At 67.1% G+C, this 114,144-nt stretch carries 99 protein-coding genes and 1 pseudogene; 29 read left to right on the forward strand and 71 right to left on the reverse strand.

Annotation, left to right across the window (positions count from 1 at the left end; genetic code table 11):
• The 5 genes from AB4120_RS15190 to AB4120_RS15210 form a co-directional block, all read right to left on the reverse strand.
• Positions 1-2,399, reverse strand: a 2,399-nt coding sequence (locus tag AB4120_RS15190) for a type VI secretion system Vgr family protein (protein WP_441642541.1), incomplete at its 3' end; no start/stop codon positions are given.
• A 290-nt stretch (positions 2,400-2,689) separates the two neighbouring features.
• On the reverse strand, positions 2,690-3,811 hold the full coding sequence (locus tag AB4120_RS15195) for a hybrid sensor histidine kinase/response regulator (RefSeq protein WP_149138375.1): 1,122 nt from the start codon (positions 3,809-3,811) through the stop codon (positions 2,690-2,692).
• 8 nt (positions 3,812-3,819) lie between these two features.
• Positions 3,820-4,431, reverse strand: a complete 612-nt coding sequence (locus tag AB4120_RS15200; RefSeq protein ID WP_149138376.1) for a chemotaxis protein CheB — start codon at positions 4,429-4,431, stop codon at positions 3,820-3,822.
• Positions 4,432-4,441: 10 nt separating this feature from the next.
• A complete protein-coding gene (locus AB4120_RS15205; RefSeq protein WP_149138377.1) occupies positions 4,442-5,368 on the reverse strand; it encodes a CheR family methyltransferase in 927 nt (308 codons plus the stop codon).
• A complete protein-coding gene (locus AB4120_RS15210) occupies positions 5,350-8,514 on the reverse strand; it encodes a response regulator (RefSeq protein WP_149138378.1) in 3,165 nt (1,054 codons plus the stop codon). The genes AB4120_RS15205 and AB4120_RS15210 overlap by 19 nt, the downstream gene beginning before the upstream one ends.
• A 223-nt stretch (positions 8,515-8,737) precedes the next feature.
• Between AB4120_RS15210 and AB4120_RS15215 the strand changes: the two genes are divergently transcribed.
• Positions 8,738-9,595: a DUF3626 domain-containing protein gene (locus AB4120_RS15215; protein ID WP_187645291.1), complete on the forward strand. Its 858-nt coding sequence runs from the start codon at positions 8,738-8,740 to the stop codon at positions 9,593-9,595.
• On the opposite strand, the gene AB4120_RS15220 is transcribed toward AB4120_RS15215, so the two are convergent.
• Together AB4120_RS15220 and AB4120_RS15225 are read right to left on the reverse strand one after the other, a co-directional pair.
• Positions 9,596-10,255 (reverse strand): hypothetical protein, encoded by a 660-nt coding sequence (locus AB4120_RS15220; protein ID WP_149138379.1) that lies wholly within the window; start codon positions 10,253-10,255, stop codon positions 9,596-9,598.
• An 18-nt stretch (positions 10,256-10,273) separates the two neighbouring features.
• Positions 10,274-11,668, reverse strand: a complete 1,395-nt coding sequence (locus tag AB4120_RS15225; protein WP_149138380.1) for a selenium-binding family protein — start codon at positions 11,666-11,668, stop codon at positions 10,274-10,276.
• Between the two features lie 267 nt (positions 11,669-11,935).
• On the opposite strand from AB4120_RS15225, the gene AB4120_RS15230 reads away from it, so the two are divergent.
• Positions 11,936-13,384: a catalase gene (locus AB4120_RS15230; protein WP_149138381.1), complete on the forward strand. Its 1,449-nt coding sequence runs from the start codon at positions 11,936-11,938 to the stop codon at positions 13,382-13,384.
• A gap of 126 nt (positions 13,385-13,510) precedes the next feature.
• Positions 13,511-14,017 (forward strand): ankyrin repeat domain-containing protein, encoded by a 507-nt coding sequence (locus AB4120_RS15235; protein ID WP_149139328.1) that lies wholly within the window; start codon positions 13,511-13,513, stop codon positions 14,015-14,017.
• Positions 14,018-14,057: 40 nt separating this feature from the next.
• Here AB4120_RS15235 and AB4120_RS15240 read toward each other — a convergent pair whose 3' ends face one another.
• Complete coding sequence (locus AB4120_RS15240; RefSeq protein WP_149139329.1) at positions 14,058-14,816, reverse strand: SDR family oxidoreductase; 759 nt, start codon at positions 14,814-14,816, stop codon at positions 14,058-14,060.
• Between the two features lie 231 nt (positions 14,817-15,047).
• Between AB4120_RS15240 and AB4120_RS15245 the strand changes: the two genes are divergently transcribed.
• The 3 genes from AB4120_RS15245 to AB4120_RS15255 all read left to right on the forward strand — a co-directional run bounded on the left by AB4120_RS15245 (position 15,048) and on the right by AB4120_RS15255 (position 17,476).
• Positions 15,048-16,511 (forward strand): MFS transporter, encoded by a 1,464-nt coding sequence (locus tag AB4120_RS15245; RefSeq protein WP_149138382.1) that lies wholly within the window; start codon positions 15,048-15,050, stop codon positions 16,509-16,511.
• A 297-nt stretch (positions 16,512-16,808) separates the two neighbouring features.
• On the forward strand, positions 16,809-17,108 hold the full coding sequence (locus AB4120_RS15250; RefSeq protein WP_149138383.1) for a DUF4258 domain-containing protein: 300 nt from the start codon (positions 16,809-16,811) through the stop codon (positions 17,106-17,108).
• 26 nt (positions 17,109-17,134) lie between these two features.
• On the forward strand, positions 17,135-17,476 hold the full coding sequence (locus tag AB4120_RS15255; RefSeq protein WP_149138384.1) for a hypothetical protein: 342 nt from the start codon (positions 17,135-17,137) through the stop codon (positions 17,474-17,476).
• Between the two features lie 53 nt (positions 17,477-17,529).
• On the opposite strand, the gene AB4120_RS15260 is transcribed toward AB4120_RS15255, so the two are convergent.
• From AB4120_RS15260 to AB4120_RS15275, 4 genes are all read right to left on the reverse strand, one after another.
• Positions 17,530-19,029, reverse strand: a complete 1,500-nt coding sequence (locus tag AB4120_RS15260) for an MmgE/PrpD family protein (protein WP_441642542.1) — start codon at positions 19,027-19,029, stop codon at positions 17,530-17,532.
• Positions 19,030-19,056: 27 nt separating this feature from the next.
• Complete coding sequence (locus AB4120_RS15265) at positions 19,057-20,019, reverse strand: D-2-hydroxyacid dehydrogenase family protein (RefSeq protein ID WP_149138385.1); 963 nt, start codon at positions 20,017-20,019, stop codon at positions 19,057-19,059.
• A 1-nt stretch (position 20,020) separates the two neighbouring features.
• A complete protein-coding gene (locus AB4120_RS15270) occupies positions 20,021-21,391 on the reverse strand; it encodes an MmgE/PrpD family protein (RefSeq protein ID WP_149138386.1) in 1,371 nt (456 codons plus the stop codon).
• 73 nt (positions 21,392-21,464) lie between these two features.
• A complete protein-coding gene (locus AB4120_RS15275; RefSeq protein WP_149138387.1) occupies positions 21,465-22,439 on the reverse strand; it encodes a Bug family tripartite tricarboxylate transporter substrate binding protein in 975 nt (324 codons plus the stop codon).
• A gap of 306 nt (positions 22,440-22,745) precedes the next feature.
• Here AB4120_RS15275 and AB4120_RS15280 point away from each other — a divergent pair, with 306 nt between their 5' ends.
• From AB4120_RS15280 to AB4120_RS15315, 8 genes are all read left to right on the forward strand, one after another.
• Entirely contained in the window at positions 22,746-23,618 is an 873-nt protein-coding gene (locus AB4120_RS15280; RefSeq protein ID WP_149138388.1) for a metal-dependent hydrolase, read from the forward strand.
• Positions 23,618-24,454 carry an ABC transporter substrate-binding protein gene (locus tag AB4120_RS15285; protein WP_149138389.1) on the forward strand — a complete coding sequence of 279 codons (837 nt, stop codon included), beginning with the start codon at positions 23,618-23,620 and terminating at the stop codon, positions 24,452-24,454. The genes AB4120_RS15280 and AB4120_RS15285 overlap by 1 nt, the downstream gene beginning before the upstream one ends.
• A gap of 96 nt (positions 24,455-24,550) precedes the next feature.
• Entirely contained in the window at positions 24,551-25,597 is a 1,047-nt protein-coding gene (locus AB4120_RS15290; RefSeq protein WP_441642543.1) for a GGDEF domain-containing protein, read from the forward strand.
• Between the two features lie 236 nt (positions 25,598-25,833).
• Complete coding sequence (locus AB4120_RS15295; RefSeq protein ID WP_149138390.1) at positions 25,834-26,154, forward strand: hypothetical protein; 321 nt, start codon at positions 25,834-25,836, stop codon at positions 26,152-26,154.
• 80 nt (positions 26,155-26,234) lie between these two features.
• Positions 26,235-27,491 carry a helix-turn-helix domain-containing protein gene (locus AB4120_RS15300; RefSeq protein WP_149138391.1) on the forward strand — a complete coding sequence of 419 codons (1,257 nt, stop codon included), beginning with the start codon at positions 26,235-26,237 and terminating at the stop codon, positions 27,489-27,491.
• A 37-nt stretch (positions 27,492-27,528) separates the two neighbouring features.
• Positions 27,529-28,167, forward strand: a complete 639-nt coding sequence (locus AB4120_RS15305) for a Vgb family protein (RefSeq protein ID WP_149138392.1) — start codon at positions 27,529-27,531, stop codon at positions 28,165-28,167.
• Between the two features lie 415 nt (positions 28,168-28,582).
• A complete protein-coding gene (locus AB4120_RS15310; RefSeq protein ID WP_149138393.1) occupies positions 28,583-30,373 on the forward strand; it encodes a putative bifunctional diguanylate cyclase/phosphodiesterase in 1,791 nt (596 codons plus the stop codon).
• On the forward strand, positions 30,370-31,818 hold the full coding sequence (locus AB4120_RS15315) for an HDOD domain-containing protein (RefSeq protein ID WP_262389876.1): 1,449 nt from the start codon (positions 30,370-30,372) through the stop codon (positions 31,816-31,818). Before AB4120_RS15310 ends, AB4120_RS15315 begins: the two co-directional genes overlap by 4 nt.
• Positions 31,819-31,839: 21 nt before the next feature.
• On the opposite strand, the gene AB4120_RS15320 is transcribed toward AB4120_RS15315, so the two are convergent.
• The 9 genes from AB4120_RS15320 to AB4120_RS15360 form a co-directional block, all read right to left on the reverse strand.
• Positions 31,840-32,811 carry a GGDEF domain-containing protein gene (locus tag AB4120_RS15320; protein WP_149138394.1) on the reverse strand — a complete coding sequence of 324 codons (972 nt, stop codon included), beginning with the start codon at positions 32,809-32,811 and terminating at the stop codon, positions 31,840-31,842.
• Positions 32,812-32,980: 169 nt separating this feature from the next.
• Positions 32,981-33,907, reverse strand: a complete 927-nt coding sequence (gene mdcH / locus AB4120_RS15325; protein ID WP_149138395.1) for a malonate decarboxylase subunit epsilon — start codon at positions 33,905-33,907, stop codon at positions 32,981-32,983.
• Positions 33,904-34,602 (reverse strand): malonate decarboxylase holo-ACP synthase, encoded by a 699-nt coding sequence (locus AB4120_RS15330; RefSeq protein ID WP_441642544.1) that lies wholly within the window; start codon positions 34,600-34,602, stop codon positions 33,904-33,906. The genes mdcH and AB4120_RS15330 overlap by 4 nt, the downstream gene beginning before the upstream one ends.
• Before the next feature lie 4 nt (positions 34,603-34,606).
• Positions 34,607-35,440, reverse strand: coding sequence for a biotin-independent malonate decarboxylase subunit gamma (mdcE, locus tag AB4120_RS15335; RefSeq protein ID WP_149138396.1), 834 nt, complete (start codon positions 35,438-35,440; stop codon positions 34,607-34,609).
• Positions 35,437-36,291: a biotin-independent malonate decarboxylase subunit beta gene (locus tag AB4120_RS15340; RefSeq protein ID WP_149138397.1), complete on the reverse strand. Its 855-nt coding sequence runs from the start codon at positions 36,289-36,291 to the stop codon at positions 35,437-35,439. The genes mdcE and AB4120_RS15340 overlap by 4 nt, the downstream gene beginning before the upstream one ends.
• Positions 36,288-36,599, reverse strand: a complete 312-nt coding sequence (locus tag AB4120_RS15345) for a malonate decarboxylase subunit delta (RefSeq protein WP_149139331.1) — start codon at positions 36,597-36,599, stop codon at positions 36,288-36,290. The genes AB4120_RS15340 and AB4120_RS15345 overlap by 4 nt, the downstream gene beginning before the upstream one ends.
• Positions 36,599-37,492: a triphosphoribosyl-dephospho-CoA synthase gene (locus tag AB4120_RS15350; RefSeq protein ID WP_441642545.1), complete on the reverse strand. Its 894-nt coding sequence runs from the start codon at positions 37,490-37,492 to the stop codon at positions 36,599-36,601. Before AB4120_RS15350 ends, AB4120_RS15345 begins: the two co-directional genes overlap by 1 nt.
• Complete coding sequence (gene mdcA / locus AB4120_RS15355) at positions 37,492-39,150, reverse strand: malonate decarboxylase subunit alpha (RefSeq protein ID WP_149138399.1); 1,659 nt, start codon at positions 39,148-39,150, stop codon at positions 37,492-37,494. The genes AB4120_RS15350 and mdcA overlap by 1 nt, the downstream gene beginning before the upstream one ends.
• Before the next feature lie 154 nt (positions 39,151-39,304).
• Positions 39,305-39,916 (reverse strand): cytochrome P460 family protein, encoded by a 612-nt coding sequence (locus tag AB4120_RS15360; protein WP_262389878.1) that lies wholly within the window; start codon positions 39,914-39,916, stop codon positions 39,305-39,307.
• A 151-nt stretch (positions 39,917-40,067) separates the two neighbouring features.
• Here AB4120_RS15360 and AB4120_RS15365 point away from each other — a divergent pair, with 151 nt between their 5' ends.
• The 3 genes from AB4120_RS15365 (at position 40,068) to AB4120_RS15375 (ending at position 42,417) form a co-directional block, all read left to right on the forward strand.
• A complete protein-coding gene (locus AB4120_RS15365; protein ID WP_441642546.1) occupies positions 40,068-40,679 on the forward strand; it encodes a TetR/AcrR family transcriptional regulator in 612 nt (203 codons plus the stop codon).
• A gap of 195 nt (positions 40,680-40,874) precedes the next feature.
• Positions 40,875-41,282: a VOC family protein gene (locus AB4120_RS15370; RefSeq protein ID WP_187645292.1), complete on the forward strand. Its 408-nt coding sequence runs from the start codon at positions 40,875-40,877 to the stop codon at positions 41,280-41,282.
• A gap of 205 nt (positions 41,283-41,487) precedes the next feature.
• Positions 41,488-42,417: a hypothetical protein gene (locus AB4120_RS15375; protein WP_149139334.1), complete on the forward strand. Its 930-nt coding sequence runs from the start codon at positions 41,488-41,490 to the stop codon at positions 42,415-42,417.
• 50 nt (positions 42,418-42,467) lie between these two features.
• Here the strand turns inward: AB4120_RS15375 and AB4120_RS15380 are convergent, their stop codons facing one another.
• On the reverse strand, positions 42,468-43,646 hold the full coding sequence (locus AB4120_RS15380) for a GGDEF domain-containing protein (protein ID WP_149138401.1): 1,179 nt from the start codon (positions 43,644-43,646) through the stop codon (positions 42,468-42,470).
• Between the two features lie 111 nt (positions 43,647-43,757).
• A complete protein-coding gene (locus AB4120_RS15385) occupies positions 43,758-44,657 on the reverse strand; it encodes a LysR family transcriptional regulator (protein WP_149138402.1) in 900 nt (299 codons plus the stop codon).
• 133 nt (positions 44,658-44,790) lie between these two features.
• Between AB4120_RS15385 and AB4120_RS15390 the strand changes: the two genes are divergently transcribed.
• A complete protein-coding gene (locus AB4120_RS15390; RefSeq protein ID WP_441642547.1) occupies positions 44,791-46,215 on the forward strand; it encodes an aldehyde dehydrogenase family protein in 1,425 nt (474 codons plus the stop codon).
• 56 nt (positions 46,216-46,271) lie between these two features.
• On the opposite strand, the gene AB4120_RS15395 is transcribed toward AB4120_RS15390, so the two are convergent.
• Positions 46,272-46,952 carry a LysE/ArgO family amino acid transporter gene (locus AB4120_RS15395; RefSeq protein WP_149138403.1) on the reverse strand — a complete coding sequence of 227 codons (681 nt, stop codon included), beginning with the start codon at positions 46,950-46,952 and terminating at the stop codon, positions 46,272-46,274.
• A 73-nt stretch (positions 46,953-47,025) separates the two neighbouring features.
• On the opposite strand from AB4120_RS15395, the gene AB4120_RS15400 reads away from it, so the two are divergent.
• Entirely contained in the window at positions 47,026-47,922 is an 897-nt protein-coding gene (locus AB4120_RS15400) for a LysR family transcriptional regulator ArgP (protein ID WP_441642548.1), read from the forward strand.
• A 24-nt stretch (positions 47,923-47,946) separates the two neighbouring features.
• Here AB4120_RS15400 and AB4120_RS15405 read toward each other — a convergent pair whose 3' ends face one another.
• The 5 genes from AB4120_RS15405 to AB4120_RS15425 all read right to left on the reverse strand — a co-directional run bounded on the left by AB4120_RS15405 (position 47,947) and on the right by AB4120_RS15425 (position 53,191).
• Positions 47,947-49,221: a GGDEF domain-containing protein gene (locus tag AB4120_RS15405; RefSeq protein WP_149138405.1), complete on the reverse strand. Its 1,275-nt coding sequence runs from the start codon at positions 49,219-49,221 to the stop codon at positions 47,947-47,949.
• A gap of 33 nt (positions 49,222-49,254) precedes the next feature.
• Positions 49,255-50,007 (reverse strand): substrate-binding periplasmic protein, encoded by a 753-nt coding sequence (locus AB4120_RS15410; RefSeq protein ID WP_149138406.1) that lies wholly within the window; start codon positions 50,005-50,007, stop codon positions 49,255-49,257.
• Positions 50,008-50,146: 139 nt separating this feature from the next.
• Positions 50,147-51,055, reverse strand: coding sequence for a LysR family transcriptional regulator (locus AB4120_RS15415; protein WP_149138407.1), 909 nt, complete (start codon positions 51,053-51,055; stop codon positions 50,147-50,149).
• A gap of 66 nt (positions 51,056-51,121) precedes the next feature.
• Complete coding sequence (locus AB4120_RS15420; protein ID WP_187645199.1) at positions 51,122-51,727, reverse strand: hypothetical protein; 606 nt, start codon at positions 51,725-51,727, stop codon at positions 51,122-51,124.
• A gap of 141 nt (positions 51,728-51,868) precedes the next feature.
• On the reverse strand, positions 51,869-53,191 hold the full coding sequence (locus AB4120_RS15425) for an MFS transporter (protein ID WP_149138408.1): 1,323 nt from the start codon (positions 53,189-53,191) through the stop codon (positions 51,869-51,871).
• A 149-nt stretch (positions 53,192-53,340) separates the two neighbouring features.
• Here AB4120_RS15425 and cyoA point away from each other — a divergent pair, with 149 nt between their 5' ends.
• From cyoA to cyoD, 4 genes are all read left to right on the forward strand, one after another.
• The gene (gene cyoA / locus AB4120_RS15430; protein ID WP_149138409.1) at positions 53,341-54,402 is read left to right on the forward strand and encodes a ubiquinol oxidase subunit II; all 1,062 of its coding nucleotides are present in this window, start codon (positions 53,341-53,343) and stop codon (positions 54,400-54,402) included.
• Positions 54,403-54,469: 67 nt separating this feature from the next.
• Positions 54,470-56,473, forward strand: coding sequence for a cytochrome o ubiquinol oxidase subunit I (gene cyoB / locus AB4120_RS15435; protein WP_441642549.1), 2,004 nt, complete (start codon positions 54,470-54,472; stop codon positions 56,471-56,473).
• Positions 56,466-57,125: a cytochrome o ubiquinol oxidase subunit III gene (cyoC, locus tag AB4120_RS15440; protein WP_149138410.1), complete on the forward strand. Its 660-nt coding sequence runs from the start codon at positions 56,466-56,468 to the stop codon at positions 57,123-57,125. Before cyoB ends, cyoC begins: the two co-directional genes overlap by 8 nt.
• Positions 57,122-57,553: a cytochrome o ubiquinol oxidase subunit IV gene (gene cyoD / locus AB4120_RS15445; RefSeq protein ID WP_149138411.1), complete on the forward strand. Its 432-nt coding sequence runs from the start codon at positions 57,122-57,124 to the stop codon at positions 57,551-57,553. The genes cyoC and cyoD overlap by 4 nt, the downstream gene beginning before the upstream one ends.
• A 50-nt stretch (positions 57,554-57,603) precedes the next feature.
• Here the strand turns inward: cyoD and AB4120_RS15450 are convergent, their stop codons facing one another.
• The 4 genes from AB4120_RS15450 to AB4120_RS15465 all read right to left on the reverse strand — a co-directional run bounded on the left by AB4120_RS15450 (position 57,604) and on the right by AB4120_RS15465 (position 61,686).
• Positions 57,604-59,145 (reverse strand): methyl-accepting chemotaxis protein, encoded by a 1,542-nt coding sequence (locus AB4120_RS15450; protein ID WP_149138412.1) that lies wholly within the window; start codon positions 59,143-59,145, stop codon positions 57,604-57,606.
• A gap of 236 nt (positions 59,146-59,381) precedes the next feature.
• A complete protein-coding gene (locus tag AB4120_RS15455) occupies positions 59,382-59,972 on the reverse strand; it encodes a histidine phosphatase family protein (protein ID WP_149138413.1) in 591 nt (196 codons plus the stop codon).
• Positions 59,973-60,035: 63 nt separating this feature from the next.
• Entirely contained in the window at positions 60,036-61,304 is a 1,269-nt protein-coding gene (locus AB4120_RS15460) for an MFS transporter (protein WP_392388558.1), read from the reverse strand.
• 148 nt (positions 61,305-61,452) lie between these two features.
• A complete protein-coding gene (locus AB4120_RS15465) occupies positions 61,453-61,686 on the reverse strand; it encodes a CDP-diacylglycerol pyrophosphatase (protein ID WP_092293765.1) in 234 nt (77 codons plus the stop codon).
• A 313-nt stretch (positions 61,687-61,999) separates the two neighbouring features.
• Here AB4120_RS15465 and AB4120_RS15470 point away from each other — a divergent pair, with 313 nt between their 5' ends.
• Positions 62,000-63,049, forward strand: coding sequence for a squalene/phytoene synthase family protein (locus AB4120_RS15470; RefSeq protein WP_149138414.1), 1,050 nt, complete (start codon positions 62,000-62,002; stop codon positions 63,047-63,049).
• A gap of 66 nt (positions 63,050-63,115) precedes the next feature.
• On the opposite strand, the gene AB4120_RS15475 is transcribed toward AB4120_RS15470, so the two are convergent.
• From AB4120_RS15475 to AB4120_RS15485, 3 genes are all read right to left on the reverse strand, one after another.
• Positions 63,116-63,427 carry a hypothetical protein gene (locus AB4120_RS15475; RefSeq protein ID WP_149138415.1) on the reverse strand — a complete coding sequence of 104 codons (312 nt, stop codon included), beginning with the start codon at positions 63,425-63,427 and terminating at the stop codon, positions 63,116-63,118.
• A 162-nt stretch (positions 63,428-63,589) separates the two neighbouring features.
• On the reverse strand, positions 63,590-64,384 hold the full coding sequence (locus tag AB4120_RS15480) for a 3-hydroxybutyrate dehydrogenase (RefSeq protein WP_149138416.1): 795 nt from the start codon (positions 64,382-64,384) through the stop codon (positions 63,590-63,592).
• A 15-nt stretch (positions 64,385-64,399) separates the two neighbouring features.
• Positions 64,400-65,791 carry a GntP family permease gene (locus AB4120_RS15485; protein ID WP_149138417.1) on the reverse strand — a complete coding sequence of 464 codons (1,392 nt, stop codon included), beginning with the start codon at positions 65,789-65,791 and terminating at the stop codon, positions 64,400-64,402.
• Positions 65,792-66,047: 256 nt separating this feature from the next.
• Here AB4120_RS15485 and AB4120_RS15490 point away from each other — a divergent pair, with 256 nt between their 5' ends.
• Complete coding sequence (locus AB4120_RS15490) at positions 66,048-67,586, forward strand: sigma 54-interacting transcriptional regulator (protein WP_149138418.1); 1,539 nt, start codon at positions 66,048-66,050, stop codon at positions 67,584-67,586.
• On the opposite strand, the gene AB4120_RS15495 is transcribed toward AB4120_RS15490, so the two are convergent.
• The 24 genes and pseudogenes from AB4120_RS15495 to AB4120_RS15610 form a co-directional block, all read right to left on the reverse strand.
• Positions 67,587-67,997: an FKBP-type peptidyl-prolyl cis-trans isomerase gene (locus AB4120_RS15495; protein WP_149138419.1), complete on the reverse strand. Its 411-nt coding sequence runs from the start codon at positions 67,995-67,997 to the stop codon at positions 67,587-67,589. It abuts the gene before it with no gap.
• A 76-nt stretch (positions 67,998-68,073) separates the two neighbouring features.
• Positions 68,074-68,700: a DotU family type IV/VI secretion system protein gene (locus AB4120_RS15500; RefSeq protein WP_149138420.1), complete on the reverse strand. Its 627-nt coding sequence runs from the start codon at positions 68,698-68,700 to the stop codon at positions 68,074-68,076.
• The gene (locus AB4120_RS15505) at positions 68,697-72,074 is read right to left on the reverse strand and encodes a DUF6531 domain-containing protein (protein ID WP_441642550.1); all 3,378 of its coding nucleotides are present in this window, start codon (positions 72,072-72,074) and stop codon (positions 68,697-68,699) included. Before AB4120_RS15505 ends, AB4120_RS15500 begins: the two co-directional genes overlap by 4 nt.
• Positions 72,075-72,082: 8 nt before the next feature.
• Positions 72,083-72,349, reverse strand: coding sequence for a PAAR domain-containing protein (locus AB4120_RS15510; RefSeq protein WP_149138423.1), 267 nt, complete (start codon positions 72,347-72,349; stop codon positions 72,083-72,085).
• Between the two features lie 76 nt (positions 72,350-72,425).
• Entirely contained in the window at positions 72,426-74,855 is a 2,430-nt protein-coding gene (locus tag AB4120_RS15515) for a type VI secretion system Vgr family protein (RefSeq protein WP_441642551.1), read from the reverse strand.
• 54 nt (positions 74,856-74,909) lie between these two features.
• A complete protein-coding gene (gene tssM, locus AB4120_RS15520) occupies positions 74,910-78,836 on the reverse strand; it encodes a type VI secretion system membrane subunit TssM (protein WP_149138424.1) in 3,927 nt (1,308 codons plus the stop codon).
• A 12-nt stretch (positions 78,837-78,848) separates the two neighbouring features.
• Complete coding sequence (gene tssL / locus AB4120_RS15525) at positions 78,849-80,051, reverse strand: type VI secretion system protein TssL, long form (protein WP_149139336.1); 1,203 nt, start codon at positions 80,049-80,051, stop codon at positions 78,849-78,851.
• Between the two features lie 107 nt (positions 80,052-80,158).
• Positions 80,159-81,508, reverse strand: coding sequence for a type VI secretion system baseplate subunit TssK (tssK, locus tag AB4120_RS15530; RefSeq protein WP_149138425.1), 1,350 nt, complete (start codon positions 81,506-81,508; stop codon positions 80,159-80,161).
• 5 nt (positions 81,509-81,513) lie between these two features.
• Entirely contained in the window at positions 81,514-82,071 is a 558-nt protein-coding gene (tssJ, locus tag AB4120_RS15535) for a type VI secretion system lipoprotein TssJ (RefSeq protein WP_262389701.1), read from the reverse strand.
• A 75-nt stretch (positions 82,072-82,146) separates the two neighbouring features.
• Positions 82,147-82,629 carry an Hcp family type VI secretion system effector gene (locus AB4120_RS15540; protein WP_149138426.1) on the reverse strand — a complete coding sequence of 161 codons (483 nt, stop codon included), beginning with the start codon at positions 82,627-82,629 and terminating at the stop codon, positions 82,147-82,149.
• 115 nt (positions 82,630-82,744) lie between these two features.
• Positions 82,745-84,247 carry a type VI secretion system contractile sheath large subunit gene (tssC, locus tag AB4120_RS15545; RefSeq protein WP_149138427.1) on the reverse strand — a complete coding sequence of 501 codons (1,503 nt, stop codon included), beginning with the start codon at positions 84,245-84,247 and terminating at the stop codon, positions 82,745-82,747.
• Positions 84,248-84,275: 28 nt separating this feature from the next.
• Positions 84,276-84,812, reverse strand: coding sequence for a type VI secretion system contractile sheath small subunit (gene tssB, locus AB4120_RS15550; RefSeq protein WP_149138428.1), 537 nt, complete (start codon positions 84,810-84,812; stop codon positions 84,276-84,278).
• A gap of 165 nt (positions 84,813-84,977) precedes the next feature.
• Positions 84,978-85,538, reverse strand: coding sequence for a fimbrial protein (locus AB4120_RS15555; protein WP_187645202.1), 561 nt, complete (start codon positions 85,536-85,538; stop codon positions 84,978-84,980).
• Positions 85,539-85,570: 32 nt separating this feature from the next.
• The gene (locus AB4120_RS15560) at positions 85,571-88,249 is read right to left on the reverse strand and encodes a fimbria/pilus outer membrane usher protein (RefSeq protein ID WP_187645203.1); all 2,679 of its coding nucleotides are present in this window, start codon (positions 88,247-88,249) and stop codon (positions 85,571-85,573) included.
• Positions 88,250-88,348: 99 nt separating this feature from the next.
• On the reverse strand, positions 88,349-89,089 hold the full coding sequence (locus AB4120_RS15565) for a fimbria/pilus periplasmic chaperone (protein WP_149138431.1): 741 nt from the start codon (positions 89,087-89,089) through the stop codon (positions 88,349-88,351).
• A gap of 62 nt (positions 89,090-89,151) precedes the next feature.
• Complete coding sequence (locus AB4120_RS15570) at positions 89,152-89,703, reverse strand: fimbrial protein (RefSeq protein ID WP_149138432.1); 552 nt, start codon at positions 89,701-89,703, stop codon at positions 89,152-89,154.
• Between the two features lie 152 nt (positions 89,704-89,855).
• Positions 89,856-92,548 (reverse strand): annotated as a pseudogene (gene tssH, locus AB4120_RS15575) (type VI secretion system ATPase TssH).
• Positions 92,549-92,597: 49 nt separating this feature from the next.
• A complete protein-coding gene (locus AB4120_RS15580) occupies positions 92,598-93,974 on the reverse strand; it encodes a GlcNAc-transferase family protein (protein WP_149138433.1) in 1,377 nt (458 codons plus the stop codon).
• A 23-nt stretch (positions 93,975-93,997) separates the two neighbouring features.
• On the reverse strand, positions 93,998-95,035 hold the full coding sequence (locus AB4120_RS15585) for a fimbrial protein (protein ID WP_149138434.1): 1,038 nt from the start codon (positions 95,033-95,035) through the stop codon (positions 93,998-94,000).
• Positions 95,036-95,121: 86 nt separating this feature from the next.
• Complete coding sequence (locus AB4120_RS15590) at positions 95,122-96,216, reverse strand: ImpA family type VI secretion system protein (protein ID WP_392388559.1); 1,095 nt, start codon at positions 96,214-96,216, stop codon at positions 95,122-95,124.
• Positions 96,217-96,236: 20 nt separating this feature from the next.
• Positions 96,237-97,262, reverse strand: coding sequence for a type VI secretion system baseplate subunit TssG (gene tssG / locus AB4120_RS15595; RefSeq protein WP_441642552.1), 1,026 nt, complete (start codon positions 97,260-97,262; stop codon positions 96,237-96,239).
• Positions 97,263-97,266: 4 nt separating this feature from the next.
• A complete protein-coding gene (tssF, locus tag AB4120_RS15600; RefSeq protein WP_441642553.1) occupies positions 97,267-99,147 on the reverse strand; it encodes a type VI secretion system baseplate subunit TssF in 1,881 nt (626 codons plus the stop codon).
• A 1-nt stretch (position 99,148) separates the two neighbouring features.
• Positions 99,149-99,673, reverse strand: a complete 525-nt coding sequence (gene tssE / locus AB4120_RS15605; protein WP_441642554.1) for a type VI secretion system baseplate subunit TssE — start codon at positions 99,671-99,673, stop codon at positions 99,149-99,151.
• The gene (locus AB4120_RS15610; protein WP_149138436.1) at positions 99,660-100,259 is read right to left on the reverse strand and encodes a TagK domain-containing protein; all 600 of its coding nucleotides are present in this window, start codon (positions 100,257-100,259) and stop codon (positions 99,660-99,662) included. Before AB4120_RS15610 ends, tssE begins: the two co-directional genes overlap by 14 nt.
• A gap of 242 nt (positions 100,260-100,501) precedes the next feature.
• On the opposite strand from AB4120_RS15610, the gene AB4120_RS15615 reads away from it, so the two are divergent.
• Positions 100,502-101,158 carry a response regulator transcription factor gene (locus AB4120_RS15615; protein WP_149138437.1) on the forward strand — a complete coding sequence of 219 codons (657 nt, stop codon included), beginning with the start codon at positions 100,502-100,504 and terminating at the stop codon, positions 101,156-101,158.
• Here AB4120_RS15615 and AB4120_RS15620 read toward each other — a convergent pair.
• The 4 genes from AB4120_RS15620 to AB4120_RS15635 form a co-directional block, all read right to left on the reverse strand.
• Entirely contained in the window at positions 101,155-101,418 is a 264-nt protein-coding gene (locus tag AB4120_RS15620) for a LuxR C-terminal-related transcriptional regulator (protein ID WP_316248536.1), read from the reverse strand. The genes AB4120_RS15615 and AB4120_RS15620 overlap by 4 nt on opposite strands.
• The gene (locus AB4120_RS15625) at positions 101,419-101,832 is read right to left on the reverse strand and encodes a response regulator (protein WP_316248508.1); all 414 of its coding nucleotides are present in this window, start codon (positions 101,830-101,832) and stop codon (positions 101,419-101,421) included.
• A complete protein-coding gene (locus AB4120_RS15630) occupies positions 101,829-102,110 on the reverse strand; it encodes a hypothetical protein (RefSeq protein ID WP_149138438.1) in 282 nt (93 codons plus the stop codon). Before AB4120_RS15630 ends, AB4120_RS15625 begins: the two co-directional genes overlap by 4 nt.
• 87 nt (positions 102,111-102,197) lie before the next feature.
• Positions 102,198-103,163 carry a dihydrodipicolinate synthase family protein gene (locus AB4120_RS15635; RefSeq protein ID WP_149138439.1) on the reverse strand — a complete coding sequence of 322 codons (966 nt, stop codon included), beginning with the start codon at positions 103,161-103,163 and terminating at the stop codon, positions 102,198-102,200.
• 93 nt (positions 103,164-103,256) lie between these two features.
• Between AB4120_RS15635 and AB4120_RS15640 the strand changes: the two genes are divergently transcribed.
• Complete coding sequence (locus AB4120_RS15640; protein WP_149138440.1) at positions 103,257-104,138, forward strand: LysR family transcriptional regulator; 882 nt, start codon at positions 103,257-103,259, stop codon at positions 104,136-104,138.
• A 30-nt stretch (positions 104,139-104,168) separates the two neighbouring features.
• Here the strand turns inward: AB4120_RS15640 and AB4120_RS15645 are convergent, their stop codons facing one another.
• The 3 genes from AB4120_RS15645 to AB4120_RS15655 all read right to left on the reverse strand — a co-directional run bounded on the left by AB4120_RS15645 (position 104,169) and on the right by AB4120_RS15655 (position 108,025).
• Complete coding sequence (locus AB4120_RS15645; RefSeq protein WP_262389704.1) at positions 104,169-105,962, reverse strand: IlvD/Edd family dehydratase; 1,794 nt, start codon at positions 105,960-105,962, stop codon at positions 104,169-104,171.
• 55 nt (positions 105,963-106,017) lie between these two features.
• Entirely contained in the window at positions 106,018-107,016 is a 999-nt protein-coding gene (locus AB4120_RS15650; RefSeq protein WP_149138441.1) for a Bug family tripartite tricarboxylate transporter substrate binding protein, read from the reverse strand.
• Between the two features lie 181 nt (positions 107,017-107,197).
• Positions 107,198-108,025 carry an alpha/beta fold hydrolase gene (locus AB4120_RS15655; protein ID WP_149138442.1) on the reverse strand — a complete coding sequence of 276 codons (828 nt, stop codon included), beginning with the start codon at positions 108,023-108,025 and terminating at the stop codon, positions 107,198-107,200.
• Positions 108,026-108,220: 195 nt separating this feature from the next.
• Here AB4120_RS15655 and AB4120_RS15660 point away from each other — a divergent pair, with 195 nt between their 5' ends.
• Together AB4120_RS15660 and trhA are read left to right on the forward strand one after the other, a co-directional pair.
• Positions 108,221-108,919 carry a dienelactone hydrolase family protein gene (locus tag AB4120_RS15660; RefSeq protein WP_441642555.1) on the forward strand — a complete coding sequence of 233 codons (699 nt, stop codon included), beginning with the start codon at positions 108,221-108,223 and terminating at the stop codon, positions 108,917-108,919.
• A 148-nt stretch (positions 108,920-109,067) separates the two neighbouring features.
• A complete protein-coding gene (trhA, locus tag AB4120_RS15665; protein ID WP_144197598.1) occupies positions 109,068-109,685 on the forward strand; it encodes a PAQR family membrane homeostasis protein TrhA in 618 nt (205 codons plus the stop codon).
• On the opposite strand, the gene AB4120_RS15670 is transcribed toward trhA, so the two are convergent.
• The 4 genes from AB4120_RS15670 to AB4120_RS15685 all read right to left on the reverse strand — a co-directional run bounded on the left by AB4120_RS15670 (position 109,673) and on the right by AB4120_RS15685 (position 114,069).
• Positions 109,673-111,181, reverse strand: a complete 1,509-nt coding sequence (locus tag AB4120_RS15670; RefSeq protein WP_144197597.1) for a tripartite tricarboxylate transporter permease — start codon at positions 111,179-111,181, stop codon at positions 109,673-109,675. The two genes, trhA and AB4120_RS15670, sit on opposite strands and share 13 nt — an antisense overlap.
• Before the next feature lie 10 nt (positions 111,182-111,191).
• Positions 111,192-111,698 (reverse strand): tripartite tricarboxylate transporter TctB family protein, encoded by a 507-nt coding sequence (locus AB4120_RS15675; protein ID WP_149138443.1) that lies wholly within the window; start codon positions 111,696-111,698, stop codon positions 111,192-111,194.
• Between the two features lie 37 nt (positions 111,699-111,735).
• A complete protein-coding gene (locus AB4120_RS15680) occupies positions 111,736-112,749 on the reverse strand; it encodes a Bug family tripartite tricarboxylate transporter substrate binding protein (RefSeq protein WP_149138444.1) in 1,014 nt (337 codons plus the stop codon).
• A 114-nt stretch (positions 112,750-112,863) separates the two neighbouring features.
• A complete protein-coding gene (locus AB4120_RS15685) occupies positions 112,864-114,069 on the reverse strand; it encodes a pyridoxal-phosphate-dependent aminotransferase family protein (protein ID WP_441642556.1) in 1,206 nt (401 codons plus the stop codon).
• Positions 114,070-114,144 lie beyond the last annotated feature (75 nt).

Here is a 114,144-nt window from a genome sequence, read left to right on the forward strand (position 1 = left end):
GTCACGCCGCGAAACACCTTGCCGTCTGCGGTTTCTATCCGGTAGGGGATGTGCGGCAAACTCTCCCCGCTGTGCTCGTCCTTCAGCGTGAACTGCTCGTCGTAGAGTCCTGGTGGCTTCGGCAGGGGCTGCCTGGCCTCGCGCAGGCTAGACGCCCCCTGCTTTTGCATGGAGATGACCTTCAGGATGAGGTCGCCCGGCCCGCCAATGGTCACGTTTCCGTCGGCGAGCCGAACGAAGACCCCGCCACATTCGAGTACGAGTTCCCGCTTGGCGGCAATATGGACGGCGCCATCCACGCTGGTGATGCTGACGTCCTTGTCCGCAGCCATCGACATGGCGTCGCTTTGCGCCTGGATCTCTACGCGGCCCCTGCCCGCGAACAGCTTCATGCCAAGTTTTTGCGCGAACAGGGAAACCGCCTCCCCTGCTGCAACGGTGAATGTCTTGATCGCGCTCAGATCGATATTTCTCTCGGCGACAACGGCGATGCTTTCCCGGGCCGCGATCTGTGCGCCGCGCCCGGCGACGATACCGACCGACGCAGGCGCGCTCGCCAGGAGCGAAGGCTCCTTCAGTTGGTTGAGCGCGGCGATCGCCTCCTTCTGCGCATCGGTGTCTGCGGCTGCGGCATTGGCGGCTTTTGCGGAATTTGCGAGGGCACGCGCTACCTGTAGCGCGCTTTCGAGCTGTGCAATGGCGGCCTCCATCGCGAGTTGCTTCCCACCTGCCCGCGGCTGGTCATCGGCGGTGAGAAACAGCCCCTTCCCACCCCGTATCGCGCCCCAACCTGACGTGCGAAGCTCGAAGCCATCCCCGCGCTTCTTCCTCTTGCTATCCACCAAACACCCAAGGTTCAACTGGCTCTTGCCCGCATACTCGGTGGAAAGCTTGATCCCCTCCTGCCCCTCCCAGTCCTCGAAGCGCAGCTTGTTATTGCTCTGCGTACGAATCACGTTGCGCGAGAGCCAGCGGTCCTGGTTGGTGATCACGTCCCCGTGCTGGCTGTTGTGCTGCACGTGTGCGATGTAGGGCTTGTTGGGATTGCCGTCGCGGAAAGCGACGTCCACGTAGGTGCCGTCCACCAGCGGGAAGTGGAAGCCGGTCTGCCGCGCGCCCGCGAACGGCTTGGCCAGCGCCAGCGGCACGCTTTCGCCGCCCTTGGGCCATGCGTCGAAGTCGAAATCGAAGCGGACGATGTAGTGGCCGTGCTGGGTCAGGTAGGCGTACTTGTAATCGCCCGGCGACGTGACGCGCGCGCTCAGGGTGCCGGCAATGCGCGGCCATTTCGCCTCGTCCATCGGCAGGCGGAAGCGCCGGTCGGAAGGAATCGCCCGGTACGTATTGCGATAGGCGGCGTCGCGGGCGCCGGTGTGGATGACCTCGGTGATGACCTGACCATTGGGCGCGTCGGGCAGGGCCAGGTCCATGCGCAGGATACGCGCCGGGCAGAGCGCCAGCACGTTGCTCTCGCCCGCGTAGACCAGCTGTTCGGCAACCTTCGCCTCATGGCGCAGTTGCGCCTCCCATTTGGCATCGTCGAAGTTGAGATGATGGGCGCCGTAGACATAGGACTCGCCGTAGGTCGTCTTCTCCTTGCGTGCGACGTTGGCGTCGCCGGTAGGCCGCTCCCACGCCTTGTCGGGATTGAAATCCGCCACCCGGAATGATGCCGGGATGGTCTTCGCATGGGTCTGGAGCGCGAACACCGTTTCCTGCCCGGACTCCAGCCCCGCCGTCTCCCGGTACGGCACCCGCAGTTCCGGCTGGTAGAGGTAATGGTCGATGTCGTCACCGAAGACGATCATCTCGCCAAACTTGCCCGGGGTGAAATAGGAATAGATGCCGGATTGCTCCATCAGCAGCCGGATGTAGTCCCAGTCGGACATCCGATACTGCATGCGGAACGCAAGCTGCGGATACTTTCGCCGCAGCCGGAAGATGAACTGGTGACCCTTGAGTTCGTGGCGGCGCAGGATCGCCTCGATGATCTCCGGGAGGGTCTGCCGCTGGTAGATGCGGCTGGCCTGCGTGAGGCGCAACCGTGCCACGAGCGGCTCCACCACGATCTCGAAGCCGCAGAAATCGTGCGTCTGGCGGGTCTTGCTGAAATGCGTGATGCAGCCGGCGAACTTGCGTGGTTCGGCGCCGGCGTCCGGCTCGATGGAAAACGTTGCCGCTTTGCCCAGGTAGTCGGCCTGACTCAGTTCGAGCGGGTGCGTGAGCTGGATGGTGACGGCGTAGGGCTCGCCCAGGCGCTCCACGGCCTTGAAGGAGACCACGGACAGCGCCGCCGCGCTTGCCGCGCCGGGCACCGCCAGAAAATAGGCTTGTCGCCCGGTCAGCCCCTCGCCCAGCGCGCCGCTGTAAGCCTTCAGTTCTTCCCCAAGATCCGCCATGCCTTTGCGCTCCATTGTCAGCCTGATAAAGCCTGCTGCAAGGACAACGCATCGTGCGACGCGAGCCTTGCGCGCCGCACGATAAACGGATTCTTAGGGGGTGGAAATGCTTTGGCTTTGGTAACTCAGGGGCGTTTGATCAAGGCTCAATCGCCATGCAGATTCAGGGTTCTTCTATAGATAGATACCGCTGCGCGTGTTAGCGATTGCGACGGCATCCGCCGGAATCGGAAATCGCCCAGTTGCAATCGGACGTCGATGGCGGACAGCGTCACCACGCGATGCGCTGGCTAGGCCGGCAGGATGATCCCCTGCGTCCCGCAGCACGCGCGGGGCAGCGTCACGGTGAAGACCGTGGTGCCCAGGGCCGCCGACGAAGCGGCCTCCACGCTTCCGCCGTGCAAGGCGGCCAGCTCCCGCGAGATATAGAGCCCGAGGCCCAGCCCCTCGGCGCTGTCTCCGCCGCCCGAGCGGAACGCCTCGAAGACATGCGGCAGGGTCGCCCCATCGATCACCCCGCCATTGGTCACCGTTACCGCCAGGCGCTCGGCCGCCGTGCCATCCACGGCCACGACCACCGGCACCGCCGGGTCCCCATGATGCAGGGCATTGCCGACGAGGTTCGACAGCACCTGCGAGATCAGGTCCGGATCGATGGTCGCCAGCGTATCCCCCACGGTTTCCAGTACCACGCGCTCCTTGCCGTGCGACGCCTCGCACTCATCGACAATGGCCGCGCAGATCGCGCGCAGGTCTTCCTGGCGCGGCTCCAGCTTGACGCGCCCGCCGTGCAGCCGCGCCACGTGCAGCAGCTGGTCCACCATGCGCGCCATGCGCTGGCTGCTGCGCGAGATGCGGTCGGTGGCCGGCTTGAGCTTCTCCTCGCCGCCGAAGCGCCCCAGGAACGACGCCGACGCGATGATCGCCGACAGCGGTGTACGCAGGTCGTGCGCAAGCACCGCCATCAGCATCTCGTTGGTCTTGAGCAGTTGCTGGGCAGTTTCCAGCTGTTCGGCCAGCTGCTGTTTCTGCCGGGCCAGCTGCACGAATACGTCGACCTTGGCCGCCAGCACGCGCGCGTCGATCGGCTTGAACAGGAAATCGACCGCGCCGGAAGCGTAGCCGCGGAATGCCCGCGCGCTGTCCTCTCCGGCCGCCGTCAGGAACAGGATGGGGATATGGCTGGTGCGCTTGCTGCCGCGCATCAGCTCGGCCAGCTCGAAGCCGTCCATCTCGGGCATGTGTACGTCGAGGATGGCCAGCCCGAAGTCGTGCTCGAGCAGCAGTTCCAGCGCCTGCGCGCCGGAATTGGCGTGGACGATCTGCACATCGGGCTTGGCCAGCACGGCATCGAGGGCGGTGAGGTTGGCGGCGATGTCGTCGACGGCGAGGATCTTGATCGGAGCTTGCATGGTCAGGGTCATTCAGAAAACTGGGCCAGGCGCTGGCCGATTTGTTCCAGTGTCAGCACGCGGTCTGCCGCGCCCCGGTCGATGGCCTCCTGCGGCATGGTTTCCACGGCGGCGCTGTCCGGCGACTGCACCCACGCCCGGCCACCCGCCGCGCGAATCATCGCCAGGCCGCGCGCGCCATCGTCGTTGGCGCCCGAGAGCAGCACGCCGAGTACCCGGTCACGCCACGCCACCGCCGCCGACTCGAACAGCACGTCGATGGAGGGCCGCGAGAAGCGCACCGGCGGCTCCACGGAGAGCGCCAGTTCCACGTCCTCGGGCGCCTCCGGTACCCGCTCCACGAGCAGGTGGTAGTCCGGCGGCGCCAGGTAGAGATGGCCCGGCCGCACCGGCATCTTGTCCTCGGCCTCGCACACGGGCAGCGCGCAGCGCGCGCCGAACAGCTCGGGCAGCAGGCTGGGCTGGTTCGGATGCTGGTGCATCACGATCAGCAGCGCCGGCCGGAAGCCCGCCGGCAGCATCGGCAACAGCACGGACAACGCCTCGACGCCGCCGGCCGACGCGCCAATCACCACGGCGGCGCATCCGGCATGCCCTTGTGCATCGATCAGCCCTGCCATCGCGCCTCCTTCACAGCTTGCGGTACAGCCGCTCGCGCGGCACCAGTGGCTCGAAATCCCCCGCGTGGGCGCTGAAATGCAGGCTCTCCTTGCTGCCCAGCCCGAGGAAGCCGCGCCGCGCCAGCGCGTCGTGGAACAGGCCGATGGCGCGGTCCTGCAGCGCGCGGTCGAAATAGATCAGCACATTGCGGCAGGAAATCAGCTGGGCCTCCTGGAACACGCTGTCGGTGGCCAGGCTATGGTCGGCAAACACCGACTGGCGGATCAGCCTGGCGCTGAACTTGGCCTTCCCATAGGCTGCATGATAGTAGTCCGAGAGCGAGCGCCGCCCGCCCGCCGCCAGGTAGTTGGCGCCGAACGCCCGCAGGCGCCCCGCATCGTACACACCCGCCCGGGCGATGGCCAGCGCGTCAGGGTTGATGTCGGTGGCGTAGAACACCGTGCGCTCGGCCAGTCCCTCCTCCTCGAACAGGATGGCCAGCGACCACAATTCCTCGCCGCTGCTGCACCCCGCCACCCAGACATTGATCGACGGGTAGGTCTGGAGCACCGGCACCACGTGCTCGCGGATGGCGCAGAAGTAGGAGGGGTCCCGGAACATCTCGCTGACCTGCACCGTCAGGTATTGCAGCATGCGCGCAAACAGCGCCGGGTCGCGCAGCATGCGGTCCTGGAGTTGCGACAACGTCGCAAAGCCCAGGTCGTGCAGCGCCTGCTGCAACCGCCGCCGCACCGAGGCCCGCGCGTAGTGCCGGAAATCGTGCTGGTACTTGCGGAAGATCGCCTCGAGCAGCAGTTCCAGCTCGATCTCGAAATTGGCGTCGGGCAGCGCCGTCTCGCCGCGATCCACCACCGGCACGGGCAGTGGCAATGACACTGGCAATGACGGCGGCGGCAGCGGCGCGGCGTCCGGGGTGTTCAACTTTCGTGGAGCCATACGCGGCACAGGGACAGCAGTTGATCCACATCAATCGGCTTGGCGATGTAGTCGTTCGCCCCGGCGCGCAGGCACGCCTCGCGGTCGGACGGCATCGCCTTGGCGGTCAGCGCGATGATCGGCAGCCGCCCGTACTCGGGCATCTGGCGGATATGGCGCATGGCCGTGATGCCGTCCATCTCCGGCATCATGATGTCCATCAGGACGAGGTCCACGTCCTTGTGGCGCGCCAGCATGTCCAGTGCCTCGCGCCCGCTGCGGGCGATCTCCACGGTGGCGCCGAGCGGCTCGATCACCTTGGAGAGCGCGAAGATATTGCGCGCGTCGTCCTCCACCAGCAGCAGCTTGCGGCCGTCGAAGGCATCGTCGCGGCTGCGCGCGGCGCGCAGCATGCGCTGCTGCTCGGGCGGCAGCTGGGACTCCACGCTGTGCAGGAACAGCGTCACCTCGTCCAGCAGCCGGTCCGGCGAGCGCGCGCCCTTGATGATGATCGACTTCGAATAACGGCGCAGACGCTGCTCGTCCTCGGCCGACAGCTGCCGCCCGGTGTAGACGATGACCGGCGGCATCTGCGCGGCGCCATCGCTGGCCATGTGGGCCAGCAGGTCGTGGCCGGTGCCGTCCGGCAGCACCATGTCCATCACCACGCAGTCGAACGCGGCGCCGGCCAGCGCCTCGCGCGCGCCGGCCACGCTGCCGGCGGTAACGATCTCGGCCTGGACCGACTGCAGCAGCGCGCGGATGCTCTCGCGCAGCGCCGGGTCATCCTCGATCACCAGCACCCGGCGCTGGCCCGGCGCCATGCGCGCTTCCAGCCCGCGCATCACCTCGGCCAGCTTGTTGCGCTCACTCGGCTTGAAGGTGTAGCCGATGGCGCCGCGATGCAGCGCCGCTTCGGCGTGGTCGCTGACCGAGATCAGGTGCGTGGGGATGTGGCGCGTGGCCGGGTCGTGCTTGAGCCAGTCCAGCAGCGTCAGGCCCGACTGGTCTGGCAGCGCCACGTCGAGCAGGATGCCGCAGGGCTGGTGGTGGCGCGCCAGCTCCAGCCCGTGGCTCGACGTGGTGGCATGGATGCAGTCGAAATCCAGCTCGTGGGCGAGGTCGTAGAGGATGCCAGCGAAGTCGATATCGTCTTCCACGACCAGGATCAGGCGGTTGCCGCGCGTGCGATGGTCGCGGTCGTCGGCAATCGGCTGGGGATAGCCGGACGGCGACGGGCCCGGCCCGGCTTCGGACGCCTCCGGGGCAGGCACCGGCGCGGCCCGCGCCACCGGCGGCAGCGGCATGGCCTGCGACGGCGGGGCCTGAACCCGCTCGGGGGCGGCCGGCGGCGTGACCAGCCCGGCCTGCGTGGCGGCATCCGCCACCAGCGTGCGCGGCACGGTCAGCGAAAACACGCTGCCCTCCCCGGGCTCGCTGGCCACGGCAATCGCGCCGCCCAGCAGCCGCGCCAGCTCGCGCGAGATCGACAAACCCAGCCCGGTGCCGCCGTAGCGGCGGCTGGTGGTGCCGTCGGCCTGCTGGAAGGCCTCGAAGATGACCTGCTGCTTGTCGCGCGGAATGCCGATGCCGGTGTCGCGCACCTCGAAACGGATCGCATCGTCGCCCTGCGCGACCAGCGCCAGCGTGACCGAACCCTTCTCGGTGAACTTGAAGGCGTTGGATAGCAGATTCTTGAGGATCTGCTGCAGCCGCTGGCTGTCCGTGACGATGGCATCGGGCAGGCCCGGCATGCGCTCCACACGGAAAACCACGCCCTTCTGCTCGCCGACATGGTCGAACATCTGCGAAATCCGGGCGGTAAAGGCGTCCAGTTCCACCGCCTCCGGTTCGATGGTCAGGTGACCAGCCTCGATCTTGGAGAGGTCGAGGATGTCGTTGATCAGGTTCAGCAGGTCGGTATTGGCCGCGTGGATGGTGGCCGCATAGCGGACCTGCTCGTCGGTCAGCGTGCCGTCCTTGTTCTCCTGCAGCAGCTTCGCCAGGATCAGCGCGCTGTTCAGCGGCGTGCGCAACTCGTGCGACATATTCGCCAGGAACTCGCTCTTGTACTGGTTCGAGCGCTCCAGCGCCCGTGCATTGGCGGCCAGTTCGGCCTGGAAGGCGAGCATCTCGCGCTTCTGGGTCTCCAGCCGCTGGGTGTGCTCCTCCAGCTGGACGTTGGTCTGCTCGAGTTCGGCCTGCTGGGTTTCCAGCCGCGCCTGGGAGTCCATCAGCGCGCGGCCGCGCTCCTCCAGCTCCTCGTTGGAGACGCGCAGTTCCTCCTGCTGGACCTGCAATTCCTCGCTCTGGCGCTGGGTCTCGCCCAGCAGGTGTTCCAGCCGGCCCCGGTAGCTGGCGGCGCGCAGCGTCATGCCGACCGGCTCGCCGATGCGCTCCAGCAGTTCCACCACATCGGCGGTACCGCGCCGGGACGTGACGAAGCCCAGTTCGATCATCCCGACGACCTCGCCCTCGGCGGTCAGCGGCGCGGCCACGATCTCGGTGGGGCGCGTGCGGCCCAGCGCGGAAGCCACCGGGAGGTAGTCGGTCGGCAGCCCGCCCACGGCGATCACGCGGTTCTCGGTCACGGCCTGGCCGGCCAGCGTCTCGCCGGGCGCGAGGGTGGCCGGCGCGCGGTCCGCATCGGCCAATGCCCAGGTGGCCAGCCGGTGCAGGCGGCCATCCACGTACTGATAGACCACGCCCACGTGGGCATCGAGCGCATGCGCCAGCGCGCGCACCAGCGCATCGCCAACATTGCCGGCGGACTGCGCCGAGCGCACCTCCTGATGAATCCGCACCTGGGCCTGTTGCACCCACATCAGCCGCTGGATGGCGCCCTGGCCGACCAGGTAGCGGTAGATCACCACGGCCAGGAACCAGTTCACCAGGAAGCCGATGGAGCGATTGGCGATGGCGACGACGGGCGCGGCGCCGGGCGGCGAGACCACGTACCCAATCGCCAGCAGCACCGAGCTGACCGCCGCGGTGAGCAGCGGCAGGCGCGGGTTGTCCGAATAGAGCGACAGGCAGATCGGAATCAGGTAAAACAGCCACGCGGCCAGGCCGAGCGGCGTGAACGCATCCGCCGCGAAGACCACGGCAAGCGAGACAGGCACCAGGATCGTGCCAAACAGGAAGCGTTGCAGGGAAGTCGGTTGCATACCGGCAGGATCGATGGGATGGAAGCGGGCGGGCGCGGCGGCAGGCGTCCCGGCCCCCCGCCAGCATGCATGCCGGCCAGGGCGCTTTATCGTACCGTGCGACGGGCGCCGTGGCTGTCGGTGTCGCGCCGACAATTGCTGCAGCGCAGCGCCGCTACAATCGGCCGATCGCTGCCTTGCCGCCGTGCCGCCTTGCCGCCTTGCCGGCATCCCCGGAGCCGCCATGCCCCCTGTTGACGCTGACCCCAACGCCCCCGACGCCCCCGCCACCCGCGCCCTGGCCCATGTGGCCGCGCGCAGCCACGGCGCGCCGCTCGACCCCGGCTGGCGCGTGACGCTGAATTTCCACCCAGACCGGCTGCACGCCGGCGTGCCGCTGCTCGCGGCCATGGCCGCCGATGGCGTCTATCGCTCCCAGTTCGAGACCGGCACCAGCAACGGCGGGCTGACCGCCCACCCCGGCGGGGACCGCTGGCACTGGGAAAGCCGGATGTTCGGCCAGGCCTACGACACCGCGCCGCCGGCCGAGCGCCCCAAGTACGGCGCGCTCAACCATCGCCATCGGCCCGAAGGGGGCTCGCCGCGCTTTGGCGCCTGCCATCTGCGGCTGGTGGCGGGCGTGCTGGCGCGGACCACCTTCTGCTACCCGGACAGCGTGTTCGATCCGGTGCATTTCGGCGTGGCCGAACGGCTGGATCTGGTGGACCGGCTACATGCCGAGCCGCCGGACGATCCGCTCGACCACTATATAGAAGCGCATGTGCACGGCCCGCTGGGGCTGGCGCGCGACGTGGAGGCGCTCGTGCTGGACCCGTCGTACCAGGGCACCGAGACCGAGGCGCTGGCCCGCGCCCTGCCCTGCCCGGTGGCATGGCATGCGGGTTTCTCGGCAACTGCCGATGACTTGCGCGCCCAGCCTGACTATCGCGGCGCCCACATCGCCGAACTGGCCGCGACGCTGGCCGGCAGCGAGCCGCTCACCCCGGCCACGATCGGCGCCGCCGCCCGCACGGGCCGCCACGATCCCCAGCAGTTGAAGAAGGTCTGGCACTTGCTGGCGCGCTTCGGCAACCGGAATTGATCACAACACCAGCAGCAGCACCCCGCAGAGGCCCAGCGCGGCGGTCCAGATCCAGTCGAGATTGACCCAGCCGGTGCGCAGGAAGGCCACGCCGACGCGATCGTAGACCACCAGCGCCACGGCACAGATGGCCGCGAGCATCGCCGCCGTGTGCAGGCCCAGCGCCAGCATGGCGGGACCGAGCGCGCCGGCGGCGTCGAACTGGGTGGCCCCGGGCGTGGCGCAGATCGGCATCAGCGCCGGCACCAGCATCAGCCCGGCGCCGTGCATGCCAGCCATCAGGAACGACCAGCCCGCCAGCCCCAGCATGCCGGCCCGCATGCCCACGCGCGGGCGCATACGGTGCCCGCGCGCCACGTGCCAGATCGCCCAGCCCAGCAGCACTGCGCCGGCCACGCGCGCGAAGCCGGTGTGCGGCAGCACGCTGCCCACCCAGAGCGCCACGCCCACGGCCAGCGCCACCGCAGCCGCGTGGCCCAGCGCAATCGGCACCAGCGACCACAGCACCACGCGGCGCTGGCCCCGCTGCAGGCCCAGCGCCACGGCGAACAGCCATCCCATGGCGGGGTTCAGGCCGTGGAACAGGCCCAGCCCCGCAATCGTCAGCCAGGGCCACCACGCACTCCATGTTGCCGTCCATGTAGGCGTCCACGTCTGCATGCGCGCCCCCCGGGAAGGCTAGGGAAAGCAGTAGGAATCCGACGAGCAGTCGCCGCCCTGCAGGCGCACCTGGTGCGGACGATGGCTCTTGGGCCAGTCGAGGAAAAAGCGCGGGTCGAAGGCGATGCCGCCGTCGGGCGCGGCATCGAGCTTGACCATCCAGCCGTCCAGCCCCTCGGGGTAGAACTGCGGATCGACCGCGCCATAGAGCGAATTGGTGAAGTAGACGCGCCGGCCGTCCCGGCTGACCTCCACCATCTGCGGCCCGCCGTTCAGGCTGCGGCCCGGCGCGCCCGGATGCCCGGCCCGCGCGACGATGCCGCCAATCCGCACCTTGCCGGTGAGCTTCGGGGCGAAGGGGTCTGAGACGTCGTACTGGAGCAGGTCGCCCGTACCCCAGCAGGACACGTAGAGGAAGCGGTCGTCCATCGACAGGTCGATGTCCGTGACCAGCGGCGGCACCGCGCCGAAGCCCTTGAGCATCGGCGGGAGCTGGTCCGGGTCGGCTGGCTCGGCGGGGATGTCGATGATCTTCTTCACCGCCCACTGATCGCCGTCGCGGTACCAGGTCCAGATCGACGAGGACAGGTCCTTCAGGCACAGCACGCAGTTGACGAAGCCGTAGGCCTTGGTCGGGTCGTGCGCGGGGCGCAGTTCGAAGACCAGCTGGTAGTCCGGGCCGAAATCGATCTCCTGGAGATGCCTGCGGCCGGTGAAATCCCAGAAATGGAGCTTCCGGCCGTAGCGCGCGCCGAGCAGGATGTCGGCGACCAGGCCGTCCTCGATCATGTCCGGCGTGCCCCACTCGCTTGTCACGAGCGTGTCATAGCCCAGGTGCCACCATCCGTCATAGGCGAAATACTGGGGACCGCGCTCCACCTCCCATTGGCCGAGCGGGTCGAAGCTCTGGGCGTCCAGCATGGCGATGCCGCCCGGGCCCTTGCCTTCGGCGTTGCCCAGCGCCGTCACGTAGATGCCGCCCGGGCCGCAATGCACCGTGTGGGGACGGCTGTAGCCGGTGCGCTCGGCCAGTTCCTCGGGCTCGATTACCCGGCAGATGGCCGGCTGGCGCGGGTCCGGGCCGGTATCGAGGATATAGATACGGGAGGAACGCAGGCCCGGCACCACGAGATAGCGCCGCGCCATATGGGGATGCGGCGCGTTGGGACACAGGCAGGATGAGCAGGCATTCCACCCGAAATGGTGCAGTTCGTCGCCGGCATGGGTCATGGTCACCTGCCCGACGATCTGCGCGTACGTGGCCGATGCGGGGTCCACGTCCACCACGGCGATGCCGTCCGGCTGCTGGCGCCCGGGGTCGAACATCGCCACGTAGGCCAGGGTCTCGGGCGGCGCCTTGGCGGCCAGCCGCGGAGACGGGTAAAAGCTCGGGTCGGGCTTCCAGGTGGCCATGATGCGCCTCCGGTGGACTGCGGGCTTGAACTATAGGACATGCCCGGCCCATGTGACGTCCATGATCCTTGCGTTCAGACGTCCTATCCCAAGGTGTTATGGCGGGCAGGCGCCCTTTATCGGCACGATAGCCGTTCTCCTAAATTGCTGAAATCGCGTTCGGAATGACTGACACCTATCGCCTTTATTGATCAATACGATATGACTTGGTGCCGTCGTTCTGCGATAGTGCTTTTCAACACCCCCTGCCCCAAAAAAGGAAATGCCATGAACAAGCTTACGACCGCCTTCGGCGCGCCCGTCGTCGACAACCAGAATATTCAGACCGCTGGTCCGCGCGGCCCAGCCCTGTTGCAGGACGTATGGTTCCTGGAGAAGCTGGCCCACTTCGACCGCGAGGTGATTCCCGAGCGCCGCATGCACGCCAAGGGGTCGGGCGCCTACGGCACCTTCACGGTCACGCATGACATCACCAAGTACACGCGCGCCAAGCTGTTCTCCGAAATCGGCAAGAAAACCGAACTGTTCCTGCGCTTCTCCACGGTGGCCGGTGAGCGTGGCGCGGCCGATGCCGAGCGCGATATCCGTGGTTTCGCGATGAAGTTCTATACCGAGGAAGGCAACTGGGACCTGGTTGGCAACAACACCCCGATCTTCTTCCTGCGCGACCCGCTGAAGTTCCCCGACCTCAACCACGCCGTCAAGCGCGACCCGCGCACGGGCATGCGCAGCGCCGACAACAACTGGGACTTCTGGACCAGCCTGCCCGAGGCCCTGCACCAGGTCACCATCATCATGAGCGACCGCGGCATCCCCCGCTCGTGGCGCCACATGCATGGCTTCGGCAGCCACGCCTATAGCTTCATCAACGCCAACTACGAGCGCCACTGGGTGAAGTTCCACTTCCGCACGGAACAGGGCATCCAGAACCTGACCGATGCCGAAGCCGCCGAGATCACCGGCGGTGACCGCGAGTATCACCAGCGCGACCTGTACGAATCCATCGAACGCGGCGAGTTCCCGCGCTGGAAGCTGTTCATCCAGATCATGTCGGAAGCCGAGGCTGGCAAGTACCGCGTCAACCCGTTCGACCTGACCAAGATCTGGTCGAAGAAGGACTTCCCGCTGATCGAAGTGGGCGTGATGGAGCTGAACCGCAACCCCGAGAACCATTTCGCGGAGGTGGAGCAGGCCGCGTTCGCGCCGTCGACCATCGTGCCGGGCATCGGCTTCTCGCCGGACAAGATGCTGCAGGGCCGCCTGTTCTCGTATGGCGACACCCAGCGCTACCGTCTGGGCGTGAACCATTCGATGATCCCGGTCAACGCGCCGAAGGCCGCCAAGTACGTGAACAGCTATCACCGCGACGGCCGCATGCGCATCGACGACAACCAGGGCGGCAAGACCTCCTACGAGCCGAACACGCGTGGCGAGTGGGTCGAGCAGCCGGATTTCCGCGAGCCGCCGCTGACGCTGGAAGGCAGCGCCGACCACTGGAACCATCGCGTGGACGACGACTACTTCTCGCAGCCGGGCGACCTGTTCCGCCTGATGACGCCGGCCCAGCAGCAGGTGCTGTTCGATAACACGGCCCGCTCCATCAAGGGCGTGTCGCGCCATATCCAGCAGCGCCATATCGAGCACTGCACCAAGGCCGACCCGGCCTACGGCCAGGGCGTAGCCGCCGCGATCGAGCGGATCGAAGGCCGGAAGTAAGTCGCAACCGGGCACTCCGGGGCTCCGGCCCCGGGGGTGCCCGGTTACCGCAAGGCAGGACACAAGGCAGCACAACAGGAAACCGCCATGGACCAGACATCGACCCCACCCACCCCCACCGGCACGATGACGGCGGAAGAGGAATCCCGCATGGTGGCCGCACTGGGCGAAGTATTCGACCTCGCGCGCCAGGGCGACGCGCCGGCGCTGGGTGCGCTGATCGCGCGCGGCATGCCGGCCAACCTGCGCAATGAAAAGGGCGACAGCCTGCTGATGCTGGCCGCCTACCACGGCCATGTGGAGGCGGTGCGCGCGCTGCTCCAGGCCGGCGCCTCGCCGGACCTGCGCAACGCGGCCGGCCAGACGCCGCTGGCGGGCGCCGCGTTCAAGGGCTATACAGAAGTGATTGAAGCGCTCCTTTCGCACGGCGCCGATGTGGAAGGTGCCTCGCCGGACGGCCGCACCGCGCTGATGACGGCGGCGATGTTCAATCGCACCGAAATCGTCGATCTGCTGATCGCGCATGGCGCCAACCCGGACGCGCGCGACCATCGCGGCCTCTCCGCCGCCGATGCCGCCGCCTTCATGGGCGCGGGCCGCGCGGCTACCCATCTGGGCGGGCCGCGCCACTAGGCGGCTTCGGGCAGGTCAGGTCAGCTCAGGTCACCTCGGCTCAGCCTCGGCCGACGAACGGCATCTTGGTGGCCATCACGGTCATGAACTGCACATTGGCCTCGAGCGGCAGGTTGGCCATGTGCAGGACCGAACTGGCGATATGCGCCACGTCCATCAGCGGTTCCGGGCGAATCTCGCCATTGGCCTGCGGCACGCCGCGCGCCATGCGGTTGGCCATGTCGGTGCCGGCATTGCCGATGTCGATCTGGCCGCAGGCGATGTCCCAGGCGCGGCCATCGAGCGACAGGCTCTTGGTCAGCCCCGTGATGGCGTGCTTCGTAGCCGTATAGGGCACCGTGTTCGGCCGCGGCGCGTGGGCCGAGATCGACCCGTTATTGATGATCCGCCCGCCGCGCGGGTCCTGCGACTTCATCAGCGCGAACGCACCGCGCGCGCACAGGAAGGCGCCGGTCAGGTTGGTATCGACCACGGCCTTCCACTGCTCGACCGACAGTTCATCGATGGAAATGGCCGGAGCGTTGATGCCGGCGTTGTTGAACAGCACGTCGAGCCGGCCGAAGCGCTCGCGCACCCGGGCGTAGAGCTGGTCGACCGAGGCCGGGTCGCTGACATCGCACGGCACAGCCAGTGCGGTCTGGCCGGCAGCGGCGGCCTCCGCAGCCAGCGCCTCGAGCGTGGCGGCGGTCCGGCCGGCCAGCACCACCTGGTAGCCATCGGCCAGCAGCGCCTGCGCCACGGCCTTGCCAATGCCACGGGCCGCACCCGTGACCAGCGCGACTTTGCTTCCTTGGGTCATGCCTTGGGTCATGCCTTGTCTCCTGTTTTCGCAACCGCCGATGATAGTCCGCCGCGCCTGAAAATGCCTTGGGAGCCATTCCCGGCGTCGCATTTCGATCATGATCTAAAGATATAACAACAAAGCATTTGGCCGGCGGAGCGGCTTCCCGTAGCATTCGGCAGTCTTTTCTTGCGGACAGGGCCGGTTGCGCCCGGTCCACGCGCAATTTTCTTTCAATCGCCCCCAATCATGTCTGCCGATCTTGCTCTGTCGCCCGCCGCGACGCAGGCCGCCGCCCCGGCGGCCGCGCCCGCCCGTGCGACCATCCGTTCCGCCGCCGATGTGGCCCAGCTGGTCAACCAGGGCGGCGCCGCCGTCAGCAATGCCCGGATCGTCGTGGCCATCGCGCTGGGCGGCATCTTCCTCGATGCCTATGACCTCGGCGCCCTGGCCTTCGGCCTGAAGGACGTCACCCGCGAATTCAACCTGTCGCCCGCCGGCACCGGCATGGTGGCGTCGGCCATCACGTTCGGCGCCATCGTCGGCGCGTTCCTGGGCGGCTATTTCACCGACCGCATCGGCCGCTACCGCGTGTTCATGGCCGACATGGTCTTCTTCGTCGTGGCCGCCATCGCCTGCGCGTTTGCCCCGAACGAATACGTGCTGGCCGGCGCCCGCTTCGTCATGGGGCTGGGGGTCGGCATCGACCTGCCCGTCGCCATGGCCTTCCTGGCCGAGTTCTCCAAGCTCCAGGGCAAGGGCAACAAGGCGTCCCGGGTGGCGATGTGGTGCCCCACCTGGTATGCCGCGATCTGCGTGTCCTATCTATTAGTACTGCTCTGCTACTCGGCGCTGCCGGAATCGCACAGCACCCTGCTGTGGCGCATCATCCTCGGCTTCGGCGCCGTACCGGCGCTGGTCATCATCGCCGTGCGCAGCCGCTACATGAGCGAATCGCCGGTGTGGGCCGCCAACCAGGGCGACCTGGAAGGCGCCGCCAAGATCCTGCGCCAGTCCTACGGCATCGACGCCGTGGTGGCCCCGGACGCCGTGGCCGAGCCGCCCAAGCGCCCCGCCTCGTGGCGCAACTACGGGCTGCTGCTCAAGGGCGTGTACGCGCGCCGCACGGTGCTGGCCACGGTGATGTCGATTGCCTCGTCGTTCGCCTATAACGCCGTGGCGTTCGGCCTGCCGGTGATCATCGCCAGCTTCCTGGCGCAGTCGATGCTGACCACGATCCTGGTCTCGCTGGCGCTGAACCTGCTGTTCGCCTTCGTCGGCGGCCTGATTGGCGTGCACCTGGTGCCGAAGACCGGCGCCTGGAAGCTGACCGTGACCGGCTACGCCTTCCAGCTCGCCGCGCTGATCGGCCTGGCGCTGGTCGGCAAGCCCCACGGTGCCCCCGAGGTGGTCGCCGCCATCGCCTTCCTGGCCGTGTTCCTGCTGGGCCAGGGCTTCGGCCCGGGCGCGCACACCATGACCTATGCCTCGCTGAGCTACCCGACGTCGCTGCGCGGCGTGGGCGTCGGCTTCAACCAGACGCTGATGCGCGCCAGCTCCACGGCATCGCTGTTCCTGTTCCCGGTGCTGGCCGCCGCGCTGAGCACCAAGGTGTTCTGGGTCATCGCCCTGGCCCCGCTGGCCGGCCTGATCGCCCTGCTGGCCATCCGCTGGGAACCGGCCAACTACGACGTGGACGCCGAAGACTTCTGATCCGCCGATCCGCCGATGGGGAGCCGGCAGGTTCCCCACAGGTCTGCGCCAAAAGGAAACCCCACGCTTGAGAGAGCGTGGGGTTTTTACATTTTGGACACACACCGTGGGGTGTTGCCGACAGTGGGCATAGTGGCCATTGCCCATATTCTGTACATACGACAATATGCCACCACAGCATCACTTCAAACCGGATAATTCCCAAGAAATCGCGTAAAACGCGACGCAGCGCCCCCGGACCACACGGCTAACTCGCCCAACAAGCGTATTGCCGTATATACAAATAGGGGGTAGCATTTGAAGATCGTCATCTCACCAGCCATCGCAAAGAAGCTTGTGGCAAAGCACGGCGGCATTCGCGATGCGGAGATCCGGCAAGCCTTTGCAAACCGGGTGGGTCAGATCCTCGTGGATGACCGCGAGGAACACGCCTCGGACCCGCCCACGCACTGGTTCTGCGCGAAGACGGACACTGGCCGCATGCTCAAGATCGTCTACGTCAGAAGGGACGACACTATTTTTCTCAAGACCGCGTATGAACCGGCACTGCCCACCGTGGCGTTCTACCGGCGGATGTGCCTGGCCGGGCGGTCATGAATCAACCTTTGCAACAGGAGTAGCACATGAGCAACGCCAAGAAAATTCCGGGAACTGTCGAAGCGTGGGAGCAGGGTGACCTCGGGGAGGACGAGGCACACGCCGTCGTCGCGCCCGACGAATCCGCGGCACTTGACCGGGCACTTGGCCTGCAGGCAGTGTCGATCCGCCTGCAAAAATCGCTGATCAGCGATTTCAAGTTCCTCGCCGAAGAACACGGCATGGGCTACCAGCCGCTCATGCGCGAGGCGCTGCGCCGCTTTGCGGAAGCAGAAATGAAGCGCCTCGCGGTCAAGTACGTCAACGAACGCCGGCGTGGCGCGGCCGCGCAGGGAGACAGCAAGCCCAAGCGGCCGAAGGCAGCCTGACACCCCCTAGGGAATGGGGCCGCGCGCAGGCGCACCGCCCCGCCCTGTTTTACCTACACCACCAACAACGCCCGCAACTCCCGGATATTGCCCACCTTCTCAAGGTTGTTGATCCGGTCGATCAGTTTCTCGCTTTTTGCCTTGCCCAGCACCGGCACGATCAGGTCGCGGACCTTGGCGTTGACGGCTTCCGTGCTCAGGGGGTTTTCCTTGGTGCCCGGCGGGAACTTGGTGAAGTGGCTGACGGTACGGCCGTCGGTCGTCGTGACCTCGACCACCGCGCCGCGCGGGGCGGTGGGGTCCATCAGGGCCGCGTCGGGCACTACCGTCACCTTGGCGCGTTGCGCGGCGATGGTCGGGTCGCGCATCAGGGCCACGTCGTGGCTGTCCGTGAACGACACGGCGCCCTTGACCAGCGCCAGGCCAACCAGATGCTGGCAGTTGACGTCCGGCATCGCGCTTTCGCCGACGATGCCCACCGCGTCGGTCGGCAGCTTGACCAGGATGCTGCGCACGTTGTCCGGGGTCAGGCCGTGTTGCTTGCGCAGTGTCAGCAGCGCGTCCAGCGGCGACTGGATCGGATAGCCCACCGAGAAGGTCTTGATTGCGGTCTCGGTCACGTAGAAGCGGCTGCCGAGCCCGTCCACCATGGCCTCCGGCTTCGGCGCGGTGGAGAGCGCGATGAACAGGTTGTGGGTGCCGTCGAGCACATCGGCCACGCCAGTCAGCCCCGCCTGCACCATGCCGACGGCTGTCACGCCGTTGCGCGCGCCCATGCCGGCGAAGTCGAACGCCTTTTCGATATGGTCCTTGTCCTTGACCCAGCTCCACAGCCCCGACACCTGCTGCGCCGAGTAGGAGATCGCGTAGCGCATGCCGGTCTCGTCCAGCCGCGCCAGCGACGCCGCCGCACCGAGCGCGCCGAATGTCGAAGAGGTGCCTTCGGCGCTGCGATGGGTGCCGCGCACCAGATCAGGCCCCAACGCCATCAACAGCCGGCAGCACAAGTCATAGCCGAGCGCCACCGCGCGAATGACGTCCGTGCCGCTGCGGCCTTCCTTCTCGGCCACGGCAAACGCGGCGGGCACCACCGCGCTGCCCGGATGCGCCTTGGTTACCGGCTCGAAGTCATCGGTCTCGTCGGCGTGCGCGCACATCGCGTTGGCCAGCGCGGCGTTGACGGTCGTGGTGCGGAAGGACGACCCGATAACAGACGCCTGCGCCTCGCCACCCAGCCCGCGCACGTACTTTACGGCCATCTCGCCGGGCGTCATGCGGGAGCCAGATACCATCGCGCCGATCGTATCGAGGATGCGATGCTTGCAGGCCAGCGCCACCTCGTCCGGCAGTGGCGTGTCGCGGGCCGCCACCATGTAGCGGGCCAACCGGGCGGTCACGTCGGTCTTTGCGACCTTTTCGGCAGCTTTCTTGCCGGCCTCGCCGCTCGCCACCTCCGCCGCCCGGACCAGCCCGCCCGGCGTTGCCGCCAGCGCGGCCAGCGCACCTGCGGACTGCATCACCCGCCGGCGTGCCGGCTTCTGGGGATCTGACATATCGGTCTCCTCTTGTTATATCGCGCTCTACGAACCGGCCTGCGCCTCCAGCCACGAGGCCAGCGTCCCGACCACGCCCTTGGCGAACATCGTGAACACTGGCTCGCTGACAAACCCCGCATGTGGCGTAACAACCACATCTGTACGCGCACGCAATGGATGGTCGGCGGGCACCGGCTCCACGTCGAATACGTCCAGCGCCGCCATGGCCGGGCGATGGCGGTCCAGCGCGCGTGGCAGCGCGTCCATGTCGATCAGGGCCGAGCGGGAGGTGTTGACCAGCAGCGCGTCGGCCCGCATCAGCGCCAGCCGCTCGGCGTTGATCAGCCGCGTGGTTTCCGCCGTCGGCACCAGATGCAGGCTGACCACGCGCGAGGTGGAGAGCAGCGCCTCCAGGCTCACCGCGGTCACGCCTTCCGCCGCCGCGCGCTCGGGCGTCATGCGCGGGCTCCACGTCACCACTTCCATGCCGAGCGCCTTGCCGACGCGCGCCACGCGCTTGCCGATCTCGCCCAGCCCGATCAGGCCCAGCCGCTCGCCGTGCAGTACGCCGGGCAGCGGCAGCGCCTCCGCAGGCCGCCAGCCGCCGAGCCGCATCGTCGCCATCTGCATCTCCAGCTGGCGCGTGGCCGCCAGGATCAGCGCCCACGTCATCTCGCAGGTGCTCTCCTTGGACGGCCCCCATTCCGTATTGGCGACGGGGATGCCGCGCGCGCGCAGCGCTTCCACGTCGAGCGTGGTGTTGCGCGTGCCGGTGAAGACCACGTAGCGCAGCCGCTCGGCCAGCCGCAGCGTGGCGGCGTCCAGCGGCGTGCGGTCGCGCACCAACACCAGCACGTCCGCCTCGCGCAGTACGGCGGCCAGCGCGTCCCCGCGCAGCGGGGCGTGGTGGAAGGCCACGTCCGCCTGCGCCTGGATGGCCGACCAGTCCGCCAGCCGGGTCAGGGCGCGCTCGTAGTCGCCCAGTACCGCAATCCGGGGCCGCGCCATGTTACGGACGCGCCAGCGCGGTGATGGTGCCGACGTTGGCCGTATCGCCCAGCTTCCAGCAGGCATCGATCAGCTTGCCCACCTGCGCCGCGCCGAGCACCGGGTCCGCCAGCGCGTGAAACTTGGCGTTCAGGTTGGCATCGGTCATCGGGCGTTGCAGCGAGCCGATGGCGTGCTCCACCGTCACCGCGATCTCACGGCCGTTCTTGAGCACGGCCTTGACGATGGAAGCCGCCTCGTCGACGTTCGCGTCGGCCGTCGCCACCACCTTGCGGCGCAGCGCCACCACGTCCTCGCGGGTGACGATGTGGTCCGAAAACTCTTCCTCGCCGGCGCGGCCGAAGATCAGGCCCGCCGCGCAGCCGTGGTAGACGCTGAACTTGGCGAGCAGGCCGTCGCTCGGCTCCTTCTTGCCGGTCAGCTCCAGCACCAGCGGGTGCACACGCAGCTCGATCCGCTCCACGTCCTCGGCCTTCACGCCCTGCTCGCGCAGCTGCACGCAGGCATCGATGCTGGGGTGGATCACGATGCCGCAGGCAAACGGCTTGTAAGTGTTGAACGAGATCTCGAAGCGGCTGCCCAGCTCGTCGGTAATCTCGTTCCAGTCGGTCTTAGCCGAAATCACCTGCATGAAGCCGCGCGGTGCCTCCAGCGCGCGGGCGCTCGAGGTGTAGCCGTGCCGCGCCATCAGCGCCGACATCAGCCCGGCGCGCGCCGCGCCGCCCGGGTGGAACGGCTTGGTCATGGTGCCGAACTGCTCGCGCAGGCCCACCGGCTGGGAAGCGGCGATGCCCAGCGCCATCGTCGTGCGGTCCTCGTCCAGGCCGAGCAGGCGCGAGCAGGCTGCCGCCGCGCCCAGCATGCCGGTGGAACCGGTGATGTGCCAGCCACGGTCGTAGTGGTCCGGATACATGGCGTTGCCCACGCGGCAGGCCACGTCGATGCCCAGCACCACGGCATCGGTCACGGCGCGGCCGCTGGCGCCGGTGTGCTCGGCCAGCGCCAGCACCGCGGACGCCACCGGGCCGGCCGGGTGGATGATGGTCTTCAGGTGCGTATCGTCGAAATCGAACGTATGCGAGGTAATGCCATTCACCAGGGCGGCACTGGCCATGTCCACCTTGTCCCGGCGGCCCAGCACCGTAGCCTGCGGCGCCGGCTGGAGTTCCGCCACAGCGGCCAGCGCGGCCACGGCGGACTCATGCCCGGCCGCGCCCACGGCGCAGCCCAGCCAGTTCATGAAGGTGCGATGGGCTTCGTGGTCCACCTCGCGGCTCCAGCCTTGCGACGGATGCGTGGCCACGAACTTGCCGAGGATGCGCGTGACCGGCGGGGCGTTGTGATCGGCGGCGACATGGGTATTGCGTGCCATGGGATAGGGGTCCTTGTTCAGTGAATCGAAAGATCGAAAATGGGGGCTGGCGGGCGGGCAGCCAGCGAGCCGGTCAGGTATCGAGATGGATGCCGCGCTCCTTGGCGAGCTTGCTCCAGCGGTTGACCTCGTCCGCGATATAGCGGCGGAACTGGTCGGGCGTCATCGGCGTGGGCTGGAGCGCCTCCGAGGACAGCTTGTCAGCCAGGTCCGGGCTCTTGAGCACAGTGTTGAGCGAGCTGTTGAGCCTGGCGACGACATCGGCAGGCATGCCAGCCGGGCCGACCACGCCGTACCACTGCTGGGCGTCGAAGCCCTTGAGGCCGGCTTCCTCCAGCGTCGGCACGTCCTTGAGCAGCGGGTGGCGCGCATGGCCGGTCACGGCCAGCGGCTTCACGTGGCCCGAGCGGATATGCGGCAGCGCGGCGGAGAGCCCCGGGAACATGGCCTGCGTCTGGCCGCCAATCAGGTCGTTGAACGCCGGGGCGATGCCCCGGTACGCCGCATGCGTCATCTTCACGTTGACCTGCTGGGCGAACAGCTCCATCGACAGGTGCGTGAGCGAACCCGGCCCGGCCGAGCCATAGGCCACCGCGCCGGACTTCTTCGCATAAGCGATGAACTCGGCCAGCGTGCCCGCCGGCACGCCAGCGCCAACCACCAGCACATTGGGCGTGCCGCCGATCATGCCGATGGCGGTGAAGTCCTTGAGCGGGTCGTAGGGCACCTTGCGGGTGGCGGGATTGGTACCGTGCGTGGCCACATAGCCCTGCATCAGGCTGTAGCCGTCCGGGGTGGCCTTGGCGGTCATCTGGCAGGCAATCACCCCGCCTCCGCCGGCCTGGTTCTCGACCACGATGGACTGGCCGAGCACGCGGCCCCAGCGGTCCGCCACGGTGCGGCCGATCAGGTCCGAGCCGCCGCCGGCCGAGACCGGCACCACGTAGCGCAGCGGCTTGTTGGGAAACGGGTCTTGCGCCTCGGCAAAGCCGGGCAGGGCGAGCAGCATCGCGCCAGCCTTGAGCAGGCTGCGGCGGGTGGCATTCATGTCTCCTCCACTTGCATGGCACCGCGGGAAGCGTCCCGGGTGCTTTTTTTTCGGGATGGTGCCGATGGCCGGCGGGGCCGGCTCTGGGCTGAACGCATCATGGACGCCCGCCGCCCGTCTGTGAATTGCAAATTTCCTCTCAATTGATGCATGACATGCATCAATGCGGCGGCGTCATGGTGCGCCCCGAGTTGACACAGGTCGGCGGCCTGCGAATACTCCACCTCGCCAGCCCGCGCCCCGGTTCATGGGTGGCAGGGTTCGAGACGTCATTCACCGCTGTCACACATCCAAGCAAGGACGACCATGAAAAGACTCCGCACGCTCCTCTGTGCCGCCGTGGTGGCGGGACTCGCCGGTTGCGCATCGACCCTCTCCGGTACTGGGGCCGACGCGCCCAAACCCACCGCGCCGGGGCAGATCGCCGCCGGCAAGACCGAAGTGCTCTGGCTCGGCCAGTCCGCCATGCGCATCACCACGCCGGGCGGCAAGGTCATCATGATTGACCCCTGGCTGACCGGGAACCCCAAGACGCCGGCCAACTTCAAGCAGCTGGGCGCGCTCGGCAAGGTGGACCTGATCCTGGTCACCCACGCCCACGGCGACCACCTCGGCGACGCCGCGGCGCTGGCGCAGCTCAACAACGCGCCCATCTGGAACGGCGGCGGCATGGGCCAGACCCTGGTTGCGCTGGGCATGGTGCCGGCAACGCTGTCACAACGCTTCAACAAGAGCGGCACGGTGGCGCCGTTCGGGCCGCAGGGGCCGAAGATCACCGCCGTCCACGCCGAGCACTCGTCCGAACTGGTCTGGAAGAACCCGGCCACGAACAAGGATGAAGTGCACTACGGCGGCGAGCCGGTCGGCTACATCATCGAGATGGAAAACGGCTTCAAGGTCTGGCACATGGGCGATACCGGCCTGTACGGCGACATGCGCATGATTGGCGAGATGATCAAGCCGGACCTCGTGCTGATTCCGATTGGCGGGCACTTCACGATGGGGCCGAAAGACGCCGCCGTGGCCGTGCGCGACATGATCAAGCCGAAATACGCGATCCCGATGCACTACCTGACCACGCCGCAGTTGGCCGGCACGCCGGCCCAGTTCACGGCCGCGCTGGGGGTCACGGGTACGCAGGTAATCGTGCCGGAACCGGGCCAGAAGGTGGACTTCTGATGAACCGGAAGCGACGCCTGATCGGAACCGCCGGCACCGCAGGCGCGGTGGCCATCGCGTTGGCGTTGTCCGGCTGTGCCGCGCCGGGAGCCACAGGCAATCCCGATGCACGCGCCGCCGCCGCGGAACTGGGCGGCACCGGCAAGCTGCGCGCCGCCATCAATCTCGGCAACCCGATCCTGGCGGGCCGGGCGGCAAACGGCGATCTCCAGGGCGTGTCCGTGGACCTGGCCCGCGAGGCCGCGCGCCGGCTGAACCTGCCGCTGGAACTGGTGGCGTTCCAGTCGGCGGGCAGCGTGGTGGAGGCGGTGAAGGCGCGGCAGGTCGATCTGGCCTTCGTCGCCATCGACCCGGTGCGCGCGGCGGACATGGAATACACCGCGCCGTACGTGATCATCGAAGGCGCCTACCTCGTGCGTAACGACGCCGCGCTGCAGCGTAACGAGGAGGTAGACCGCCCCGGCACGCGCATCGTGGTGGGCCGGGGCAGCGCCTACGACCTGTTCCTCACGCGCGAGATCAAGGCGGCCACGCTGGTGCGCGCGCCCACCTCCCCCGCCGTGACAGACATGTTCCTGGCCGAGCGGCTCGACGTGGCGGCCGGCGTGAAGCAGCAGCTGGAGGACGATGCGCGCCGCGTGGGCGGCGTGCGGCTGCTGCCGGGCCGCTTCATGGTCATCGAGCAGGCCATGGGCGTGCCCAGGGGCCGCACCGCCGCCCGCGCGTGGCTGAGCGGCTTTATCGAGGAGATGAAGGCCAGCGGTTTCGTGGCGGCTGCGCTGCAACGGCACCGCATCGAAGGAGCGGGCGTGGCGCCGCCCGCGCGGCAGCCCTGACGCGATGGCTATCGCTATGACTATCCCTATGGCTATCGGCCTTAGTCGATTCCCCACATAATTCCCCGACTTCTGCCACCGCCCTTTTCCCTTCCCATGACCCAGCCCGAGAATCCCGAACACCCGCTCCAGGCCGCCTTCCTGCGCCACGAACAGTCGCTGGCCCCGGCCGGGCGCATGGTCGGCGAGGACGACAGCGCCGTGTACCGCACGCTGCTGGAGTCCACCAAGGCCATTCCGTGGAAGATCGACTGGGCGACCATGGCATTCGCCTATATCGGTCCGCAGATCGAGGCGCTGCTCGGCTGGGCGCCGTCGTCGTGGAAGACCGTCAACGACTGGGCCGACCGCATGCACCCGGACGACCGCGAGGCTGTGGTGAACTTCTGCGTGGCGCAGTCGCAGGCGGGCACCGACCACGAGGCCGACTACCGCGCGCTCACCCGTGACGGCGGCTATGTCTGGCTGCGGGACGTGGTCCATGTGGTGCGCAAGCCCAACGGCGAGGTGGAGTCGCTGATCGGCTTCATGTTCGACATCAGCGAACGCAAGCGCACCGAGGAACAGCTCGCCCAGTTGCAGAAGGAGCTGGAGCGGCTCTCGTTCACGGACGGGCTGACCGGCGTGGGCAACCGCCGCATGTTCGACACCGTGGTCGAACGTGAATGGGCCGCCTTGCAGGACGCCGGCAAGCCGCTGTCGCTGATCCTCATGGATGTGGATTTCTTCAAGGCCTACAACGACTACTACGGCCACCTGCAGGGCGATGACTGCCTGCGCAAAGTGGCGGCGCTGCTGGCCGAGGCGGTGGGCGCCGAGCATTTCGTGGGTCGCTTTGGCGGCGAGGAGTTCGTCGCGGTGCTGCCCGGCATCGACGCGGACGCAGCCGTGGCAATTGCCGAGCGCTGCCGCACGAGAATCGCCGACGCGGCCATCCCGCACCTGCGCTCCCCCTACGAGCAGCGCGTGACGGCCAGCTTCGGCGTGGGCACCACCCTGCCCGTGCCGGGCGCGGAGCCCACCGCCTTCATCAACCTTGTGGACGCGCAGTTGTATCACGCCAAGGACAATGGCCGGAACCGCATCGCCGCCGTGGATCGGGCCGGCATGCAGGGCGAAGGCTTCCGGACGCACTCGCGCTGAACCCGGCCTGATCTACCCCCCCGCGGGGTCAGCGATCAGGTGTTGGCGCGCTGCCATCGGCCCGCGCCGCACCTGTTGGCCGGCACCCGCCAGCGTGGCCCCCGAACAGGGGGTTTTGCGCCAGCCACGGCACATTCGGGCGAGATTTTCGATTGGCACGGCCCCTGCGTAGGAAGGGAGGAACGCGCGATTGCGTTCCTGGCCCTTCCTACCCTGTCCCAATCGGAGTTCGACCCATGTCTTACCGCTTTCTTCCCTTCGTTATCGGCGTCGCCATCGCAGCCGCCCTTGCCGCCCAGCTTGCCCAGGCCGCCAACCCGCGTGACAGCCAGTTCGCTGGCGACAAGTACGGCTACAACTTCCGCGTCGACGCGCGCGATGTCTACAGCGACGGCGCCCGTGGCCGCTTCGACGTCTACAGCGACGGTGCCCGCGACGTGACCCCGCCCTCGCGCGACCAGGACAACTCGCGTTTCCTGTCGGGCATGGACCGCCGTGGCGTCTCCGCCGAGCCGTCACGCCAGTTCGACGTCTACACGGACGGCGGGCTGGCCTGACCTGCCCCCCGCCTGCGTCGGCGGTTTGCGTGACTTGCGTGATAGTGTGCCGTCCATGACCCATTTCCTGGCGGAGCCGGATGGACGCACTGATTACCGCCGCCGCGCGTGCGCTGGCGGCGGGTGACCCGCTCGGCGCGCTGAACCGCGTGGCCCTGCGCGAGGACGCGCCGGCGCTGGCATTGCGCGGCATTGCCATGGCCCAGCTTGGCGATCTCGCGCGCGCCCGGCTGCTGGTACGCCGCGCCGCCCGCGCCTTTGGCCAGAAAGAGGCCGTGGCCCGGGCGCGCTGCGTGGTGGCCGAGGCCGAGATCGCGCTGGTTTCGCGTGATCTCGGCTGGCCGGCCAAGGCGCTTGGCGCCGCACACGCCACGCTGGCGGCGCACGGCGACCTCGCCAACGCCGCCCACGCCCGGCAGCTCGAAGTCCGCCATTTCCTGCTGATTGGCCGGCTCGACGCGGCCGAAGACGCGCTCGCCACGCTCGATCCCACCCCCTTCCCGCCTGCCTCGCGCGCCGCGCACGAGCTGATCGTGGCCGGCATCGCCCTGCGCCGGCTGCGCACCCAGGCCGCGCGCGAAGCCCTCGCCCGGGCCAGCCGCGCTGCGCACCAGGCCGCCATTCCCGGGCTCTTGGCCGAGGTCGAGCAGGCCGTCCGGCTGCTCGACGCCCCCGCCGCCCGGCAGATCGCGCCGGACGGGGACCGGCTGCTGCGGCTCGCCGAGGTAGAGGCGCTGCTGGCCTCCAACGCGCTGGTGATCGATGGCTGCCGCCATGTCGTGCAGGCCGGCGGCACGGCCATCTCGCTGGCGCGGCGGCCGGTGCTGCTGACGCTGGCGCGGGCCCTTGGCGAGGCCTGGCCGGCCGATGTGCCCCGGGACACCCTGATCGCCCGCGCCTTTCGCACCCGCCATATCGACGGCTCCCACCGCGCGCGGCTGCGCGTGGAGATCGGCCGGCTGCGCGCGATGCTGGGCGCGCTGGCACGGGTGGAGGCCACGCCGGACGGCTTCGCGCTGGTACCGCGGGTACCACCGGTGTCGCTGGTGTCGCTGGTGTCGCCCCCCGCCCAGCCGGTGGTGGTGCTGGCGCGCCCGGTCGAGGAAAAGCACGGCGCCGTGCTGGCCTTGCTGGGCGATGGCGAGTCGTGGTCCAGTTCCGCCCTCGCCCTGGCGCTGGGCGCCAGCCAGCGCACCGCCCAGCGTGCGCTGGACGCGCTGGCCGCCGATGGCAAGGTGCAGGCGTTCGGCCGGGGCCGCGCCCGGCGCTGGCTGAGCACCCCCGTGCCCGGATTCACGACGACCTTGTTACTCCCCACGCCGCTGCCGAATCACTAGGATGAAGGCATGTTTCAACCACCGAGGGAATCCACCCATGAAACGACAGCCCGCTGAAATCCTCCGTGAATACGGCCCCTTCCCCGGCGTCGAGGCCGTCCACGGCGTCACCTACGACGGCGAACGCGTCTGGTTTGCCTCGGGCGAGGCGCTCCACGCACTCGACCCGGCCACCGGCCAGACGCTGCGCACCCTCGACGTGACCGCCAATGCCGGCACCGCGTTCGACGGCAAGCACCTGTACCAGATTGCCGAGCGCCAGATCCAGAAGATCGACCCGCAGACCGGGGAGGTGCTGGCCACCATCCCCGCCCCGGGCGACGGCAACGACTCGGGCATGGCCTGGGCCGAAGGCACGCTGTGGGTGGGCCAGTGGCAGGCGCGCAAGATCCACCAGGTGGACCCGCAGACCGGCAGGATCCTGCGCACCATCGAGTCGAACCGCTTTGTCACGGGCGTGACCTGGGTGGACGGCGAACTGTGGCATGGCACCTGGGAGAGCGAGGAAAGCGAGCTGCGGCGCGTCGATCCGGCCTCGGGCGAGGTGCTGGAGCGGCTGGATATGCCGGCCGGCGTGGGCGTCTCGGGGCTGGAGTCCGATGGCACCGACCAGTTCTTCTGCGGCGGCGGCACCAGCGGCAAGCTGCGCGCGGTACGGCGGCCCCGGAAGGGCTGAAAAACAGGCTGAAAAACAGGCTGAAAAGCGGGCTGAAAAGCCGGTTGAAAAACGGGCTGAAAAGCCGGTTGAAAATCCGGCTGAAGACCCCCGCCGGGCGCTCTGACGGCAGAGCGCCATTTTCCTTGCGATGTCAATCCCCCCACCGGCGCCCACGCCCGGGCGCCGCGCGCCTGTTGTAGCGGCGCCGACGCCGCGCATTCGTTGCTCCGCGCGGCGCTCAGCCTGATGCCGGCTCGTATTAGAATCGCCGGTGTCGATCCGTTCGGCATGCAACAGAGCCAGTGGTCATGTTCCGGGTGCGGGAAGGCCCCGGACTGGTTCCGACCTGCCTGCCTGAGCCACGTTTCACATATCGCGCCCCATTCAACAGTTATCAGGCCAGCGTCCAAGGGGATTCCGGGCTGAGGAAGACATGACCTCGTTTGCATATGATGTTGCCCTGGCGCCGGAGCCCGCGGAACGCGGGACTGCCGGCGACCGCCCTGCCGGGCGCGAGGCCTGGGCGCTGCTGGAAGCTTCCGGCGCGCTGGCCATGCGGGTCGATATCCAGGGTCGCATCCTCCAGGCCACCGAAGCCACGGCTGACCTGCTCGTCTACCCCCACGAATACCTGCTGCGCACGTCGGTGCTCGACGTGATCGCCCCGGAATCGCGCGACAGCGTGGCCGCCCTGCTCCAGGCCTGCGCGCGGGACCGCGCCGCCCGCCGCGAGCGCGTGCGCTTTGCCGGCGGCATCGGCGGCGGCTGGCTGGACCTGCGCATCGCCCACCAGCCCGGCGAGCCCAACACCCCGGCGAGCCTGCTGCTGTTTGGCCACGACGTCACGGACTGGGTCGAGAACGAGCGCCAGCTCAACGCCCGCGCCTTCCTGGACCCGCTGACCGGCGTTGGCAACCGGGCCTTCATCCGCCGCCGCATCGAGCAGTACATGGCCGGCGCCGCCAGCGCGCGCGTGCCGTTCGCCGTGGCGCTGATGGACCTGGACGGCTTCAAGAACATCAACGATTCGCTCGGCCACGAGTTTGGCGACGCGCTGCTCAAGGAAGTCGGCGCCCGCCTGCAGGACACCGTGCGCTCGCAGCAAAGCGTGGCGCGCCTGGGCGGCGACGAATTCGTGCTGATGCTCGATGGCCTGGAGTCCGAGGCCGAGGCCATCCGCATTCTCGAACGCGTGATCCACGTCTGCCGCCAGCCCTTCCTGCTCGGCGGCTGCCATGTGCGCATCACCACCAGCATCGGGCTGGCGTTCTCGTCGGCCGCATCCGGCAACGTCCAGCCGGAGTCGGAGTCGCACTGGCTGCGCCGCGCCGACCTGGCCATGTACGAGGCCAAGGCGCTCGGCAAGAACCGTTACTGCGTCTACTCGCCCGAGCTGGACCGCCGGCTGGACGAGCAGTTCCGCATCGAGCAGAGCATGTTCGAGGCGGTGCAGAACGGCGAATTCCTGCTCCACTACCAGCCCATCGTCTGGCCCGCCACGGGCGAGGTCTGCGCCGTGGAGGCGCTGATGCGCTGGGACCACGCGGGCGAATTCATCCGGCCCGACGTCTTCATTCCCGTGGCCGAGAAGAACGGCCTGATCAAGCATCTGGGCGCCTGGGCGCTGCGCTGCGCCTGCGCCCAGCTGGCCGCGTGGGACGCCCAGGGGCTCCAGGTCGGCCATATGTCGGTCAACGTCTCCGCCGTGCAGTTCCTGCACCCGGGATTCTTCGAGAGCGTGCGCAACGCCATCCAGGACGCCGGCATCAGCGCCGACCGCCTGGTGCTGGAGATCACCGAAAGCGCGCTGATGACCGACCCCAAGGCCGCCGAGGACCTGCTGATGTCCCTGCGCGCGCTGGGCCTGCGCTTTGCCGTGGACGACTTCGGCACCGGCTATTCCAGCCTCTCCTACCTGCGCCGCTTCCCGCTGTCCGCGCTCAAGGTGGACCGCAGCTTCGTGGCGGACATGGTCGATTCCCCGCATGCGCGCACCATCGTCTCGGCGGTGCTGTCGCTGGCGCGCGAGCTGGGCCTGGTGGCCATCGCCGAAGGCGTGGAGACCGACGCGCAGGGCGAGCTGCTGGCCGCGCAGGGCTGCAACCTCGTGCAGGGCTGGCGCTACGCGCGCGCGCTGAGCCCGCTGGACTTCGAGCAGGCCCTCGCGGATGGCCGCCTGATGCTGGGGCGCGACGAGGTGTTCTCGCTGCAGGTGGCCGGATGACCATGCTGTCCAAGGAACAATTCTTCGAGACGCTGTGGAACCGCATGGCGCAGCAGGGCGACTTCCCGACCCTGCAGTACTGCGTCGACAACATCTTCCAGACGCTCAACGGCGACCTCACCGTGGGCGAGATGGCCACCAGCGTGCTGTCTGACTTCAGCCTGTCGCAGAAGGTGATCCGGCTGGCCAACTCGGCGATGTACCGCTCGTTCGGCGGCGAGGTCACCACGGTGTCCCGCGCCATCCTGGTGCTCGGCGTGGAGGCCATCAGCCACCTGACGCTGGGCATCCAGCTGCTCGACTACTTCCACGGCGTGGCGCCGCAGCGCCCGCAGGCCACCAAGGCGCTCCAGCGCGCGCTGGTGGCGGGCGAGATCACCCGGGCGCTGTCGCACGCGCGCGGCATCAACGAGGGCGAGGAAGCCGTCGTCTGCACGCTGATGCACCACATGAGCCGACTGCTGGTGGTGTTCTACTTCCCGGACGAATGGGAGCGCGTGGAGGCGATGTGCGCCGCGCACCCGATGACCGAGAACGAGGCCTGCCAGGAGGTGCTGGGCGTCTCGATGGAGGAGATCGCCGAGGCCGCCGCGCGCAAGTGGCGCCTGCCGGGGATCATCGCCCATGCCATGAAGCCGCGCCTGATGTCGACGGACACGGTGCTGGAAACCCATGCCGACTGGCTCGCCGCCATCGCCCATGTCTCGGCCCAGGCCGCCGCCGCCATGGTGCGGGACGGCACGCAGGAGTCGGTGCAGGAGCTGCTGACCGCCCACGCCAAGATGCTGGGCCTGACCACCGGCGACGTGGCGATTGCCGTGCGGCAGGCCGATACGCTCAATACCTCGATCATCCGCTCCGAGGCCCCGGCCGAGGCGGCAGCGCCCGCCGGCACCAGCGGCGATCCGAAAGACATGGTGCGGCGGCTGCGCCAGGGGCTGGACGAGGTGCGGCGCGAAGGCGCCGGCCTGTCGGTATCCCAGCTGGCGCCAATGGTGCTGGAAACCACCATGCGCGCGATGAACTTCTCGCGCTGCTTCCTGATGATGCTGAACCCGGCCACCAAGCGCTTCCACGCGCGGCTGGGCTTTGGCGAGGGCATGCGGGAAAAGCTGCCGGCCCTGTCCTTCGAGGAAGGCTTCGTGCCCGACGTGTTCCACTTCGCCGGGCTGGCCGACAAGCCGCTGCTGATCGAAGATGCGTTCGACCCGAGCATCGCCCACCGGATTCCGCGCTGGTACCGCGACGCCATGCCCGACGCCAGGTCGATCCTGCTGGCGCCGGTGCGCATGCGCAACCGCTGCATCGCGCTGATCTATGGCGACTGGGGCGCCACGCGCTGCGCCTGGCAACTCGGCGAAGCCGAACTGCATGCCGTGGACGAGCTGACGCGCGAGATTGCCGCCGGCGTGCTGCGCGCGGCCCCGCAGCGCACGGAGCCGTAATCCGCCCGAGTCAGCGGTAAATCAGTGGCGGGTGGCCTTGCGCTGGGCCTTGTCGGCGTACATGGCGGCATCGGCCTGCGCCAGCAATTCATGCACCGTGGCGTGCCGGGACGGATCGAACTCGGTCAGCCCCACGCTGAAACGCAGGCTGTAGCTGTGCGCGTTCTGCGCATTCCATGCGTCCACGTTTCGATGCAGGCGCGCCAGCGCCTCGCCGCAGCCGTTGGCATCGGTATTGGTCAGCAGCGCGGCGAATTCGTCGCCACCGAGCCGCCCCACCACATCCGAGTCCCGGAACGCCATCCGCAGCGCGGCGCCAAACGCGGCCAGCGCGCGGTCGCCCTCGGCATGGCCGAACTGGTCGTTGATCGGCTTGAAGCCATCCATGTCGAAGAACACCAGCGTGGCCGGCCGCTCCAGCCGGCGGCACAGCTCGATGGCGTGCTGGCTCAGCACCGTGAAACCGCGCCGGTTGGAGAGCGCGGTCAGTTCGTCCATGCTGGCCAGGTGCACGGCGGCCAGCTCCTGCTCGGCCATGCGGGCGAGGTCGTGCAGCAGCGCGCGGTCATCGTCATCGAAGGTGCGCGGCTGGCGGTCGATCAGGCACAGCGTGCCCAGCTTGGTGCCGTTGTGCGCCACCAGCGGGCAGCCGGCGTAGAAGCGGATGTGCGGCTCGCCGGTGACCATCGGGTTGTCATGGAAGCGCGGGTCCTGGCGGGCGTCGGGCACCAGCAGGATGCCGTCGCCGGCAATCGCGTGGCCGCAGAACGAGGTGTTGCGCGGCGCCTCGGCCAGGTCCAGTCCCTCGCAGGCCTTGAACCACTGCCGGTTGGCATCGACCAGGCTGACCAGCGCGATCGGCACGTCAAACAGCCGTTTGGCGAGCCGGGTCAGGCGGTCGAACCGTTCCTCGGTCGGCGTGTCGAGAATGTGGAGCGATCTCAGCGTGGCGAGACGCAGGGTTTCATCGGGCGGAATCGGTGGTGGCTGCATGGGCGGTTCGTGAGCGCACGCCGGGCAAGCCCCGGCGGCGACGGATCGTGCCAGTGTTAACGGCCAATCCTACGCCGCCTGCAGGCTGGTCATCCACGTCCACACCGATTGTTTCAATTTTTTGCCAGGTCGCGCGGGGTGCGCATCGATGCGTGTTCAGGGCGCGCCTTCAATCGCCCTGACTGGCCCGGTCCATCAACACGCGCACGCTGTCTGCCCGCGTCTCGGCACAGGCCACGGCTTCCGGCAGCACCGCCCCGGCGAGCCGCGTCAGCACGTTGCCGGGCGGCATCTCCACCGCCAGCCGCACGCCGCAGGCGCGCGCCAGCAGCAGGGTCTCGTGCCAGCGCACCGGCAGCGCCATGTTGGCGGCGAGGTCCGCCGCGATGCGCGCCGGGTCGCGCAGCTCGCGCGCGGCGCTGGCGCTGAACAGCCGCAGCGTGGGCCGGCGCAGCGTCACCGGCGCGAACGCCTGGGCGAGGGTCGCGGCAGCATCGTCCAGCAACGGGCAGTGGGACGGCACGGCGATGGCCACGCGCCTGGCCCCATGCGCGCCGGCCTCCTGCGCCAGCGCCGCCACGCGCGCCATCGCCACGTCCGCCCCGGCGATGACCAACTGCGTCGGCGCGTTGAAATTGGCTACGTAGACCGGCAGGCCGGTCGCCCGCACGCGCGCCACGATGGCTTCCAGCGCCGGGGCTTCCAGCCCGAGGATGGCGGTCATGCCGAAGCCCTCCGGGTAGGCGTCCGCCATCAGCCGGCCGCGCAGCGCCACCAGCCGCACCGCGTCGTCATAGGCCAGCGCGCCGGCCACCACGGCCGCTGCGTAGGCGCCGATCGACAGCCCGGCCACGGCATCGGGCCGGGCGCCGTCCGCCATCAGCGCGCGCGCCGTGGCCACGCCCGCCGCCAGCAGGCAGAGCTGGACCGCTACGGTGGATTGCAGGCTGTCGGCCGTGTCGAGCGCCAGCACGTCGTGGCCCAGCGCGTCGCTGGTCTGGGCGAGCGTCTCGTGCACGGCGCGATGGTCGGGCAGGCCGTGAAGCATGCCGGGGCGCTGCGCCCCCTGCCCGGGAAAGGTCAGCAGCGTGCTCATGCCGCCTGCCACGGGTCCGCGCAGCGCACCGGGCCGGTGGCGGTCTTCAGCAGCACCCGCCCACCAGTGCGCAGGCGCTCCAGCAGGGCAAAGCCGCCGTGGGGGGTGGCGACCTGGATGTCGAGCCGCGCCTCCGTGCAGTCGTCGATCAGCGCCGCAAGCCATTGTTCGTCCGCCTGACGCAGCGGCGTAGCAGCGTCGATCAGCAGGTCCACATCGCTGCCGGGATGGAGCACATCGAGCCCGGACGCGAGCGTGAACCCGGCCGCGCCGGTCACCCCCCATGGCAGGCCGCGCGCATCGAGCAGCGGAGCGATCCGCGCCAGCGTGCGCAGCGCCGGCAGCGCCAGCCGGCGCGGATGGTCCTGCCAGCGCGCCGCCCGGGCGATGGCGAACGGCGACATCACGCGGGCGCACTGGGACGCCTCGATCCACGTGCCATGGCGCTCCTCGCGCCGCCGGCCGCGCAGGCCCACCGGGATGCTGCTATCGCGCGTCAGATCGCACGTCAGATCGCACGGCAGATCGCGCCGTACCACCACCGGCGCCACCGCCAGCCATGTGGCATCGACCCACGCCGGCAGCGGCTGGCTGGCCGCGAACGCCGGGGCGTCGCGCAGCCAGATCAGGTCGTGCGGCTGGAGTGGGCGGGGGAGCGGGAGGGGGAGGGGGAGGGGGAGCGGGGCGTCCGGCACGGGGTCATCCCTGCCACTGCCGGGCCAGCACCTCGCGCACCCGCGCCGAGGCCTGCCGGTTCTCGCCGCCCAGCCGGCTGCGCAGGTCGCGCTCGGGGTCGGCGTCGATATCGGCCAGCGCGGCTTCCAGCGTCGCGCGCACCGTGGCGACGTCACCGGCCTCGGGCGCGTCGGCCCGGGAGACCGGCACGCGCCGCCACAGCAGGCCCAGCGTGGCGTAGTTGTCGATGTCGTAGGCCATCGGCGGCACGGTGGCCGCGAAGGCTTCGAGGTCCTCCACGCTGCGCATGGTGATGCGTGCCGCCGCCTCCTTGCCCATCGCATGCACCTGCACGCCGGGGTCCGCCAGCGCCACGATGCGGTTGGCCTGATAGCCGTGCGCGAGGAAGGCGCCCGACATGGCCTTGCCCACCAGCAGCGCGACCACCGGATGCCCCTGCAGGCGCGCCGTGGCATAGGCATCCGCCGCGCTGGCCAGCGACTGGTGGATGCCGAACGCTTCCTCGCGCCGGCCATAGGCCTGGCTCGGGGTGTCCACCACGGCGACGATGGCGCGCTTGACCGGCGCGTCGCGGTCCGCCTGCACGGCGTCATGCACGGCGCGCGCGAGCGTCCAGCCCTCGCGCAGCCCCACCTCGCCCTGCCGGGCGCGCGGGAACGGGCTGGCGCCATCGGGCACCACGGCGATCCAGCGCACGGGCCGGCCCGCCAGTTCGCCATCGGCCACCTGGACCGAGGCCGGATAGTCCGCCAGGCGCGGTGCGCCCTGGCTCAGTGCGGCGAGCCAGGTGGCGCCGCGGGAGTTCGCTTGGTTCGTATTGGTCGATGCGGTCGTCATGACGGTTCTCCAAACACGGCGCGCACGGTGGCCGCATCGGCCTGCCGCGCGGGGTCATAGCCGGCCAGCCGCTGCAGATAGGACGCATACGCGGCACTGCGCGGCGGGGTGGGTGGCTGATTGGGCGGCTCGGCGACGAGTGCCGCCACGGTGGCGCGGATCTCCGCGCTGTCATCCTCGACATAGCGGTCCGCCAGCCCGGTGGCGATGCGCTGCTCGCCGCCAGTCAGGCTCCAGATCAGCGGCCGGTCGCGCGAGTCGTACTCGGCAATGCCAGCCTCCTGCTCGATCACGGCCGGCCCGTTGAGCCCCAGCCGCGCCTCACGCGTGACCACCAGCGTGCTGCACAGCCCGGCCGCAATCGACATCCCGCCGAAACACCCCACCTGCCCCGCAATCACGCCAATCACCGGCTGGTAGCGGCGCAGATCGACGATGCCCGCATGGATCTCGGCGATGGCGGCGAGGCCCAGGTTGGCCTCCTGCAGCCGCACGCCGCCGGTCTCGAACAGGATCACCGCGCGCGTGGGGGTGCCCTGCCGGTTGTCCTGCGCGGCCAGCTCCAGCGCGCCGGCGATCTTGGCGCCGCCCACTTCGCCCAGGCTGCCGCCCTGGAAGGCGCCTTCGATGGCCAGCACGACGGTGGGATGTCCGTCGATGGTGCCCTTGGCGACGATCACCCCGTCATCGGCCTGCGGCACCACGCCCTGACGCGCGAGCCAGGACGAGGTCAGCCCGTCGAACGGCCCCGCCAGCTCGCGGAAGCTGCCGGGGTCCAGCAGCGCATGGGCGCGCGCGCGGGCGCCCAGTTCGACAAAACTTTCGCGCGACAGCAGTGCGGGCTGGCTCATGATCCCTCCTTGCCTTCATCCAGCGCCTCGAACGCCTCGGCCAGCCGCATGCCGACAACGCCCGGCGTGGCGCCGAAGTCGTGAATGCGGATGCGCATGGCGGCACGCGGCTCGGCGCTGAAGACGCGCGTCAGCTGGGCGTCCCAGACGCGGCCATAGCCGTCCACCGAGGTGGTCACGTGGATCGAGGTCTTGCCGGCGTCGCCGGGCTCGATCATCACCTCGAGGTCGCCGGAGCCGACCACGCCCACCAGCACGCGCTGGCGGGCCGGCGCGCCGGCGGGATATTCGAACTGGAGTTGTTCCATCATCGGTCTCCGTGGGGGAGCGCCGGCCCGGTGGGCAGGCGATCGAGAAATAACGTGGCGGCGAGCAGGTCGGCCGCGCCGCCGGGGGAGGCATTGCGCGCCAGCATGCCGGCTTCGAGCCGATGCAGCAGCCGCCGGCCCGGCAGCGTGCCGATGCCGCCCGCCGCCAGCACGGCGGCGGCGCCGGCCTGCATGGTGGCCAGCCCTTCGCGGCCGGCGCGGGCCAGCACGCAGGTATCGTCGAGCCCGGCCATGATCGCCAGCAGCGCGTTGACGCGCGCGGTGGGCTCCGCATCGCCGCGCGTGCGGCTGGCGCGCAGCGTCGGCAAACCCCGTTGCACGACATGCGGGAAGCCGGCCTCGGCCTGCCCGCGCGCGCCGCCAACCTGATAAGCCTGGCGCGCCAGTTCGCCCTTGTTGCCGGTGTGCGCGGGGCGATGCCGGTCTGGCAGCCGGGCGATGGCACCCGCCGCGTCGGCCACGGTGTGGGCATCGGCACCGTCCGGCAGCAACCCGGCGGCGCCGGCCAGCAGGCCCAGGCACCAGATCGCGCCGCGATGGGTGTTGACGCCGCCGGTGGCGCGCAGCATGGTCGCCTCCGCCGCGCGGCCCAGCGCGCCGAGCTGTTCGCGCAGGGGTTGATGAATGTGAGTGGCCTCGCGCCCCGCCGCCGCCATCGCCGCAAAGCCACCGCGCAGGCTGCGCGCGGACGCCACCATCAGCGCCAGCGTCAGGTCACGGTGCGCGCCGCTGCCGCGCGCATCCACCAGCCCGGGCTTGGGCGACAACATCGCCTCGTCGATCAACACCGCTTCGGCCAGCGCGCCGATGGCGCCGGCGCGGTCTTCCTTGAGCGCTACCGCATGGGCGTGTGCCTGTACATGGACGGCCATTACCAGCTCCGGAAACGTGCCGGCGGCTCGTACAGCCCGCCCGACCACTCGACCAGATCGGCCATGCTCTTGGCCGCCAGCAGCGAGCGCGTGGCATCGGCGCGATGCACGCCAAGGTCTTCCGGCAGCGCGATCAGCCCGTCGCTGCGCATCTGGCGCGTGGTGGCCGGGTCGTGGCGCATGCCGATCGGCGTGACGCCGGCCACCGCCGCGATCATCCGGCGGCGCTGTTCGAGCGAGGTCGCCTTATATAGATAGGCGATGCCTTCCTCGGTCAGCACGTGGGTCACGTCATCGCCATAAATCATCACCGGGGCCAGCGGCATGCCGCAGTCCTTGGCCACCTGCACGGCGTCCATGGACTCCACGAAGGTCGGCTTGCCGCCGGCCTGGAAGGTCTCGACCATCTGCACCACCAGCTTGCGGCCCCGCGCGAGCGGGTCGTCGGTCTCGATCAGGTCGAGCCAGGCCGGGGTGGCGTGGCGGCGGCCGCCCGGCTGGTGGCCCATGTTCGGCGCGCCGCCGAAGCCCGAGAGCCGGCCGCGCGTGACCGTCGAGGAATGGCCGTCGCCGTCGATCTGGAGCGTGGAGCCGATGAACAGGTCCACCGCGTACTGGCCGGCCAGCTGGCAGAAGGCCCGGTTGGAGCGCATCGCGCCGTCCGCGCCGGTGAAGAACACGTCCGGCCGGGCCGACACGTAGTTCTCCATGCCCAGTTCGCTGCCGAAGCTGTGCACGCTTTCGACCCAGCCCGACTCGATGGCCGGGATCAGCGTGGGGTGCGGGTTCAGCGTCCAGTGCTTGCAGATCTTGCCCTTGAGCCCGAGCGATTCGCCGTAGGTCGGCAGGATCAGTTCGATGGCGGCCGTGTTGAAGCCGATGCCGTGGTTCAGCGACTGCACCTTGTGCCGCTCGTAGATGCCGCGGATGGCCATCATCGCCATCAGCACGTGCACCGGCTTGATCAGGCGCGGGTCGCGCGTGAACAGCGGCTCGCAGAAGAACGGCTTGTCGGCCTGCACCACGTAGTCGATCCACGAGCCGGGGATGTCCACGCGCGGCAGGTCGGCCGGGTCGTCCACGATCTCGTTGACCTGGGCGATCACGATGCCGTCGCGGAACGCGGCGGCCTCCACCAGCGCGGGCGTGTCCTCGGTGCTGGCGCCGGTGTAGAGGTTGCCGGCGCGGTCGGCCTTGTAGCCGGCGATCAGCACAATTTGTGGCGTAAGATCCACATACAGCCGGGCGTACAGCTCGATATAGGTATGGATGGCGCCGACTTCGAGCAGCCCGTCCTCAAGGAACTGCGAGATCCGCACGCTCTGCGTGCCGGCAAAGGCGAAGTCGAGCTTGCGCGCGATGCCGCGCTCGAACAGGTCCAGATGTTCGACGCGGCTCACGCTCGGAATGATCATGTGCAGGTCGTGCACGGTGGCCGGGTCTACCTCGGCCAGCGCGCGGGACAGGAAGTCCGCCTGCTTCTGGTTGTTGCCCTCGAGCACCACGCGGTCGCCCGGGGCGGTCACGGCTTCGAGGAACGGGACGATGTTGTCGGTGGCAACCACCTTGCCATCGGCCAGCCGGGCGCCAAGGCCCTGGCGGCGGCGCTTTTCAGCGCGGCGGGTGTCCCACTGACGGGGGGCGGGGGAATCTGGCATCGCGGCTCCGGACATGCGGCATGACTGTCGATGTGGGCCACGATACGCCGGGTGCCTTGGTCGAACAATGACACCCGGCGGCGGATCGTTACGGTGAGAGAAATGATGAATGCGCCACTTCGCTCTGCTCGGGCTAGGCTCGGGCTCGGCTCGGCTAGTTGCCCGCTATGCCGTTAGGCGGATCGGGGGCGAAGCGGTTGAACACGTAGTCGCGGTTCTTCACGACGGTGTGGCAGGCGAAGCAGGCCTGCTGCTTGGCGGCGCCCGAGGGCTTGCCGTCATCGAACTGCACGTAGCCCCAGCCACCGGTGGCGGCGTACTTGGTCGAATCCCGGACCATGAACTGGAGGCCGTTCTTCGGGTGCCCGGCCACGTGGGACTGGGGCTTGCCGAAGGCTGCCGCGCTTTCCGCCAGCGCGTCGTAGCTCCAGGCGAGCCGGGCAATGATGGCGCCGTCGGGCAGCGGGTACTTGCCGCTGCGCAGGGCCATCACGGCGGCCTCGTTGCCGAGGATGGCGCGCAGGTCATCGGTGGCGCCTTCCTCGCGGCCGACCGAGATCAGGGTCCACGCGCGGTAGCCGGGCGGGATCTTGTCCGGCACGGCCACCTTGCCGAGGTCCTGCGTGGCCTCCTTGGCCCCCTGGGCGACCGGCCTGGCCGCCTGCATGCTGTCTTTCCCGGCGGCTTCCGTCGCCGTCTGTGCCAACCCAACGCCCGCGCCAGCCAAGGCCGTCACGGCGAGTGCCATCCCTACGATTATTTTCATGGTTTGTCCTCCGGTGTGCAGGCGCCATCGTCACGTCAATCCGCCGCGCGGCTTTGATCGGGCGGTCGGATTTGTCCGGAATGAACGTTGCGGAGCGGGCATTTAGAATGCGTGCCTGTCCATCGATCTCCATCGACATCCATCGTTGCCCATGCGCGAACGCTCCCCACCCCAACGCCTGCGGCCACGCAAGACGCCGCGCCAGCCCCGCTCCGAGGAAACCGTGGCCGCCATCGTCGAGGCAGCGGCCCAGGTGCTGGAGAGCGCCGGGTTCGAGGGCGTCAACACCAACGCCGTGGCCGAGCGGGCCGGCGTCAGCATCGGCTCGCTCTACCAGTACTTCCCGGGCAAGGACGCGCTCACGGTGGCGCTGATCCATCGCGAAACCCGGCGCTTTCATGACGACACGGCGACGGCCCTCCAGCTGCGCAGCGGCAAGGCGGCGCTCGACGCCATGCTCGACGCCTCCGTCCGGCAGCAGTTGCAGCGGCCCATGCTGGCGCGGCTGCTCGATATCGAGGAAGGCCGCCCCGCCCTGCGCGACGAGGTGGCCAAGCCGGAGACGGAAGCGCTGTTCGCCACCGCCGTGCGGCGGGCCAAGCCCCGGCTGGAACGCCCCGAGCTGGCGGCGGCCGATCTGGTGGCCATCATCCGCGGCATGGTCGATGCGGCCGGCGAGCGCGGCGAGACGGACATCGACGACCTGACCCGGCGGCTGCGCGCCGCCGTGTTCGGCTATCTCGCGAAGGTCGGCGCGGGCTGATTCCCGGCGGCAAATGTGAGCAAGCGCGGCCCGCGCGGTGGCCGCCCGCCGCGCAAATCCCGTGGCGACGCGGGGTTGGCGGGCGGCCGGTTCGCGGCGGGAACGCGAGTTGGCGGACGGGGGGCGCAACCGTAATCTGACGGTCATCGGGCGGGCCCGGCATGGGGCCGGCCGCCACGGTAAGAGAGACCGACCATGACTGACCTGATCCAAACCATGAAGCTCAACCACCTGAGCTTTCCCTCGGCGGACACCCTGGCCACCGCCACCTTCTTCGCGCGCTATCTGGGCTTCACCATCGCTGGCGAATGGGACAAGTCCTACATCCTCAAGCGTCCCGGCTTCGACGTGGTGATCGACCATGCCAGCGGCGAGGCGCCCGACTGGCCCCGGTCCTTCCACGCGGGCTTCGAGTTACCCAGCCTTGACGCCGTCCAGGCGCTGTACGCGCGCTTCCTGGCCGATGGCGTGCAGATGGAGACCGAAGTCTTCAACAATGGGCGGGGTTCCCGCTTCTTCTGCCGCGCGCCCGGCGGCGTGATGTTCGAGCTGAACACCCGCGCGGACGCGGCGCCCGAATTTCGGGGCACCTTCGACGACTGACACGCAGGCGTCAACGGACGTGCAACGCGCCGTCTGCGCCACATCAAGCACTGAATTTTCTTAATCACCGCACGAGAATATTTACTTCCGCCGGCCAGGCATTGCGGCGATCATGACCGCGTTCTCGAATCCGGCCAGGAAGAGGTAAGCGATGCGCGCCCACGGCATCCTGAACCCCGCGCGAAGTGTGTTGTTGGTGGTGGCGATGCTGGTGGCGATGGGGCTCGCCCCGCCGCTCACCCATGCCCAGACCGGCCCCGCGTTCGGCATCGTGGGCGCCAACGTCCAGAAGCAGGCCAATGCGGTACTCACGCTGATGTCGTTCGCCGTGGTACCTGACCTCGCCTCCAGTTCGCTCTCCATCAGCAACACCAGCACCGACAACCCCGCCCTGACGCTCTGGCAGCTGGGCGGCGGTTTCACCTTGAGCCAGTCGTTCCCGCTCTATCTGGAGGGGTCGATCGCCTACAACCGCTACGACCCGACCTTCGTGGCCTCCAACGGCCAGGAGACCCGCAAGCTGCCGACCAAGTGGAATACGTTCGCGGGCACGGTGGGCGTGGGCTGGGATTTCCCGCTCATCGACAGCAAGGAACTGGTGTTCCGGCCGATCTTCAATGCCTCGCTCGGCCGGGTGGCCAGCGACCTCTCCGTCGCCAAGTTCGCCGTGGAAAATGCCACGGACCAGGAGATTGCCTTTCTGGACAATGGCGCGATGAACGCCTACGGGCTGGGCGGGTCCGTCATGCTGGACTGGGAAAGCCACCGCAACGAGCGCGATGTGGACGTGGAACTGCGCTACACCAACATCTACCTGCGCAGCTTTGGCACCACGGGTGGCATGGATGCCTCCGCCGCCGCCCAGACCGCCAGCCTCTACGCCCGCTGGCGCGCGCCCACCGGCCTGCGCGCGCTGGACCGGCCGGTGCGCTACGTGCTGGAACTGTCCCACTCGCACTACTTCGGCAATCAGGCCGGCGCGCTGGGCTTCGACCACCTGACCACGCTGGGCACCGGGCTGGAACTCGACACCAGCGCGCACGAGGTGTTCGTCACCCGTATCCGGGCGGTGGTGCGCTACGTCTTTGGGAACAACGTGCACGGCCTGTCGTTCGGGCTGGCGGCGAGCTTCTAGGCTTTCCAGGCTTCCAGGCTTCCAGGCTTCCAGGCTTCCAGGGGCCGGGTTTAGAGTACGGGGGAGCTCGCGGCGGTCCGCGCTACTTCGAGCCGGTTGCCGCCGAGCGATTTGGCGCGGTACAGCGCCTGGTCGGCGGCGGCCAGCGCGTCGGCCAGCGGCGGCACCTCGGTCTCGAAGCGGGCCAGGCCGATGCTGACCGTGGCCGGAATGCCGACGCCGATACCGTGGGTCCGGTGCGGGATGGTGCCGGCGAAGCGCGTGGCCACGGCCTCGCCCAGCGCCTGGGCGCGGCGCGCGTCGTCGCCGGTCAGCAGGGCGGCGAACTCCTCGCCGCCGATGCGCGCGAGCAGCGCGTGCGGCCCCACCACGCTCCGCGCGATTTCCGCGAACGACTTCAGCACCTGGTCGCCGGTCTGGTGACCGTACACGTCGTTGACGGCCTTGAAGCGGTCGAGGTCGAACGCCAGCACGGCCACCGGCCGGCTCCCTTCGCCGCCGAGGAGGCGGGCGCCCTGCTCGAAGAACCACCGGCGGTTGCCCAGCCGGGTCAGATAGTCGGTCTGGGCTTCCTGCACGAGTTGGCCGTGGGTCTCGTCGCGGATCAACTTCAGCAGCGCCATCGGCAGGAGGACTGAGTACAGCACCCCTTCGTAGACCGTGAGCTTGCTGGCGGCGGCCTGCATCGCCGGCCCGTGCATGGTCACCAGCCACGGCAGGATCAGGGCCCGCGCGACATAGACCACGGCATGGAGGCCCGTCACCACCACGATGATGTGGCGCGAACGGAGCGCCTTCATCGCTTCGCAACGCAGCATCTCGCGCGCCGTCATGGCGCTGATCAGCGCGATCGGCAGGGCGCTGACGTGGTTCCACATGGCGTCCAGGTGTTGCGCGCCCCAGCCGACCCACACCAGCGCGTCCACGAGCAGTATCCCCACCGACGCCGCGCGATACTGCCGCCCGCTCAGCGAGGCGATACCGTCGAGGACCAGCAGGTAGCCAGTGAGGATGACGAGATTGCTGACGGCGGAGCCAATCGCCCCTGGCACGCTGCGCCGGACCAGCACCAGCGCGCAGCCGATGGCGAGCGTCGTGAAGCCAGCCGCGAGAATCCGCAGCGTCCGGCTGCGGCGGGGATTGGTCCGATGCTCCCAGAACGTCATGCCGGCACTGGCCAGAAGCGTCCCGATGGCGAGGAGATAAAGGGTGAGGAGGTCGACGTACATCCAAATGTCAAGACGTTGCGCCGGCACATCGCGCCGGCAGCCAAATTCTACGTGGGAAAGCCGGCTGCGGGCGGTGGCTGATGCGTGGCTGATGCGTGGCTGATGCGTCCCTCAGCGCTGCGCGTCCGCGTGTTCGCGGATCAGGTCGATCAGCGCGCGCAGGCCGGCCGGCACGTGGCGGCGGCCCGGGTAGTACAGGCACAGGCCATCGAGCGGCGGGGTCCAGCCCTCCAGCACGCGGACCAGCGTGCCGGCCTGCAGGTCGGCGGCCACGTTCCACTCGCTCAGGTAGGCCAGCCCCAGTCCGGCGCGGGCCGCCTGCTGGGCCAGTCCGGGCTCGTCGAGCGTCAGCGCGCCACGCACATCGATCCGCACCGCCTCGCCGTGCCGCGCGAATTCCCACTGGTAGATCGCCCCGCTCGGCATGCGCGTGCGGATGCAGGCGTGCGCGTGGAGGTCGGCCGGTGTGCGCGGCCGCTTGTGCCTGGCGAAGTAGTCCGGGCTGCCGACCACGGCGAAGCGCTGGGTATCGCCGAAGGGCACGGCAATCATGTCCTGCGGCAGGGTTTCGGCCAGCCGGATGCCGGCATCGAAGCCGTCGGCGACGATATCGATCAACCGCCCCTCGGTGACGATATCGAGCGTCATGGCCGGGTAGCGCTGCAGGAAGGCGATGAACAGCGGCATCACCTGCCGCGCGGCGCCCGCCGAGGTGTTGATGCGCAACGGGCCCGACACGGTGTCCCGCAGGCTCCCCGCCTGCTCGATCGCGCCCCGGATCGTGGAAAGCGCCGGGGCAATGCTGTCGACGAACTGCGCGCCAGCCTCCGTCAGTGACACGCTGCGCGTGGTGCGATGGAACAGCCGCACGCCGATGCGCGACTCCAGCGCCGCCACCGCGTGGCTGAGCGCGGACGTGGAGACGCCCAGCTCCGCCGCTGCCGCCCGGAAGTTGCGGTGCCGCGCCACGGCCAGCACCGCCTCCAGTTCACCAAGGCCCGAGGATTTCATTATCCCGATTCCTTCATCATCACATCCCGGATTGTACGGCTAGTCAACACAATGGCGCAGGGCTATCTTGTGCTTCAGCCCGCGTTTTTCGCGCTTTGCTTAAGATGACTTTCCGCTACCCCGGAGACCCACCATGCAGATCATCGACAAGATTTACATCGACGGCGCCTTCGTCACCCCCCACGGCGACGAGATGTTCGACCTGTTCAACCCGGCCACCGAACAGGTGATTGGGCAGGTGCGCCTGGCCGACGCGCAGGACGCCCGGGACGCCATCGCGGCCGCCAGACGGGCGTTCCCGGCCTTCTCCCGCACCAGCCAGCGCGCGCGCGTGGAGCTGCTCAAACGCATGCACGCCGCCGTGCTGGCGAAGGAGGACGAACTGTACGAGGCGATCACCGAGGAATATGGCGCGCCGGTGTCCCGGGGCCGCTGGATGGCCCGGCACGCGAGCAACGTGCTGATCGACGCGGCCAATGTGCTTGAGGCTTACACGTTCAAGCGCCGCGTGGGCGGCGCCGAGGTGGTGATGCAGCCGATGGGCGTGGCCGGGCTGATCACGCCCTGGAACAGCGACGCGGGCTTTATCTGCGGGAAGCTGGCCGCCGCCGTCGCCGCCGGCTGCACCGCCGTGATCAAGCCGAGCGAGATGAGCGCGATGCAGACCCGCATCGTCACCGAAGCACTGCACGCGGCGGACGTGCCGCCGGGCGTGTTCAATATCGTCACCGGGCGCGGCGATGTGGTCGGCACCGAAATCACCACGCACCCCGATGTGAACAAGGTGTCGTTCACGGGCTCCACGGCGGTCGGCAAGACCATCCTGCGCGTGGCGGCGGACACGCTGAAGCGCGTGACGCTGGAGCTGGGTGGCAAGTCGCCCGTGGTCGTGCTCGACGATGCGGATTTCGACGAAGCTGTGCCGCTGGCCCTGGACGCCGGGTTCATGAACAGCGGGCAGGCGTGCATCGCCGGCACGCGGATTCTAGTGCCGCAACACCGGCTCGCCGAGTTCGAGGCGCGCGTGCGCGACATCGTGGCGCGTACGCAGGCCGGCGATCCGCGCGATCCGCAGACCACGGTCGGCCCGATGGTCAGCCAGAAGCAGTGGGAGCGCGTGCAGCGCTATATCCGCATCGGCATTGATGAAGGCGCGCGGCTGATTGTGGGCGGCGAAGGCCGGCCGGACGGGCTGGACGCGGGCTGGTTCGTGCGCCCCACCGTCTTCAGCGATGTGACCAACGACATGACGATCGCCCGGGAGGAGATCTTCGGCCCGGTGCTGTCGATCATTACCTACCGGGACGAGGAGGAGGCCATCGCCATCGCCAACGACACCCGCTACGGCTTGCAGGCGTATGTGCTGTCCGCCGATGTGCGGCGGGCGCACGCGGTGGCGTCGCGCATCGAGGCCGGGCGGGTCCTCGTCAACACGCTCGCCCACGACCCGGCGGCGCCGTTTGGCGGCCTGAAGCAGTCGGGCATCGGCCGCGAGTACGGTGTCTATGGGCTGGAAGCGTTCCTGGAGACCAAGGCAGTGTTGAACGTGCCGGCGTAGTCGGGGGCGCTATCAGGGCGCTGTCAGGGCGCTATCAGGGCGATGTCGGGGCGGGCTCAGCCCGCCCAGGCATGGCGCACCAGCAGCGCCGACAGGACGAACATGGTGACGCCGACCAGCGCGTCGAGCACCTGCCAAGCCTTCGGCCGGGCGAACCACGGGGCCAGGAAACGCGCGCCAAACCCCAGCAGCCCGAACCAGCACAGGCTGGCGGCACTGGCGCCCGCCACGAACCAGCCGCGCAGCGCAGCCGGCTGCTGGGCGCCGATGCTGCCTACCAGCAGCACGGTATCCAGATAGACATGCGGATTGAGCAGCGTGAAAGCGGCCGCCTGCGCCAGGATCGCGCCTCGGCCAATACGCTTCTCACCCTTCTCACCCTCCGAGGCTTGCAGCCGGTGCGCCTGCCCCGCGCGCCGCAGCGCCCGCCAACCATAGACCGCCAGGAAAACCGCCCCGGCCAGCGCCAGCACACGCGCGAGGCCGGGGCGCTCGCCCAGCGCCTGGGCCATGCCCATGACGCCGGCGGCAATCAGCAAGGCATCCGCGACGGCACAGAGCAGGACCACGCTGCCCACATGCTCCCGGCGCAGGCCCTGACGCAGCACGAACGCGTTCTGCGCGCCGATGGCGACGATCAGGCCGAAGCTCAGGGCCAGGCCCTGCAGGGAGACGGATAGGGCGCCGGAGAGGGAGCCAGACAGGGCGAGCGGAGGGGTAGGCAGTGCGGAAATCATGCGCGCAGCTTGCCTGCACTGGCGAATGTAGACAAACTATCTTTTCTTCATTCGATGTAGTTTCTCTAATCTCATGCTCGATTACGCCGCCTTGTCCGCCTTGGCCGCCGTGGTGCGGGAAGGCAGCTTCGAGCGTGCGGCCCGCGCGCTGCACGTGACGCCATCGGCCATTTCCCAACGCATTCGCCTGCTGGAGGAGCGCGTGGGCTGCGCGCTGGTGATCCGCGACCAGCCCTGCCGGGCCACGGAAACGGGGCGCCGCCTGTGCCAGCACGTGGACCGCGTGCGGATGCTCGAACATGAGTTGCAGGGGACGTTGCCGTCACTCGCGGCGGAGGGCATGGCGCGCGTGGCGCTGCCTGTCGCGGTGAATGCCGACAGTCTGGCCACCTGGGCCGCGCCGGCCATTGCGACCTTCGCCGCGGCACATCCCGTGCTGATGGAGGTGGCGGTGGACGATCAGGACCACACCACCGAATGGCTGCGCAGCGGCGCCGTGCTGGCTGCCGTGACCGCCGCCGCCCGCCCTGCCGCCGGCTGCGAGAGCCGCCCGCTGGGTGCCATGCGCTATCTGGCGGCCGCGAGCCCGGCCTTCGTGCAACGCCATTTCGCCACCGGCGTGGGCGCCGGCAGCCTGGCGCAGGCGCCGAGCCTGGTGTTCAACAACAAGGATGCCCTGCAGGCGAGTTGGGTGCGGCGCCTGTGCCATCGGCATGTGGAACTGCCCCGGCACACGCTCCCGTCGTCGCAGGCATTTGTCACGGCGGCCGTGGCCGGCATGGGCTGGGGCCTGCATCCGCAGAGCCTGATCGCCGGGCATCTCGCAGACGGCTCGCTGGTCGAGCTCGTGCCGGACACCCCGCTGGACGTGCCCCTGCACTGGCACTACGCCCGCGCGGCTTCGGCGTTGGTCGATGGCCTGAGCCGCGAGGTGATGGCCGCCGCCCGGACCGGTCTGCTGCCACCCTGACCGGCCGGCGGCGGCTTTCCGCCGTTACGGCGTGGTCATGCCATCGTCCGCGAACTCGACCCGGTTGCGGCCGCGTTCCTTGCTGCGGTACAGGGCCGCGTCGGCGCGGGCAATCATGCCGTGGATGGTGTCGCCCTGCTGCACGCAGGCCACGCCCAGGCTCGCGGTCATCCGGCCGATCACGGCGAAGTCCTGCCCGGCCACGGCATTGCGCAGGCGGTGGGCAAAGTGCACGGCGTCCTGCAGGGCAGTATCGGCGCAGATCAGCAGGAACTCCTCGCCGCCCCAGCGCCCGAGGGTGTCCGTCGGCCGCTTGACTGCCATGATCAGGTCGGCAATCTCGACCAGCACGCGGTCGCCCACCTGATGGCCGTAGGTGTCGTTGACGGACTTGAAGCGGTCTACGTCGATCAACAGGATCGAGAACGGAATGCCTTCGGCACGGCTGCGCGCCAGTGCCTCGGCCAGTGCGTCGTCCAGGTGCCGCCGGTTGAACACCCCGGTGAGCTGGTCGGTCTTGGAGAGCGCCTCGAGCAGGCGGTTTTTCTCCATCAGCTCCAGTTCCGCCTCCGTGCGCAGGGCGATGATCAGCCGCAGCCGGCGCAGGACCGAGTTGAAGCCGTCGATCACGCTGTCGAACTCGGTGCGGCCCAGCCGGGACAGTTCGTCGAGATGGTCGCCATGACTGGAGGCCAGCTCGAACAGCGCCTCGCGCAGATGTTCGAGCGGCCGGAACACCATCCGCAGGCCGAAGGTCAGCAGCAGGACCAGCGCCACGTCGATGACCGCCACCTCGATGATTCCCTGGATCATCGCCGCGCGCAGGGTCTTCTGCATGGTGTCGCGGGTGAAGTGGACCACGGCCGTGCCGATGGGCTGGCTGCGGCGCACGGGATCGATATCGTCCGGCGGATAGAGCGTGACTTCGGCCAGCACGTCATGCCCGCTGGCCGTGCAGAAGGGGCCGGCCGGGGCGGCGGTCGTCGAGCGGTGCACCGCCGCATACACCTCCTCCCGGTCCGGGGAGAAAACACAGGCCTCGGTGACCTCGGGATGGATCAGCGTGGATTCCAGCTGCGTGCGCAGGTTGCTCACGTTCAGCGCCCAGGTGGGCGCTGCCAGGCTCTGCTTGAGACCGTCCAGCACCTCGCCACGGGTCCGCTCGAAGCGCTGCTCCAGGTCCTGGTGGAGCAACCATTGCCGCTGCGTGGCGAACGCGCCCAGCGTTGTCGTGGTGGCAACGATGAACAGCACGATCATCCGGTTCCGGATCGAACGAACCGGTGGCAACAGTGGCATGGAATGCACAATCCTGAGGGGTCGCGGCGCTGGCTATTGCTCCGCCGCCTGGTCGAACAACTGCCGGAACCTGGCGAGTTCCGGGTGCGATTCCTCGTACTTCTTGCTGAACCCGATGTGCACGGTCTCGGTCTTGATGGTCATCGCCCGCCGGGATTTGTAGCGCATGCGCTCCGGAATGCCCTGCGCTTCCAGCGTGACCAGCGCCTCGTTGATGACCACGGTGGGATTCACCACGCAGTCGATCTCCTGCACCAGCATCTTCTTGACCAGGTCGTGGAACTCATGCCCCTCCACGAGCTGGATCTTGCCCTCCCGCGCCAGCTGGAAAAAGCGCGGGCCGGGGGCCAGGTAGCCGCGCTGGTTGCCGAACTTCAGGCCGGCGAAGTCGTCCGGATAGCGATGGAAGGTACGGCCCTCGATCGAATCCCGGTTGCAGTGCACCGCCACCTCCTCGCTATAGAACGGCCTGGAGTGATTCAGGTACGGCCGCTCCCTGGGCCGGTAGTAGACGCCGAGCACCCCGGCGCTGTTGCCGTTCCTGGCCTCCTCCACCACGCGCGCCCAGGAGGCGAAGCGGATCTGCACCTTGAATTCGGGAATCCGCTTCAGGACCCGGTTGACGTTGTCGATATAGGCACCCTTGGGAATGCCGTTTTCCTCGTAGGACTGGGGCCGCTGGCCGGCCTCCGAGTACAGGACGATGGTGGTCTGCGCCTGGGCAGGCACGGCCGCCCAGAACACGCAGGCTGCGAAGAGAATCCGGCACGGGCGAAAGAGGTGCATGCGGTCAGGTGTCGCTCAGGACGGTCCGGTTGACGCCCGCTGGGGACACGAGGGGCTTACACGCCAGTACAACGGCATTCTCCCGTATTTGTTGACAGCGGTGCGGCCCCCTCACAAGGGGTATTGCTTCCCGGAAGCCCTAGACCTTCATCAGCATCCGGCACACGGCGGCCAGGCCGAGCAGGTTCGGATCGCGCTCCCGGCGGCGCAGGAAACTCAGGCCGATGGACTGCTTCATGCCGTATTCGGCCGTCAGGGGCACAAAGGCGACATTCTTCGCAAACACGTCCCGCACGCGCCCGGGCAGCAGGGAATAGCCGATGCCGCCGCCCACGAGGTTCATCAGCGAGAAGATGTCCCCGACCTTCATCACCACATTGGGCGTGAAATCGGCGATGCGGAACGCCTCCATGAAACCGCTCGAGGTGACAAAGCCCTCGCCCAGCGACACGAACGGCTCATCCCGGCACACCCGCAGGTCGATCTCGGGCAGGCTGGCGTAGTGGGAGTCGGCCGGGGCGGCGAAGAAGATGTCGTCCTCGAACATCGGAATCGACTCGATTTCGGCATCGGGTTCGGGCAGGGCCATCAGCGTGGCGTCGATGGAACCCTGGCGCAGCTTCTGGAGCAGGTCCGCATTGGAGCCGAGCACGAGTTCGGTCTGCAGCTCCGGCCGGCGCATCTTGATGCCGATCACCACTTGCGGCACGGTCTTGATGGTCAGCGAATAGAGCGAGCCGATCTTGAGCTGGTCGGCGGAGTAGCCGGCGGCCTCGCGCGTGACGCGGATGCCGTCGGACATCGTCTTGAGCACGTCTCGCGCCACATCGGCCAGCACGTGCGCGGCCTCTGTCGGCAACAGGTTGCGGCCTTCGTGGCGGAACAGCGCGCAGCGCATGCCGTCCTCCAGCGAATGGAGCGCCCGGTGCACGCTCACCGGGCTGATATCGAGCGCCTCCGCGGCCTTGGCAAGGTTGCCGGTCTCCATGAAGGCCAGCAGGGCCTCGAGCTTGCGGAACGTGATCTCTTCACTGATGCGCAGGGGCATGGCGGCGGGGGCGACGAAAGGGTCAGCGGGTCAGGGACGGCACCATGATACGCCGCCCGCCGCGCGCTATTCGAGGGCGGTGCCCTTGGCCTGCGGCGCGTCAGTGGCCCCGGCCGGCACTTCTGCTGGCGGCTCAGCCTGCCCTTCTGTCGGCGCCGGCGGCTCGACCTCGTCCTTCGGCACGTAGGATGGATCGCGCGCCCAGCGGTTCAGGTCCTTGGCCAGCGCCACCGCGCTGCGGTTCAGGATCGAACAGGTGCCCTTGAACCCGCCCCAGAAGCCGCCGATGGACCAGCGGTTCAGCTTGACGTGGCGCGCCACCTTGCCGCCTTCGATCAGCTCGGCGTTCACCGGAATGGCCTTCGGGCCGGTCCAGGCGCCGCCGCCCACGCCCAGCACATGCGTGATCTGGAGCCGCATCACCTGGGCCTCGCCGGCCTCCGCGCCGGCGGCCAGCTTGCCGTCACCACCCTTGTTGCGGCGGCGCAGGACGTCCGACACGCGCGTGGCCAGCATCGACTCGATCTGGCATTCCTCGCGAACCTTGTCCACCACGCCGGCGCCTGGCGCGTAGGTGACGGGGGTTTCCAGCAGGACTTGAGTATTGGCGCCGAAGGCAGGCGCGCACAGCAGCGCGCCCAGGGATACTGCGCACAGGGATTTGGAAAGCATTCGGAACGAGACTGAGGATGGATCGCGAGCCGAAGGGTATCAGCGCGCCGGCCGCCACGCCTCAGGGGTTAGTGGGGTGTCGGCACGGCGCAACGGGGAGCGGCGAGCGGGGGAGCGGGGGCGGCAAGCGCCCCCGCAGCGCTACATCTCGTCGTGCGTGCCCAGCGCCTTGTTGATCCGCAGCGCCACGAGCGTGCCGACGGCGCCGGACAGCAGATACAGGCTCACCGCCGCCAGCCCGAACAGCGACGACAGCCCCAGCGCCACCAGCGGGGCGAAGGCCGCGCCGAACAGCCAGCCGAAGTCCGTGGTCAGCGCGGCGCCCGTGTAGCGGTAGCGGCGGTCGAAATTGGACGTCACCACGCCCGCCGCCTGCCCGTAGGAGAGCCCCAGCAGCGCAAAGCCGACCAGGATGAACACGTCCTGCCCGGTCTGCCCGCCGTCGAGCAGCCATGGGGCGAACAGGCTGAAGATGCCGATCAGCACCGCCATCGCGGCCAGCGTGGTGCGGCGGCCGACGCGGTCCGCGATCCAGCCCGACAACAGCGTGCCGATGAAGGCGATGAAGCCGCCCACGATCTGGATCGCCAGCATGTCCGTCACGCCCTGCGCCTTGTGCAGGATCACCCAGGACAGCGGAAACACCGTCACGAGGTGGAACAGCGCATAGCTCGCCAGCGCCGCGAAGGCGCCGAGGAAGATGTTGAAGCCCTGCGCGTTCACCATCTGCAACGTGCTGATCGGCTCCAGCTCGCCTTCGTCGAGCAGTTGGGTGTATTCGTGCGTCACCACCAGCCGCAGCCGCGCAAACAGCGCCACCACGTTGATGGCGAAGGCGACGAAGAACGGATAGCGCCAGCCCCAGTCGATGAATTCGGCCGGCGTCAGGCTCGCGTAGAGGAACAGGAACAGCGCGCCGGCAATGATGAAGCCCGTGGGCGCGCCCAGCTGCCCCACCATCGCGTACCAGCCGCGCTTGTGCGGAGGCGAGTTGATGGCCAGCAGCGACGGCAGGCCGTCCCACGAGCCGCCGAAGGCAATGCCCTGCAGGAAGCGGAACAGCGCGAGCAGGTAGATGGCTGTGCTGCCGAGAGTGGCGTACGACGGCAGGAAGGCGATGCCCACCGTCGCCGTGCCAAGCAGGAACAGCGAGCCTGTCAGCTTGACACCGCGTCCCCATCGGCGCTGAATGCGCATGAACAGCGCCGTGCCAAACGGCCGCCCGATGAACGCGAAGGAAAAGATCGTGAAGCTGTAGAGCAGCCCGGCCAGTTCACTGGAGAAGGGGAAGAAGACCGATGGGAAGACCAGCACCGAGGCGATGCCGTAGACAAAGAAGTCGAAGTACTCCGACGCGCGGCCGATCACGACGCCGGTGGCGATTTCGGCGGGAGCCACCTGATGGTGACCTTCCGCCGGAGGTGCAGTCGGCGACGCGCGGTGCTGATGGGTCAGGCTGGCCATCCTTGAGATCTCCTTCGCGAGCGAGAGGCATGTCAAACTGCACTCAAAGTCATCCACTGACAAGAATAGCGCCTAAACTGCCTTAGGAAATCGAAAAGATGATTGCGTCGAGCGGCGCTCGACGTTCCTCAAACGCCACTTCCGCAACCATGCGACCCTTCGATTCTGCGGCTCGGCCGCTCAAAGTGACGGGAAGACTGCTTTTGCGTGTTGGTGCGTTCGGCCTGCTGGCCGCGCTCGCCGGTTGCAACGCAGTGCTTTTATCGCCATCTGGCGAGTTGGCCGTGCGCCAGCGCGATCTCATCATCATCGCCACCCTGCTGATGCTGCTGATCATCGTTCCGGTGATCATCCTGACCTTGCTGTTCGCCTGGCGGTACCGGGAGAACGCCAACAATCCCCACTACAACCCTGACTGGGACCACTCCACGGTACTGGAGCTGGCGATCTGGGCCGCGCCGCTGCTGATCATCATCGCGCTGGGCGCCGTCACCTGGGTGAGTACCCACCAGCTCGACCCCTACCGCCCCCTCACCTTCATCGACGACAAACGCGCCGTCACGCCCGACACCAAGCCGCTGGTCGTGGAAGTGGTGGCGATGGACTGGAAATGGCTGTTCCTCTACCCCGAGCAGGGCATCGCCACGGTCAACGAGATGGCCGCGCCGGTGGACCGGCCCATCGCGTTCAAGATCACGGCCACCTCGGTGATGAACACCTTCTTCGTGCCCTCGCTGGCGGGCATGGTCTATGCAATGCCCGGCATGGAGACCAAGCTGCACGCCGTCATCAACAAGGCCGGCGTCTATGATGGTCTCTCCGCCAACTACAGCGGCGAGGGCTTCGCCCATATGCGCTTCAAGTTCCACGGGCTGTCAGACGGCGATTTCGACAAATGGGTGCAGCAGGTGAAATCGGGCGGCACCGCGCTCTCCAAGGATGCCTACGTGAAGCTGGCCGAGCCGAGCGAGCGCGTGCCGGTGCAGCGCTATGCGAGCGTGGAGCCCGACCTGTACAAGCAGATTCTGAACCGCTGCGTGCTAGGGGGAACCTGCATGGCGGACACGATGGCGCTGGACCGCAGCCGCGGCAAGTTCGACCCGTCCACCTACGTCTGCACGGCAGGCAATACGGCAGGCGGCGCGGCGGGCGAGGCGTCCATGTTCGCCTCGGACCCCGCACTGAACGACGGCAGGCGCTTGCTGCGGTAGACGAACCGCCGCCGGACTCGTAATCTTTCGCCAATACTCATCGGCCTGCTGGCCCAGGTGACACAACATGCCCGAGCGTTCCGATCTCGCTTCGCCGATCTTTGGCCGCCTCTCCTGGGAGGCCATTCCGCTCCATGAACCGATCCTGCTGGCGACGTTCGCCGTCGTGGCGATCGGGGGCCTTGCCCTCGTCGGCGCGCTGACCTACTACCGGGTCTGGGGCTACCTGTGGCGCGAGTGGTTCACCAGCATCGACCACAAGAAGATCGGCATCATGTACGTGATCCTGGGCATCGTGATGCTGCTGCGCGGCTTTGCCGACGCGATCATGATGCGGATACAGCAGGCCGTCGCGTTCGGCGACAACCTCGGCTACCTGCCGCCCCATCACTACGACCAGATCTTCACCGCCCACGGCGTGATCATGATCTTCTTCGTGGCGATGCCGCTGGTCACCGGGTTGATGAACTTCGTCGTCCCGCTGCAGATTGGCGCGCGCGACGTGGCGTTCCCGTTCCTGAACAACTTCAGCTTCTGGATGACCGTGGGCGGCGCCGTGCTGGTGATGATGTCGCTGTTCGTGGGCGAATTCGCGCGCACCGGCTGGCTGGCCTATCCACCGCTATCCGGCATCCTGCACAGTCCGGACGTGGGCGTGGACTACTACATATGGTCCCTGGAGGTGGCCGGGGTCGGCACATTGTTATCGGGGATCAACCTGCTCGTCACCATCGTCAAGATGCGCGCGCCGGGCATGACGCTGATGCGCATGCCAATCTTCACCTGGACCTCCCTGTGCACCAACGTGCTGATCATTGCCGCGTTCCCGGTGCTCACCGCCGCCATCACCATGCTGGCGCTGGACCGCTATGTCGGCACCAACTTCTTCACGGCGGACCAGGGCGGCAGCGCCATGATGTACGTGAACCTGATCTGGATCTGGGGCCACCCCGAGGTCTACATCCTGGTCCTGCCCGTGTTCGGCGTGTATTCGGAAGTAGTGGCCACTTTCTCGCGCAAGCGGCTGTTCGGCTACGCGTCGATGGTGTACGCCACCGTGGTGATTACGGTGCTCTCCTACCTGGTGTGGCTGCACCACTTCTTCACGATGGGGTCGGGCGCCAGCGTCAACTCGTTCTTCGGGATCACGACGATGATCATCTCGATCCCGACCGGCGCCAAGATCTTCAACTGGCTGTTCACGATGTACCACGGACGCATCAAGTTCGAGGTGCCGATGCTGTGGACCATCGGCTTCATGGTCACCTTCGTGATCGGCGGCATGACCGGCGTGCTGCTGGCGGTGCCGCCCGCCGACTTCCTGCTCCACAACAGCCTGTTCCTGATCGCCCACTTCCACAACGTGATCATCGGCGGCGTGCTGTTCGGGCTGATGGCCGGCATCAGCTACTGGTTCCCGAAGGCGTTCGGCTACAAGCTCGACCCGTTCTGGGGCAAGTGCTCGTTCTGGTTCTGGCTGGTCGGGTTCTACGTGGCGTTCATGCCGCTGTACTGGCTGGGCTTCCTCGGCGTGACGCGCCGCATGAACCATTTCGACGATCCCTCGCTGCAGCCGTGGTTCCAGATCGCCGCGCTGGGCGCGCTGCTGATCGCCCTCGGCATCGGCTGCTTCATCATCCAGCTGGTGGTCAGCTTCATGCGCCGCGAGCAGCTGCGCGACACCACCGGCGACCCCTGGAACGGCCGCACGCTCGAATGGTCCACCTCGTCACCGCCGCCGCAGTACAACTTCGCGTTCACGCCGATGGTGCACGACGCCGACGCCTGGTGGCAGATGAAACAGCTGGGCTACCAGCGCCCCGAGCAGGGCTTCATCCCCATCCACATGCCGAAGAACACCGCCGCCGGGATCGTGCTGGCGGGCCTGAGCACCCTGTGCGGCTTCGCTCTGATCTGGCACATCTGGTGGCTCGTGGTGGTGTCCTTCGCGGCGACGATCATCGCCGCCATCGTCCATACCTTCAACTACAAGCGCGATTACTACATTCCGGCCGATGACGTGGTCCGGACCGAGGCCTCGCGCACCCAACTGCTCGCCTCCCATGGTTGAATCGACGATGCCCCTCTCGCACGGCGCCCCGGGCACCCACCCGGCCGCGCCGCTCGACAACAACTACCAGTTCTACGTCAAGGAAGAGGTTCACGCGGAGAACGGCACGCTGCTCGGGTTCTGGCTCTACCTGATGAGCGACTGCCTGATCTTCGCCTGCCTGTTTGCCTGCTATGGCGTGCTGGGGCGGGAATACGCCGGCGGCCCCACCGGGGCGGAGCTGTTCGAGCTGCCGCTGGTGGCGCTCAACACCACGTTCCTGCTGTTGTCGTCCATCACCTACGGCTTCGCCATGCTCCAGATGCAGGTGCGGCGCAAGGCCGGCACGCTGATCTGGCTGGCCATTACCGGCGTGTTCGGCCTGGCCTTCCTGTTCGTGGAGCTCTACGAGTTCGCGCACCTGATCCATGAAGGCGCCGGGCCGCAGCGCAGCGCCTTCCTGACATCGTTCTTCGCGCTGGTGGGCACGCACGGGCTGCACGTGACGTTCGGCATCATCTGGCTGGTCGTGCTGATGTTCCAGGTGAGCCGGCACGGGCTGATCACGGCCAACAAGCGCCGCCTGATGTGCCTGTCGATGTTCTGGCACTTTCTGGACGTCGTGTGGATCGGCGTCTTTACCTTCGTCTATCTGATGGGAACGCTGCAATGAGCGTGCACGACAACACCCTCGGCGGCCACGCAGACGCGCATGGCCATGACCACGAAGAAGACATCGGGCCGCACGCCACGCTGGGCGGCTACCTGACCGGCTTCGTGCTGTCGGTCTTCCTGACCGCGATTCCGTTCTGGCTGGTAATGGGCGACGTGTTCGACAAGACCTCGACCACGGCTGCAGTGATCCTGCTGCTTGGCGCGGTGCAGATCGTCGTCCACATGATTTTCTTCCTGCACATGAACGCACGTTCGGAAGGCGGCTGGAACATGCTGTCCCTGATCTTCACGCTGGTGCTCGTGGTCATCACGCTTGCCGGCTCGCTCTGGGTGATGTTCCACCTGAACAGCAACATGATGCCGTCGATGCAGCATTCGGAGAAGCTGCCGGGCCCGGGCGGCATCACGCCGCCCAGGGCCCCTTGATACGCTTTTGATACCCGGGCTGCCGCTCAGGCGGCCACTTGGGCAGCCACTTAGGCGGCCAGGCGGAAGGTAGACACCGCTTCCTTCAGGCGCTGGGCCTGCTCCTCGAGCGAGCCCGCCGCCGCCGCGGCCTGCTCCACGAGCGCCGCGTTCTGCTGCGTCACGGTGTCCATCTGCGTGACCGCCAGGTTCACCTGCTCGATGCCGGCGCTCTGCTCGGCCGAGGCCGCGCTGATTTCCCCCATGATGTCCGTCACGCGCTTCACGGCGCTGACGATCTGCTCCATGGTCTCGCCGGCACGCGCCACCAGTTGCGAGCCGCGCTCCACCCGATCCGCCGAATCGCCGATCAGCGACTTGATCTCCTTGGCCGCCGTGGCCGAGCGCTGGGCCAGGCTGCGCACCTCGCCCGCCACCACCGCGAAGCCGCGGCCCTGCTCGCCCGCACGGGCCGCTTCCACCGCCGCGTTCAGCGCCAGGATGTTGGTCTGGAAGGCGATGCCCTCGATGACCGAGATGATGTCCACCACCTTGCGCGAGGACACGTTGATCTCGTCCATCGTATGGACCACCTGCCCCACCACGTCACCGCCCTGCGTGGCCACTTCCGACGCATTCACGGCCAGCGCGCTGGCCTGCTTGGCGCTGTCGGCGTTCTGGCGGACGATGCTGGTCAGCTCCTCCATGCTGGAGGCCGTTTCCTGGAGCGACGACGCCTGTTCCTCGGTACGCTGCGATAGGTCCGTGTTGCCGGCGGCGATCTGGCTCGTGCCCGTGGCAATCGCCTCGGTGCCGTAGCGCACTTCGGTGACGATGCCGAGGATGTTGTCGTTCATCTCGCGCAGCGCCTCGAGCAGCTGGCCGGTCTCGTCCCGGCTGTCCACCTCGATCTGGCTGGTCAGGTCGCCCGCCGCCACGGTGCGCGCAAAGCCCACCGCACGGTGCAGCGGCCGCGTAATGCCGATGGTCAGCCACCACGCAAACGCCACGCCGATACCCAGCGCCACCACGCCCAGCGTGATCAGGCCGTTACGCGCGCTGCGGTAGATGCTGTTGATTTCCGCCGCCGTGGTGTCGATGGAGGCGCGCTGGATGTCCAGCAGCTTCTGGATCTCGGCCAGGTAGGCATCGCCAGCCGGCACGAACTCGGCCTCGAGCACCTTGTTCGCCTCTTCGGTCAGCTCGTCCTTCTTGAGCTTGGTGATCTTGTCGCGCGAGTCGTTGTACGGGTTGCGCACGACGAGAATGCGCTGGAACGCGGCCTTCTCGGCCTCGGAGGTCAGCATCGGATCGAGCTTCTCGCGCAGCTTGGCGATCGCATCGGTCGAATACTTGGTCTCGGCCGCGAAGAAGGTGCCGAGCGAGGGGTCGGCGCTGCGCGCCACGGCGGTCGTGCGGCGCACGCTCGCGTACATCAGCCGGTACCAGTCACTGACCAGCCGTTCCTTGGCCAGCGGCTGCTGCATCATTTCGTGCGTACGGCCGGCCACTTCCTGGAGGCGCAGCACGCCCACCACGGTCATGAGGGTGGATAGCATCAAGACCACGCCAAAGCCAATGCCAAGGCGAACACCAATACCAAGATTCTTCATTTCTTCTACCTGATTGCACACTGGTGGGTGACCGTGCGCGCCCGCATGGCGCCCGGCCGCTCTCTCTCCGGTGCCCCGTCGCGCGAATGGTCGCAAGACCGGACATTGGATGACCTAACGGCATCGGGTAGCAGAAACTTGAGAAATTTCTCAGGGAAAACGCGCATTGCGGACATTGTTCGCCCGTGGGCCGGCGGCCTCCCGCATGGCGGAACGCAGCGCGGCTTCGTCTTCCATCATTCCAGGCCCGTTGCGGGCAGGATGTGCGTCCGGCGCGGGTTGCCGGCCGAAGGCAGTTCGATCGCCACGCCGCCGCCGCTGTCGGCACCATGACCGGTCAGCGCCGATATCACAACCTGATGCGTGACCATCAGATAGGGCCCGCCGCGCGGGTCCAGACCATCGATCAGGCGGGAGAGCTTCTCGGTCTGGGCGGTCCGTGCGGCGGGGTCCGCCTCGAAGAACGAGTTGAGCAGCGGCTGCACCTGGACCGGGCCCAGGTTCATCAGCCGCGCGGTGTCCTGGCAGCGGCACCACGCACTGCTATATATATGGGTCGGACGAACGCCGGCGGCGCGAAAGCCTGCGCCAAGCCTTGCCGCCTGGCGGCGACCCCGTTCGTCAAGGTTGCGCTGCGTGCCGCAATCGCCAAGACGGAGATGCTTCGGATCGCCCACGCCCGGCGCGCTGGCGTGGCGCAGCACCACCACCACGTTGGGATGTCGCAACGCCTCCAGCGGTATCGGCTCGGATTGCGCCATCGCGGCCGCGCCACACCATCCGGACGCCACCAACGACAGCGTGCTGACAAGCGGAATACGGAACATGGCGGCCTCCCTGGCAATGCGCCCCATCCACGATAGGACACCTGCGGCCACGCTGCCCGGGAGCTAGCGCGGCTGGGCAGCGGCCGAGGTCCGGCTGAAGGCGTACGGCACCAGCGCCAGCCCCACCAGCACGGCCGCCGTGAGAAAAATCGCCCCGTAGGAATCGGCTTCCGGCCATTGGCGCGTGTGACCGACGTTGGCGATCAGCCCGAAGCCCCACGAGGTCAGCGCGGAACCGAGGAAGACGAAGGTATTGAGCACGCCCAGCCCGCGCCCGCGCGACGGCGCCGGGATCAGCGCGCGGCCCTGCGCCATGACCAGCGGATGCAACATGCCGATGGTCGACAGCAGCGCCATCAGGCCCACGCCGGACACTATCCCGCTGTCCGGCCAGCCCCACAGCAGCAGCCCGCCCACCATCGACAGGGTGCCCCAACCGAAGATGGTCGCCTTCAGGGACGTGCCGCGCACCAGCACCGGCAGCAGGAAGGCGGTCAGGAAGCCCGCCAGGCTCAACAGCGTCAGCGCCACGCCGCGCGTGCCGGCGTTCAGATGATAGACATCGGCCAGATACGGGCCGCTCCAGGCGTTCCGGAACGCCGTGCCGGCGGCCATCGCCACGCACATCGGAATCAGCAGCCAGAGCGAGCCCATGCCGAGCAGCCGCGCGCTGTCGGTCAGCATCGCACCCATCGGTACATTGCGCGCCTCGGCGTGGCCCTCGTCGCGCACCACGCGCCAGACGCCATAGCAGACGGCTGCCATGAAGATTGCCGATGCCGCCATCGCCGGCCGCCAGCCCACGTGCTGCGAGGCCCAGCCCAGCGGGGCCGTGGCGCACAGCGCGCCAACCATGCCCAGCGCATTGGAGCGGCTGACCACACGCATGTACTGCCTTTCCGAGAGTTGCTCGGACGCGTAATGGAGCAGACCCATGAAGACCGGCGCGCAGGCCAGGCCCAGACCCATCTGGGCGAGCATGGCCACCGTGGCGCTGGGCGCCGCCGCGAAGGCGATGCCGGATACGGCGCCAACGCCGAGCAGCCATGCCGTGGGACGGCCCACCCCGTAACGGTCGAACGCCAGCCCCACCGGAATCTGCGCCACCGCGAAAGCCAGGAAGAAACACGACGACAAGGCCCCGTAGCCCGCCGGCGATAGTTGAAAGTCGTGCTGGAGTTCAGGCGCGATCACCGCGAGGCAGCTGCGATAGAACTGGCTCAGGATAAAGGCGAACGTGAGAAACGTGATGCCGCGCCGGGCCGTGGCGTCGGGCGTCGTGCTGGGGCTTTCCTCGGGGAAAGTCGAAATATGAGGGCGTTGCAACGCGATGACTCGTGGCTGTCGGGGGAGCAGCCGGCCATTTTACGCGCGCGGTTCGCTCGGTATTCGCAGGAATGCAATAAATCGTGCGAATTACGGCACGCCATTCCGCCTGGCGAAACCTGGAGGGCAGCCTAAGGCCTTGGCGCCCAGAACATCAGCGGGCCGAGCGGCCGCCGTAGAACGTTCCCGTGCGCGGATTGGAGATGTGGTACGCCTGGCTGATGGCCCAGCGTTGCGCGGCCAGAAAGGCTTCCGGCTCGCGTTGTGTCCAGGCGCTGACCATCAGCGGCGAGGCGTCTTCCTCGGTATTGGGGTAGACAGCCGCCCGGTGCACCGCCGCCCTGTCGGGCGATCCGGGAATCGTCGTGGTTCGAATCGTGACTTGCATCAACGCAGTTCCTAGAGCCCAGATGCCGAAAATTATGCGCGGATCGGCGTGACATTGCCATGACCACGTGATGACAGCCACGCGCACATGTATGGTGCGCGTCCCATTGGGAGAGACTGCCGCGCCGGCACTGGCTTTGCGGGCGGTGTGGCGCCATGTTGACGTGGCGCGCGCGCCACGCTGCCGCCCTGGCGACGCGATCCGGGCGGTCTGGCGGCCCCGCGCGGGCGGCTACAATGCGCCTGCGCCACCTCTCCGGCCCGCCCAAACCGCCCAACGCGCCCAATCCGCCTTCACCGTCCTATATCGTTTTATGCCAATTCCTGACCGGGTTTTCCTGCTCGGCCCGCTGCTGAAGGGGGTGTCCCGCTCGTTCTACCTGACGCTGCGCATCCTGCCCGCCGGCATGCGCGACCCCGTGGGGCTCGCCTACCTGCTGGCCCGCGCGGCGGACACCATCGCCGATACGGCGCTGATTCCCCCGCCGCAGCGGCTGGCGCTGCTGCTGGCGCTGCGCGCCCGCGTGAACGGTGCCGATGACGGGGGCGAGCTGGTCCGCCGACTGGCCGCCGAGGTCGCCAGCCAGCAAACCCTGTCGGACGAAAAGGTGCTGCTGGAGTCGATCGGCCCGGCCCTCGACGTGCTCGACCAGCTGCCCGACGCCGACCGCACCGCCGTGCGCGGCATCGTGACCACCCTGACCGAGGGCATGGAACTCGACCTGCGCACCTTCCCGGACGAAGGCTCCGGGCAGGTGGCGGCATTGCCCGCCATGGCCGATCTCGACCGCTATACCTATCTGGTGGCCGGCTGCGTGGGCGAATTCTGGACCACGATGACGGTCCGGCATCAGCCGGGCACGCTGCCGGCGCCGGCCGACCTGATGCTGCGCCGCGGCGTGCGCTTCGGCAAGGCCTTGCAGATGGTCAACGTGCTGCGCGACTGCGGCAAGGACCTGCGCATTGGCCGGTGCTACCTGCCGACCGAGCTGCTGGACCGGCATGGGCTGTCGCCGCAGGACCTGCTGGACCCGGCCAACAGCCACCGCGCCCGGCCGATGCTGGCGGAGGGCGTGCGCGTGGCGCTCGACCATTTCCGCGAAGCCATCGCCTACACGCTGGCCATCCCCCGCACCGCCGTGCGGCTGCGGCTGGCCTGCATCTGGCCGATCCTGATCGGACTGGAAACGCTGCTGTTGCTGGTGGACAACGACGCCTGGCTCGACCCGGCGCGTGTCTCCAAGGTCCAGCGCGGCAAGGTCTACCGGGTGCTGGCGGGCAGCCTCCCGTGCGTCATGGTCGATACCGCGCTGCGGGGCTGGATGGAAGGGCTGGTAGCGCGCATCGAGGCCCGGCTGGCCTGAGGACAACCGGGTCCCAAAAACAAACGGCCCGCGCAAGGCGGGCCGTTTGCTTTGGCGAGCGAGTCGTTACTTCGCGGCCTCGACCGGCGCCTTCTTGGGCGCCTTGGTCTTCTTCGTCTTGCTCTTGCTGTCGGTCAGCGCCGATGCCGTGCTTTGCTTGGCGCCCTGGGTGTACGGGTCGAACTTGTCGCCCGCGCGGGCGGTGTCCGGCACGTAGCCGTCCTTGTTGGTCGCACGGGCCGGATCGGGCACGTAGCCGTCCTTGTTCGTGGTCCGCATGTTGTAGTCGTAGCGGTCGGCGGGGTTCGCCGGGCCTGCCGCGAGCACGACGCCCGGAACCAACGTTGCAATAGCCAATACCATGGTGATGGACTTCATCGATGCCTCCTGACGGGATGTAAAAGATCGCGCGTCCAGGACGCACGTGCCAAGCGTAAGCCTAGCCCGATGGGCGCCAAAGCGCCATGGCATTCGCACGTGAATTGTTGTAAAGCACTGGAGCGGTGCACCAACGGCGCGCACGCCCCGCGCTTCACGCCCTTATTGCGCCGTCCAGCCACCGTCCGCCGCCCAGGCCGCCCCGCGCACCTCGTCGCCGAGGGGCGAGCACAGCATCGTCACGATCCCGCCCAGTTGGCGCGGCGTGACGAACTGCCCGGACGGCTGCTTGTCCGCCAGCAGCCGGGCCTGCGCCGCCTCGGTCGAGATGCCGTCCCGCGCCGCGATGTCCGCGATCTGCTGCGCCACCAGCGGCGTCAGTACGAATCCCGGGCAGATCGCATTGCACGTGACACCGGTACCGGCCGTCTCGAGCGCCGTGACCTTGGTCAGGCCCACCAGCCCGTGCTTGGCCGCCACGTAGGCCGACTTGCCCGCCGAGCCCACCAGCCCGTGCACGGACGCGATATTGACGATGCGGCCCCAGTTCCGGGCGCGCATGCCGGGCAGCGCGTGGCGGATCGTATGGAAGCTCGAGGTCAGGTTGATGGCGAGGATGTCATCCCACTTCTCCACCGGGAACGCCTCCACCGGCGCCACGTGCTGGATGCCGGCGTTGTTCACCAGCACGTCCACGCCGCCAAAACGCGCCTGCGCCGCGGCGACCATCGCCGCGATCTCGTCGGGCTTGCGCATGTCCGCCGGATGGTGGATCGCCTGCACGCCAGTCGCCGTGAGGCTGGCCAGCGCCGCGTCCACATCGCCAAAGCCGTTCAGTACGATATTGGCGCCAGCCTCGGCCAGCGCCTGGGCGATGCCCAGGCCGATGCCGCTGGTGGAGCCGGTCACCAGGGCGGTCTTGCCTTGCAGATGGGTGGAATGGTTCAGATTGCTCATGATGGCTTCCGGGGGTCAGACCAGGCCGGTCAGGTAAAACGCGGCGATGACGAAGAACACCGCCAGCGTCTTGATCACGGTGATGGCGAAAATGTCGCGGTACGACTCGCGGTGCGTGAGCCCCGTGACCGCCAGCAGCGTGATCACCGCGCCGTTGTGCGGCAGCGTGTCCATGCCGCCGCTGGCCATCGACACCACCCGGTGCAGCACTTCCAGCGGAATCTGGGCGGCCTGCGCGCCCTGGATGAACGTGTCGGACATCGCGGCCAGCGCAATGCTCATGCCGCCCGAGGCGGAACCGGTGATGCCGGCCAGCGTGCTGACGGACACCGCCGCGTTGACCAGCGGATTGGGAATGCTGCGCAGCGCGTCGCTGACCACGAGGAAGCCGGGCAACGCGGCGATGACGCCGCCGAAGCCGTACTCGGACGCCGTGTTCATCGAGGCGAGCAGCGCGCCGCCGACTGCGCCCTTCGTGCCTTCGGCAAAGCGATCGCGCACGGCGTCGAACGCGGTGACGAGCACCACCACGATGCCCAGCAGCAGCGCAGCCTCCACCGCCCAGATCGCCGTCACGCTGGCGATCTTGGTCTCGATCGGCTTGGCCAGCCCCGGCAAGGAGACGCTATTGGCCTCGCCATACCAGAGCGGGATCATCCGCGTCAGCCAGAAATTCGACACACCCACCACGATCAGCGGCAGGATGGCCAGCCACGGCGGCGGCAGCTTGCCGCCTTCCACGCGTTGCGGCTCGTTACGCAGGTTGGTGCCGTAGCCCTCGCCGCGCGCGGCGGCCGAGCGGCGGCGCCATTCCAGGTAGCTCAGGCCCACCGCGACAATGAACAGCGAGCCGATCACGCCCAGCACCGGCGCGGCCCACGCCGTGGTCTTGAAAAAGTTGCTCGGGATGATGTTCTGGATCTGCGGCGTGCCCGGCAGGGAGTCCATCGTGAACGAAAACGCGCCCAGCGCGATCGCCCCCGGCATCAGCCGCTTCGGAATATTGCTCTGGCGATAGAGTTCGGCGGCGAACGGGTAGACGGCGAAGACCACCACGAACAGCGACACGCCGCCATAGGTCAGCAGCGCGCAGACCGTCACGATCACCGCGTTGGCCCGCGAGCGGCCGATATAGCGGATGGCCGCGGCGACGATGGACTCGGAGAAGCCGGACAGCTCGACCACCTTGCCGAACACCGCGCCGAGCAGGAACACCGGGAAATAGAGCTTCACGAACCCGACCATCTTCTCCATGAAGATGCCCGAGAACACCGGCGCCACGGCGGACGGCTCGGTCAACAGCACGGCGCCAAGCGCCGCCAGCGGTGCAAACAGGATGACGCTGTAGCCGCGATAGGCGGCAAACATCAGGAACGCCAGGGCGGCGATCACCACGACAAAAGACATGAGGTCTCCAGAATTTGTTCTTGAACCGACGCTGCTGACCGGCCATGGGGGACCGTCGCGCGCGGATTACCCCTGGCTTGTCAGGCATCGGGGGCGGCAGGAGTGTGCAGGATGTGTGCCATACATCATATGCGGTCAATACATCACTTATGGGCGTATTTATCTCGATTCGTGGATTCCTGCGTGCGATCGAGGCATGCAAATCTCGCTTGTGAGACACTCGCCGTCTCCCCATCGAGACAACGAGATCGGCAGCATGCAGAAAATAGCGGAGCCGGGCGGTGCCCTGCTGCTGGACTACGACTACGTGGCGCGTCGCGCCATGGCCTCGCTGTTCCGCACGTTCGAGAATTTCAGCGAAGGCACATTCGTGGTGGACGACCACGCGCGCGTGGTCTGGATCAACAAGCGCTACGCGGCGCGCTTCGGGTTTTCGAACCCGCAGGAAGCCATCGGCCGCGACTGCGAGCAGGTGATTCCCAACAGCCTGATGCGCGAGGTGGTGACCACCGGCAAGCCCATCCTGCTGGACATCCTCGAGACCGACAGTGACACGATGATCGTCACCCGCCTGCCGATCAAGGACGACGACGGGCGCACGATCGGCGCGGTGGGCTTCGCGCTGTTCGACGAACTGAAGTCCTTGACGCCGTTGTTCGCCCATTACTCGCGCGTGCAGGCCGAACTGGCCGCCGCGCGCCGCTCGCTCGACCAGGCCCGCCGCGCCAAGTACACCTTCGCCAGCTTCATCGGCACCAGCCCGGCGGCGCAGGAGGTCAAGCGCCAGGCCCGGCGCGCCGCGCGGGTGGAGTCGCCGGTGCTGCTGCTCGGCGAGACGGGCACTGGCAAGGAGCTGCTCGCGCATGGCATCCACGCCGGCTCGACGCGTGCCGAGCAGCCCCTTGTCACCGTGAACGTGGCGGCCATCCCCGAGACACTGCTGGAAGTGGAGTTCTTCGGCGCGGCACCGGGTGCCTACACGGGCGTGGACCGCAAGGGCCGCGTCGGCAAGTTCGAACTGGCGAACGGCGGCACGCTGCTGCTCGACGAGGTGGGGGACATGCCGCTGTTGCTCCAGAGCAAGCTGCTGCGGGCATTGCAGGACAAGGAGTTCGAGCCGCTCGGCTCCAACCGCATCGTGCGCGCCGATGTGCGCATCATCGCGGCCACCTCGGCCGACCTGCCCGCACTGGTGGCGGCGGGCAAGTTCCGCGCGGACCTCTATTACCGGCTCAATGTCCTGACGATCGAACTGCCGCCGCTGCGCGAGCGCCGGGCCGACCTGTTGCTGCTGGCCAACGCGATCATCGAGGAACTGTGTATCAAGGCCGATCGCAACCCGCCTGGCCTGCGCCAGGACGCCTTGCAACTGCTTGGGGAATATGACTGGCCCGGCAACGTGCGCGAGCTGCACAACGTGCTGGAGCGCGTGGTCATGCTGTGCGACGAGGATTCGATCGACGCGGCCACGCTGGCGCCGCTGCTGGACCGCCGTTTGCCGGCGGCCTTGGTGCCGGCAAGCCTGGAAGCACCCGCCGCGGTGGCAGAGGTGTCGACAGTCGCGCCGACAGACACGCCTGCATACACGCCTGCAAACGCGCCGACGGCGCCGGCATTGCCCGAGCCTCCACCGCAAACCTACGCGGCGGCGATGGCCGGCTTCGAGGCCGTCTTCCTGCAACAGGCGCTGGACGCCTGCGGCGGCCGCGTGGCCGATGCCGCCGCCCGCATCGGCATCAGCCGCGCCGCGTTCTACAAGAAGCTCGCGGCGCTGAAACCGGCTCCGACGACCTGATCAGCCGCCGATACCGAGCAGTTCCACTTCGAAGTTCAGGGTGGCGTTCGGCGGAATCGTACCCGGCACGCCGCGCGCACCGTAGGCGCTGGCCGACGGGCAGGTCAGCTTGGCCTTGCCGCCCACCTGCATCTTCTGCACGCCTTCCGTCCAGCACGGAATCACGCGATTCAGCGGGAACGAGATCGGCTGGCCGCGCTTGTACGAGCTGTCGAACTCCGTGCCATCGGTCAGCGTGCCCCGGTAGTGGACCTTGACGGTGTCGGAGGCCTTGGGCGAAGCGCCCGTGCCCTTGGTCACGTGCTGGATCACCACGCCGGACGGCAGCGTCTCGGAAGCCGGAGCGGCGGCCTGGGCAGCGCCTGCGCCAGCGAGCGTGACGGCGGCAAGAATCAGGGAAAGAGTCTTCATGGGAATCTGTCGTGTCAGTGTGTTTGGAAATTGGCGCCGGCAGCGCGCGATGCCAGCCGGCAGTGTACCTGAGGCATCATCCGACCACGAACAGCCCGACGATGACGTGCGCGAGCGAGAGCGACAGCACCAGCGCAACGAGGACCACGGCAATCCAGCGCCACGGCATCGCGCTATTCGGCTCCGGTTCGGCGACCACGGCTGGCACCGGCGCCTCCACCTCTGCCGGGACCGGAGGCCGGACGCGCGGCGCCGCATCTGGCAGCGGCGCGCCATGCTCGTCCCGCAGCCCGCGAGCGACCAGCGCCGCGATCACGGCCAGTGCGTGCGTGCCGGTCTCCGGCGCTTCACGCAGTTGCAGGATCCACGTGCGGCATTGCTGCCCGGTATCCGCGCTGCCGTAGTGCTCGCGCAGCAGGCTGTCCTGCAGCCAGACACCCCGGCAACTCCCCGACGCGCCCTGCACACGGCTGCCTGCCTGGTCCAGCGCGGTGCAGAAGCAATAGCGCACCGCCTCCACGGCCTCGGGCGGCAGGTTCACCGCCGCGCCCGCCCGCTGCAGGTAGACAAGCTGTTTGCGGGCCTCGCGCTTAAGCCACTCCAACCGCGCCATCGACTTCAGCGCCGGCGACAGTTCGTCGAGGATGCGGAACAGCGGCTGGGCAAGATGGAGCAGGAGATTGCCTCCCCAGTAGTGGGTCATCCCCCTTGCCTCTCCGCGCGGAAGGAGGCCATGGCGTGCCGCCGCGCGCTATCCGCTACGGTCCAGTAGTCGTCAGGCATGGTGGGCCCTTGCGCACGCAGCGACAGCGCCGGCTTCGCCGTGGGCGCCCGATACGCATAGGGGTTGACGCCGTCGCCGCCTCGCCGGTCCGGGCTCAGGTACCGGCCGATATCGGGGTCGTAGACGCGCCGGCCGTGCCAGTGCAACCCGATCTCGTCATCGGCGAACTGGCCCGCGAGCCGCAGCGGCTGCCCGGGGGTGGCGGCCAGGCCGCCCTGGGCCAGCAAGCGGCCCAAGGCCGTATAGCGGCCAGACCAGACCTCCGCCCCCGTCTCGTCGGTCAACGCCACGGCGGTGCCGGCGACATCCGTTTGGTAATGCAGGAACCGCATACTCCCGGGCTGCCCGCCGGCATCGAGCATCTGGTCGATACAGGTCAATGGCACGTCGCCGCCAAAGCCCTGCCCCGCCGGCACATAGAGATAGGTCCGCACGCGGTCTGGCTCGATCATCTGGATCAGGGTGTCGTCGTGCCAGACGAAGCGCGTGACGCGAGGCGGCGTGGCCGGCAAAGCGCGGCCCGGCGCCTGCCGGACCGTCACGGTGCGCTCGATGCAGCGGCCCAGCGGGTCGTATTGGTAGCGCACAAGCTTGTCGCGCACACGCACGGCGATCAGGTGGTCTTCGGCATCCCACTCCAGCGTTGTCGCGTCGCGGTTGCCGGACTTCGCCACCACCCGCCCCCAAGCATCGTACTCATATCGCCAGCCTGCGAACTCGGTCAACCGGTGATCATCGCGCCGCAGCGGGCCGACCAGGCTCCGCGACGGGTCCAGCTGCGTGCCGGCACCGTCCCAGCTGAAGCGTTCGATGCCGAGATCGTCCGTCACGCGCCGCAGCAGATTGCCGCTGCGGTCATAGTCGAGGTGCGTGGTGCCATGGCGATGATCGATGGTCTGCACCACCTTCCCGCCGGCGCCGTAACTGACCGCGCGCCAAAGCCGCAGATCTTCGGCTACGATCTCGCGCTCGGCGGTCTCACTGTGCAATACCGCGCGCCACCACAGCGGCGCCCCGATGGCGTCGTAGCCCGTATAAGTGAGCAGGTCGCCCTGCATGCGAACCACTTCGCGCTGCATTGCGTCGAAGGCAAACTCCGCGACATGCTGGCCATCGATCCCGATCAGCGTGACCGCCCCCGTGTCATCGCGCGTTATCTGTACGGTCTGCTGCTGCGGCAGAAGCACCCCAATCAGGCGACCGGCGCCATCGTAGCCATAGCGCAGCTTGCCGTGCGGGCCTTCCTCGGACAAGGGATGGCCCGTCTCGTCATGCGTGTAGCGGATGGAGGTTTCTACGATGCCGATGGCCTCGCCCTCGGGGGTGGGCGTGCGTGTCACGGCCTGGAGCCGGCCATCGGCGGCATAGTCGAACCGATAGCGACTGTGCATGGTGTCCCGCCCCACCAGACGATCCAGCGTGTCGTATGCGAATGCCTCGCGCCGCATCTGGCTGCCGGCATTCGCGGTCAGCGCGGCGAGCGCGCCACGGTCCGTGTAGGTGTACGCGTGCGTCACGCCGTTCTCGTCGGTCGAGCGGCTCGGGCGGCCCACGGCGTCCCATTCGAACGTCTGCGCCGCGCCATTGCCGCTTGTGGTACGCACGCGCCGGCCGTGCGCATCATAGGCACGCGTGATGGCGTGCCCCTCTTCATTGATCTCGCGCAGCACACGCCCGCGCCCATCGCGCTCCCACGTTCGGCCCTGGCCGTCGGCACCGACATACTGCGTCCGCTGGCCGAGCGCGTTCCAGCCATGACGCTCACAACTGCCATCGGCGCGCGTCAGTTGGAGCGGCCAGCCGTTGCCATTGCATTCGAAGCGTGTGATGCCGCCCGCCGCATCACGCAGTGCGGCGACATGGCTGTCCGCGTCATAGGTCAGGTCGAAGGTCCGCCCGGCCGCATCGGTCTGCCGGATCACCCGGCCGGCGGCGTCCCGCTCAAGCTGAACCGTTGCGCCATCGGGGCCGGTGCGGCGGACGATCCAGCCGTGCGCGTCGTACACCGTGGTCACTTCGCCGTCCGGCGTGAGGTGCTGCGTCGGCTGGAGACTGTCATCGCGAATCCACGCCCAGCTCTGGCCGGCGGATTCTTTCACCATCAGCGGTGCGAGCGTGCTGAAGGTGTAGTGGGTCTGGCGCCATCGACCAGAAGAATCCGTCTCCTTGACCACGCGCGACAGGTTATCCAGCGTGAGCACGATGCGGCGCTCACCCGGCAGTTCCAGCGCCACCGGCCAGTGCGAGCGGCTGTACTGAAACGCATACTGGCGCCGATCGAAGTCGCGAAAGCCGACCACACAACCACGCGCTTCGTAGCGCCAGCGCGCTGTATGCCCAAACACATCGGTGACGTCGCAGGTGCGTGACGCGGTGTCGTACGTGAACTGTTCGCGTGCCCCGGCATCGGTGCTGCGCTCAACCACGCGCGCGCGGTCTCCATCGGCTTCCCACACGTAGCGCGTCACGCCGCCGAGCGCGCCGACCTGTTCGACCATACGCCCGCCCCGATAGGCGTAGCGCCGGGTCGTGGCACCGGTGCGGTCCTCGATCCGGGCGAGCCGTCCGTCGTCATCGTAGCGATAGTGCGCCAGCCTGCCCGCAGGTCCGCTGCCAACGCTCTCGATGGCGGACAAGCGTCGGCCGTCGCCGGAATAGTGCATCTGCAGTACGTAACCGCACGTGCTGCCAAGCCGGTCCAGCCGTCCCGAAGCGTCCCGGATGCAGCCGATGCGCTCGCCGGCATAGTCTTCGATGTACTTGAGCCGTGCGATGCCCTGCGCATCGAACTTTTCGAAGACGCGATAGCACGGCGCGAAATCGGCCACGACCATCGTGCCATCGGACAGGCACGCCAGGTGCAGGCGTTCGGACAGCACCGTGACGCGCGCGCCCGGCTGCGGATGGGGCACATCGATCATGCGCCCGTGTTCGTCGGTGTAGACCAGCCGGTCGCCCTGGCGGTGCAGTGTCACCTCCCAACGCACGCGCCAGCCAACGCCCAGCGCCCCTTCCGCCGTCAGTGCGCCGGAGTAGAAGCGCGACCAGCACAGCGGCCGTCGCGCCGGCAGCGTGAAATCGGTCTCGTGCGCGGGCAGGCAGATCTTGTCGCCGGCCAAGATATCGATATCGCCCCAGAGCAGCCCGGACAGTGCACGACGAACGCCGTACCGCGCCGCGAGCTCCGCGTCGTGGCCATGAAATCGCCCGACGAAGGGGCGGGTTGCCACGGCATCGAGCTCCTTCGTCCGGAGCACATCGAGCAGGCTGCCCAGTTCACTGATGGCCGACATGTCCGCCCTCAACCACCGACGAATACGTTCGGGGAGCCATTCGCGACCGGCGCGCCACAGCCGGACACGCCGCCGACCATCGAGGCTGGCATGTTGTTGATGAATACCGTGGTCGATCCCTTCGCCAACGATCCGCCCCCGTGCAGCGAGCACGAGCAACTGCTCGCGCACGCGATAGCGGCGGGCACGCCGTTGATAAAGACATTGCCGGATCCCGACGTGATCGACCCTCCGTGGCCAATCGCGTCTCCCAATCGTGCAGCGGGCGCTCCCATATATGCGTCCTTCCAGAATCGAGTGATGCCCCAGTGACAGATGTCTCCGGGGCGAACAGATTTTCGCGTTCCGCCGTTACGGCTCCGGCGTCGTTGGCGTCGGTGTCGGAATAGGCGGCGTCGGCGCGGGTGGGGTAGGCGTCGGCGCGGGGGGCGTAGGCGTTGGGGGCGTTGGTCCAGTCGGACCGGTTGGCCCGGTCGACCCGGTTGGCCCGCCTGGTCCTGTCGACCCGGTTGGCCCGCTTGGCCCTGTCGACCCGGTTGGCCCAGCCGAGCCGGTTGGCCCAGTCAAACCTGTCGCCCCTGTCGCCCCTGTCGCCCCTGTTGGTCCTGTCGCCCCCGTCGCCCCTGTTGGCCCCGGCGGGCCGGGCATCCCCCTGCCATTGGCGCGAGCGCCAAGACCCAGCATGGGCACGACGATCGGTACCGACGGTGCGGCCAGGCCGATCGCGAAGAAGCCTCCTCCGCCACCGCCTCCGCCGCCCTTGTTCTTGCCGTCGCCCGGGTTCAAGTCCAACTGCGTGCCCTGGATGACAACCTTGTTGCCCACAAGTTTGATCGTTCCGTCGCTGGCCATCGTCAGCGAAGCTTCCCCGCAGGTCAGCGACAGGGCCTCGCCTGAACTGACGGCCATCGCTTTGCCGATGCTCACCAGGTATGCGCCCCCCACCGAGTAGGTCGAAGCGCCGCCGACGTTCACCGCCGATATGCCACCGATGCTCATGGAGTAAGCGGCGCCGACCGTGTGGACCGATCCGCCGGCCACGTTGGTGGCATAGAGTGCGCCGACACCGAGGTTGAAGTTCATACCCACGCCCATCGCCAGGTCCATGCCGACAGTCTTGGTCTCGTTCCGCTTGGTCAGGCTGACCATATCGCGCTCGGCCTGCTGGTAGAACTCCTCCATCCCGGCCTTGTCCTCGAACCGGACGCCGTTGTAGTTGTCCGGCCCCCCACCTGGCGTCTGGCTCTTGAAACCACTCTTGGTGGCGCTGGCGGGCAGGTCCCAAGGCGGCTGCGTCGCATTGTTATAGAGGCTGCCTGTGACCAGGGGCCGATCCGGGTCGCCGTTCATGAAGTTGATGATCACCTCATGACCGACGCGTGGAATATAGATGCTGCCGAACTTGGCGCCGGCCCAGGCCTGCACCACGCGCACCCAGCAAGAGTCCGATTCGTCGTTGCGCGCATAGCGGTCCCACAGGAAGCGCACCTTGATGCGGCCGAATTCGTCGGTCCAGACCGTGGAGCCCGGCGGGCCAACCACGATCGCCGATTGCGGACCGTGCGTATTGGGCTTGGCCGTCGTGCGGGGCATGCGGAAGACCTCGCTGGTCGGCTGCACCTCCAGCTCGTTCCGGCATTGGTACTGATAGCCGGCGCCCGATTCGTCGGCAACCTCCGTCAGCGTCAGCCTCGATTCCACCACGAGGTACTCGCGGTTTGCGCCGCGGTGCGCGTGGCGGGCGAGCACGAAGGTCTCGCCGCAAGCCACGCCGCGTACATTGCCATGGCCGAACGCGCGCGCCCCTTCCGCGCGCGCTTCTTCCATGCGGACACGACTGATCATGTCGCCGTGACGCGCGTCGGTAAAGTCACTTGGCCATTCGAACACGTCCCGGTCGGCCCATGTGGTGCGACGCGGCTGCTGATTGGCTTGCAGCAGCCTTGCTCGCGAGCGCGTGAAGTCGTAGTCGTCCACTTCCACGCGGCCGGTACGCAGTGCCTCGTGTACGGAGAACGCCGCGATGTGTTCGATATCGATCTTGTCGTCGTTGGGGTGATACTCGATCTGGTGATAGGCCTCGCTACGTACGCGGCGGTGTGCCCCGATGTGGTCGCACAGCACGAGCCGGTGCTTGCCGTCCGAATGCTCGAAGAACCAATAGATGCCCCATTCCTCCATCAGGCGCTGGATGAAGTTGAAGTCCGTCTCGCCATACTGGACCTGGAACTTGCGCGGATCATTACGCTCGGATTCGCTCGTCAGCGCGTACTTGCCCACGTCCAGCCGCTTCTCCACCGGATAGGGATAGTCAGCCAGAACGTCGTCAATGATCTCGAGTACGGTCTTGTCCTGGTAGATCTTGAAGTCGTTGGTCAGCGTGGCCAGCCACAACCAAGGCCGCAGCACCACGCGATAGACGTTGTAGCGTCCTTCCTGATGCAGGTAGCCAGCGGAGACGACCAGCCCGCTGATCTCCCGCACGCCACGTCCGACCTGGTCACCGGCCCCCTTGCCGCTCCCGTCGATCTGGATCGAGAGCGTCATCTCCTTGCCAACCAACGCCTTCAGGTCGAGGTTCGCGCTCGCCGCCAGCGGCAACTGGTAGTCGTCCGGCGTGCGGAGCTGAACCTCGTACTCAAACAGTCCGCCAAGCCGCTCCGTGCCATGCACCTGTAGAAACTCGAGGGCCGGTATGCCGGCCACCTCGGGCATGGCGGCGCTGCGGATCGCCACGGTGCGATTCTGCGAGGCAACGCCGTTCAAGAATTCAGTAGCCATTTCTTCCCTATTGCAATCACCAGTCTGTCTCCATCGTCGTCGGCACGGCCAGCGCTACACGCCCTTCGGGCAGATAAAACCCCTGAGAAGCTGGCCGGACAATGCATTCGCGTGACCGCCCGTCACGAGTTCCAATGCGGCATGGCGGTCATCGAACGTGAAATCCACCACCATGCGGCTGGCCGACGCCGTGCCAACTGGACGGCCTCGGTCGATCAGCCGGAACAGGGCCCACGGTCCGGACGTCACGATCGTCGACGTGTCGGGCCGGATCTTCGGGCTGGCCGACATGCCGGCCACCGCCCCGCCACGTGGCCCCGGCCATCCGAGCTGGAATGTGACGACCGGTCCGTGCGCATAGCGGATCTGCTGGCCGTCGATGTCGAGCGAGAGTTCCAGGATCTCGGGATCAAGATTGGCCACCCGGGCATCCACCTTCCACGCCATCCGCTTCCCGCCCGATTCGCGGAAGAACGTCTCGCGGATGGCTGCGGCCCGTTCGAACGGCTCCAGGCTCGGCCCGTGAATGGGCGGCATGCCAGGACTGAGCGCCTTGTAGCGCCATGGCCGGGAACTGGTGTCCACGTTCGGCGCCAGCGTTCGGGCGAAGAAGGCATCCAGCAGGCCGTCGGCCGCAAAAATGTGGTGGAAGTCTTCGATATCCACCTCCTGGCTCGCATCTGCCACGAACGGATACTTTCCCGCGATAGCCCGGCGGCACGCCGCACCGACCGATGATTCGAGTTGGGACGCCAGCAGCGTGCCGACCCCCGCGTTGACCTTCTGCGTCACCTGCACCGATATGCCGGCCAGCACGGCGCGGAACGGCGCGGGGAGCTTCTCCGCTTCCAGTTGCAACATCGTGCCAATATCCACCGCCGGCGGCATGCTGTTCGCCGCGAGCGCAGCGCCCGCCACGGAGAGCCGCGTGTACTGCTCGCCCAGCAGGGCCATGATGCCGCCCAGCTGGAGGGCATTGCCCCCCGAGCCCGCCACCGCTACCGGCGCGCTGGCGGGGCCCGTGGCGGTGCCGGCGTCGGCGTGACCGGTCACCACTTCGCGCAGCGCGGCAAAGCGGTTGTCGACCAGATCGCGCTCCACCCGGCGCAGCCGGTTCGTGCCGCCGAGCGCAGATGCGGCACTGGCGGCCCGGCTCACGGTATGGAGCCGCGCAGACATCCCCGACGCCGTGACAGCCTTCTGCGCCGCATCGACGCCGTCCTCCTCGTCATCGGACACCGACAGCGACGTCTCGCGTATGGCCGTGCGGGCCAGCCGTGCCAGCGGAGAGTCGGCCGAAGACAGAATGCGCAGAATCTGGAGATCGAGCACCGTCGACCCACCCTGCTCCGCCGCGTCCGGCATCGCGGGCCGCACGCTTTCCAGGAAACGCTGCCAGTAGTTGGCATAGTCGATCAGGTACTGACGGCGAATGTCTTCGGCCAACGGAGAACTAGCCATCAGCGCGGCGACGTCCTGGCCGTAGCCAGCCTTTGCCTGCAACTCCGTACGCCCCATGATCCAGGCATCCGCGGGCTGCGCTTTGACCAGGAAGTGCGCCAGCCGCCGCGCGAACACCTTGTGGTATCCATCGTACGTATAGAGGCCCGGCACACCCTGGTCGAGCAGCGCGCTATCCGCGAGCGTCAGCACGGAGCCGGCCTGCAACCCCGCCGCGCGCGCCAGGGTGACCGGCTCGGGCGCCTCCCTGGCCATTTCCGCCATGGCCCGTTCATAGAGCCGGCGCGGTGCCGGATTGCTGCTCAGGTAACGACGCGCGCGGTCCACAAGCAACGCGTTCTGCGGTGTGGTGGGCGACAGTTCGTCGCCATCAACCAGTGCCTGGAGGTGCTGGCGCATCCGGTGGGGCTCACCAAACGCCGCGCTGCTGTCGGACTGCTCCCAGTCCTTGAGCACCCACGCCTTGAACACCGCAGCGTCGAAATGGTTCCTGTCGTACAGCATCAGGTAGGCAGTCAGGGCGCTATAGACACCATCGGGGTCGCCGGCCTCCATTCGCGCATCGAGCGAATCCTCAAGCCGCCGCACGACATGCGGCAGCAGGGTCTGGCGCAACAGGACGGCATAGGTGCGTCCCGAGGCATCGATGACCGGGGGCGCGGCATAGAGCCCATATCGGTGGTCGAACCCCGGATTGGCAAGATCGAGCTGCCCGAGGTGTGGCAACTCGGCCGACGCATTCAGCATGCCGGGCAAGGCCGTCGGCTCGCGCCGTTTGCGATAGGCCTTGACCCGCTCGTCAAGCGCAGTCACCTTGGTCTCGATGGCCGCGAGGTAGTCGCGGTTGTTCTCAAAACTCGTGGTGAGCGCATAGATGAGCCAGCCACACACCACGATCGACGCCAGGTAGCTCGCCGCACGCAGTGCCCGAAAGCGGAGTTCCCAGCGCAGGTTCGGCCGCACCAGATGCGCCTCCGGCACGATCACCTGCTGGAACAGGTTGTGCAGAAAATAGCTGCGATAGCCGGACGTCTCGGCGCCCGCCGCGCGGGATGTCTCCGCCTCCGCTCCGGTATCGTTGGGTACCGACCGGACCGCACCGCCACGCAGTCGCTGGAGCAGCGTGGTCTTGTCGGCGCCAATCGTTACGTCCGACTGCATCGCGCTCGAGAAATACACGCCGCGCAAGGCGCTGTCGATCTGCGTGCTGTCATAGCGCGAGTCCATGAACACGAGCGACACCACGTCAAGCACCACGCCGGCCAGACATCCGAATTCCGCCGGCAGTGCGTAGAGACGCTTGCGGCGTTCGGTCTCGTACTCCTCGATCAGGCGGTTGTTGACGCCCGCCTCCAGGCGATCCACAAGCACCCCGATCTCCTCGACGCAACGTTCGCGCAGATCGTTGGTGCGGCGTGCTGGACCCTCTTCCGGGGTGGAGACGGCGATCCCACAGACCTGCGCGCGGCCTTCTGCTGTCAGCGACTGGAAGTACTCGGCAAAGCCCGGTAGCACGTCGACCTTCGTCACGAGCACATACACGGGGAAGCGGATGCCAAGCTCCTGGCGCAGTTCCGTCAGCCGCGTGCGCATTGTCGCGGCGAGGGCGATCCGCTCGTCGGCTGACTTGCCCAGCAGCTCCGAGGCGCTGAGGGCGAGCACCACTCCATTAACGGGCGCGCGTGGCCGGTGCTTGCGCAACAGACCCAGGAAGCTCATCCACTCCGTCCTGTTGCGCTCGACGTCATCCGCCTCACCGGCGCGATGATCGGCATACCGCCCGGCCGCATCGATCAAAACCGCCTCATTGGTGAACCACCAGTCGCAATAGGTCGTGCCCTCCGGCGCCTTCAGCGAGACCGCATTCATCTGATTGGCTTCCGGGAACTCGAGTCCGGAATTCAGGGCGGCAATGGTCTTGCCTGCCTCCGGCGTGCCCAGCATCATGAACCACGGCAGGTCGTAAAGCTGGCGGTCACTCTCGAAGAACCGCTTCAGGCCAAGCCCACGCCCATGAATACGCCGGATATGCTGGACAGCCTTGCCGACGATGGCACCAAGCACGTGCAATTCCTCGCGCGGCCGGGCAGCGCCGTCATCGGGACTACCAAAGATTCTCTTGACGAGGGCCTCGTTGCCGCGCATCGCGCGCCAGAAGCGCCAGGCACCGTAGACGCCATAGGCAATCACGATCAAGACGATACAGATCGTGCGCGCGCCGTACGAGGCCAGTGGGCGAACGTCACCAAATGCAAGGAGCGGCCCAAGGTGCCACAGCAGCACGCACACGGCAGCCACGGCGAGCGGGCTATAGGGCCAGCTACGCAGCCAGCATACGTACAGCACGACCAGCAGTACGATGGCCGTCACGCGCAGCGACAGATCACCAAGCGGATGATGAGCGCCGAAAGCGAGCCAGGGGCCGAGGAACCAGACGGCCAGCGCCAGCGCCACGATGGCGAGGAACGCCAGCATCGCTTTCGAGAACAGGGGGGAGAAGAAGGTCTTCAAGTTGTGCATGCTGCGTCCGCGCTACTGCGTCACCATGACTTCCACGCGCCGGTTGCGGGAACGTCCTTCCGCCGTGCCATTGCTGGCCACGGGTTGCGCATCGCCACGGCCGTGTACCGCGATGCGATTCGCAGGCGTGCCGCCCGACTCCAGGATCTTCGCGACGAATGCCGCGCGCTTCTCGGACAACTTCTCGTTGCTCGCAAACGCCTGCGAACGGATCCGCAGGCTGTCGGTATGGCCCGTGACGACGACCTGGCCGCCCACCCGGGCCACCTCCTTCGCCACCTTTTCGAGGGTCGGATACATGTCCGCACGAACTTCGCTCTTGCCGGACGGAAACATGGAATCGCCCTTGAAGATGACCAGGCTGCGCCGGTCGTCCTCCTCCACGCTCACAAGGCCGCGCGCCACCTCGTCCTTGAGCAGGATCGACAGGCGCAGCCGCGCCGGCGTCTGCACCGATCCGCGCGGAATGCCGTGGATGCGCGCATCCAACGCACCGCCAGCGGTGAGCAATTGATACTTGTACCAGGCGAACAGGCCGAACACGATGACCGCCGCCACGGCGGCCAGGCTCCACGGCGGCACGCCGCGCAACGCACGCAGGCGGCCCGGCTCGGCGGGCTTCCAGCGCGGGGACAATTCGACCGGCACCGCGTCACGTGCCCCCGCGACCAGCGCAGCAAGACGATGCCGCACCTGCTCCAGATGACGCCGGCCGTCCTCGATCACGCTGTAGCGCCCCTCGAAGCCCAGTCCGAGAATGCGGTAGAGGATCTCGAGCACATCGATGTAGGTCTGCGGATCCGCCGCCATCCGGCCGATCAACAGGAAGACCTTCTCGCCACCGTCGTTCTCGCCTTCGAACGCGATCAGCAGGCTGTTTCGGGCCCAGGCACCGCCGCCGCCCCAACGCGTACGGTTGGCGGCTTCGTCGAGGGCCGTGCACAGGCAGTAGCGCACCGCCGCCATGTGCGTCCAGTGGAGATTGGCACGCTCGCAAAGCGTCTGGAAATGATCGACTTCGCGCGCCAGCAGCAGGCGCAGCGCCCGGATCTCCTCCTGCGATGCCATCGTCGCCGGCATGTCGGCCAGCATCCGCAGCAGCGGGCCGGCCGCTTCCATGAGCGGATTCCTGGCGATCCGCACGGTCTCGAGCCGTCGTTCGATGTCCACTGGCGGATCGAACGCGAACAGCACTCCGGCTTCTGCGGGTGACATAGCTTCACGTGACACCGCCACTTTCGCCCCCGACGCCTTCTGCACGTCCGTCACGCCGGCCTCCGTGAGAAATGCGAAATCATCCGACGATTCAAGATTTCCGGCGCTCACTTGTGACGCACTCCCCACAGCTCCAGCTTCAGCTCAGGGAAACTGCCGGCGATATGCATCGCCAACGCGCCCTGCTGAGCGATCTGGTCCCAGAACACGCCGGTCCGGGACAGCTCGAAATAGACATAGTTCGCATTGAACGGAATCTGCCGCGGCGGCACCGGAAGCGCCAGCATCTGAAGCCCCGGCAAGTGCGAGCGGATCAACTCCGGCAGACGCTGTGGCTGGCTGATCTTTGCCTGTGCGGCGAACTGTTGTTGCAGAAGGTCGGGCGGCATTTGCGCGCCCACTGCCAGCACAAGGCTCTCGAAGCTGGCCAACTCGGCCGGCAGCATCGTCGCGAGGCGAATGCCGTGCGGCTGTTCCACGAGCGGAATCGGCTGCGCGCCACGGATCAGCACCTGGTTCAGCAGGTGATGGACCTCGGTAACGAGCGGATAAAGGCTCTCAAACAGACGTGCATGGTCGTAACCCGGCGCAAGCTCGGGCCGCCGTGTCTGCGGGCGGACAAAAGTCGCCAGGTCGCCAGACAGCAAGAGCAGCGCGCGGTAGAGCTCGACGGGCGAGGTCTCGCCGATCTGCCCGATGTGCTCGAGCAATGGCTCATGCCGGTTGAGAACCTGGAGCAGCAGATAGTCGGCGACTTCGGCAACGGCTCCGCTGCGCCCATGGCTGCCCGAAAGGCGATTCGCCAGCGCGTCGGCACGCAGCTTCGCCAGTCCGTGCAACTGTGTCACCCATTCGCGCAGCAAGGCATTGGCGCCAAAGTGCACCACCGGGGGAATATGATCACGCTCGTGAAGGATGACCGAACCGTCGGCCTGCAAGCTCTGGATGCGCGCCACGGCGATGCCGATCCAGGACTGGCTCAGCTCCTTCTCAGGCAACAGCCGCAGTCGCAGGTTAGCCATCTGGACCGGCTTTGGACCTTGTCCGATCGCATTCGCATCGCGCAGTGCCTCGTCGAATGCGAGATACCGCGCCAGCGATCCTGCCTGCTCCTCGAAGATCGTCTCCTCGGTGTTGGCGAACCGTAACGGCACCGCGAGATAGATCAACTGGCCGAGATGCTCAGGCGTAATCGTCAACGGCGGCGGCGGCGGCGCCTCGGTGGGCGTGTCGAACGGCGTGCCGTCTGGAAAGATGCCCGATCCACGTTTGATCGCCACCTTCCCGAAGGACAATGCGCTCCGATCGATCTCGTACTGGCTGAACCCCCACGAGAACGGACTAAGCGTTGTCACACATCGCTGCGCAACATATTCGAGATAGCGCTCTTGTTGCTGAAACAGCTGAGGGCGCAGAAATAGTCCTTCACTCCAGACAATCTTGTTGTGGTAGCTCATGGCAATCAGTTGACCTCAGTAATCGAAACAGCTTGATCGCGTGCCTCGATCTTCAGGGCGACAGTCCTGTCGGGCACCACTGCGCGGTACCAGGCCGCGTCCGGCGCTTCGGGCAGTCGCCACGTCGCGCGCCACACGGATTTGCCGAGTTCGCGATAACCAACCAGCACGCCGATCGCGGTCGTGGCCGGGTTGGACTTGCGCTCGATACGCTCGTCAGTGCCGGGCCGCATGATGAACTCGTCGACGGCAAGCAGGTCAGCAGCTAGCACCTTCCTGTCCTCGTTCTGAAGCGTGAAGAAGTCGGCGTTATCAAACGCCGCAGCGGACTTGAGCTCGTAGACGCGCACCACGACCGGCGCAGCGCGGCCTTGTTCATCGCTATTCAGGCGCCCGCTCGTCTCGATCTGGAGCTTCAACTGCAACGCCTCTTTCCGCGTCGGTGCAGTGCTGCATCCTTGCAAGACCAGGCATGCCATCAGCAGCAACCACCGGATCGCCATCCACCGAGTGGCGCGGGTGCCGGCCATTCCGGTGGGAGTCAGATCAAAGCGCATGAACATGTTCGATTCGGTTTGGCTGCTCGCAGGACAACCCGGCCGCCGAATCGCAGCCGGATTGCACGACAACCAGGAGACTCAGGCGGTGTTCTTCTTGACGTCGAACGTTGCGGTAATCACACCACCGCTACCGCCTTGCGCGTTCTGCACCACATATTCCTGCTTCAGGCGCGAGAACGACAGACGCACGATTTCACGCGGACGCGCTTCGTCCGAGCTGATGCCAGAGGGGCTCACCTGCGTGACCAGCAGGTCATGCATCGTGAACTTGATGTACTCCAGCGGGCTGCCGCCGGCCTTGCGGACCACCAGGCGAGCCTCGTCGATATGCTTGCCCAGCAGGCAGTACTGCACGAGATTCGGGCTAGCACGGTCGATATAGTGTTCGAACTGCAGATCATCGACAGTGGCCTTGCCAGCGCCACCGCCAGATCCGGCGTGCATGTTCGATTGCTGGCTGACGTTCCACGACCAGCTCAACACCTCGATCTCGCTCTTGTGAACGCTATCCTCCGACTCGCCATCGATGCCGTTGATCTTCAGGAAGATGTCTTGTGCCATAGTGAGAATTTCCTTGTTCAATAGATATGACTTGCCAATGGCGGGCTTGTTTGACGAGCCCCCGCCGTGACTCGGAATCGAGATCGCAGGCGCGACGTACGCCGCGCCACGATGCTCAGGCGGCTGCCTTTACCAACGGCAATTTGGCTACCAGTCGCAGCGATACCGTCAGGCCTTCGAGCTGGAAATGCGGACGCAGGAAGAACTTGGCCTGGTAGTAGCCGGGGTTGCCCTCGACATCCTCGACCACCACCTCCGCGGCGGCCAGCGGGCGGCGTGCCTTGGTTTCCTGGCTCGAGTTCGTCGGGTCGGCATCAACGTAGTTCATGATCCACTCGTTGAGCCATTGCTCCATTTCTTCGCGCTCCTTGAAGGAGCCGATCTTGTCGCGCACGATGCACTTGAGGTAATGGGCAAAGCGCGAGCAAGCGAACAGATAGGGCAGGCGTGCCGACAAGTTCGCGTTGGCCGTGGCGTCCGGGTCGTAGTATTCGGCGGGCTTCTGCAGCGACTGTGCACCGATGAACGCCGCGTAGTCGGTGTTCTTGCGGTGGATAAGTGGCATGAAGCCGTTCTTCGACAACTCGGCCTCACGGCGGTCCGAAATGGCGATCTCGGTCGGGCACTTCATGTCCACACCACCATCGTCGGTCGGGAAGGTATGGCAGGGCAGGTTTTCGACCACGCCACCGCTCTCCACGCCGCGAATCAGCGTGCACCAACCGTAGCGCTTGAACGAGCGGTTGATATTCACGGCCATCGCGTAGGCGGCGTTCGACCATGCGTACTTCTGATGATCAGAACCGTCGGTCTCTTCCTCGAAATTGAACTCATCCACGGGATTGGTGCGCACGCCATACGGCAGCCGGGACAGGAAGCGCGGCATGGCCAGGCCGATATAGCGCGAATCCTCCGAGGCGCGCAGTGAGTTCCACGGCGCATACTCGAGGTTTTGCGTGAAGATCTTGGTCAGGTCACGCGGATTGGCAAGCTCCTGCCATGAGTCCATTTGCAGCACGGACGGCGAGGCGCCGCTGATGAACGGTGCGTGCGCGGCGGCGGCCACCTTGGCCATCGAGCCGAGCAGGTCCACGTCCGCCGGCGTGTGATCAAAGTAATAGTCAGCCACCAGGCAACCGTACGGCTCGCCGCCCAGTTGGCCGTACTCCTCCTCGTAGATCTGCTTGAACAGGGAACTCTGATCCCACGCCACGCCCTTGAAGCGCTTCAATGTGCGGCGCAGTTCCTCCTTCGAGATATCCATGAAGCGAATACGGAGCTTCTCGTCGGTCTCTGTGTTGGTGACCAGGTGGTGCAGCCCGCGCCATGCGCTTTCCAGCTTCTGGAAGTCCTCGTGATGCAGGATCAGGTTGATCTGTTCCGACAGCTTGCGGTCGATCTCGCCGATGATGGCCTCAATGCTCTTGTAAGCGTCGTCGGACATCGTCACGGCATTGGCCAGCGCCTGCTCCGCGAGTGTCTTGACCGCGTTCTCCACGGCCTCGCGCGCCTGCTCGGTCTTCGGCTTGAATTCCTTGGTCAGCAGCGCATTGAAGTCAGATTGCCGGTCGAGCGTCTGCGCCGTCGCGGCCTTGTATTGCGTGTCACGTGTTGCCATGTCTTGTACTCGGTTTCGGTTGCTGTCGTTACTGCGCCTGGGCTTTGTCGTCGGCTTCCTTCGCCCCTTCGGGGCGAGGCGCCTTGGCCAGTGCGTTCAGCAGCGCAGGATCCTTGAGCACCTGTGCAACCAGGCTCTCGGCGCCGGACTTCCCGTCCATGTAAGTCTGGAGGTTGGCGAGCTGCGTACGCGCCTCGAGCAGCTTGGCCAGGACATCGACCTTGCGGGCGATGGCGGCAGGCGAGAAGTCGTCGATGCTCTCGAAGGTCATGTCCACCATCAGCTGACCCTGGTCCGACAGCGTATTTGCCACCGGGAACGCCACACGCGGCTTCATGGCCTTCATGCGCTCGTCGAAGTTGTCGACATCAATGTTGAAGAACTTGCGATCCGCCACCGGCGGCAGGGGATCCACCTGCGTGCCGGAGAGGTCGGCGAGTACGCCCATCACGAAGGGCAGCTCGATCTTCTTTTCCGAGCCGTAGATCTCGACGTCGTACTCGATCTGCACGCGCGGCGCGCGGTTCCTCGCAATGAACTTCTGTGAACTGTTGGATGCTGACATGGAATACTCCGTCGAATGCGTGATGATGTGGGACTTGCCGTGAGATCCGCGGACCCCAACCCGGCCGCATGGGCCTGCGAGAAGCATGGTAGGTCTCGGGGCAGGGACCGCGATATAGGAAACGTTCGAAAGTTCCGAGTCTTATCGGAAGTTTCTGAGCTGGCCTCAGCGCACCTCAATGAAGTACCAAGTGCCAGCCACTACCGTTCCCGCGGTAGTGGCACCCGTCGCGTAGTACCGCGCAACGAGTGGGAGCGACATCAACCCTGTCGACGACATCGGAAAAATCGGAAGCGTGGATTCATTGCCCACTACGATCGGCGTTCCGTCCGCTTTGAGCAGCTGCACCTGGACGTTCTGCGCGGTGCCCGAGGATTTCAGTCGCCCGTCAATCTGGCTATAGCTGGCGAATGAGACTGCCAGGGGCTCTTGGCCTCCCTCGCATACCAAGTCGATCGTGAACACGGTGGCGCCCGCCGTGTCGCCGGCCTTTCCCAAGGCGGCGGTGGGGATGGTTGGCAGCTTTACCCCCTGCCGCGTCGCCCCTGCATGCCGGCAAGTCTGCGCGACGTACTTTCCCGTGAAGTTCAACGCGACCGATGGTCTGGTGCCATCTGCAAACGCCGAGGCACACAGCATGGTCAGTCCGGTGGCCATGAACGCCCGCAGCTTCCGTGGCAATGGCCTCGCTTGCTGTATGACGGGCAACTTAGCGTGCATCTTCATTTCCTGGGGTCTCCGCTCACATCGCTTCCACTTCAACTGGCCGCCGCTTCGCAGCGTAGTGTCAGGCGCGCTCCCGATTCTTTTCCGCCATCCACGCTCGCTCCAGTGGGCATTGCGTACGGCAGTTCGCATGACTCAGCCATCGACTCGCCCCACTGCGCTCGTAGTGCGCCCCTGCCCTCCAGCCCGCGCAGGAACGCCAGGCCGCCCTGGCCCACGATACCCATCGACTTCCCGTCGGCGGTGAACAAGGCAGTACCTAGCGGCAGGGGTTCGCCTGCCTGGTCATGCATGGCCACCAGTGCGGCTTTTCCGGTGAGAGTTGGCATCTTCACGAGCACAAGGGCGTTGAGGCGCGGCACGACTTCGTCACTGGAAATCTCCAGTTCGACGTCGTCCGGCAAGTCGGTCGGATCAATCGCCACCCGGTTCACACGGTAAGGCGTCAACGACGGCAGCAACGCATAGCCATTGCCGTCGATGCGTGCGCCTTGACCGTTGACGAGGCGGCCGCCTTCCGCGCCCTTGGCTTCGACAAGGGCGGCGGCCTGGCCAAGCGGAGGTCCCAATGTGATGCCGCCTGAGTGGGCGACCATGCTGCCGTCCGCATTCAAGCCAACTTGGCGGCCCCGGTTCCCGAGGGAGGCATTCGCGGCGTACGTGCCATAACGCGAACGATAGGTGGCGTTGCCGCCGAGCTGGTTCGTCTGGTCGCCAGAAGTCGACGCACGTTGGGCGTTTATGCCGTAGGAGATGGGTGCTTCGCCCGCCGTGGCGCCATTGAGGTTGGCCTGGAACGCGCTGTCGCCGTTGGTGCCCACTGTGAAGTTCGTCGAGACAGAATCAAACGGGCCGCGCTCCACCGCGGAGTTGCGGTCGATGGAAATTGTCAGATTCACACCGAACTGAGTATGTCTGGAGCGATTCTGGTCGAATGACTGCTGGGCGTAGATCGTGTATCCGACCCTGCCGACTCCGCCAGTGAAGCCAGCCTGATACTGGGTATCTCGTCCCCGACGGCCATCCCAGTAGTCCTGCGTGCTGCCGGAGAGATACATGGAACCCATTGCGCCGAGTGGCTGGTTGATGCTGAGTTGCAAGCGATTGCGCGTGCGGTAGCTCATCAGGTTGCCGCTCGGATTCCGCACATTTCGTGCATAGATCGCGTCGCGCAGGCTGTAGAAGCCATCTGTCGAGTATCGATAGGCACCCAGCAGGAGATTCGTATCGATTCCGGGAATGCGCTTGCTATAGCTCACGCGCCAGCTGCTGCCGGTCTGCGAACTGCTCGGCAGGTCCGTGCGCGCTATCGTCACATCCGCGGAGACTGCGCCGACCGGCGTATTGACGGCAAGGCCGAGCAAGCCGGAGCTATACCCCTCGGATGTCAGGACACCCGAATACCCGGTCAACATGTTGCTCAGACCACGCTGGATAGTTGCCTGTACCACCCACGGCTCATTCTGAACGAGTTGATCGCGGTACTGACCTGCGGACACGTTGAACTTTGTGAAGCCGGGGCGCAGCAGGTTCGGCACGGCGGCAAACGGCACCAGAAAGGTCTGACGGCGTCCGTCCGCCTCTTCCACCGTCACGCGCAGATCGCCGCCGTAGCCGATCGCCGGCAGATCGCCCAGCTCGAACGGACCCGGCGGGACGCTGGTCTCGTAGAGGATGTCGTTGCTCTGGCGGACGATTACGCGTGCGTTGCTTTCCGCCACACCGCGTACGATAGGTGCGTAGGCGCGCATTGAGTCGGGCAGCATCCGGTCTTCACTGGATATCTGAACGCCTCTCACGCTGAACGAATCGAAGACCTCACCAGTCGTGAAGCTGTCACCAAGCGTCAAGCGGCTGCGCCAGGACGTGAGGTCTCGCTCGACATACGTAGCCAGATTGTTCCAACGCATGCCGCCCTGGCTGCTGTTCCAGTCAAGCGTGGAACGCTGGCGAAAGCGCCATTGGCCCAGATTCAAGCCGAGTTGCAGGCCGAGATACGCACTGCTCACGTCGGTGCCAGATTGATTGGCGCTGTATGTCGTGAAGTTGTACTGGAGTAGTCCCGCCTTGATGCCGGCGTCCCATAGCGCTGGGCTCACATAGCCGTAGGGTGTTCGCACCATGCTTGCCTGGGGCACGGTGATGTCGAGTTGCAATTCCGCGAGGTCGAATTCGGCCTGTGCGTCGGGAACAAGGTCCGCCAATCGGACACATTGGCCGTCGTCGTTGAAGGCCGCGGTTCCCGTTGCGTCAGCGGATGCGGCGCCGGCGTCCTCCACGCGTGACCGGAGTGCCTTGTCAACATCGACGCCCAGACCACGCAGCGCCGCGAGGGTGAAGCATGGCTCCGCCACATCGCTGTCTGCCATGGCGACAAACTGGACGTCGCGCTGCCCCTGCGCTTTGCCGTTGAGCGACAGATCCACGTCGTAAACGCCCGCTGCCACGGGGTTGCCATTGGCGAAGCGCGAAATGCTGACCACCTGGCCGTTCAAGAACGCCGGATTGAATTGGACCGCAGCAAGCTTCGGGCGGTGACGCCGCGTGCTTCGCTCCCGCGGTGCCGTCATGAGCGTTTCGATCTCCTCGATCGGTACGTCACCTGGCTTCGATTGGACCGCTTCGGCATTCAGTCCGTAGCACCCGAATGCGCCAAGGACCATCACCGTCCGTGCCAACGGACGCATAGCCAAACGATGCCTGGTACTCATAGAAACATTTCGCCTTGCTTTGATGTGATCACGCCTACTCAGCGGCAGCATCACCGGCTGACGGCGACTACGGGGAGCATCCAGCGTTGTCTGCCGGCGTTACTGGACTGTGGCGACGTCTTCGACGGTCGCGCCGAAGTCGTTGATCAGGGTGTAGGCGATTGCCGTACCGCTAGGCGGGGAGACATTGCGGTCGCCGACTTGCGGAAGTTCCGCGCTGCCAAATGGAGGGACCATCTTGGGCTGGTAGCCGATGTCGGTGGTACCAGCTTTGACTGACACGCTGTCGAGTGACACGTAGTAGCCAGTTGGATTCCCAACACGCAGCACCTGCTTGCCTTCGGCGTTCCGCGCAGCCGTCCAGGTCAACCCGGCACGCCCGGCGGACGGGTCGTCGCGCAACGCGGCAGGGCGATAGAAGAGCTTGATACGCGTGCCAAACGCCAGCTGGAGCATGTTCCGGCTATCCGCATCCACCGGCTTGGGCGGGATCTCGAGGATGTTGAGCCAGTAGACCGACTCGCGGTCCGCAGGCATGGTCTTGCCGGTGAACTTCACCCGCAACGTCTGGCCCTTTCCACCTTCTGCGCGGAATACTGGCGGCGTGATGACGAACGGCACATTGATCTTCTCGACCGGAACCGAAGTGTCACCATCGTCAATCCATGCCTGCACCAAGACCGGCGTGTCTTCGACATTGTTGAGCCGCACGGAAACTTGCCGGCTCTTCTCGGGATAGATGACCCGGGTACCGGTAATGACGATCGCGGCCTGGGCCGACATTGATGCCAGCCCCACTGTCGCCGCGATCAGGAAAGGGAACCATCTCCAGGCATACATCGTTGATCTCCAGGCGCTTGAACGGCTAGCCCGCGAACGGGCCAGCCAATCTTCCGCATGCCTTAGTTGTAAGCCAGGGTAAAGTTCGCCGTGGTCGACACCACGCCAGCGGACGTTGCACCGGTCGCGTAGTAGCGGCCACCGTAGTGCAGCGTTGCGGTACCGACGGCGTCTGCGGCCGTCCTCGTCACCTGAATAGGCTTGCCGCTGTCGCCCAGACGCAGCACCGCGCCGTCATGATCCAGCAATTGCACTTCGACGCTGCCTGCGGGGTTCGTTGTTGCGAGGTTGCGGGCGTTCCCGGTTTCTGGATTGAGGTTCGTGATTTCCCAGTGCGCCGACACGCTGTTGACGCCGACCGGGCAGTTCTCGACACTGATGCTGAACGGCCTCGAACCGGCGGTAAGGCCCTTCGTCGCCAGGCTGGCAATCGAGATGGCCGGCAACGTCACGGTCTTGGTGCGATCACCGGCGGTGATCGAGCAGGTTTGCCCCGTCAGCCGGCCATTGAAGTTGACCTGGCCCTGCGTGACGACGGCCTGCGCCATGGCGGTCGATGCGGCGCCCATCGCGACCAACGCGGCGACGACACCCTGGAGTACTTGCTTATTCATGAAACGTCCTTCCAATTGAGAATGCGGATTCAGTCCTTCCGCTGTTGCTGCAAAACGGCGTTGACCAAACTCGGATCCCGCCTCACTTCACGACGAAGGCATCGTACAAGCCGACCTTCCCGACGCATATATGACGCGTACGAAAGTTCCTGTCAGTTCTGCGACAGAATTTCTGCCTGGCGCACGTGCAGGCAAAGTGCCGCGGTAGGAGCCAACTCGGCGTCGTCGACATCGATGTCGATATGCGTCAGGACAGACCGCGAGGCGACGGACTCCAGCCAGAGCGCGGACAACCTCGGCAGGATGTGCTGGTCGATAAAGCCGATCAGCGCGCGCGCGCCCGTGTCCTGTACAAGGCACCGGGCGATCACGTAGTCGACCACCGCGTGGCTGTAGCCCACCGCGATGTCGTGATGGTCCCGCATGCGCCGCACAACGCGGTCGAGGTGCAGGCGCACGATGTTCGACAGCGAGGCATGCGCCAGTGGGCGATACGGCACCACGGTCACGCGGCCCAGGAAGGCCGCCGGAAAGGCACTCAGTAGCGCCGGCATCAATGCATCGCGCAGCGCTTCGGGTTCCGGTGCATCCGAGGTATCGGTATGAAGATGCGAGATCAGCTCGGCGCCGACATTGCTGGTCAGGAGGATCGCCGTGTTCTTGAAGTCGATGTAGCGGCCATCGCCATCCTCCATGTATCCCTTGTCGAATACCTGGAAGAACATCTCGTGGACGTCGCGATGCGCTTTCTCCACTTCATCGAGCAGAACCACCGAGTAGGGGCGGCGCCGCACCGCTTCGGTGAGCACGCCACCTTCGCCATACCCGACATAGCCGGGCGGCGCGCCCTTGAGCCCGGAGACGGTGTGCGCCTCCTGATACTCGCTCATGTTGATCGTAATCAGGTTTTGCTCGCCGCCATAGAGGGCCTCCGCCAGCGCCAGTGCCGTTTCGGTCTTGCCCACCCCGGACGGGCCAACCAGCAGGAACACGCCGAGCGGCTTCCCCGGGTCTGTCAGCCCGGCGCGCGCGGTCTGCACCCGCTCGCTGATTCGATGCAGGGCGTTCTCCTGCCCCATTACCCGATGGGCGAGCGTAGACGGAAGGGCCTGCACGGCGGCGACCTGGTTTGTCAGCATGCGACCGGCGGGGATGCCCGTCCAGTCGGAGACGACCTGGGCCACAATCGCCTCATTGACCTCGGCAAACACAAGCGGCACCTCACCCTGGAGCGCCGCCATGCTCGCTTCGAGTTCGCGGAGCGCCGCGATGGAGGGCGGCGGCTCCGGGTCGTCGTCACTCTCCCCGTCCACGCCAGCGCGGCGTTCGATGCGTTCGCGCGCGGACAGCAATGCCTGTGCCGCCTCGCGCTGGGCCTCCCACCTTGCGGTGATGGCCGCTTCCTCGCCCTCCAATCCGCCGATGCGGCGCCGCACGTCTTCCAGATTCCTGTCCACTTCGAGCCCGATGCGCGCTTCGCTTTCCAGCAGATCCAGCTCGGCGCGCGCCGCCAGCAACTGCTGCTGCACGTCCTGCAACTCCCTTGGTCGCGTTTGCTGGGAAAGACCGACCCGCGCGCAGGCCGTGTCGAGCAGGCTGATGGCCTTGTCGGGCAGTTGGCGGGACGGAATGTAGCGATGTGACAACGCCACCGCGGCGCGGATCGCCGCATCGAGGACCACCACGCCGTGGTGACGCGAGAACGTCTTCACCAGCCCGCGCACCATGTCGATGGCCGCCGGCTCCTGCGGCTCATGGACCTGCAGCACCTGGAAGCGGCGCGTCAGCGCCGGGTCCTTTTCGATATGGCGCTTGTACTCGGCCCATGTCGTTGCGCCAATCGTGCGGATTGTTCCGCGTGCGAGTGCCGGCTTGAGCAGATTCGCGGCATCGCCGGTGCCGGCCTGCCCGCCCGCGCCGATCAGCGTGTGGATCTCGTCCACAAACAGGATTGCGATTCCCGCACTCGCTTCCGCCGCGGCCAGCACGCCTTTCAGGCGCGCCTCGAATTCGCCCTTCATGCTCGCGCCCGCCAGCAGCGCGCCAACGTCCAGGCTCAGGAGCTTTGCGTCGGCCAGCTTCGACGGCACATCGCCCCGGGCGATGGCCAACGCCAGCCCTTCCACAACAGCGGTCTTGCCGACGCCGGCCTCACCCGTCAGCAGAGGATTGTTCTGCCGGCGGCGAACCAGAACGTCGATCATCGTGCGGATCTCCAGTTCCCGACCGATCACAGGATCGACACCACCGGCCCGCGCGCGGGCAGTCAGGTCCACGCAGAACCGGCCACTGCGGCGTCTCCCATGGCGCCGGACGCCACGCCGGGCATCACGGCCGGGAAATCGGCGCTTTCGTAGGCTTGATCCCCCTCCTCGGGCGAATCGATGATCCAGGCCGGCAGCATGGCATTCAGATCCGTCACGCCGATCTTCGCGAACTCGGGGGAGATCGACAGCAGTACGCGCCGCAACTCGGGCGACTTCAGCAAGGCCGCCATGAGCCAGGCGCCGCGTACGCGCGGGTCGCGGAACTCGAGTGTCGCAGCCACCCACGCGCGCTCGATGGCGATGTCGATATGGTTCGAGAAGTCGCTGATCGAACTGGCTCCGGCAGGCAAAGCGGCCAGTGCCCGGACGAGATCCGCATCGAGCTTCTCGCGATCCACGCCGCCGTGGCGGCAAATGCGGTGCATATCGCTGTCCGGCAGCGCCAGGATCTGGTGCAGCCAGTGCGCCAGTTCGACATAAGGGTTGCCGCGCAGCTTGCAGAACGTCGTGGCCGATTCGATGCTGCGAAACAGCGTTTCGCCGAGTTTGCCGAACAGGGTCTTTCTGGATGTGGTCATGGTGTAACAGAGATGCCGGGAGGGGAATGGGTCCGCCGGTGGGCAGAGTTCAAGGCGAGGTGGGGGTGCCGTAGGGCGGCACGTCGTGCGCCAGCTCGTGTACGGTGACGTCGTCCACATTGACGAATCTGGCGATGTAGCGGACCGGGAGGCCATCCTCGCGGGACTGGAAGATGAGTCGCCGGCACAGCCAGCCGTTGTGCTCAGCGAGGATCCGCGTTAGTCCATTGGCCGGCTGAAGCTCTTCATGAAGCGTGCCGCCATCCGTCGCGAGGACCGTGAACGCGATGTGCTGTACGCCAGACAAACTATCGAGGTCGCCGAGATGGAGCTCGACTGCCACGTCATGCGAGCGCCGCAGGCGCGCGGGCGCGGTCTCGGGATGGGACGTGCCGGCCGTGGGGAGATCCCCGCGCAGCGCTTCCGGCGTGGCAGCTCGCCGCGCGAAGCTGACACCCGCATAGGCTTCGTACTCGGCCAGCGTGCGTACCTGACCGAGTCCATACGGACCAAAATCGATGCAGGCAGCCCTCATGCCATCCACGCCAAGCAGGGCGCGATTACGCTCCTGCGAGAGCCGGTCGCGCTCGAACCATACCGTCTTCATCAAGCCACGGGCCTGATTCTCGGGGGTGTGGTCATCCCACACCTTGGCACGATAGTCACGCGTGTATTCATGCCAGGCCAGCACACGGTGCGGGTGGTACAGGTCATATCCATGGGTAAAGGCCCGCGCTGCAATCGAGATCTCCTCGCCGTGGAAGAAGTACTCGGGATCGTGCTGGACGTTTGTCGAGAAATGCCCATCGGCGAAGGCAAAGTGCCCGCTATAGAAGCGGGCCTTGAGCGGCCTTTCCAGCGCCTCCCAGCCCGGAATCCGGCGCGACGCTACAAGCAGGGCCCCGGCCGCAATGAACCGGTCGAAGATGAGGAAGGTTGGATGCTCGCCTCGGCGCGACGGGTCTTCGTCCTTTGGCTCGAAGGCCGGCAGGTAGGCTGTCAGCACAGGCCTCTCGCTTTCGTGGCGCAGCGACTCGAGCATCTCGATGGCCGTCCTGTCCCATCCCTGGACGAAGCGATGGTGGGAGTCGATCTGCAAGGTATAGCCTTCGCCGGCGTACTGCTGCTGGATCAGGTTCCGCGCCCAGCAGGCGCCCTGGCTTTCCATGGCGGCCACATCGATCAGTTCGACCGTCGCTTCCGCCAGCACCAGCCGGTGCACGGTGTGCCCATCGCGCATCACCACTTGCCAATGCGAAAAACCATGTGCGAAGAACGTGCCGATCATCTCGTCGAGTCCGTGCTGCCAGCACACCACCACGCGTAGCCGATCCGGCCGGGACGCCTGCCTGACCAGGCTGTGCAAGGTCGGGATCAGTTGGGGATCCCGATAGCTTGCCATCTGCACGAAGATTCTCTCGGCCATCACCTTGCCCCCTACCGTCGCCTTCAGTTGACCGCCATGGTGAATACGGCCGTGGCACGGATCAGACCGGCGGTCGGCGTCTGCGTCCCGGTGCGCAGCACGGTGGCATCAAGGTTGTACGTGAACAGCTTCGTGTTGCCGGGCTTGGTAATAACGCTGGCGTTGTCGTTGGGCCTGAGCACGGCATCGCTGTCGCGATCCTTGACCCTGATGCCAAGGTGCTGCGCGCCAGTATTCCGGAGCAGCGAGTGATTTTCGGTGTCCGGCGTGCCGGTGAGCTTGGCCGTGATCGATCTGGGCGACGCAGGGCCGATGCAGGTCACTTCAAAGCTGATAGGGCGCGTAGGCCCCGCGGTCTGTGTGACACTGTTGGCGCCAAATGTACCGAAGTCGATGTTCCGGGTCGGCGTGCTTGGGCTGCAACTGGGCAGCACGTTGATCCGCGTGCTGCCGTTGGAGATCCGGATGACCGGTCCGCCCGAGCCATCGCCCATGACTGTGGCGATGTTCGCGGCGCTGAACGTCGTCGAGGCGTCCATCTCTCCGGTCTTCACAAAATCGATCACGATCCGCAGCCCTGAGCGGAAGCCGGGAAAGTACGGTTGATTGGGTTTCGCCGGCCCGAAGTTTACGATGAAGGGAAATGTGCTGACCGTCCCGGAACTCCGGACATAGCTGAGGCGGATGCCGATACCCTTGAGACCGGATTCCACCACCCCCGGGAAGGCGGTGTCCTGCTTCGGACTCACGAACGCGTAGCGAACCTGCCCGCCGGTGCGCCAGTCACAGTTCAATAGGGCCGTGCTGCTTCCCAAGCTCGCAGACGCCCCACTGCCAAACGTCTCGCCAACCGGAAGGTCGGGCCGGACATCAATCGTCGACGGGAAGGTCACATGGAAGCTGATTTCCTTCTGAATGACGTCGAGATTCGGGAGCCCCTTCGCGGTCCATTCGTCGATGTCCGCCTGCGTCACCTGACTGCATGCCGCCATCGCGCCGCCCGCCGGTAGCAGGAGTCCAAGCCCCAGCAGCACGGCGAAGCCCTTGGTATAGCCTTTCATCACGGTACCTATCGAGATTGCGGGCGACGCCGCCGGGTCGCGGGCGTGTCGTCCGATGCGTTAATGGGAGTGCCAGTTGGGCCCATTCAGTTGTCCACGGCATCCCACTTCGACAGCAGTTCAAGAGGAATGCTTTGTGCGAGTTCCGAGAACCGCTTGCCGACCATGCGCTCTGCCTCGCGCAGCATCACGGTTACCGGGCTGCTCGGCTCGTTGTCTTCAAACCACTCCCGCACTTGCCGCATCGTGGCAAGGGCGGTCCAGCGGTCCATCGTCGGAGCGATGGGAGCGGCTGGGGCGGTGTGTGACGCAGCCATCGTCGTCGCATGCGCGATGGGCTTGGGAATTTCCGGCGCGGTGGAGGGTGCGCTTGAGGGCGCGATGGTGCCGGATCCCACTGCCCGCATCTCGGCGACAGGGGCCGTCGACTGTGCTGGTGGCGCAGCCTCCACCAGGCGATCCATCTCGCTGAATGGTTGCAACAGCCGCGAAAGCGGGTCGAGGTTGGGCGCGTCGGCCTTGAGCCCGCTTGCTGCCCATGCGGCGATCTGTGCCAACCGGACATGGGCGTCACCAAGTGCGAGCACGACCGCTTCGCCACGCGCGGCCAGTTCCTTGAGCATGCGCGTTACGCTTTCGGGCGACAGCGCATCCTTCTGGCGCGGCATCGCCATTGCTTTCTCGATGTCGCGCAATTGCAACTGCACACCGGCCGCCTTGGGTAGCGGGATCTCGCGAACATCCGTCAGCGCGCCTTCCGCGTCTGCCAGCGCGGCAAGCGCATTGGCAAACGTGATGGGGTCCCATTGTCCGTCGAAGTACGGTAACGGATGCAGACCGTTGCCATATCGTTCCAGTAGTGCCTGGAGAAAGACCATCCCATCGCGCAGACCCGCCGCGCCGCGCAGCCGCACGGCGGCACGCAACAGGATGATCGCCACCCGGAGGTCCTTGGTGCGCGCCAGCATCGCCTCGCACTCGCGCTCGGCCTCGGCCCAGTTGACCGACGCCGGCGTCTCGACGAAGTCGCCGTATTGCACGGGCGCCGACGGCGCCACGGCGGCCTGGAGCATGATGAAGGCTGGATCGTATTCCAGGTCATCGCCACAGGCGAAGGCATCCGAAACCGGTTCGAGCAATTCGTCGTAGCGCGACGTCGCGGCGGGTGCCAAGGTCTGCATTGTCATGTGGAAGTTCTCGGTCATGCCGCGTAAACCTCCGGCTCGAAGACCATGCCGGACACGGGTTGCGCCGGGTCGCACTCGCCCAGCCAGGTCGAGTGTCCAAGCCGCTGAGACCCGTCCACGCGCGGTGCCGGCACTTCCTCCGGTTTGATCAGCAACTGAATTTCCCAGTCGTACTCGTAACCGATGAATGCGCGGACCCACTCGACCAGTGCGCGCAAATCCTCGCCACGCGGCGTCAGCCGCTGGTAGTGGGGGAAGTCCAGTGGGCCGATCACAAGGCGAAACTTGTGCTGTCGGTCCGCAATCTGCTCGCCGAGCATCGCCGCCTCGCCCATGAAGGACGAGGCACCCGGCAGGCCCAGCCGGCAATGGCCGGTCTCGTCGACGCGAATCCAGTGCGGCACGTACTCATCGACGGTAATCGGTACATCGAAGTACTGCGAGAGCGTGGCCGCGAGGCCCTCCGGGTTCCGGGCCTCGCGCACAAGGTGCGCCGAAGCGCCGTAGCGCGCGTGGGTAGGCAGGCAACTCTGGCGCGCCTCCGCCTGGTCCGTGCCCATCAGGCTGGCAACGTAGAACGAGAACCGCTCTTCGTCGGGCCGATCGAGCGCGGCGGTGGACTGACCAGCGGCCCACGCGCGATAGAACAGCGACAGCGCGCGATGGTGGAACAGGTCGGCGAAGTGCTCGAGCGTCCGGTCCTGGAGCGCGACGGACCGGTGATAGGCCAGCTCCGTGGCATGCAGCGGCAGCGGCCCCTGCGGGCCCCAGATGCCCAGCCCGAACAGCCGGATATCAAGCCGTCCGTGCCGCGTGTCGAGCGACGCGACTTCCCGTGGTGGAAAGGCAAGCACCGGGCGCTGGCCGATGCGGTACGTCTCCTGCGACGGCAGGTCGGCAGACCCGGGCGCGGGGCGGCTGCGGTCGCGCGCGGCAATCGCGCGCATCAGGCTCATGAAGCCTGACTTCCAAGGGCGGCCCTGATCGAACCATGCGCGCAGCGCATCCGGCTGCAATGCCGCATTCGGCGGCGTTTCCACGGCCTTATACCGCACCGCGCCCTCCCATCCGGGGCGCCCAGCGCGTGATCAGGCCCCGCTGCATCGAATGCAGTTCGGTTTCGGAAAAGACGTTGATCGCCACGTGGCGTGCGAGATAGTGCTCCAGGATCAGGCCGAACAGGTACGGGCTGGCACCGGAGAAGCCGTTCTCGTCCACCGTCAGTTCGCAGCGCACGCCGCGCCCGTACACCAGCAGGCCATTTCCCGGCAGGCGGCTCACCACGGGCTGCGTCTTCGCGCCGACCAGACTCTCGACTTGCGCGATCTGCTCGCGCTCGCTGCTGGTCACGAACAGGCGCAGCATGTTGCGCAGCGCCTGCGCGCCTTCGCCATGGTCGAGCTCCGACAAGGGCATGTAGTTGAAGCTCAGCTGGCGAATCAGCCGCCACGCGGCTTCGTCGCTCGCGTAGGGCGCGCGCGGGGCGCTCGGCGCATGGACCAGACTGACGGCCTCCAGCGGTACCGCATCAGGCATGGTCAGATGGCCACCCACGCCGCGTGGCATCAGGCGCGGCAGGTCGCGGTTGGTGACCCATGCCTCCACGGACAGGTAGCGGATATCGTCGGAGTAAGGCGCCTCGGCCTGATCCACCAGCGACAGGAATACCTCCGTGCCGATGTAGGCCGTGCGCGTGCCGTACTTGCGGGCATCGCCGGACAGCATGCGCTGCTCCCGCCGCACCGAGAAGTACCGGCCATAATTGCCAAGGTCACTATGGAGGGTCTGGTACAACGGATTGAACTGGATCTCCGTCGAGGTCTCTGCCATCTGTCCAAAGACGCGCGAGACCGAATAGACCTCGTAGTCACGCGGACGTGCGCGATCGACCACGAGGTGGAAGTCCGTCAGGCTGCGGTCCACCTCCACACGGTCCGTACGCCGGGGAAACAGGTTGACGATCGGTGTACAGAACAGCAGGAAGCGGCTGCCATCGACATGCACGCCCAGTTCGTCCGGCATGCGGTCCAGCAGCAGCACGATCTCGGCCTCCTTGCCGTCCACGCGGGACAGCCCCTTCGCCAGATCCTTCAGCACGAAGAAGTAGAAGCGTTGCCGGCACGAGAAATACTCCTGGAGCAGGTTGTGCCCGCTGAACTTGTTCCAGCGCAGCGGCAGCAGGCTCTGGTCCGGCTCGAAGCCTTCGAACGCTACCGGCGCCCTGGACACGACGTGGCACCGCTGGTGATCGGTAACCCCGTCCGGCCGCACCACGGACGCCACGGCGCCCGCATGGATCAACTCGAACAGATGCGAGGCGATGCGCTCGTCACCGTCGATATAAAGTGGCAGCTGGTCCAGCCCCTTGATCTCGTTGAAGCGGATATCGCCGACCGTACGCAAGCGCAGCCGCAGCGCGCCGCGCAACTGGCGGTGGCGGAGCAGATGGCCGGTCTCCGGAAGGTCCGGCGGCACGGCGGTCAGCCGCGCATCGGCGATCTCGATTGGCCAGAGCGTAACGTCCTGCCCGGTGCGGAACTCGCACGCGGTCTGTTCGCCGGGCGGCACGGCGGAACGCATGACGCTATGGCGCGCCACCTTGAAGCCCTGGCTGAACTCTCCCTCGCGCAGGCTCGGATGGAGCCGCGCCACCGCCATCGATGGCGTGGGCGCCACGTAGTTCGGATAGACGACTTCGAGCAGCCGCTGGGTGAAGCGCGGGAACTCCGCATCCAGCTTCAGGTGCGTGCGTGCGGACATGAAGCAGAACGCCTCGATCATCCGCTCGACATAAGGATCGGCAACTTCGATGCCCTCCATGCCCAGCCGGCGCGCAATCTTCGGATGCTGTGCGGCGAACTCGCCTGCCGATTCGCGCAGGTAGGTCAGCTCGCGGTTGTAATACTCGAGAAACTTCGGATCCATGTCAGCCTGCCGATCCCGGGGTATGGCCCGACTGGAGCGAGACCTTGCTCAGCTCCAGATCGAAGACGCTCTGGATACGAAACTCGAGCGGATAGGGCGTCCACTGCATCAGCGCCTCGATCTCGAACATCATCTTGTTGTAGCGCCGTGCGGACGCGTCGCGCAGCGGACGCAGCCGCACCGTGTCCGGAATCAGCCGGGGCTCGAAGCGGGCGATCGCGGTACGCACCCGCTCCTCAAGCCGCTCCCAGGTCATTTCCGTGGCGAATCCGCCGGAGAGCGGTGGAATGCCGTAGTTGACGACCGAGTTAGCCACCTCGGGATAGGCCCCGGCGTCGAGTTCCTCGTTCAGGTTGGTGGTATTCAGCAACAGGCCAAGATCGCGCTGGATGATGCGACGCATGCCGCGCTCGTCCGGCGCGTAGGCCTCGGGCGGCTCGCTGCGCTGTTGCGGGGCATCGTCCTGCAGGCGATCCAGCAGGGAGGGGAGGTACGCGTGGCGAAGCCCGCCGTCACGTGGTGGCATGGCGGTCTCCTGTGTCGTCGGCGGGGTCAGCCGCGATCTCCGGCATGGCGAGGCAGCTGTCCATGCTCGATGCATGGTGCTCCTGGCGTGCCAGCAGCGCGAACTGCCCAGCGCGGCGCGTCTGCAGATTGCGGGTTGCGAATAGTCTCAGGATCTCGTGCCGAGGCGGCGGTGCAAACAGTTGCTGCGCGCCGAAGCTGTCGAGACCGTCCAGCACGCGGTCGATGCGACGCGGGCCAAGCAGATCGTCGAACAGGCAGACGGCCGATGTCGCCTTGGTGTTCAGACGCAGCGGATCGGGGGGTAGCGGACCGGACGCGCACCCGGCTCCCAGGCGCTTGAGGCGCTTCGGCTCCTGGCCGACGGACATCAGCGCCTCACGATACTCGACAGCAAGCTGCCCCAGCACGTCGGAAGCATCAAGGTCGGCGAGTGGCTGGCTGGCGTCGGAAGCGCGTCGTACCAGCGATGTATCCGGCAGCGAAGGCACATCCAGCGCGCCGCCCATGGCCAGCGCGACGAGGTCGCTGTAATCGGAGGACGTGGACACCGCGCCCTCCTCGCGTGCTGCATCTGTTTCGTTCATGGCGCCGTTCGAGGCTGGAATGAGTTTTCCAGAGAGCGAAGACTAGCAAGCTGGCGCCGCGCAATCTATTGAACTAGTCCGATTTTTCCAATGCGCTCGCGTGCCTGTCGGCGCCGCGCCAGTGACGCATGATGGGTATAGCGGGAAGTGATCGCATTTCTCGGAGAATTCCGATGTGCGGGCGGGTCTTGGCCCTCTACAATCCGGCCGCTTCAGACCTACCATATCGGGCACACATCGCCATGCACCAGCTGAACTTCGCACCAGGTCCGCGCATCCGTGTCGTGTTTGCAGGCGACCGGCCTTTGGCCAGACTCGGCGTGGAGCACATTGCCAAGACGTCTCCGCAGCTGGAACTCGTAGGCATTCATGCGACTGCCGAGGAGTTCGAGCGATCGTCGAGTCCATTCGAATGCGACGTGGTCCTCGTCGATTACTCGATGCGCGGCCGGGACGCCATGGATGGCATGGCGTTGCTGCGATACCTGCGGCGCAAGTATCCGAGCATCGCCATCGTGGTGCTGCTGGCGCAGGAGAATCCGGTGATCGTTCGCGCCATCCTCGCGCGCGGCTTGACGGGCATCGTCAGCAAGTTCGACGAGGTGGGGCATATCGTCACGGCGATACGCGAGGCCTGGCGCGGTGTGGCATACCTCTCGCCGGCCATCAGCCGGCTGCTCGCCGCGCCGGGCGGCGGCCTGTCGGCGCGGGAGATGGAAGTCGTGCGGCTCTATGTGTCCGGGATGACGATCAGCGAAATCGCTGCCAGGACGCACAAGGCGAAGCAGACGGTGAGCACCCAGAAGAACCGCGCCATGCAGAAACTGGGGCTGCGGAACGACATGGAACTGATCCGCTGTGCCGCCTCGCTCGCGCTGCTTGACGACGTTGGCAACTAGACTGCGCCCGACGCACTCGCCACCAGCCCTACCTCGTTCGCGTATCGGAACAGGTCGCCGTCACGCTCGATGCCGAGCTTGCGCATCGCGCTGAGCTTTTGCGTGCTGATGGTTTGCTTGGTCCGCCGCAGGACGCCCGCGATTTCGGAGACGGTCATGCCCGAGACGAACAGACGCACCACCTCCAGCTCGCGCTGGCTGAGTGCCCGCAGGCGCGCATCGTCGCCGCTCCCCTCGGTGACCGGCCAGGCCTCCAGCAGCTATTCCACGCGCGGCGAGACAAAGCGATCCCCGCGGAACGCGGCATGGATCGCCGGCACCACGTAGCCCGGATCGTCGGACTTGCTGACGATGCAATGGATGCGCTGGCCGAACAGCGAGCGCAGCACCATCGGGTTGTCCATCATGGTCATGACCACGAGCTTGAGCGCCGGATAGCGGCGGGAGAGGAACGAGATCATCGTACGCCCGTCGCCGTACTCGCCACCGGGCATGGCGTAGTCCGTGACCAGCACGTCGCAGGGCGTGCGCTGTAGCAGATCGACGAGTTCTGTCGAATTGCGCGCGTCGCCCACACAGGCAATGGTGGGCACGGCGGCGACGACATGGCGGTTTGCGAGCGTGAGCACAGGATGGTCATCGGCAAAGATGACGCGGATACCGTAGCGACTCATAGCAGGCCTGATCGATTGCAATCCTCTGCTCGGCCGGCGGCACCCTTCCGGTGGCCTTCGGCGCCCTCGCGCCATTCCTGGACGATCCGTTGCCGGATCTTCGGGGAGGCCAGCAGGAATTCGTTCATTTGCGAGATGAAGACTTTGCGCTCTGCCTCACGCAGGAGTGCGAACGATACAAGCGTGCGCATCAGGTTAGCCCTGTCTCCCATTGCCGAATCCTCAGAGAAAATCCATCCTGCTTCATATTGATTGCGAAGTGCAAATGCGAATGGCATGCCTTGGCAGGCACGTATCGCGTCACATTACCAAGCAACGTGGCTTAACGATATAGGACGAGTCCGAGAATCCTGGGAAAGCCGGCTTTAGCCGATTGCCGCAGCCGCGCGCGGGTCATGCCGTGCCAAGCGGGCCAGCAGGTGGTCGACCTCCGACCTGGCGGTAGGCGTCATCGCCGCCGCCGGCTTGCGCTGGGCGGCAGACGTCAGCAAGCCGCGCCGCATCATCACGTACTTGCGCACCGCCAGCCCCGCGCCGGGCTGCTGCTCGTAGCGCAGCAGCGGCAGGTGGGCATCGAACAGGTCGTGCGCTGCCTCACGCTGGCCGGCGGCGGAGAGGCGCACCACGTCGCAGAGCATGTCCGGGAAGCAGTAGCCCGTGTTGGCGCCGTCGGCGCCGCGCTCCATCTCATAGTCGAGGAACAGGCCGTTGTTGCCGCACAGGATGGAGATATGGCGCATCGAACCGTCGCGCTCGAAGCCGCGCAGCGTCGAGATCTTCTCCAGCCCGGGCCAGTCCTCGTGCTTGAGCATCACGCACGAGGGCAGTTCCTGCACGATGCGGCGGATCACGCCGGGCGTCATCTGCACCGAGAAGGTCAGCGGATAGTCCTGAATCACGAACGGCACGTCCGCGCCGATGGCCTCGACGGCCTGGCGGTAATAGCCGACGATCTGGTCATCGGTGCGCAGCGTGTTGGGCGGGGCGATCATCACGCCGGCCGCGCCGCGCTCCATCACCTCCCGCGTCAGGGCACGCATGGCGGCAAACCCGGGCGCCGACACCCCCACCACCACCGGCAGCCGACCCGCCCGGCGGATCATCTGGGCCGCCACCTCCACGGATTCGGCATGCTCCAGCTTGGGCGCCTCGCCAAGCTGGCCCAGCACGGTGATGCCGGTGGCGCCACAGGCCAGGTAGAAGTCGGTCAGGCGGTCGATCGAGGCGATGTCGATCGTGCCATCGTCGAAGAACGGCGTGGGGGCGATGGGAAAGACGCCGCGTGCGTCAGCGGTCAGCGCAGTGAGAGCGGGGGAAGCGGGGGAAGGCATGGTGGCTCCTGGGGGGTAGTCAGGGAAAGCGATCGTCAGGGTAGCCCCAAGCGGCGCCCCCTTCAAGGTCATGGGATTTGTTAGCATCACGGCATGGATGTCAGATTCCTCCAAAGCTTCGTGACAGTGGTGGATGTCGGCTCGCTCGCGGAAGCGGCGCGCCGGCTCGACCTGACGCCGGCCGCCATCGCGGCCCGGCTGCACGCGCTCGAGGAGGAGATTGGCGTGCCGCTGGTGCGGCGCGCCGGCCGCTCGGTGGTACCGACCGAGGCCGGCATCCGCATTCTCGAACGTGCCCGGCAGGTGATTCGCGATGTGCGCGACATGAGCACCGTGGCCAGCGGCGACGCCTCGCTCGGCGAATTCCGGCTCGGCTCCTTCGTGACGGCGATGGGCAGCATCGTGCCGCCGCTGCTGGGCCAGCTCTACCGGCGGCATCCGGACGTCAACCTGTTCGTCAAGCCTGGCCGTTCCATCGAACTGTGCGAAAGCCTCGTGCGTGGCGAACTCGATGCCGCCATCGTGGTGGAGCCGCAGTTCGCGGTGGCCAAGGGCTACCAGTGGGCCGAATTCATCGCCGAGCCGCTGGTGGTGGTGGCACCCGCCGCGCTGGCCGGGCAGGACCCGCACGCGCTGCTGGCCACCCAGCCGTTCATCCGCTACGACCGCTCCGTACTGGGCGGGCAGCTGGCGGACCGCTACCTGCGCGACCACGATATCCGGCCGCACCAGCGGCTTGAGGTCGATGGCCTGATGGTCATCGCCGCGCTGGTGAGCGAGGGCCTCGGCGTGGCGCTGGTGCCGGACTGGGCGCCGATGTGGGACGGCCCGCTCAAGATCGCCCGCCTGCCGCTGCCGGACCGCGCGCCGGTACGCCGCGTGGGCCTGATCTGGGCCACGCACGGGCCGCGCGCCTCGCTGGCCGAAGCCCTGCTCGACGAAGCCCGCGCGCTGTTCCGGACCACCCGGACCTGACACGCCCCTGACATCGCCCCTGCCACCGCCCTACTCCGGCGTCTTGCCACGGGTCTCCGCCGCGCGCAGGAAGTCGAAATCCACCCCCCGGTCGGCCTGCGTCACCGTCTGCAGGAACAGCTTCAGGTAGCCGCGCGGCGCGCTCGGTTCGATCCAGTCCGATGCCGCGCGCCGCTGCGCCAGTTCCTCGTCCGATACCAGCAGGCTCAGCTCGCGCCGGCTCACACTGAGGCGGATGCGGTCGCCGGTGCGCACCAGCGCCAGCGGGCCGCCCACGGCCGCCTCGGGTGTTACATGGAGCACCACCGTGCCGAACGCCGTGCCGCTCATGCGGCCGTCCGAAATCCGCACCATGTCCTTCACGCCAGCGCGGGCCAGCTTGCGCGGAATCGGGATATAGCCAGCCTCGGGCATGCCCGGCGCCCCCTTCGGGCCGATATTGCGCAGCACGAGGATGTCGTCGGGCGTCACGTCGAGGTCATCCGAATCGATCCGCTCGACCAGGTCCTGCGAGTCCTGGAACACCACCACGCGGCCTTCGTGCTCCATCAGCCGGGCATCGGCGGCCGACTGCTTGATGATGGCCCCGCCCGGCGCCAGGTTGCCGGCCAGCACGGCGATGCCGCCCTGCGGATAGATCGGCGCGGCCATCGTGCGCACCACGTCCTGCGCGAAGCCCGGGCCAGCGGCCTCGATCTCCTCGCCCAGCGTGCGGCCGGTCACCGTCAGCGCGTCCAGCCGCAGCAGCGGCTTCAGTTCGCGCAGCAGCGTGGCCATGCCGCCGGCCTTGTGGAAGTCCTCCATATAGTGCTGGCCGCTCGGCTTCAGGTCGAGCAGCACCGGGGTCTCGCGGCCCATGTGGTCCAGCGCCTGCATGTCGATGTCCAGCCCCACGCGCCCGGCGATGGCCGCCAGGTGGACGATGCCGTTGGTGGACCCGCCAATGGCCAGCAGCACCCGCATCGCGTTCTCGAACGCGGCCGGGGTCAGGATGCGGTCGATGGTCAGCCGCTCGCGTGCCATCTGCACCGCGCGCGCGCCGGTCAGCTCGGCAATGCGGATGCGGTCCGCCGTGACGGCGGGCGGCGTGGCCGCGCCGGGCAGGCTCATGCCCATCGCCTCGGTCAGGCAGGCCATGGTGCTGGCCGTGCCCATCACCGAGCAGGTGCCCACGCTGGCCACCAGCTGGTTGTTGACGTCGGCGGTCTCGTCGGCATCGATCTCGCCCGCGCGGAACTTGCCCCAGTAGCGGCGGCAGTCCGTACAGGCGCCCACGCGCTCACTGCGGTGCGAGCCGGTCAGCATCGCCCCGGTCACGAGCTGGATCGCCGGCACGCCGGCCGAGGCGGCGCCCATCAGCTGCGCCGGCACGGTCTTGTCGCAGCCGCCGATCAGCACCACCGCGTCCATCGGCTGGGCGCGGATCATCTCCTCGGTGTCCATCGACATGAGGTTGCGCAGGTACATGCTGGTCGGCGCGGCAAAGCTCTCGTGCACGGAGATGGTCGGGAAGGCCATCGGCAGCCCGCCGGCGAGCATGATGCCGCGCTTCACCGCCTCCAGCAGCTGCGGCATGTTGCCGTGGCACGGGTTGTACGCGCTCCCGGTGTCAGCGATGCCGATGACCGGGCGATCGAGCGCGCTGTCCGTGTAGCCCGAGCCCTTGATGAACGCCTTGCGCAGGAACAGCGAGAAGCCCTGGTCGCCATAGTTGGTCAGGCCCTTGCGCAGGCCGGTGGCGCCGGGCTGGCCTTGGGTCGATTCCGTCGATCCGGTCGATGGGGTCGATGCGGGGGAGGAGGAGTCCTTGGGTTTCTGAGTCATGGATGCGGCGTGTACGAACAACAATCAAGAAAAATTCAGAAATCGGCGATGGCGGTCAGCCATCCGATTTGATCTGGGCGTCGGTAATCACCTTTTCCCAGCGCGATACCTCGGTGCGCAGGCGCTCGGCGGCCTTGTCCGGCGAAGTCGGCGCCAGCGCGTAGACGCCCTGCTTCAGGAACTGCTCCTTGACGTCCGGCGCCTCGAGCATCCTGGCCAGCGCGGCGTTCAGCCGTTCGACCACGGCCGGCGGGGTGCCGGTGGGCGCCAGCACGCCGAACGTGGAGCTGACGTCGAGCGCGGGCATGCCGGCCTCGGTGGCGGATGGCACGTCCGGCAGCATCGAGATCCGGGCCGGCGCGGCCACGGCCAGCGCGCGCAATTGTCCGGACTTGATGAACGGCAGCGAGGCCGGCGCGGTTTCCACCATCATGTTCACCTGCCCCGCCACGAGGTCGGTCATCGCCGGGCCGCTGCCTTTGTAGGGCACGTGCACCATGTCGAGCCCGGCCTCCTTGCGGAAGATCTCGGCGGCCATGCGCTGCGGCGCCCCGGCGCCAGACGACGCGTAGTTCAGCTTGCCCGGATGCGCCTTGCCGTACTGGATCAGCTCCTGCAGCGTGTGCACCGGCAGCTTGGGGTTGACCACCACCACCAGCGGCACCGAGCCCACCACCATCACCGGCGCGAAGTCCTTCACCAGATCGTAGCGCAGCCGGCCGCGCTCCAGCGTGGCCATGGTCGAGTGCGAGGTCAGCGCGCCCATCAGCAGCGTGTAGCCATCGGGCGCCGCCTTGGCGACGGCCTCGGCGCCGATATTGCCGCCCGCGCCGCCCCGGTTGTCCACCACCACCTGCTGGCCCAGCGCCTCGGAGAGCTTGCTGGCGATGATGCGGCCGATCACATCGGTGGCCCCGCCCGGCGGGTAGGGCACCACCAGGCGGATCGGCTTGTCCGGCCACGCGGCCAGCGCGCTACGCATCGAGACGGCCAGCGGCGCGGCAAGGCCGGCCAGCAGCAGGCGGCGCCGGACGGCGCGGTAGGTGGGGGTCATGTTGTCTCCGGTGTCTTCTTATATAGATAGGGGACAGCGCGGAGGGGCGAGCCTCGGCAAACCGGCGGGGGACGCGCTGCTGCCGACAGTCTGGCGGCTGTCGAAAGCAGAAAAAAGCGCTTTTCAGACCGATGAACGCAAAAATTCTTATGGTTTCACCGGTCTGCCCCAGGCGCTGCTATCAGGTCGACTGTTTGACGAAGGCCAGCAGGTCGGCGTTGATCACATCGGCATTGACCACGCACATGCCGTGCGAGAAGCCGGGATACGTCTTCAGCACCGCCCCCTTGACGATCTTGGCCGACAGCCGCCCGGCGGCGTCGATCGGCACGATCTGGTCGTCCTCGCCATGCAGGATCAGCGTGGGCACGTCGAACTTCTTCAGGTCCTCGGTGTAGTCCACCTCCGAAAACTGCTTGATGCACTCGTACTGGCCCTTGATGCCGCCCGCCATGCCCTGCGCCCAGAAACTGTCGATGGTGCCCTGCGACGGCTTGGCGCCCTCGCGGTTATACCCGTGGAACGGCACCGCCAGGTCCTTGTAGAACTGCGAGCGGTTCTCGGCCACGCCCTTGCGGATGCCGTCGAACACGTCGATGGGCAGCCCGCCCGGGTTGGCGGCGGTCTTCAGCATGATCGGCGGCACCGCCCCGATCAGCACCGCCTGCGCCACGCGCCGTGTGCCGTGACGGCCGATGTAGTGCGCCACCTCGCCCCCGCCCGTGGAATGGCCGACCAGCGTGGCCTTTTCGACGTCGGCCTTCTCCAGCACGGCGGCCAGGTCATCGGCATAGGTATCCATGTCGTTGCCCCCGGACGGCTGCCCGGAGCGGCCATGGCCCCGGCGGTCATGGGCAATCACGCGGAAGCCCTGCTGCACGAAGAACAGCATCTGGGCGTCCCAGGCGTCGCTGCAGAGCGGCCAGCCGTGCGAGAACACGATGGGGCGGCCGTGCCCCCAGTCCTTGTAATAGATCTCCGTGCCGTCCTGCGCGATTGCGAAAGCCATGATGCGTGCTCCTGGATGGGGTTGGGGGGTGGGACAGCGGTGATGGGATGCCGCCGGGCGGGAACGTTTCATCAAAGGCGATGGCGGCGGCAAAGGCAAGCCGTGGGACGCGCGCTTCACAACATTTCACGCCACATGAACGATAGTCGTTTGCTAAGCTTCTCCGGACCATTCCCCCCGACACCGGAGACAACCATGGGCCAGCGCATCACCCTTTCCGTACCGGACGGCAGCTTCGCCGCCTACCTCGCCACCCCGGACGCCGCCAACGCGCGCGGCACGGCCATCGTGGTCATCCAGGAAATCTTCGGTATCAACGCCGACATGCGCGAGACCTGCGACAACTTCGCGCGCGAAGGCTTCGTGGCGATCTGCCCGGACCTGTACTGGCGCCAGGAACCCAATGTGGAACTGACCGACAAGACCGAGGCGGAGTGGAAGCGCGCCCTGGCGCTCTACAACGGCTTCAACGTGGACAAGGGCGTGGCGGACATCGACGCCACCATCCAGGCCGTGCGCCAGCAGCCGGGCGTGACCGGCGGCGTGGGCACGGTGGGCTACTGCCTGGGCGGGCTGCTGGCCTACCTGACCGCCACGCGCACCGGGGCCGATGCGGCGGTGTCGTACTACGGCGTCGGCATGGACAAGCATCTGGACGAGGCCTCCCGCATCGCCAAGCCGCTGCTGATGCATATCGCCGAGGAAGACGAATTCGTGCCGGCCGAAGCCCGCGCCAAAATCATCGAGGCGCTGGAAGACAGCCCCCACGTGGAGATCCACACCTACCCGGGCTGCCAGCACGCCTTTGCCCGCAATGACGGCGTGCATTACGTGGCGGATGCGGCACAAGAGGCCAACGCCCGGACGCTGAAGTTCTTCCAGGCGATGAAGTAACAGGGACACGCTTCTCCCCCCTGGCGCAAGCCGGAGCGGGGAGAAACATGGACGTTTCGAACTAGTCAGATTTGCGGCGACGCAACATCGTTTCTGTTGATCCATGCCAAAATGCCGGCTGGTCCAACGCGGAAACGGAGCTTCGGGGATGTATCGCGGCGAACGGTTCAACGGCTACAGCCACCTCGCGGGGGCGGTCCTGGCGGCCGCCGGCATGGCAGTGCTCGTCACTTCCTCGGCCTTGCATCACGATGCCTGGAAGGTGGTCAGCTCAGTGGTCTACGGCACCACGCTGGTCCTGCTCTACACCATCTCCACGGTCTACCACAGCATCCGCGGCCCGGCGAAGGACATCTTCCGCCGGCTCGACTACTGCGCCATCTACCTGCTCATCGCCGGCAGCTACACACCCTTCGCGCTGGTCACGCTGCGCGGCCCCTGGGGCTGGACGCTGTTCGGCGTCAACTGGGGCCTGGCGGTCATCGGCATCATCCAGGAACTGTGGATCGGCCACCGCACGCGCATCCTGTCCCTGTCGATCTACGTGATCATGGGCTGGCTGGTGCTGTTCGCGTTCGATCCGCTCACCGCCGCCCTGCCGCGTGCCGGCCTGTACTGGCTGGTGGCCGGCGGCGCCACCTATACCGCCGGCATCGGCTTCTTCCTGTTCGACGAACGCGTGCGCCACTTCCACGGCATCTGGCACCTTTTCGTCCTGGCGGGCAGCTTCTGCCAGTTCGTCAGCATCCTCTACTACGTGGGCTGAACCTTCCGGCGCCGGCCCTTTTCCACCAGCCCGCCGATCACCGGCCACACCAGCACCGCCACGGCCAGCGCCATGATCGTGCCGACCAGGCCGTTGGACCAGAACACGTCCAGCTGGCCCTGGGACATCAGCATGGTCTGCCGGAACGCATCCTCGGCGCGGTCACCCAGCACCAGCGCCAGCACCAGCGGCGCCAGCGGGTAGTCCAGCTTCTTCAGCACGTAGCCAATCACGCCGAAGATCAACATCAGCCAGACGTCGAACATGGCGTTATGCACCGTGAATGCGCCGATGGCGCACACCACGAGGATCAGCGGCGCGATGATCGCGAACGGAATGCGCAGGATGGCCGCGAACAGCGGCACCGTGGAGAGCACCACGATCAGCCCGGCGATATTGCCCAGGTACATGCTGGCGATCAGCCCCCAGACGAAGGTCTTCTGCTCGGTGAACAGCAGCGGCCCCGGCTGCAGGCCCCAGATCATCAGCCCGCCCAGCAGCACGGCCGCCGTGGCGGAACCGGGAATGCCCAGCGCCAGCATTGGCAGCAGCGCGCTGGTGCCGGCCGCGTGCGCGGCGCACTCCGGCGCGATCACCCCTTCCACGTTGCCGCGCCCGAAGCTCTCGCGGTTGCGCGAGAAGCGCTTGGCCACGCCGTAGCCCATAAACGACGCCGCCGTGGCGCCGCCCGGCGTCACGCCCAGCCAGCAGCCAATCACCGACGAGCGGATCAGCGTCATCCAGTAGCGCGGCAGCTCTGCCCAGGTCTTGAGCACCACCTTGAGGTCGATGCTGGCGCGCTTGCCGCGGAAGGCCACGCCCTCCTCCATCGTGATCAGGATCTCGCTGATGCCGAACAGGCCGATCACGGCGACCAGGAAATCAAACCCGCGCAGCAGCTCGGTGGAGCCGAAGGTCATGCGCAGCGTGCCCGAGACGGTATCCATGCCCACCGCCGCCAGCGCAAAGCCCATGCACATCGCAATCACGATCTTGGCCTTGGCTTCCTTGCCCATGCCGACGAAGCTGCAGAACGTGAGGAAGTACACCGCGAAGAATTCCGGCGGCCCGAAGCGCAGCGCGAACTTGGCCACCAGCGGCGCCAGAAATGTGATCAACAACACACCCGCGAGGGCGCCGAGGAACGAGCCCGTGAAGGCCGAGGTCAGCGCCCGCCCGGCCTCGCCCTGCTGGGCCATCGGGTAGCCGTCGAAGGTGGTCGCCACGGACCAGGCCTCGCCGGGGATGTTGAACAGGATCGAGGTGATCGCCCCGCCGAACAGCGCGCCCCAGTAGATGCAGGACAGCATGATGATGGCCGAGGTTGGCTCCATCGAAAACGTCAGCGGCAGCAGGATCGCCACGCCGTTGGGGCCGCCCAGCCCGGGCAGCACGCCCACCACGATGCCGAGCAGGATGCCGACCAGCATCAGCCCGACGTTGTGCCACGACATGGCGACCGCAAAGCCGCCCATCAGTGAGTTCAGTTCTTCCACGCCCGTCCCCTCAGAAACCGAACGCCGCTTCGAGCGGGCCCTTCGGCAGTGGCACGCGGAACTGCATCTCGAAGATCCAGAACAGCGCGGCGTTGATGGCAACGCCGGTCAGCACGGCACGCCACCAGGCAAACTTGCCGATGACCCGCATGAAGCCGGCGATGAAGATGGCGCTGGCCACGTAGATGCCGAGGACCTTGATCAGCGCGATGTAGATCGTCAGCGGCACCAGGATCACCGCCACCTGGCGCAACTGCGGCCAGGTGACGAAGGTGGCGTCGGACGCCGTGCGCCACGCCTGCCACAGCACGGCCAGGCAGGCCACGAAGATGATGGCCCCGATGCGCAGCGGGAAGTAGCCGGCCTGCGGGCCGTCCGGCGCCCAGCCCGCGCCGATCTGGTAATTGCTGACCATGACCACGACCGCGCCGGCGGCGATCAGCAGCGCCACGGCGATCTCCGCCGTGCGCACCGTGATGGCCGCCGGCGCGGCGGGCTCCTGGGTGTGTTCGCTCATGTGAGTCTCCCGGTTGAAGGAACGCCGCCGCCGGCGCTCACCGTGCCGCCACGAAGCCCGCTTCCTTGATGATGTCCTTGTGGCGGGTCTCGTCCGCCTGGAGGAACTCGGTCAGCTTGGTGCCGGTCAGGAACTCGTTCTTGAGCGCGTTCTTTTCGAGGTACTCCTTCCACTCGGGCGTGGCGGCCACCTTCTGCATCAGATCGACGTAGTACTTCTGCTGGTCCGGCGTGACGCCACCCGGCAGCATGAACACGCGCAGCATCTGGTATTGCACGTCCAGCCCGGCCTCCTTGCAGGTGGGAATGTCGCCCCAGCTCTGCGTGGCCGTGACCTTGCCCGAGTACTGCATGCGCGACGGCGCGAACACGCACAGCGCGCGGTGCTCGCCGGCCCGCCACTGGCCGATCGATTCGGACGGATTGTTCACGTTGGAGTCGATGTGCTTGCCCGAGAGCTGCGTGGCGGCCTCGCCGCCGCCCTTGTACGGGATGTAGATGAAGCGCACGCCAGCCTTGTGCTCCATCTGCGCGGTGATGATCTGGTCCTCGCGCTTGGAACTGGTGCCGCCCATCTTGAGCTTGCCGGGCTGCTTCTTCGCCTCGGCGATATAGTCGGCCGGGGTCTTGTAGGGCGCTTCGGCGTTGGTCCACAGCACGAATTCGTCCATCGCCACCATGGCCACCGGGGTCAGGTCGCGCCAGTTGAACGGCAGCTGGCTGACCATCGGCACGGTATAGAGCGCGGACGAGGTCACCAGCAGCTTGTGCGGGTCGCCCTTGGACGCCTTGGTGTCCATCAGGCCCTCGGCGCCGCTGGCACCGGCCTTGTTGACCACGATGACCGGCTGGCCCATCAGCTTGTGCTTGGCGATGATGCCCTGGATGGAACGCGCCATCTGGTCGGAGGCGCCGCCGGCACTGAACGGCACCACGATCTCGACCGGCTTGGTGGGCTCCCAGGCAAACGCGGGAGCGGCAAATGAAACACTGAGGGCAATACCGAGCAGCGAAGCACGCGCGGCGGCGCGTGCGGGGGAACGCAACGTCATGGTCTGTCTCCTTTGGTGTGAACCGTGCGCTCTGATGGCGCATCGGCGGTACGGCCGGGCCATCCCGGAAGACCGGGCGGCCCGTCTTTTTCTTCTACATCGTTGGTGACCGGATCATGCGGCGCGCAGCGCCGGCTTCAGCGCGGCCGCGCGCAGGCTTTCCATCGCCGCCAGCACGCCGCCCGCATGGTGCGGCACGCCGGCCAGCGCCAGGCCCATCTCCACGCCGGCCAGGGTGCCCATCAGCGTCAGGTCGTTGAAGTCGCCCAGATGGCCGATGCGGAACACCTTGCCGGACAGCTTGGACAGCCCCTGCCCCAGCGACATGTTGAAGTTCTCCAGCACCACCTTGCGCAGTGCGTCAGCGTTATGGCCGTCCGGCATGACCACGGCCGTCAGCGCCGGGCTGTACTCGGCCGGGTTCTGGCACAGGATCTCCAGCCCCCAGGCGTTCACGCAGGCGCGCGTGGCCTCGGCATGGCGGCGATGGCGTGCGAACACGTTCTGCAAGCCTTCCTCCTGGAGCATGTCGCACGCCTCGGACAGCCCGTAGAGCAGGTTGGTGGCCGGGGTGTACGGCCAGAAGCCATTCTTGTTGGCTTCGATGATCTCTTCCCAGCCCCAGAACGCCTTGGGCAGCTTCGACTTGGCCGACGCCGCCACGGCCTTGGCGCTGACCGCGTTGAACGACAGGCCCGGCGGCAGCATCAGCCCCTTCTGCGAACCCGAGACGGTCACGTCCACGCCCCATTCGTCGTGGCGATAGTCGATCGAGCCGAGCGAGGAGATGGTGTCCACCAGCAGCAGCGCGGGGTGCCCGGCGGCATCGATCGCACGGCGCACGGCAGCGATGTCGGAGGTCACGCCGGTGGAGGTCTCGTTATGGACCACGCAGACCGCCTTGATTTCATGGTTGCGGTCCTCGGCCAGCCGGGCGCCGATGGCGGCGGCATCCACGCCGTGGCGCCAGTCGCCCACCAGGAATTCGGGGTTCAGGCCGAGCTTGTCGGCCATCTTCTTCCACAGCGAGGCGAAGTGGCCGGTCTCGAACATCAGCACGCGGTCGCCCGGGGAGAGCGTATTCACCAGTGCCGCTTCCCACGCGCCCGTGCCAGAGGCCGGATAGATCACAACCGGCTGGGCGGTCTGGAAGACCTTGCGGATGTCCGCCAGCACCTTCTTGCCGAGTTGCTGGAACTCGGGGCCGCGGTGGTCGATGGTGGGGTAGTCCATCGCGCGCAGCACGCGGTCGGGCACGTTGGTCGGACCCGGGATCTGCAGGAAATGCCGGCCGCTGGGATGGGAGTTCAGTCGGATCATGTCGCCTCGTGTTCTTCGGTTTGAATTTTGTATTCAAAAATCGGGGATGCACTGCGAGTCCGGCATGCGGGATAA

It is taken from the genome of Cupriavidus sp. 2KB_3, assembly GCF_052115685.1.
Lineage (GTDB): Bacteria > Pseudomonadota > Gammaproteobacteria > Burkholderiales > Burkholderiaceae > Cupriavidus > Cupriavidus campinensis.

What these genes read in the sequence shown, in the direction of transcription:
- AB4120_RS15195 (WP_149138375.1), bottom strand. Translation starts at nt 3,811, where the DNA reads ATGCAAGCTCCGATCAAGATCCTCGCCGTCGACGACATCGCCGCCAAC.
- AB4120_RS15200 (WP_149138376.1), bottom strand. Translation starts at nt 4,431, where the DNA reads ATGGCAGGGCTGATCGATGCACAAGGGCATGCCGGATGCGCCGCCGTG.
- AB4120_RS15205 (WP_149138377.1), bottom strand. Translation starts at nt 5,368, where the DNA reads ATGGCTCCACGAAAGTTGAACACCCCGGACGCCGCGCCGCTGCCGCCG.
- AB4120_RS15210 (WP_149138378.1), bottom strand. Translation starts at nt 8,514, where the DNA reads ATGCAACCGACTTCCCTGCAACGCTTCCTGTTTGGCACGATCCTGGTG.
- AB4120_RS15215 (WP_187645291.1), top strand. Translation starts at nt 8,738, where the DNA reads ATGCCCCCTGTTGACGCTGACCCCAACGCCCCCGACGCCCCCGCCACC.
- AB4120_RS15220 (WP_149138379.1), bottom strand. Translation starts at nt 10,255, where the DNA reads ATGCAGACGTGGACGCCTACATGGACGGCAACATGGAGTGCGTGGTGG.
- AB4120_RS15225 (WP_149138380.1), bottom strand. Translation starts at nt 11,668, where the DNA reads ATGGCCACCTGGAAGCCCGACCCGAGCTTTTACCCGTCTCCGCGGCTG.
- AB4120_RS15230 (WP_149138381.1), top strand. Translation starts at nt 11,936, where the DNA reads ATGAACAAGCTTACGACCGCCTTCGGCGCGCCCGTCGTCGACAACCAG.
- AB4120_RS15235 (WP_149139328.1), top strand. Translation starts at nt 13,511, where the DNA reads ATGACGGCGGAAGAGGAATCCCGCATGGTGGCCGCACTGGGCGAAGTA.
- AB4120_RS15240 (WP_149139329.1), bottom strand. Translation starts at nt 14,816, where the DNA reads ATGACCCAAGGAAGCAAAGTCGCGCTGGTCACGGGTGCGGCCCGTGGC.
- AB4120_RS15245 (WP_149138382.1), top strand. Translation starts at nt 15,048, where the DNA reads ATGTCTGCCGATCTTGCTCTGTCGCCCGCCGCGACGCAGGCCGCCGCC.
- AB4120_RS15255 (WP_149138384.1), top strand. Translation starts at nt 17,135, where the DNA reads ATGAGCAACGCCAAGAAAATTCCGGGAACTGTCGAAGCGTGGGAGCAG.
- AB4120_RS15260 (WP_441642542.1), bottom strand. Translation starts at nt 19,029, where the DNA reads ATGTCAGATCCCCAGAAGCCGGCACGCCGGCGGGTGATGCAGTCCGCA.
- AB4120_RS15265 (WP_149138385.1), bottom strand. Translation starts at nt 20,019, where the DNA reads ATGGCGCGGCCCCGGATTGCGGTACTGGGCGACTACGAGCGCGCCCTG.
- AB4120_RS15270 (WP_149138386.1), bottom strand. Translation starts at nt 21,391, where the DNA reads ATGGCACGCAATACCCATGTCGCCGCCGATCACAACGCCCCGCCGGTC.
- AB4120_RS15275 (WP_149138387.1), bottom strand. Translation starts at nt 22,439, where the DNA reads ATGAATGCCACCCGCCGCAGCCTGCTCAAGGCTGGCGCGATGCTGCTC.
- AB4120_RS15280 (WP_149138388.1), top strand. Translation starts at nt 22,746, where the DNA reads ATGAAAAGACTCCGCACGCTCCTCTGTGCCGCCGTGGTGGCGGGACTC.
- AB4120_RS15285 (WP_149138389.1), top strand. Translation starts at nt 23,618, where the DNA reads ATGAACCGGAAGCGACGCCTGATCGGAACCGCCGGCACCGCAGGCGCG.
- AB4120_RS15290 (WP_441642543.1), top strand. Translation starts at nt 24,551, where the DNA reads ATGACCCAGCCCGAGAATCCCGAACACCCGCTCCAGGCCGCCTTCCTG.
- AB4120_RS15295 (WP_149138390.1), top strand. Translation starts at nt 25,834, where the DNA reads ATGTCTTACCGCTTTCTTCCCTTCGTTATCGGCGTCGCCATCGCAGCC.
- AB4120_RS15300 (WP_149138391.1), top strand. Translation starts at nt 26,235, where the DNA reads ATGGACGCACTGATTACCGCCGCCGCGCGTGCGCTGGCGGCGGGTGAC.
- AB4120_RS15305 (WP_149138392.1), top strand. Translation starts at nt 27,529, where the DNA reads ATGAAACGACAGCCCGCTGAAATCCTCCGTGAATACGGCCCCTTCCCC.
- AB4120_RS15310 (WP_149138393.1), top strand. Translation starts at nt 28,583, where the DNA reads ATGACCTCGTTTGCATATGATGTTGCCCTGGCGCCGGAGCCCGCGGAA.
- AB4120_RS15315 (WP_262389876.1), top strand. Translation starts at nt 30,370, where the DNA reads ATGACCATGCTGTCCAAGGAACAATTCTTCGAGACGCTGTGGAACCGC.
- AB4120_RS15320 (WP_149138394.1), bottom strand. Translation starts at nt 32,811, where the DNA reads ATGCAGCCACCACCGATTCCGCCCGATGAAACCCTGCGTCTCGCCACG.
- mdcH (WP_149138395.1), bottom strand. Translation starts at nt 33,907, where the DNA reads ATGAGCACGCTGCTGACCTTTCCCGGGCAGGGGGCGCAGCGCCCCGGC.
- mdcE (WP_149138396.1), bottom strand. Translation starts at nt 35,440, where the DNA reads ATGACGACCGCATCGACCAATACGAACCAAGCGAACTCCCGCGGCGCC.
- AB4120_RS15340 (WP_149138397.1), bottom strand. Translation starts at nt 36,291, where the DNA reads ATGAGCCAGCCCGCACTGCTGTCGCGCGAAAGTTTTGTCGAACTGGGC.
- AB4120_RS15345 (WP_149139331.1), bottom strand. Translation starts at nt 36,599, where the DNA reads ATGGAACAACTCCAGTTCGAATATCCCGCCGGCGCGCCGGCCCGCCAG.
- AB4120_RS15350 (WP_441642545.1), bottom strand. Translation starts at nt 37,492, where the DNA reads ATGGCCGTCCATGTACAGGCACACGCCCATGCGGTAGCGCTCAAGGAA.
- mdcA (WP_149138399.1), bottom strand. Translation starts at nt 39,150, where the DNA reads ATGCCAGATTCCCCCGCCCCCCGTCAGTGGGACACCCGCCGCGCTGAA.
- AB4120_RS15360 (WP_262389878.1), bottom strand. Translation starts at nt 39,916, where the DNA reads ATGAAAATAATCGTAGGGATGGCACTCGCCGTGACGGCCTTGGCTGGC.
- AB4120_RS15365 (WP_441642546.1), top strand. Translation starts at nt 40,068, where the DNA reads ATGCGCGAACGCTCCCCACCCCAACGCCTGCGGCCACGCAAGACGCCG.
- AB4120_RS15370 (WP_187645292.1), top strand. Translation starts at nt 40,875, where the DNA reads ATGACTGACCTGATCCAAACCATGAAGCTCAACCACCTGAGCTTTCCC.
- AB4120_RS15375 (WP_149139334.1), top strand. Translation starts at nt 41,488, where the DNA reads ATGCTGGTGGCGATGGGGCTCGCCCCGCCGCTCACCCATGCCCAGACC.
- AB4120_RS15380 (WP_149138401.1), bottom strand. Translation starts at nt 43,646, where the DNA reads ATGTACGTCGACCTCCTCACCCTTTATCTCCTCGCCATCGGGACGCTT.
- AB4120_RS15385 (WP_149138402.1), bottom strand. Translation starts at nt 44,657, where the DNA reads ATGAAATCCTCGGGCCTTGGTGAACTGGAGGCGGTGCTGGCCGTGGCG.
- AB4120_RS15390 (WP_441642547.1), top strand. Translation starts at nt 44,791, where the DNA reads ATGCAGATCATCGACAAGATTTACATCGACGGCGCCTTCGTCACCCCC.
- AB4120_RS15395 (WP_149138403.1), bottom strand. Translation starts at nt 46,952, where the DNA reads ATGATTTCCGCACTGCCTACCCCTCCGCTCGCCCTGTCTGGCTCCCTC.
- AB4120_RS15400 (WP_441642548.1), top strand. Translation starts at nt 47,026, where the DNA reads ATGCTCGATTACGCCGCCTTGTCCGCCTTGGCCGCCGTGGTGCGGGAA.
- AB4120_RS15405 (WP_149138405.1), bottom strand. Translation starts at nt 49,221, where the DNA reads ATGCCACTGTTGCCACCGGTTCGTTCGATCCGGAACCGGATGATCGTG.
- AB4120_RS15410 (WP_149138406.1), bottom strand. Translation starts at nt 50,007, where the DNA reads ATGCACCTCTTTCGCCCGTGCCGGATTCTCTTCGCAGCCTGCGTGTTC.
- AB4120_RS15415 (WP_149138407.1), bottom strand. Translation starts at nt 51,055, where the DNA reads ATGCCCCTGCGCATCAGTGAAGAGATCACGTTCCGCAAGCTCGAGGCC.
- AB4120_RS15420 (WP_187645199.1), bottom strand. Translation starts at nt 51,727, where the DNA reads ATGCTTTCCAAATCCCTGTGCGCAGTATCCCTGGGCGCGCTGCTGTGC.
- AB4120_RS15425 (WP_149138408.1), bottom strand. Translation starts at nt 53,191, where the DNA reads ATGGCCAGCCTGACCCATCAGCACCGCGCGTCGCCGACTGCACCTCCG.
- cyoA (WP_149138409.1), top strand. Translation starts at nt 53,341, where the DNA reads ATGCGACCCTTCGATTCTGCGGCTCGGCCGCTCAAAGTGACGGGAAGA.
- cyoB (WP_441642549.1), top strand. Translation starts at nt 54,470, where the DNA reads ATGCCCGAGCGTTCCGATCTCGCTTCGCCGATCTTTGGCCGCCTCTCC.
- cyoC (WP_149138410.1), top strand. Translation starts at nt 56,466, where the DNA reads ATGGTTGAATCGACGATGCCCCTCTCGCACGGCGCCCCGGGCACCCAC.
- cyoD (WP_149138411.1), top strand. Translation starts at nt 57,122, where the DNA reads ATGAGCGTGCACGACAACACCCTCGGCGGCCACGCAGACGCGCATGGC.
- AB4120_RS15450 (WP_149138412.1), bottom strand. Translation starts at nt 59,145, where the DNA reads ATGAAGAATCTTGGTATTGGTGTTCGCCTTGGCATTGGCTTTGGCGTG.
- AB4120_RS15455 (WP_149138413.1), bottom strand. Translation starts at nt 59,972, where the DNA reads ATGTTCCGTATTCCGCTTGTCAGCACGCTGTCGTTGGTGGCGTCCGGA.
- AB4120_RS15465 (WP_092293765.1), bottom strand. Translation starts at nt 61,686, where the DNA reads ATGCAAGTCACGATTCGAACCACGACGATTCCCGGATCGCCCGACAGG.
- AB4120_RS15470 (WP_149138414.1), top strand. Translation starts at nt 62,000, where the DNA reads ATGCCAATTCCTGACCGGGTTTTCCTGCTCGGCCCGCTGCTGAAGGGG.
- AB4120_RS15475 (WP_149138415.1), bottom strand. Translation starts at nt 63,427, where the DNA reads ATGAAGTCCATCACCATGGTATTGGCTATTGCAACGTTGGTTCCGGGC.
- AB4120_RS15480 (WP_149138416.1), bottom strand. Translation starts at nt 64,384, where the DNA reads ATGAGCAATCTGAACCATTCCACCCATCTGCAAGGCAAGACCGCCCTG.
- AB4120_RS15485 (WP_149138417.1), bottom strand. Translation starts at nt 65,791, where the DNA reads ATGTCTTTTGTCGTGGTGATCGCCGCCCTGGCGTTCCTGATGTTTGCC.
- AB4120_RS15490 (WP_149138418.1), top strand. Translation starts at nt 66,048, where the DNA reads ATGCAGAAAATAGCGGAGCCGGGCGGTGCCCTGCTGCTGGACTACGAC.
- AB4120_RS15495 (WP_149138419.1), bottom strand. Translation starts at nt 67,997, where the DNA reads ATGAAGACTCTTTCCCTGATTCTTGCCGCCGTCACGCTCGCTGGCGCA.
- AB4120_RS15500 (WP_149138420.1), bottom strand. Translation starts at nt 68,700, where the DNA reads ATGACCCACTACTGGGGAGGCAATCTCCTGCTCCATCTTGCCCAGCCG.
- AB4120_RS15505 (WP_441642550.1), bottom strand. Translation starts at nt 72,074, where the DNA reads ATGTCGGCCATCAGTGAACTGGGCAGCCTGCTCGATGTGCTCCGGACG.
- AB4120_RS15510 (WP_149138423.1), bottom strand. Translation starts at nt 72,349, where the DNA reads ATGGGAGCGCCCGCTGCACGATTGGGAGACGCGATTGGCCACGGAGGG.
- AB4120_RS15515 (WP_441642551.1), bottom strand. Translation starts at nt 74,855, where the DNA reads ATGGCTACTGAATTCTTGAACGGCGTTGCCTCGCAGAATCGCACCGTG.
- tssM (WP_149138424.1), bottom strand. Translation starts at nt 78,836, where the DNA reads ATGCACAACTTGAAGACCTTCTTCTCCCCCCTGTTCTCGAAAGCGATG.
- tssL (WP_149139336.1), bottom strand. Translation starts at nt 80,051, where the DNA reads ATGTCACCCGCAGAAGCCGGAGTGCTGTTCGCGTTCGATCCGCCAGTG.
- tssK (WP_149138425.1), bottom strand. Translation starts at nt 81,508, where the DNA reads ATGAGCTACCACAACAAGATTGTCTGGAGTGAAGGACTATTTCTGCGC.
- tssJ (WP_262389701.1), bottom strand. Translation starts at nt 82,071, where the DNA reads ATGTTCATGCGCTTTGATCTGACTCCCACCGGAATGGCCGGCACCCGC.
- AB4120_RS15540 (WP_149138426.1), bottom strand. Translation starts at nt 82,629, where the DNA reads ATGGCACAAGACATCTTCCTGAAGATCAACGGCATCGATGGCGAGTCG.
- tssC (WP_149138427.1), bottom strand. Translation starts at nt 84,247, where the DNA reads ATGGCAACACGTGACACGCAATACAAGGCCGCGACGGCGCAGACGCTC.
- tssB (WP_149138428.1), bottom strand. Translation starts at nt 84,812, where the DNA reads ATGTCAGCATCCAACAGTTCACAGAAGTTCATTGCGAGGAACCGCGCG.
- AB4120_RS15555 (WP_187645202.1), bottom strand. Translation starts at nt 85,538, where the DNA reads ATGAAGATGCACGCTAAGTTGCCCGTCATACAGCAAGCGAGGCCATTG.
- AB4120_RS15560 (WP_187645203.1), bottom strand. Translation starts at nt 88,249, where the DNA reads ATGAGTACCAGGCATCGTTTGGCTATGCGTCCGTTGGCACGGACGGTG.
- AB4120_RS15565 (WP_149138431.1), bottom strand. Translation starts at nt 89,089, where the DNA reads ATGTATGCCTGGAGATGGTTCCCTTTCCTGATCGCGGCGACAGTGGGG.
- AB4120_RS15570 (WP_149138432.1), bottom strand. Translation starts at nt 89,703, where the DNA reads ATGAATAAGCAAGTACTCCAGGGTGTCGTCGCCGCGTTGGTCGCGATG.
- AB4120_RS15580 (WP_149138433.1), bottom strand. Translation starts at nt 93,974, where the DNA reads ATGGCCGAGAGAATCTTCGTGCAGATGGCAAGCTATCGGGATCCCCAA.
- AB4120_RS15585 (WP_149138434.1), bottom strand. Translation starts at nt 95,035, where the DNA reads ATGAAAGGCTATACCAAGGGCTTCGCCGTGCTGCTGGGGCTTGGACTC.
- AB4120_RS15590 (WP_392388559.1), bottom strand. Translation starts at nt 96,216, where the DNA reads ATGCAGACCTTGGCACCCGCCGCGACGTCGCGCTACGACGAATTGCTC.
- tssF (WP_441642553.1), bottom strand. Translation starts at nt 99,147, where the DNA reads ATGGATCCGAAGTTTCTCGAGTATTACAACCGCGAGCTGACCTACCTG.
- tssE (WP_441642554.1), bottom strand. Translation starts at nt 99,673, where the DNA reads ATGCCACCACGTGACGGCGGGCTTCGCCACGCGTACCTCCCCTCCCTG.
- AB4120_RS15610 (WP_149138436.1), bottom strand. Translation starts at nt 100,259, where the DNA reads ATGAACGAAACAGATGCAGCACGCGAGGAGGGCGCGGTGTCCACGTCC.
- AB4120_RS15615 (WP_149138437.1), top strand. Translation starts at nt 100,502, where the DNA reads ATGCACCAGCTGAACTTCGCACCAGGTCCGCGCATCCGTGTCGTGTTT.
- AB4120_RS15625 (WP_316248508.1), bottom strand. Translation starts at nt 101,832, where the DNA reads ATGAGTCGCTACGGTATCCGCGTCATCTTTGCCGATGACCATCCTGTG.
- AB4120_RS15630 (WP_149138438.1), bottom strand. Translation starts at nt 102,110, where the DNA reads ATGCCATTCGCATTTGCACTTCGCAATCAATATGAAGCAGGATGGATT.
- AB4120_RS15635 (WP_149138439.1), bottom strand. Translation starts at nt 103,163, where the DNA reads ATGCCTTCCCCCGCTTCCCCCGCTCTCACTGCGCTGACCGCTGACGCA.
- AB4120_RS15640 (WP_149138440.1), top strand. Translation starts at nt 103,257, where the DNA reads ATGGATGTCAGATTCCTCCAAAGCTTCGTGACAGTGGTGGATGTCGGC.
- AB4120_RS15645 (WP_262389704.1), bottom strand. Translation starts at nt 105,962, where the DNA reads ATGACTCAGAAACCCAAGGACTCCTCCTCCCCCGCATCGACCCCATCG.
- AB4120_RS15650 (WP_149138441.1), bottom strand. Translation starts at nt 107,016, where the DNA reads ATGACCCCCACCTACCGCGCCGTCCGGCGCCGCCTGCTGCTGGCCGGC.
- AB4120_RS15655 (WP_149138442.1), bottom strand. Translation starts at nt 108,025, where the DNA reads ATGGCTTTCGCAATCGCGCAGGACGGCACGGAGATCTATTACAAGGAC.
- AB4120_RS15660 (WP_441642555.1), top strand. Translation starts at nt 108,221, where the DNA reads ATGGGCCAGCGCATCACCCTTTCCGTACCGGACGGCAGCTTCGCCGCC.
- trhA (WP_144197598.1), top strand. Translation starts at nt 109,068, where the DNA reads ATGTATCGCGGCGAACGGTTCAACGGCTACAGCCACCTCGCGGGGGCG.
- AB4120_RS15675 (WP_149138443.1), bottom strand. Translation starts at nt 111,698, where the DNA reads ATGAGCGAACACACCCAGGAGCCCGCCGCGCCGGCGGCCATCACGGTG.
- AB4120_RS15680 (WP_149138444.1), bottom strand. Translation starts at nt 112,749, where the DNA reads ATGACGTTGCGTTCCCCCGCACGCGCCGCCGCGCGTGCTTCGCTGCTC.
- AB4120_RS15685 (WP_441642556.1), bottom strand. Translation starts at nt 114,069, where the DNA reads ATGATCCGACTGAACTCCCATCCCAGCGGCCGGCATTTCCTGCAGATC.